The following is an 86,404-nucleotide window of genomic DNA, read 5'->3' as shown; positions in this document are numbered from 1 at the left end:
CAGCAACGCAGCGATGCTAAAACTGCCCTCGAGACGTGAGCGTGAATATGTCAGGGAAGTGAGAGAAAAAAGGTCGAAATATCCCTTAAAAAACAATGCCGGTCACCTTAAGTGACCGGCATTACGCAATGCGTCCCTTTAAAATAACCGTAGTACGAAGGCTATCAGTCGCGGAAATTCTTAAACTGGAACGGCTGTCCCAGATCACCGTTGCGGATCAATGCCATTACGGCCTGCAAATCATCACGCGCTTTGCCGGTAACACGGACTTCGTCGCCCTGAACCTGTGCCTGCACTTTAATTTTACTGTCTTTGATCAGCTTGACGATTTTCTTCGCCAGCGCGGATTCAATGCCGGAATGCAGTTTGGCATCAACGCTGTAGGTTTTACCGCTGTGCTCCATCTGCTCAGGAATTTCCAGCGCCCCGCCTTCAATGCCACGTTTGGCTAACTTCTCACGCAGAATATCGACCAGCTGATTTACCTGAAAATCTGATTCGCTGGCCACTTTGATACTCTCGTTTTTTTCATTGAGATCGAAGCTGGCAGGAATGTTGCGGAAATCCCAGCGGGTTTGCAGTTCACGGCTGGCATTTTCCACGGCATTGCGCACTTCCTGCATGTCGATTTCGGAAACAATGTCAAAAGACGGCATAATCGCTTCTCCCTGTAGTTTTTGTGTTGCACGTTATATGGCGTGCATAATACCGCCTTCAACCCCCGATGCCAAACGACAGCAAAGTACCGGACATAAAATGCTCAGAGGGTCAAAAAGTGCAGGTGAAAATGTGATCTACAGCACAAATGTCTATACTAATAAGATAACCGGACAGCAGAATATTCTTTCAACAAACTATTTCATGGCCCTGTTTCGCCACAATTCCCGGGAGGCACAATGAAAATAACAGTATTGGGTTGCGGTGCGCTGGGACAACTTTGGCTTTCGGCCCTTTATCAGCAAGGTCACGACGTTCAGGGCTGGATCCGCATTGCGCAGCCATTTTGTGCCGTTAACGTTATTTCGCCGGAAGGCATTGCTTTTAATCGCAATATGCCTACTAACGACCCGGAACATCTGGCACAAAGCGAATTACTGCTGGTCACGTTGAAAGCGTGGCAGGTTTCCGGCGCAATAAGCACGCTGATGCCGATGCTTAATGATAATTGCGCGATATTACTGCTGCATAATGGCATGGGCACTGTTGATGAATTACCCCCTAACCGTCTGGCGATTTTGCAGGGCGCAACGACCCATGCGGCGCGTCATGAAGGCAACGCAATTGTCCATGTGGCTGCCGGAGCGACGCATATCGGCCCGGTGACTCCGCGCGGTACGGCGCTGAGTTCACTGGCGGATACGCTGCATAATGCCTTACCGGACGTGGCCTGGCATGACAACATCAAGCCGTCGCTGTGGAATAAGCTGGCGGTGAACTGCGTGATTAATCCGCTGACAGCTTTGTATGATTGCACCAACGGCGACCTGCTGGCGTATGCCGATCAGATTGAGCAAATCAGTCAGGAGGTCGCGCAGGTGATGGCGATTGAAGGCGTCGAAATTCACAGAGAATCTTTGCTCAGCTTCGTCTATCAGGTGATTGAATCCACCTCCGCTAACCATTCGTCGATGCTGCAGGATATTCGCAATCAACGTCATACCGAAATTGATTATATCACCGGCTATGTCCTGCGCCGCGGGCGTAAGTTCGGCCTGACCCTGCCGGTTAATAACCGCTTATTTGAACAGATTAAGAGAAAGGAAAACGATTATGAGCGCGTCAGTTCTGGTCTGCCTGGCACCTGGTAGCGAAGAAATAGAAGCCGTTACCGCAATTGACTTGCTGGTGCGGGCGGGCATTAACGTCACGATAGCCAGTGTCGCAGGCGATGGCAACCTGGAAATCCGCTGCTCGCGCGGCGTGCGTATTCTGGCCGATGTCGCATTGGTAGATGTTGCAGATGATGAGCATGACGTGATCGTTCTGCCCGGTGGCCTCGGTGGCGCAACCTGTTTCAGCGAAAGCCCGCTGCTGGTAGAGAAAGTGCGCCAGATGCATGTCAGCGGTAAAATTGTTGCGGCTATCTGCGCCGCACCGGCGCTGGTGCTGGAGTATCACGATTTATTCCCGGTCGGGAATATGACCGGCTTTCCGGGCCTAAAGGATAAGATTGACCCGAATAAATGGTCCGATCGTCGGGTGATTTTCGATCCACGCGTTAATCTTCTGACCAGTCAGGGGCCGGGCACGTCAATGGAATTTGCCCTGAAAATTATCGATCTGTTGCTGGGTAAAACAAAAGCAGCGGAAATTGCCGCGCAACTGGTTCTGGCTCCGGGGATTTATAACTACACCGATGAAGGTGCCCGGGAGTCGTGATCCGATTACCGCCAGTAAAAAGGGGCTCAGCGATGCTGAACCCCTTTTTTACATCCGGAATATCATTTACGGACGATAGACTTTCACGTTGTTAAAGCCCTGTTCTTTCAGATACAGCGCCTGTAAACGGCTCATCACGCCACGGTCGCAATACAACAGATAGGTTTTGTTCTGATCCAGATCGCCAAATTGAGTGGCCAGTTTGTAGAACGCCAGCGGCTTCACTTCAACGTTTTCCAGTGCCAGCGGCTGGGCTTCCACTTCATCCGGTGCCCGGACATCCAGAACGACGTCTGTTGACACGAACTCAGCCACAGTTTCCACTTCCGGTACCACTTCCGCCGCCTGTGTAGCAATTTCGCGAATATCGACATTGCGCGCTTCGCTGACTACTTTATCCAGCACCTCAAAATCGAACATCGCTTCTTCGGCTTCGATTTTTGCTTTCACCGCTTTCACCGTCGGGCTTTTCGAAATCACACCGCAGTATTCCGGCATGGTTTTCGCAAAATCTTCCGTACCGATTTCACGGGCAATCTTGATGATGTGCTCTTTATCGTGAGAAATCAGCGGACGCAAAATAAGCGTGTCAGAAACATTGTCGATTAAACGCAAATTGGTCAGCGTCTGGCTGGAAACCTGCCCCAGCGCTTCACCGGTGACCAGTGCCTGCACGCCGTAGCGCTCAGCAATGGAAGACGCCGCACGCACCATCATACGTTTCAGGACAACGCCCATCTGACCGTCTTCAACTTTTTCGAGGATTTCACCGACGACCGGTTCGAAATCAACCGCGATAAAACGCACCCGGTGCGAGCTGCCGAAACGGTTCCACAGATAATGCGCCACCTGTTTCACACCGATTTCATGCGCTGCGCCGCCGAGATTAAAGAAGCAATAATGCACACGACAGCCGCGACGCATCAGCATATAACTGGATACACCGGAGTCGAAACCACCAGAAATCAGTGACAGCACATCTTCCTGCGTGCCAATCGGGTAACCGCCCTGACCCTCGAGGCGGCTTTTCACCAGCACCAGCTTATCGTCGTTAATTTCCAGTTTCACCGTGACCTGCGGATCTTTCAGGCTGACCTTCGCTGATTCAATGTGCTGATTCAGGCCACCGCCGACATAGCGTTCAACCTCGGTAGACGTAAAATCATGTTTACCACGACGTTTAACACGCACACAGAAAGTTTTGCCTGCCACTTCATCACGGTAAGCTTCCAGCGCTTGCTCGAAGATGTTGTGGACATCGGTGTAAGGACGGTCTTCAACTTCTTCAACATAACGGATACCTGGAATGCGGCAGAGCAATTCCTGAATCAGGTCGTGTTTGCTTTCGTCTTTACTGCGAACTTCGATATGATCCCAGTGGCGGACCACCGCCAGCGTCTCATCATGCGGTCGCACGATATTGCGAATGCTGCTCGAGAGGATCTTAATGAAGCGCAAACGCACAGATTGGCTCTTGATGGTGATTTCAGGGAACAATTTAATGATAAACTTCATGGCAGTCTTTTGTTAGCAGGTGAAAAAACGGGGTAGTAAGTCGCTGAATAAGGATCTAGGATCCTATTATTGCTAAGCCAAATGTTCATTTTGTGTCACATTGGGCTTAGCAATAATATCTGCGGCGCAGAGTATATCACTTAAAATGGGTACTCTGTGCACAAAACCCTGCAGCAGATGTCATGCTGGACAGGAATGTCTCTTGAGGCTGAGCGCTGACTCTGCCGCCTCAGTACTTCGATCATCCATTCTGATCAACGATATTAAAAGAGAATTATGCCAAAAAAATCTGCACCACCTGCCAATTTTGAAACGGCTCTGGCCGAACTGGAACAGATCGTTTCCCGCCTCGAATCAGGCGAGTTGCCTTTAGAAGACGCACTCAACGAATTTGAGCAAGGCGTCCAGCTGGCGCGTCAGGGGCAGCAAAAGCTGCAACAGGCAGAACAGCGCGTTCAAATCCTGCTCGACAGCGACAACGACGCTCCGCTGACCCCGTTCACCCCGGAAGCCGAGTAACTGTCATGTCTGAAGCGATCTCCCTTTCCAGCGCTGACGGATTTACGCATGAACTGCGCGCAATGCAACAGCGTGTCGATCAGGTATTAACAGCCTATATCAGCGCACTGCCGCTGGCCGACTTACCGCTGGTTGAAGCCATGCGTTACGGTGCGTTGCTGGGCGGTAAACGTCTGCGTCCGTATCTGGTTTACGCCAGCGGCCAGTTGTTCAGTCTGGATCTGAAAAATCTCGATGCGCCTGCGGCTGCCGTGGAATGCATCCATGCGTATTCGCTGATACACGATGATTTACCGGCCATGGACGACGACGATTTGCGTCGTGGTCAACCGACCTGCCACATTAAATTTGGCGAAGCCAATGCGATTCTGGCGGGCGATGCTCTGCAAACACTGGCATTCTCGATTCTGGCTGACAGTGAAATGCCGGATGTTGCGGTAAAAGATCGTCTGGCGATGATTTCTGAACTGGCCCTCGCCAGCGGATCCAGCGGGATGTGTGGCGGTCAGGCCCTGGATTTAGCCGCTGAAGGTCAGCAGGTTGACCTCGACGCACTGGAACAAATTCATCGCCATAAAACCGGTGCGCTGATCCGCGCCGCCGTACGCATGGGCGCGCTGGCTGCCGGTGAAACCGGACGTGCTGTTTTACCGATACTGGATAACTACGCGCAGGCTATTGGTTTAGCATTTCAGGTTCAGGACGATATCCTGGACGTGGTTGGCGATACCGCTACGCTCGGCAAACGCCAGGGCGCTGACCAGCAACTCGGAAAAAGTACCTATCCTGCCCTGTTGGGGCTGGACGGCGCAAAGGCTAAGGCCATGGACCTGTATCAGGAAGCCGTTTCCGCACTGGATCAGTTGGCGGCACTTTCTTACAACACAGCGCCACTTCTCGCGTTAGCCAGCTTTATCATTGAACGCGATAATTAAACTTACTATGAGCAACTGATGAGCCTTGAATTAGCCAAATACCCGACACTGGCGCTGGCGGAGAATCCTGAAGATCTCCGTTCACTTCCTAAAGAGAGCTTGCCTAAGCTCTGCGATGAGCTGCGCCAATATTTATTGGCCAGCGTCAGTCAGTCCAGCGGACACTTTGCGTCCGGTCTGGGGACGGTTGAACTGACCGTGGCGATGCATTATGTCTATAACACGCCGTTCGACCACGTTGTCTGGGATGTCGGCCATCAGGCCTATCCGCACAAAATTCTGACCGGTCGCCGTGATCGTATTTCCACCATTCGTCAGAAAGGCGGTCTGCACCCGTTCCCCTGGCGTGGTGAAAGCGAATACGACACCTTATCCGTTGGTCACTCATCGACCTCCATCAGCGCAGGCCTCGGCATGGCGGTGGCTGCTGAACGTGAAGGTAAAGGTCGTCGTACCGTTTGTGTAATTGGCGATGGCGCGATCACCGCAGGTATGGCGTTTGAAGCGATGAACCACGCAGGCGACATCAAACCTGACATGCTGGTTATCCTCAACGACAATGAGATGTCGATTTCCGAAAACGTCGGCGCGCTGAATAATCATCTGGCACAGTTGCTCTCCGGCAAGCTGTATTCGCGTCTGCGTGAAGGCGGCAAGAAAGTCCTGTCTGGCCTGCCACCGATTAAAGAACTGGTGCGCCGTACCGAAGAACATCTGAAAGGCATGATGGTGCCGGGCACGCTGTTTGAAGAGCTGGGCTTTAACTATATCGGGCCGGTCGATGGTCACGACGTGGTGGCGCTGGCGCAAACGCTGAAAAACATGCGTGACCTGAAAGGCCCGCAGCTACTGCATATCATGACGAAAAAAGGCAAAGGCTACGCCCCAGCCGAAAAAGATCCGATCAGCTTCCATGCCGTGCCTAAATTCGATCCGGCTTCCGGCACGTTGCCGAAAAGCAAAGAAGGTCTGCCAACCTATTCGAAGATTTTCGGCGACTGGTTGTGCGAAACCGCGGCCAAAGACAGCAAGCTGATGGCTGTCACGCCAGCGATGCGTGAAGGATCCGGTATGGTGCGTTTCTCGCGTGAATACCCGCAGCAGTATTTCGACGTGGCCATTGCCGAACAGCATGCGGTCACCTTTGCGGCAGGCCTTGCGATTGGCGGATACAAGCCGATTGTGGCGATCTACTCGACGTTTCTGCAACGCGCCTATGATCAGGTGATCCACGATGTGGCGATCCAGAATCTTCCGGTACTGTTTGCTATCGACCGCGGTGGTATCGTCGGAGCGGATGGTCAGACACATCAGGGCGCGTTCGATCTCTCCTTCCTGCGCTGCATCCCGAACATGACCATCATGACGCCTAGCGACGAAAACGAATGTCGTCAGATGCTGCACACCGGTTATCACCATAACAGCGGGCCGGTTGCCGTGCGTTATCCACGTGGTAATGGTACCGGCGCCACCAGTGAACCGCTGGCTTCACTGCCAATCGGTAAAGGCGTCGTGCGTCGTGAAGGCGAGAAAGTTGCGATTCTTAACTTCGGCACATTGTTGCCTGAAGCGCTGGCCGCAGCGGAAAAACGCAACGCGACCGTCGTGGATATGCGCTTTGTGAAACCACTCGATGAAGCACTGATTCAGGAACTGGCGTCAAGCCATGAAGTGCTGGTCACACTGGAAGAAAACGCCATCATGGGGGGGGCGGGCAGTGGCGTGAATGAACTGCTGATGTCCAGACGTATTCTGGTGCCGGTGCTGAATATCGGTCTGGCGGACAGTTTTGTTCCGCAAGGCACACAGGAAGAAATTCGTCACGATTTAGGACTGGATGCCGAAGGCATTGACCGTCAGATAACCGACTGGCTGGCCTGATTCCCCTCCCCTCTTTCTACCTGAAAGAGGGGATTTCCCTCTCCATTTTCCCCTTCAGTCACACGAGTTCCCCCTGCTTTAAGCTACAGTTATAGCGTGCTAATCATTTTCAATGATTTTCTGTTATCACTTCATGATTACCAGGAGATGTCATGCAATACACCACATTAGGAAAAACCGGACTAAAAGTATCGAAACTGTGTCTCGGTTGTATGACTTTTGGCGAACCAGATCGCGGCACTCATGCGTGGACGTTACCGGAAGAGAGCAGTCGCTCGATCATCCAGCAGGCCCTGGATGCCGGCATTAACTTCTTTGACACCGCCAACAGCTATTCCGACGGTAGCAGCGAGGAAATCGTTGGCCGCGCCCTGAAGGATTTCGCCAGACGCGATGAGATTGTCGTGGCGACCAAAGTGTACAACGCCGTCACCGGATTAAAACCGGGGCTTTCACGCGCCTCGATTATGCAATCCATCGATGACAGCCTGCGCCGTCTCGGCATGGAGTATGTCGACCTGCTGCAAATCCATCGCTGGGATTACGAAACACCCATTGAAGAAACACTTGAAGCACTGAATGACGTCGTCAAAGCCGGTAAGGCGCGATTTATCGGCGCGTCATCGATGCATGCGCATCAATTCAAACACGCGCTGGATGTCTCTGCGCAAAACGGCTGGGCGAGTTTTGTGTCGATGCAGGATCAGTACAATCTGATCCAGCGTGAAGAAGAAAACGAGATGTACCCGCTGTGTCTGGAAAAGAACATTGCAGTATTGCCGTGGAGTCCGCTGGCTCGCGGCAAACTGACCCGTCCGTGGGGAGAAACCACCGTACGTTCAGTTTCCGATAATTTTGCCAAAACGCTGTATGACGCCACCGATGAAGCTGATGGTAAAATTGCTGAACGTGTCGGGAAAATAGCGGAAGATCACGGCGTGCCACGCGCACAGATCGCACTGGCGTGGATCCTGAGTAAACACGTCGTGACCGCGCCAATTATCGGTGCTTCGCGCCCCGCTCATCTGGAAGATGCCATTGCCGCGCTGGAGGTGAAACTTTCGATTGAAGAGATCGCCGAGCTGGAAATGGCTTATGTACCGCATCAGGCGACCGGCTTTCAGTAATATAAACGCGTAAAAAAAGCGTTGTCAGGGAAAACCCGGCAACGCTTTTTTATTACTATCTGAAACGGATCAGAACAGACCCAGCGGCCAGTGATGCCCGATCAGATAGATAATCGCCGCACCCAGTACACCGGCTACCACATCATCGATCATGATACCCATTCCGCCCTGCACGTTGCGGTCAAACCAGCGGATCGGCCACGGCTTCCAGATATCCAGCACGCGGAAAACGATAAAGCCAATCAATACCCAGCGCCAGTCGTTGACCGGGATCGCCATCAGGGTGATCCACATGCCAACAAATTCATCCCATACAATACTGCCGTGGTCATGAACCCGCATGTCGCGCGCGGTCTGTCGGCAAAGATAAACCCCGATACAAATACTGAACATGACAATCATGGAATACACCTGCCACGGCAGGTAGGTCATGACAATCCAGAACGGGATCGCAGCGATGGAGCCCGCAGTGCCCGGACCAACAGGGAATAAACCGCTGCCAAAACCGGTCGCCAGTAAATGCCACGGATTACGCAGATCAAGACGCTTTTTAGCCGCAGCCATGTCCTGAACCGGATCACCGGTTTTTCCCTTGTACCCCGCCGGGCGTTTTTTACGGCCAATATTCACAACAATTCCTCTCCGGCAAAGTGGTCAAAACCTTGCCATTCAAGTTCTACCGGTAAGCCAGAACGCATAAACTTAATACCTTCTGAAAGCGGCGCAATCTGGCCAACACAGGTAAAGTTGACACCCAGATGGCTCAGTGCCACATCCAGCGCACCGCGGTTAATTTCCGGCACAGTGAAGCAAAGTTCATAATCTTCGCCTCCGGTCAGCGCCCATTTCAGCGCCTGCTCAGGATCGGCAACTTTATTCAATGCAGCCGATAATGGGATCGCATCAAGATCGAGCCGCGCGCCACATTCACTGGCAGTCAGTATATGTTTAAGATCCGACATCAACCCGTCAGAAAGATCGATAGCAGATGTTGCTAAATCGCGCAGCGCCTGCCCTTGCAGAACGCGTGGCGAAGGCCGCAGATGGCGTTTGAGCAGAAATTCGCGGTTATCGGTATCAGTAACATTCAGCTGTTCCAGCAGAATAGCGAGCCCCGCAGCACTGTCACCGAGGGTACCGGTGACGAAGATCCAGTCACCAATGCCTGCACCGGAACGGGTTAATGCACGCCCCACAGGCACCAGCCCCTGAATGGTTAACGTCATGCTCAGCGGGCCACGCGTAGTGTCGCCGCCAATCAACTGCATGCCGTAATAATTGAGTTGTTCAAACAGACTGTCGCTGAATGCCTGCAACCAGTCGGTGTTCACTTCCGGCAGCGTCAGGGCCAGCGAAACCCAGGCAGGATCGGCGCCCATCGCGGCCAGATCGCTCAGGTTAACCGCCAGCGCTTTATAGCCCAGGTCGGAAGGTGAAATAGTTTTTAGAAAATGGATACCTTCGACCAGCGTATCGGTACTGACTGCTAATAGCTGCTTCTCGCCAACCGTCAGTAAGGCACAATCATCACCAATGCCTAAATGCACATCCTGCCGGGCAGTTCTGAACCGGTTAAAGTAGCGAGTGATGACATCAAATTCGCCGCATGCCATAGTACATTTCCAAATCGTTAGAATGACTTAAGGCCGGAAATCCGGCCTTAAGAAGGGTGTCACACAAAGGATAAACGCAGTGACATCACCAGATTATCAACAGAGCCAGAAATCAACCGAAAATGACTGTCGCCATTTGTGAACGAGGCTGACCCTTTTTGACGATCACTTTTTACGAATATGTGGGCCTGCTTTATCCAGCACACCATTGACGAACTTATGACTGTCTTCAGCCCCAAAAGTTTTGGCCAGTTCGATAGCTTCGTTGATCGCCACTTTATAAGGAACGTCCTGGCGTTTGCTCAGCTCAAACAGAGCCAGACGCAAAATAGCTCTTTCCACCTGGCCCAGTTCATCCAACTGGCGGGACAGGTATGGCGCCATCAGTGCATCGAGTTTCTCAGCACTGTTTGCTACACCAGCCAGCAGTTCGCGGAAATAGGCAATGTCTACGTCTTTGACATCCTGCTCGGTCAGGAATTCTAATTCAACATCGGCGATGTCATTTTTCGACAACTGCCAGGAGTAAAGCGCCTGAACGGCACATTCACGGGCGCGGCGACGAGCAGCAGGTTTCACGGATTTCCCCTTAACTAGATTCAGGCCTTAATAGCCTTGATAACATTAATCATTTCAAGCGCGGTCAGTGCAGCTTCTGCACCCTTGTTACCGGCTTTTGTCCCTGCGCGTTCGATGGCTTGTTCAATGCTTTCTGTCGTCAGCACACCAAAGGCCACCGGGATTTCGCTGTTCATGGCAACGCTGGACAGGCCAGAGCTGCATTCGCCCGCTACAAATTCAAAGTGGGCAGTGCCCCCGCGGATCACGGTGCCAAGTGCAACAACCGCATCATACTTACCGCTTTCAGCCAGTGCGCGGGTTGCCAGAGGCAATTCGTATGCGCCCGGGACCCAGACTACGGTGATGTTGTCATCGCTAACCTGACCAATACGTTTCAACGCATCAACAGCGCCAGAGAGCAGGCTGTCGTTGATAAAATTGTTAAAACGAGCAATCGCGATCGCTACGCGCGCGTTAGGCGTGGCTACAACACCTTCGATAACGTTCATAGTTTTCCTTAAAGTGGGTTCAGGAGTTTCTCAACCCCAGCCGCAGGGGGGCGGATTCTATCATAAAATTACCCTGTCTGGACATGCGCTTTTAAAGTCATTCCGCAGGGAGGAGTAAAATTCTCAATACACCGGTTTCAGGCGCAAACGTAAGTCAGAGCCGACCTGACGGATATCATTGAAAACAAATTCAGGGGCATCCGCCAAATGCTGCAATCCAGGCAGTTCACACAGTGCGCGGCCATTATCGCCCAATAACTTAGGCGCCATATAAACGATTAATTCATCAACCAGACCGGCTTGTAATAAGGCACCGGCCAGTTGTGCACCGGCTTCCACCCAGATGGAATTTATCTGCCGTTTCGCCAGTTGCATCATCAGCAGAACCAGATCAATACGGTTGTCGCGCCCGGCCACACGCCATTGCTCGACGGATCCCGGCCAGACTTGCGTGTCAGCTTCCAGCCGCGCCAGCCAGACTTCACCGGGTAAATTCACCACCTGATGCTGTGGCGTCACGCGATTCTGACTGTCGAGAATAACCCGCAGCGGTTGACGCAGATTTTCCTCGGGATAAATCGCCTGCACCTCACTGCCCAGTTCGCTCCAGCGTACATTCAGCGAGGGATTGTCCGCGAGAACAGTGGCACTGGTGCTCAGAATCGCCGAGCTTTCAGCGCGAAAACGCTGAACATCAGCACGGGCGGCAGCCGAGGTGATCCACTGGCTTTCGCCCGAGGCCATCGCAGTTCTGCCATCTAAAGACGCGCCCATTTTGAGCTGAACATAAGGGAAACCGGTCCGCATTCGTTTCAGGAACCCCAGATTCACGGCTTCAGCCTGCGGATGCATCAGCCCGTGGCTGACATCAACGCCGTTTTGTTTGAGGCGGTATAAACCACGCCCCGCGACTTCCGGGTTAGGATCCTGCATCGCGGCGACAACACGGGCAACACCTGCTGCCAGTAATGCATCGGCACACGGCGGCGTGCGACCATGATGACTGCACGGCTCCAGCGTCACATAGGCTGTCGCCCCTTTCGCTTTCTCACCTGCCATGCGTAATGCGTGGACTTCAGCATGCGGTTCACCGGCACGCAAATGATAGCCCTCACCGACGATTTCGCCATTTAATACAATGACACAACCGACGTTGGGATTAGGTGTCGTGGTGAAACGCCCGCGACGCGCCAGCTCGAAAGCCCGCGCCATGTAGTGTTCATCGGTAGGGTTTTCGGCAACTTGTTGGTCAGGCGACATCAGCTTTCCTTAATCCTGAAGACGGGCGATTTCTTCACCAAACTCACGAATATCTTCGAAACTGCGATACACCGATGCAAAGCGGATATAGGCGACTTTATCCAGCCCTTTCAGGGCGTCCATTACCAGATTGCCGATCATTTTGGCCGGAATTTCACGTTCACCGGTCGCACGCAACTGCGACTTAATGTGGCTGATGGCCGTTTCGACGTCATCGGAACTGACCGGGCGTTTTTCCAGTGCTTTCAGAAAGCCACTGCGAAGTTTGTCTTCGTTGAACGGTTCACGAACTTCATTGCTTTTAATGACGCGAGGCATCACCAGTTCCGCCACTTCAAACGTGGTGAAACGTTCATGGCACACCAGACACTGACGGCGACGGCGAACCTGCGATCCATCGCCTACCAGACGGGAATCGATGACTTTAGTATCAACAGCGGCACAAAATGGGCAATGCATAGCACTTCCTGATCGCGAACTCAATTGGACATTAGTTTAACCCGAAGTTTGCCGACAACAAAGGCTGTCGCTACTTTCATCGACATCGGGTTAAACTTAACTATCAATATTGGTGCCCGGACGGAATGTTTCAACGGGCAGATGAAAGGAAGTCTCTGATATGACAAAACACCCACGCCTTTTGCTGATCTGCGCCGCATTGTTCAGCCTGACGGGTTGCGCGACGCAAAATTCACAAATCCCGGAGCTGAAAACAGAAGTCGGTCAGCTCAATCAAAAACTGCAACGCCTGACGGATCTGGCCATCGCGCTGGAGCAGCAAACCACGCTCAACCGCCAGTCAAATAATGGTGTCTATTTGTTACCTGCAGCCAAAAGTGCCGCCTTGCTGAAAAGTAATATTGGTGAATTAAGTGTTCAGTTGATCCGCGTCGCCCCGGATGCCAGCGGCGTAGAGGCCGTGCTGGAAATCAAAAACAATGCGGGCCAGCCATTGCCGCCGTTTACGGCTTCCCTGAGCTGGGGGCAGCTCGACCCGGTCACGGGCAAACCGCTGACTGTTGATATGCAAACCCAGACCATTAGCGTCGAGCCAGACCTCTTGCCAGGCCCGGTGAAAACGGTCGATGTGAAATTTAATCAGGTCACTGTCGAAACTCTGGGATTTGTTCACCTGCATAATATTGTGGCGACACCGCAGGCACAGCCCGTCGTTACCAGATAAAGACAACGAGTTGCAGATGAAAAAAAACCCCGCATTGCGGGGTTTTTGTTTTCTTTTCCGAACGGGACAACCATCGGCAAATTACGGAAGAATGGAAGGCTGATCAGCGCCCTCTTTTTCCACTTTCTGCTGCAGCATGTGTTCACGCTTCATGCCCAGTTTCAGAGCCAGCGCGGACGCCACGTAGATGGACGAAACCGTACCAATCGACACACCAATCAGCATGGTCAGTGAGAAGCCTTCCAGCAACGCACCGCCAAAGATATAGAGCATCAGTACCACCATCAGCGTGGTCGCTGAAGTCATAATGGTACGGCTTAACGTCTGGGTCAGGGACACGTTCATGATTTCGTAAGAGTTCCCGCGACGAATTTTGCGGAAGTTTTCACGAATACGGTCCGATACCACGATGGAGTCATTCAGCGAGTAGCCGATAACTGACATCAGGGACGCGATGATGGTCAGATCAATTTCGATCCTGAACAGTGACAATACGCCCATGGTGATGATCACGTCGTGCGCCAGTGCGATTACCGCCCCCAGCGCCAGTCGCCATTCAAAACGGAAACCGACGTAAATCAGGATACAGATCAACGCCATCAGCAGGGCCATGCCACCAGCCTGCGCCAGATCACTCCCCACGCTCGGGCCGACAAACTCGACACGTTTCACGGTCGCGTCTTTATCGATATCCGCGTTCACCAGGCTAAGGACTTTATTTCCCAGTTCCTGACCGGCATTACCCGATACAGGTGGAAGACGAACCATCACATCACGGCTGCTACCGAAGTTCTGAACCACAGGATCCTTGAATCCTGCTTTTTCCAGATCGGCACGCATTACGTCCAGGTTCGCGGGCTGGCTAAGGCTGATTTCAATGACGGTACCGCCGGTGAAATCCAGACCCCAGTTGAACCCGCGAACCCCCATAATCGCAACGGATGCGATAAACAACAGGCCTGAAATACAGAAGGCCACGTTGTCCCAGCGCATAAAGTCGATGACTTTACGGCCGTAGTTCAGTTGTTCAACAGTATATGGTTGTTGCTGTGCCACAACGCACTCCTCAGATAGACAGCTTTTTAATGCGTTTGCCGCCGTAAACCAGGTTCACGATTGCACGGGTCCCCACGATCGACGTAAACATCGAGGTTGCCACACCGATAGCGGTGGTGATAGCAAAGCCTTTAATCGAACCGGTACCCACTGCATAAAGAATAATTGCCGTGATCAGGGTCGTAATGTTGGCATCAACGATACTTGAGAACGCGCCTTTATAGCCTTCATGAATCGCCTGCTGAACGGAACGTCCGTTCTTCAGCTCTTCTTTGATACGTTCGTTTATCAGTACGTTGGCGTCGACGGCCACCGCCAGCGTCAGGACGATACCGGCAATACCCGGCATGGTCAGCGTCGCACCAGGCAGCAGAGACATGATCCCGACAATCAGGATCAGGTTAGCGACCAGCGCTGTCGTGGCGATAATGCCGAACTTACGGTACCAAACCACCATGAACAGAATGGATGCCACCAGACCCCACAAGCACGCTTCCAGACCCTGAGTGATGTTTTGCATCCCTAAGGTCGGGCCGATAGTACGCTCTTCAACTATCTGAATTGGCGCGATCAACGCACCGGCGCGCAACAGAAGGGACAACTGGCGGGCTTCATTCGGATCGTTCACTCCGGTGATACGGAAGCTGTTACCCAGGCGTGACTGAATGGTCGCCACGTTGATAACTTCTTCCTGCTTCGCCAGAATCGCACGGCCATTGGCATCTTTCTTACCGCTGTCTTTGTACTCCACGAACAAGGTTGCCATCGGTTTACCGATGTTATCCTTGGTGAAGTTAGACATGGCGTTACCGCCAGCGCTGTCGAGAGAGATGTTAACCTGCGGCTGATTGTACTCATCCATGCTGGATGTGGAATCAGTGATGTGGTCACCGGTCAGGATCACGCGTTTGTACAGAACAACCGGACGGCCATCACGCATGTTTTTCACTTCGCTGTCGCCCGGCACACGACCGGTTGAAGCAGCAGAAGCATCTACATTGGTGTTAACCAGACGGAATTCCAGTGTCGCGGTCGCGCCCAAAATTTCTTTAGCGCGCGCAGTATCCTGAATACCCGGTAACTCAACCACGATACGGTCAGCACCCTGACGCTGTACCAGCGGCTCGGCCACACCCAATTGGTTTACACGGTTACGCAGGATGGTGATGTTTTGCTGAACGGCATACTCGCGGGCTTCACTCAGGCGAGCATCAGTCATCACTACACGGATGGCATTGTCGCCACTGTTAGTGATCACTAAATCGCGGTGACGTGGGCTCAGGTAGCTGACCGCAGAATCACGGGTAGCAGCATCGCGGAAACGCACTTCAACGCCATAGTTGTCGAGCTTACGCACCGTGGCATAAGGAATATTCTTGTCGCGCAGGTCGCTGCGCATGTTGTCCATTGTCTGCTCTTGCAGCTTACTCAGCGCGGTATCCATATCCACTTCCATCAGGAAGTGAACACCCCCACGCAAGTCGAGGCCCAGCTTCATCGGCTCAGCGCCCAGCATGCTCAACCAGCGCGGCGTTGCCGGCGCGAGGTTCAGTGCAATAACAAACTTGTCGCCCAACGCTTCAGTCAGCGCTTCACGTGCACGAAGCTGTACATCCGTGTCGTTAAAACGGGCAAGAATAGCGCCATTCTCCAGAGCAACTGATTTGATCTGGATTTTGCTTTGATCTAATACGTTACGGACTTGGTCCAGCGTTGCTTCACTGGCGTCGGAACCCCGAGCACCAGTGATTTGAACAGCCGGATCCTCACCATAAAGGTTGGGAAGTGCATAAAGCAGCCCGACGATGACCACAACGATCAACATCAGATACTTCCACGCAGGATAACGGTTTAACACGGCAGTTCCCTTCGGGAAAATCGAAAATTAGATAGACTTCATCGTGCCTTTTGGCAGAACTGCTGCCACGAAGTCACGTTTGATCATCACTTCGTTAGTGTCGTTCAGTGCGATAACCACATAACCGGTTTCGGCTACTTTGGTTACGCGACCAATCAGGCCACCCGTGGTCATGACTTCGTCACCTTTACCGATAGAGTCCATCAGTTTTTTGTGTTCTTTAGAACGTTTCTGCTGCGGGCGCAGGATCATGAAATAGAAAATCAGACCAAAAACCACCAGCATGATAACCAGAGAGTAAGGACTTCCCTGTGACGGTGCGCCGGTCGCTGCGACTGCATCGGAAATGAAAAGACTCATTTAAATTCCCTCATTGTTGTTGTGAAGCAAATTGATGTAAAACAAACCGAGAATCCGACCCGGAGTCTGCGATGAAACGTCTCGCACAATACCCCATAATGCCGGTCCAAGAAATTATAAAATCGGCACCCTCTTTCGAAGATGCCGACACGAGAAAGAAATCAGAAGTTTAAAGGCGGAACAGGCTTGCCTTTACGCTCGTAGAAGTCTGTCACAAACGCTTCTAATTTACCCTCTTCGATAGCCTGGCGTAAACCGGCCATCAGACGCTGGTAATAGCGCAGATTATGGATCGTGTTTAGCCGCGCACCGAGAATTTCGTTGCAACGGTCAAGATGATGCAAGTAGGCACGGCTATAATTGCGACATGTGTAACAATCACAATGTTCATCCAGCGTCGACGTATCATCTTTATGCTTGGCATTACGGATTTTTACGATGCCGTCAGTGACAAACAGGTGGCCGTTACGCGCGTTACGCGTTGGCATCACGCAGTCAAACATATCGATACCGCGACGCACGCCTTCAACCAGATCTTCCGGTTTACCGACACCCATCAGATAGCGAGGTTTGTCTTCCGGAATTTGCGGACAAACGTGCTCCAGAATACGGTGCATGTCTTCCTTCGGCTCGCCCACTGCCAGGCCGCCCACAGCGTAACCATCAAAGCCGATATCTACCAGCCCTTTTAATGATACATCTCGTAAATCTTCGTAAACGCTGCCCTGAATAATCCCGAACAAAGCATTCTTATTATTCAACTCGTTGAAGCGATCGCGACTGCGTTTTGCCCAACGCAAAGACATCTCCATCGAGCGTTTTGCATAATCCCAGTCAGCAGGATATGGCGTACATTCATCGAAGATCATTACGATGTCGGAACCCAGATCGTTTTGGATTTCCATGGATTTTTCCGGACTGAGGAACACCGGGTCACCGTTGATCGGGTTACGGAAATGCACACCCTCTTCTTTGATTTTACGCATCGCGCCCAGGCTGAACACCTGGAAGCCACCTGAATCGGTGAGGATCGGGCCATGCCAGTTCATGAAATCATGCAGATCGCCATGCAGTTTCATGATTTCCTGCCCCGGACGCAGCCACAGGTGGAAAGTGTTGCCCAGCAAAATCTGTGCACCGGTGTCTTTGACTTCTTCCGGGGTCATGCCTTTTACGGTGCCGTAAGTGCCCACTGGCATAAATGCCGGGGTTTCGACCACGCCACGTTCAAAGATCAGACGCCCGCGACGTGCGCGGCCATCGGTCGTGCTTAATTCGTACTTCACATTGCCTCCAGCATCAGAGAAACAGTCTGATGAGGTTAAATCCGTGGCATGACGCCCGGAAGAGAAAGCCCGGATGCACCGGGTGCGACCAGGCCGGTAATTATTAACTCAAGGTTACTGGCCGACCACTTCCTGCGGCGCCAGCGGGTTACGGTTGATGAACATCGCATCACCATAACTGAAGAAACGGTACTGCTCAGCCACCGCCTGATGGTAAGCATTCATGGTATTTTTATACCCGGCAAACGCCGACACCAGCATGATCAGCGTCGATTCCGGCAGATGGAAATTCGTGATCAGGGAATCAATTACCTGATAGTGATAGCCCGGATAAATGAAAATCTTGGTATCGCCGAAGAACGGCGCAATCAGTGCATCTTCACTGGCCTTCGCCGCACTTTCCAGCGAACGCACAGAGGTTGTTCCCACTGCTACCACTTTATTGCCACGCGCTTTGCAGGCCAGCACCGCATCCACAACGTCCTGAGGCACTTCGGCATACTCAGCATGCATGATGTGGTCTTCAATGGTGTCCACACGAACCGGCTGGAAGGTGCCTGCCCCCACATGCAGCGTCACAAAAGCGAACTCCACGCCTTTGGCTTTCAACGCATCCATCAGCGGCTCATCGAAATGCAAGCCAGCAGTGGGCGCAGCTACCGCACCCGGACGTTCGCTGTAGACGGTCTGATACAGTTCACGGTCGGCATCTTCATCAGGACGGTCAATATACGGCGGCAGCGGCATATGGCCGATTTCGTTGAGCAGAGTAAAGACATCACGATCTTCATTAAATTCCAGCTCAAACAACGTATCGTGGCGCGCCACCATCGTTGCTTTAATATCTTCTTTATCACCGAGCAGCAGTTCTGCGCCCGGTTTTGGCGATTTGGACGCACGCACATGGGCCAGAACGCGGTGTGAATCCAGCACGCGCTCAACCAGCACTTCAATTTTACCGCCGCTGACCTTGCGGCCAAACACACGAGCCGGGATCACGCGGGTATTGTTAAATACCAGCAAATCGCCGGGATGAATTTTATCGAGAATATCAGTGAACACGCCGTGCGTTAACTCACCGCTTGGCCCGTCCAGAGACAACAAACGACAGCCGCTGCGCTGGGTCTGCGGATAGCGGGCAATCAGGGATTCAGGGAGTTCAAAAGAAAAATCGGCAACACGCATGGTTTTTCACTTCACTTAACGACAAAAACAGGCGGCTTAGTCTAGTGGGACGGGGCATCCCCTGCAAGCTTCTGCGCGAATAAAGGCATCCGCTGCCCTGTCGGAGATCAACTTTCCTGCGTTATACTTCGCGAATGAATTTTTTAGCCCACCTCCATCTGGCCTCACTGGCCAAAAGTTCACTGACCGGAAATCTGCTGGCAGACTTCGTTCGCGGCAATCCTGACGGTCAGTTCTCTGATGAGATCGTCAGCGGCATCCGTATGCACCGCCGCGTGGATGTCATGACCGATTCACTGCCGGAAGTGAAAATTGCCCGCAGTTATTTCCGTGAAGATTTTCGCCGCGTCGCACCGATAACGCTCGATGTCGTCTGGGATCACTTCCTTTCCCGTCACTGGGTCAGCATTCATCCGCAGCAATCACTGGAAGATTTTCTTGACGGCTGTCAGCAGGAAATTGAACCTCAGTTGCCTGAAATGCCGGAACGTTTCCAAAATCTGAACGCTTATCTCTGGCCTGAACGCTGGATGGAACGTTACGCGGTGCTGCCTTTTATTGGCGACGTATTGCGCGGTATGGCCAACCGGCGGCCAAAACTTGCCGCACTGACCGGCTCTTTCCATGATATCGAACTCAATTACGACGCCCTCGAGCAACTGTTCTGGCAGTTTTATCCGGTGATGATGCAACAGGCGAGAGACCGGCAAATCTGACAAATACCCCTAATTTTGTGGATTACCCCGCAATTCTCTGCAAAACGAAAAAGTAGTTGTTAAAAAGTTTGAGACTTACTTCAAAGACTGATAGCCGGATGCTATCTGATTGATTGGTGCGATGGGGTTTATTCACCCGAAGGTTGCCCCTATACTGGCAGTCGTTTTGTTCACCCTTTCCTTCTCACCTACGACGCCCGGAAGGGTTTCATAAGGAGTAATAATATGGTTCTGGTAACTCGTCCAGCCCCTGACTTCACCGCAGCAGCAGTACTGGGCAGCGGCGAAGTAGTTGAAAACTTCAACTTCAAAAAACACACTGCAGGCAAACCTACTGTTATCTTCTTCTGGCCAATGGACTTCACTTTCGTCTGTCCTTCTGAACTGATCGCTTTCGATCACCGTTACGAAGAATTCCAGAATCGTGGCGTAGAAGTGGTAGGCGTCTCCTTCGACTCCGAGTTCGTTCACAATGCATGGCGTAACACCCCTGTAGAGAAAGGCGGCATCGGTCCTGTTAAGTACGCGATGGTTGCTGACATCAAACGCGAAATCCAGAAAGCCTACGGTATCGAACATCCGGACGCTGGCGTTGCACTGCGCGGCTCTTTCCTGATCGACAAAGAAGGCGTTGTTCGTCACCAGGTCGTTAACGATCTGCCACTGGGTCGTAACATCGACGAAATGCTGCGTATGGTTGACGCGCTGCAATTCCACGAAGAGCACGGCGAAGTGTGCCCGGCTCAGTGGGAAAAAGGCAAAAAAGGCATGGGCGCATCCCCGGATGGCGTGGCTAAATATTTGTCTGAAAACGCATCAAACCTGTAATCCTTTAGCGGATTTCACGGTCAATAACGGTCAGCCTCGCTGGCCGTTTTTTTTGCCTGCTATCCGGCACGATCACATTTTCCCGCCTCCCCTTCCCGCTCCCGGTCATTTACGTCTACGCTGAAAAATAGCCTGACCGTCTCATTATGGCGTGCCGTTTGCATAAAGAGTGTCAGACTGAAAAAACAAAAAAGCGTTATCACACAATAACCTGAAGGTTATGACTCAAAAGACAGGGTAATAGACAGGAGCCCCTATGTTACGGAAATCACTCATCGCGCTGGCCATGCTGACCAGCCTGCCGTTGTACGCCGCATCGAATCCCGCGGTGGAAGCCAAAAATGGCATGGTCGTCACCTCGCAATATCTGGCGTCTCAGGTCGGCGTCGATATTCTGAAAATGGGCGGCAACGCCATCGATGCTGCCGTGGCTGTCGGCTACGCGCAGGCCGTCGTCAACCCATGCTGTGGCAATATCGGTGGCGGAGGCTTCATGACGGTGCATCTTGCCGACGGTAAAGACACCTTCATCAACTTCCGCGAAACCGCCCCGGCCGCCGCCAGTGCCAATATGTATCTGGATGCCGACGGCAACGTGAAGAAAGGGGCCAGTCTGTATGGCTATCTCGCCGCAGGCGTGCCGGGTACGGTATTGGGCATGGATACCGTGCAGAAAGAATACGGCAAACTGACGCGCCAGCAGGTAATGGCGCCGGCGATTAAACTCGCCCGTCAGGGATTTGTACTGACCCGTGCTGATACCGATATTCTTGATACCACCGTCAAACGCTTCAAAGAAGATCCCGAAGCCGCGCGCATTTTCCTGCGCAAAGACGGCAGCCCGCTGCAACCCGGCGACAAACTGGTACAAACCGATTTAGCCAACACGCTGGAGTCCATATCGAAACATGGCCCGGATGCGTTCTACAAAGGCAAAATCCCGGCAGCGGTCGAAGCGGCCTCTAAAAAAGGTGGCGGCATCCTGACCGCAGCGGATTTCGCGAATTATAAAGTCACCGAAGACGCCCCGATCGCCTGCAGCTATCGCGGTTATAAATTTGTCTCAGCACCACCGCCAAGCTCCGGCGGTGTCACGATGTGTGAAATCCTTAACATCGTTGAAGGCTATGACCTGAAGAGCATGGGCTTCAATTCAGCGGCATCGATTCACGTCCTCACCGAAGCCATGCGCCATGCGTATATGGATCGCAATACCTATCTCGGCGATCCTGAATTCGTGAAAAACCCGATCGACCGGCTGGTCAGTAAAAGCTATGCCGAAGAAATCCGTAAGAAAATAGAAGCGGACAAAGCCACGCCGTCCACCGCCGTTCAGCCGGGTATGGAACCGCACGAGAAACCGGAAACTACGCATTATTCCATCGTCGATAAAATGGGTAACGCGGTGTCCACCACCTATACGGTGAATGGCCGCTTTGGTTCTGTCGTGATTGCACCGGGCACCGGCTTTTTCCTGAATGACGAAATGGATGACTTCACCACCAAAGTCGGCGAGAAAAACTTGTACGGTCTGGTGCAGGGAACCAAAAATGCCATCGCCCCCGGTAAGCGCCCACTATCCTCTATGAGCCCGAGTCTGGTGACCAAAGACGGTAAAATCTTCATGGTTCTGGGATCGCCTGGCGGTTCGCGCATCATCACCATTACCCTGCAGGCGGCGCTGAATGTCATCGATTACGGCATGGCACCACAGGAAGCCGTGGATGCGCCACGTATTCATCATCAGTGGTTGCCGGATGAAGTGTATTACGAGCAGCGCGGCGTTTCTCAGGACAGCCTGAATATCCTGCAGAAGATGGGTTACAAAATGGTGGAACAGACGCCATGGGGTGCGACGGAGCTGATTATGGTGGGGTTACCGGGTGCGGCCGGTGTGACATCAGCAAACTCAGGTAATGACTCAGCGGTGTCAGGCAAGGTTCGCGAAGGTTATCTGTATGGCGCGAATGATGTGCGACGTCCCGCAGGAGCCGCCATCGGTTATTAACTGGCATCCTTCAAGCTATCTCTGCGTTGGCTGCCTTCATTCACCCCGATCACTTACCTGTAGTAAAAAGCCCCCGATATCATCTGATATCGGGGGCGTTAAAATTTACCGAAAGGTAAGTGCTTGCTTACGCTTTATTGCTCAGTGCCAGTGCTTCTTTCTTACGGTCGTTGCGGCGTTTAAAGGCATAACCGACCAGTAGCGCCACCACCCAAACCATCCCCACATACAACGAAATACGGGTATCCGGGAAGTAACCAATCAGGCCGATGATGAACACCAGGAAAATAATACCGAACACCGAGGTATAAACGCCGCCACGCAGCGGAAACTCCAGCTCTTTCACCTGTTGTTTGCTCAGTTTGCGACGGAAACCAATCTGGGAGAACAGGATCATAATCCACACCCAGACCGTTGCGAAGGTCGCCAGAGACGCAATCACCAGAAACACAGCCGATGGCATGACGTAGTTCAGATAAACCGCCACCAGCAGTGCCGCCATCATCACCAGAACGGTGACCCACGGCGTGCCCAGACGCGATACCTTGCTGAACATTTTCGGTGCCTGCCCCTGCTCTGCCATTCCGTGCAGCATACGGCCCACGCCGAACACATCACTGTTAATGGCAGAAAGCGACGCGGTAATCACCACAAAATTCAGGATCGTCGCCGCCGCAGTAATGCCCATGTGCTGGAAAGTCAGCACGAACGGACTGCCCTGCGTCCCCACCTGATTCCATGGGAAAATAGACATGATCACAAACAGCGTACCCACATAAAATACCAGAATACGCAGCGGTACTGAGTTGATGGCTTTCGGAATAGATTTCTTTGGGTCTTCCGCTTCACCGGCCGTGATCCCGATGATCTCGATGCCGCCGTAAGCAAACATCACCAGCTGTAAGGACAAAATCGTCCCCATGATGCCCTGACTGAAGAAGCCACCATGACTCCACAGATTGTGGATACCGGTCGCCTGCCCGCCATTGCCGATACCCCAGAAGATAATCCCAAAGCCTGCCACGATCATGATGATGATGGTCAGCACTTTAAAGAAGGAGAACCAGAACTCCAGCTCGCCGAAGACTTTCACGCTGACCAGATTGATCGCGCCGATGATCAACACCACGCTGAGCACCCAGGTCCATTGCGGCACATCCGGGAACCAGACGCCCATATAAATGCCGAACGCGGTTACATCAGCGATGGCGACGATCAGGATTTCGAAACAGTACGTCCAGCCGGTAATGTAACCCGCCATCGGCCCGAGGTAATCTTGCGCATAACGCGAAAATGAACCGCTCTGCGGGTTGTTAACCGACATCTCACCGAGGGCACGCATGATGATAAACGCAATAATCCCGCCGACCAGATACGCCAGCAATACGCTCGGTCCGGCCATTTTAATCGCATCTGCCGAGCCATAAAACAGACCAGTTCCGATGGCTGAGCCCAGTGCCATAAAGCGGATATGGCGCGTTGTCAGGCCACGTTTTAACTTCGTGCCCGGCGCTTCGTTCTGCGCTATTGGTTGTTCAGCTTCTTGCTGCATGTGCATTAACCCGTGTTGTTTTTTTAAATATCAAAAATCGTATTCTAAAAAATGACTTTTAGCCTGCCAATGAAAAAGCCACGGAAGGGTTCTCCGTGGCCTGATTGGCGAAACATTCGTCAGACGATCATGCTTTTATGTCTTCGAACATTCACCCGGTGATCATTGGTGCGCGGTTACGCTGCGCGGGCCGCTGATTTTGTCATAAATCCCGACCAGTACCAGCATTAATAATGACGGGGGTAACCAGGCAAGACCTTGTGCAGCCAGGGGCAGGTTTGCGGTCCAGGCTGGCATCAGGTCAACAAAAGCAGACGCCTTGATACCATCAACAATACCGAACACCAGGCTTACCAGCATGACCGGTGCCACGATACGCGTGGTGCTGTTCCACCAGCGCAGGGTGAAACTCAGCACAACCAGCGCGATACATGGCGGATAAATCGCCGTCAGTACCGGTACTGAAATCGCAATCAGATGGCTCAGGCCCAGGTTGGACACCAGCATGGAGAACAGACCCAGAATGAAGACCAGTGTTTTGTAAGACAGTGGCAGATACTGAGCAAAGAATTCCGCACAGGCACAGGTCAGGCCAACCGCCGTCACCATGCAGGCGATGAAAATCAGCGCACCGAGGAAGAAGCTGCCCACACCGCCGAAGGTATGTGCCACATAGGCATGCAGAATAATCGCACCATTGGTCGCATCAGGCACCAGTGAAGCGCTGTTTTCGCCGAGCTTGAACAGGCTCAGGTAAACCAGCATCAGACCCAGACCGGCAATCAGCCCTGCCAGCACGGTATAACGGGTCAGCAGTTTGGCATCGGACACACCACGGGAACGCGCGGCATTAACGATAACAATACCGAACACCAGCGCGCCCAGCGTATCCATGGTCAGATAGCCGTTAACGAAACCGCTGGAGAACGGCACTGTCTGGTAAGCATCCACCGCTGGCATCGGAGAACCGGCTGGCCAAAGTACGGCAGCAATACCCAGTGCAGCCAGCGCCACCATTTTCAGCGGCGCGAGGAAATGGCCGACAGTATCAAGCAAACGTCCCGGATACAGGGAAATGCCGATGACCAGGGAGAAATAGATCACGCTATAAATCAGCAGAGGCAGCGGGCCGTCACCGGTCATCGGTGCGATACCCACCTCAAAAGAAACGGTTGCCGTGCGTGGCGTGGCAAACAGCGGGCCAACAGCCAGATAACACACAGTGGCCAGAAGAATACCGGCACCACGACCAATTGGCGTACTCAGGGCATCGACACCGCCACCGACGCGTGCGAGTGCAATTACCGTCATCACCGGAAGTCCGACTGCGGTGATCATAAAGCCGGCAGCAGCCCACCAGACGTCATGACCTGCCTGCAAACCAACCATTGGCGGGAAAATGATATTCCCCGCCCCGACGAATAAGGCGAAGGTCATGAAACCCAGCGCCAGAATATCTTTATTTGTTAAACGAGTACTCATGATGGGTGTCGTGTTGCCTGTTCAAATGAATAAAGTGTCCGATGCTGCCGTCGTGCCACGTCGTCAGAAAGATGAATGGCATATAACAGCCAGAGAGCACCCATGTGAGGAGCGAAGTGAGCAAAAACGCCTGATGATATGCAGATGATTACGTTGTTATGCAGGGAGTATCGAGCGACAGCGCGGGCTAAGGTAATCTTTTATAGCGTATAAAGGCAAGCCGGGATCCAAAAAGCAGAGTGTTTAACCAAATTAATGTTACAAGGCAGGTGTATTCACTAAATACTGCGATAAACACACCATATGATATGTATGATTTTTGAACTAATGAAGCACAAGATATGCTCCGATAAGATGAAAAATGCGTGAAGTCACCACTTTCAGGTTATTTCACGCACAGTTTACAGCATATTTACAAGGTCATCATTTGACCTCTTTCAGGGTTTACCAGACGCGGGCAGCAATATCGACCACCAGTTTTAGTTTTTCCCACTGCTGCGCTTCGGTCAGGCTGTTGCCCTCTTCCGTTGACGCAAAGCCACATTGCGGGCTGAGGCAAATCTGGTTGATATCCAGATATTCCGCCGCCTCGGCCAGACGTGATTCCACGGTTTTTGCCAGTTCAAGCTCACCGGACTTGGTGGTGATCAATCCCAGAACCGCCTGCTGATGGCCTTTCTTAATGAAACGCAGCGGTTCGAAGCCACCGGAGCGCTCGTTGTCATATTCCAGGAAGAAGGCATCGATGTTCACGCCACCAAACAGGATCTCCGCGACAGGTTCATAGCCGCCTTCAGAAATCCAGGTGGAACGGAAGTTCCCGCGACAAACATGCAGACCAATCACCAGATCATCAGGTTTACCGGCAATCGCTTTATTCAGCACGTCAGCGTAAGTACGTGCTAACTCTTCCGGAGAATCGCCACGCTCGCGGATCTGCTTCTTCTGATCTTCAGAACACAGATAAGCCCAGACGGTGTCATCGAGTTGCAGATAACGGCAACCGGCATCGTAGAACGCTTTAATCGCATCACGGTAAACCTGCGCCAGATCGTCAAAATACGCTTTCAGATCCGGATACACTTCTTTGCTGATGGCGTTACGGCCACCGCGGAAATGCATCACACTCGGGCTTGGAATGGTCATTTTCGGCACAGCACTTCCGCTGATGCTTTTCAGGAAACGGAAATCTTCCAGCATCGGGTGCGAGCCGAAACCGAGCTTGCTGACCACTTTAATGCTGCGCGCTTTAGTCTGTACGCCGTTGAACTGGATCCCCTGCACCGCATCGTAACCTTCCACACCTTCCAGACCTTCGAAGAAATCGAAGTGCCACCATGCACGGCGGAATTCACCGTCAGTGACCACTTGCAGACCCGCTTCGCGCTGCAAGTCCACCACGCGGCGAATTTCGGTGTCTTCCACGGCACGCAGCTGCGCGGCATCAATCTCACCGGCCTGAAACTGCTTACGGGCTTCTTTAATCGCCGCCGGACGCAGGAAACTGCCAACGACGTCTGCACGGAATGGAGGGGTTGTACGTTGCATGAAGAACTCCTTAATAACATCCCGCCGGTGGCGAAATGCGAATGATTCACAAAGTAAATAATTACGCTGCGTTATATTTAGACATCTAGATGTCTAAACGTCTTTAAGAAGATACTGTCATGCAGGGTGTTAACGGGCAACAGAGGAATTTTCATGGGACATGAATAAAGTTCATGATCGCTTCATCATTTTTCATGATGCTGGACAATATTCGCCCCATTGCGATCTGTAGTAATAAATACTATAGTTTATTTTACCAGGGACGTTGACATGAACTGTTTACGTATTTTTGTTACAGAGGATTTTCACGACTTCATGACCGCCAGCAAACTGTCGGAAAAGGATATCCTCAAGTCAGCACATGAACTGGCAAACGGACTTTTTGATGCGGATTTGTCCGGCAACGTTTACAAGAAGAGAATTGCACCGTCAGGGAGATAGAAGTCAGGGTTTGGCCGGGCAGTCATCGCTTTTCGTTTTGAAGATAAGATCTTTTATATCGACGGGTGGCTGAAAAATAGTGTCCGCAAGAAAGGCAATGAAATTCCCGACAAACTTCTGTCTTTATATAAAGCAATTGCTAAAGATTTGCTCAACTTCACAGAGCTTCAACTCGAAACCGAACTTCGAAATGGATTAATTAAAGAGGTGATTTCTAATGGTTGATGAACGTTTGCTAAAAATGCAGCGGATGGCTCAACGCTTCCATGATTCATCTGGCGTGGTAACACAAACCACGATGCGTGAAATTAACAAAATTGTTGATGAAGCCGTTCAGGAGGAAAGACTGAAAGCCTTCGCAGAAAGCTCTGCTGAACGCATTCGAGCTTTGCGTGAAAAAGAAAAAATCAGTCAGGGCGTACTGGCAAGACTCATCAATATGTCCGCCAACAGCATTCAAAAATGGGAGCGGGATGAAACCAAACCCACCGGAGCGGCGCTGATCTTACTGATGCTAATTGAAGAAAAAGGTTTACAGATCATCTGCTAAAAGAAGCCACAGCTTGTTGCTGTGGCTTGATTTTTATCCCTTTACGCCGCTTTGGCTGGCCTGTTCCTGAGGAACAATCAACTTCGGCGCCAGCGTAAACATAAACCGGGTACCGACGCCGACTTCACTCATGACTTCGAGTTTTGAGTGGTGATGGCTGAGCGCATGTTTGACGATTGCCAGTCCCAGTCCGCTGCCGCCGGTCTGACGTGAACGGGCTTTATCGACGCGGTAGAAACGTTCGGTCAGGCGCGGCAGGTGCTGCGGCGCAATGCCCGGTCCGTTGTCGCTGATCTGGAACTGTGCGCCATGCGGCGTTTGTTGCCAGCTGACTTCAATCCGTGTCCCCGCTGGCGTGTGGTTAACCGCGTTATACACCAGGTTCGACACCGCGCTGCGCAGTTGATCTTCATTACCAAAGACCTTCAGCTTGTCGTTTACGCGAAACACCACTTCATGCCTGCCGTTGCTTAACGTTTGCACTTCACGTTCGAGCATGCCGAGCATCACCGGAATATCCACTTTCTCGTGCAAATCAATATTCGCTGAGGCTTCGATTTTCGACAGCGTCAGCAGCTGCTTCACCAGCCCGTCCATCCGCCGCGTCTGTTCCTGCATGGTATCCAGCGCTTTAGTGCGGAAAGGCTCTTCCAGCTTGGCGTCTTCCATCATTTCCAGATACCCCTGCAATACCGTCAATGGGGTTCTCAGTTCATGACTGACGTTAGCGAAGAAGTTACGCCGTGCGCCTTCAAGCTGACGCATCTGGGTCACGTCGCGTGCCACCATCAGCAGTTGTCCTTCGGAATAAGGCATGACGCGAAACTCGACATAATGCTCATTATTGAGTTGTAAATTCAGCGCCCGGCTGAAATCGCGGGTCTGGATCCACAGCCGGAATTCCGGATAACGCAGCAGGTTGAAGATATGTTGCCCGTTATCTTCCGGCCAGCGGAAACCGAGCAAATCCTGCGCCAGTCCGTTACACCAGAAAATATTGCCTTCTTCAGTGGTCAGCACCACGGCATCCGGCAGCGATTCGGCACCGCTGCGAAAACGTTTGATGAGCTGGCCTAATTCGCGACGGCGACGCCGGTTGCGCATCTGCATCTGGTTCAGCCCGTAAAACAGCGGCTCCCAGCTCCAGCGCCCATTCGGCGGCGTAATGCTGCGGTCGAGCCACAGCCAGTGAGAGAGTTTAAGCTGGTTGTAATAATTCCAGCCCAGTGCCGCCATCAGCGACACCAGGAGGAGCCAGCCGAAATGGCCGACGAAAATACCGAGAATTAACGCTGGCAGGCAAAAGAGAAACAATTCACCCGCCAGTCGTTTCCATGACAAACGTTCTAGCACACAGATTCTCCGCTGTGAGGGCTCAATAACGCGTTGAAAAACGGTATCCGGTACCACGAACAGTCTGGATCATTCTGTCATGTCCACTGGTTTCCAGCGCCTTACGTAAACGACGAATATGCACGTCAACCGTGCGATCTTCCACATAAACGTTAGTGCCCCAGACGTTATTGAGCAACTGTTCGCGGCTGTATACACGTTCGGAATGGGTCATAAAGAAGTGTAATAACTTAAATTCGGTCGGCCCCATATCGAGCGCCTGCTCGTTGGCCATCACCCGGTGAGACGACGGATCCAGGCTTAAACCCTGCATGTCGATTACTTCTTCCACCGCCATTGGCGAGATGCGACGCATCACGGCTTTAATGCGGGCAACCAGTTCTTTCGGAGAAAACGGTTTGGTGATGTAATCATCGGCACCCACTTCAAGGCCGCGCACCCGATCTTCTTCTTCACCGCGTGCGGTCAGCATCATCACCGGAATTTCGCGGGTCAGTGCCTCACGTTTAAGATGCTTAATAAACTGAATACCGGAACCGCCAGGTAACATCCAGTCAAGCAGGATCAGTTCAGGGTAAGGTTCAACAAGCTGCCCAATCGCTGAATCAAAATCCTCAGCTTCTACGGCCTGATAGCCATTTTGTTCCAGTACAAAACACACCATTTCACGGATTGGAGCTTCGTCTTCAACCACCAATATACGTCTAGCCATCGTAGGTCCTGCCAATAGGTTAGCGATCTTTTATTTGATTGCGGGCGCCATTATGCGTCAGTTTTGTGACAGATTTATGAATGAAAAGAATGGTTCATTACAGTCAACTATGACAGATAATTTCCGGCCATCTTGCTGAAATTGGTCTGATTTATCGGGGACAGCTTCCCCTGCCGACGTTTATACTTTACCCCATTGTCGTCATCCAGGGTTCATACGGGAGTCTCATGCGCCTGATCCACACGTCAGACTGGCACCTCGGCCAGTACTTTTTCACTAAAAGCCGTGCAGCCGAACATCAGGCATTTTTGCGCTGGCTGACCGGTCAGGTGCAACAACATCAGGTCGACGCCGTGATTGTCGCGGGCGATATTTTCGACACAGGTTCCCCACCCAGTTATGCCCGAGAATTGTATAACCGCTTCGTGGTGGAATTACAGCAAACCGGCTGCCAGCTGGTGGTGCTGGCTGGTAACCACGATTCTGTCGCCACGCTCAATGAATCGCGCGAGCTCCTGTCCTGCCTGAATACGCGGGTGATTGCCACCGTCGGTGAAAACCTTTCTGAACAGATTTTAGTGCTCAGTCAGCGTGACGGGAAACCCGGCGCGATACTGTGCGCTATCCCGTTTTTACGCCCGCGTGATCTGCTCGCCAGCCAGGCGGGACAGTCCGGCAGCGACAAGCAACTGGCATTGCAGGAAGCCATCGCCGCGCATTATGACGCGCTCTGGCAGGCTGCTCAGGCCAGACGTGACGAACTGGGCATGCCGCTGCCTATTATTGCGACCGGCCATCTGACGACTGTCGGCGTCAGTACCTCTGATTCCGTGCGCGACATCTATATAGGTACGCTCGATGCGTTTCCGGCGCAGGCCTTTCCGCCGGTCGATTATGTGGCACTGGGTCATATTCACCGTGCACAATGCGTCGCCAAAACCGAACATATCCGTTACAGCGGCTCGCCGATTGCCCTGAGTTTTGACGAACTGAGCAAAGCTAAAAGTGTGTACTTACTTGATTTTGATGGTGCGACGCTCAACGCCATCGACACACTGGAAATCCCGGTTTTCCAGCCGATGCAGATAATCAAAGGCTCGCTGGTGGAGATTGAACACCAACTGGCACAGTTCGAAGGCGGTGATCCGGCCAAACCGGTGTGGCTCGATATTGAAGTCTCCACCCAGGATTATCTCAGCGACATCCAGCGACGCATTCAGGCGCTGACGGAAGATCTGCCGGTAGAAGTCGTGCTGTTACGCCGCAGCAAAGAACAGCGCATCAACAGTATTGAGCAGCAGGAAAAAGAAACCCTCAGCGAACTGAGCGTCAGCGACGTGTTTGAACGACGACTGGCGCTGGAACCGGACCCTGACGAGCCGCGTCAGGCTCGGATGCGCACGTTGTTTGCGCAGGTGGTTGAACAGGTTAACAACGGTCAGAACGCGGAGGACGGCGCACAATGAAAATTCTCAGCCTGCGTTTAAAAAACCTGAACTCGCTGGAAGGCGAATGGAAAATTGATTTCACCGCCGAGCCGTTTGCCAGCAACGGATTATTCGCCATCACAGGTCCGACCGGTGCGGGGAAAACCACCCTGCTCGATGCCATTTGTCTGGCGCTTTATCATCAGACGCCAAGGCTGAACATTACACCAAGCCAGAATGAACTGATGACCCGCCACACCGCAGAATCGCTGGCCGAAGTGGAGTTTGAAGTCAAAGGTGTGGGTTACCGCGCGTTCTGGAGCCAGCGCCGCGCCAAAAATTCCCCTGACGGCAATCTGCAGGCACCGAAAGTGGAGCTGGCATTGCTGGCCGACGGCAAAATTCTGGCCGATAAAGTGCGCGATAAACTCGATGCCATCGCCACACTGACCGGGCTGGATTTCGGCCGTTTCACCAAATCCATGATGCTTTCACAGGGGCAGTTCGCCGCGTTTCTGAATGCCGATGCCAACGACCGCGCCGAATTGCTGGAAGAACTGACCGGCACCGAGATTTACGGGCTGCTTTCTCAACGCGTGTTTGAGCAACATAAAGAAGCGCGCATTGCGCTGGACGGTCTGCATCAGCGTATGGCCGGAATCGAACTGCTCAGCGAAGAACAGCGCCAGACGCTCGAAGCACAACGTGCTGAACTGAACACGCAGGAAATCACGCTCAGTCAGCAGGCGCAGCAGCGCCAGCAGGATCTGAACTGGCTGCAACAGTGGCAGCAGGTGCAGCAAAAACAGCAGCAGTCTCAGCAACAACTGACCGCCGCAGAGCAGGAAAATCTGGCCGCCGCGCCGCAGTTACAGCAACTGGCGCGCAGCGAACCGGCAGAAAAACTGCGTCCGTTACTCAATGATCGCCAGCGCTGTCAGGATGACGCGCAGCGCCTTCAGCAATTACTGATACAACTGACGCAGCAGCAGGAGCAGCAGATTGCACAGATGACGCCGCTGAGTCTGGCGGTGGAACAGGCGCACACTGCGCGGCAGAAACAGGCGGAAGAACAGCGTCAGATGCAGACGCTGATCGAAGAAAAAATCCTGCCACTGGATAGCGAAATCGCGCAATGGCGCAAATCGCTGGTGGAAACACAACAGGCGGTCAGCGAGTCGCAGAAACAGGCTGGTGAACATAGCGCGACGCTGCAGCAAATCACGGCGGAACGTCAGAAACTGGATGAGGAAAGCCGCCAGCATCACACCCGTCAGGCCGCGCTGACTGAAGCCCTTAACGTTGCACAACAACGTCAGGCTGAACTGGAAAAACAGTACCCGCAGGTAGTGTTACAGAAACGTCAAACCGAACTCATGCAGCTCCGGCCGGTGCGGCAGCAGCTGTTTTCACTCGCGCAAATCTTCCCGCAACTGAACCAGCGCGTGCAGCAACAGCATAAAGATTTTGCGCAGTACCAGACGCTGCTGGCCGAAGAAGAACTGCGTCTGGGCGCGATCCGTCTGCAATGTCAGAAACAGCTGGAGCATCTCAACGACGTTAAAGCACTGCATAAACAGGAAATGCTGATCGTCAGCCTTGAAGCCGAACGCGCGAATTTGCAAAGCGGCAAAGCCTGTCCGCTGTGCGGCTCGACATCACATCCGGCGATTGAACATTATCAGCAGGTTAAACCTTCTGAAACCGCGCAGCGTGTCGAGAAAATGCAACTGGAATTCGATGCAGCAAAAGCCAGCGGTATCGAACTGGCGGCAAAAATTAAAGGCCTGAAAGAGCAACAAACACGGCTGCAAACTCAGCTTGAGCAGGATCAGCAACAACTGAATGCGCATACCCTGAACTGGCAACAACTCAGTGCGCCGCTGAATCTGACGTTTACGCTGCATGATACCGCCGACATCACGCAATGGCTGACCGCCCGCGATGAGGAAGAGCAGCAGTCGCAGGCGCGGCTGAGCCAGCACGAACAGCTGGCGCGGGCTCTGCAACAGGCCAAAGATGCCCTGAACGACGCACTGAATGCACAGCAGAAAGTGCAGCAGCAAAGTGCCTTGCTGACAGAGCGCGTTACCCGGCTGGAAGAGATGCAGGCAAAATCTCAGCAAGACCTTGTGCGGTTGCAAAAGCAACTGGCGGAAGGTGAAAAATCCCTTTCTGAGCTGAATGCCCGACGCCTCGAACTGTTCGGAGAGCGTCAGGTTGCTCAGGTTCGCGAGCACTTACATCAGCAACAACAGGCGACAGAACAAGCGCTGAGTGATGTCCAGACCGCGCTGCATAAGGCGCAGGAACAGCGCGACCAGTTGGCCGGTCAGTTGGCCAGTACGCAGCAGCAACAGTTACAGACCGCCGCACAACTGACGCAGGTGGAACAGGCGTGGCAGCAGGCATTGAGCGCCAGCGGATTTGCGGATGAAGCCGCAGTGAAACTGGCGCTGCTCGACGACGCGTTGCGCCAGCAGCTTCAGCAACGCAAAGAACATCTGCAACAACAACTGGCGCAGGCGCAGGCATTACTGGCGGATGCCCGTCAGCAGCTCGAAAAACATCAGCTTGCCCGTCCTGCACATCTCAGTGAAACCGACAGTGATCTTAACGCCCTGACGGTGCAACAGGCGGAGCTGGCACAACAACTGAAAGTCCTGCAACAACGTCTGGGCGAAGTGAAAAATCAGCTGGAAAGCGACAAGCAACGCCACCATGGTCAGCAGACGCTGATTGCACAGATTGCGCAGGCGCAGCGGACCTGTGATGACTGGGGTTATCTCAACCAGATGATTGGCTCCAGCGACGGCGCGAAATTCCGTAAATTCGCGCAGGGTCTGACGCTCGATCATCTGGTGTATCTGGCCAACCGCCAGCTGGAAAAATTGCACGGACGCTATCTGTTGCAGCGCAAAACCAGCGATGCGCTGGAACTGCAGGTGGTCGATACCTGGCAGGCCGATGCCGTGCGCGATACCCGCACACTATCCGGCGGCGAAAGCTTCCTGGTCAGCCTGGCACTGGCCCTGGCGCTGTCCGATCTGGTCAGCGATAAAACCCGTATCGACTCGCTGTTCCTCGACGAAGGTTTCGGTACGCTCGATGCCGACACGCTGGATACCGCGCTGGATGCGCTCGATAGCCTGAATGCCTCGGGTAAAACCATCGGCGTGATCAGCCATGTCGAAGCAATGAAAGACCGCATTCCGGTACAAATCAAAGTCACCAAAGTGAATGGTCTGGGCATCAGCCGCCTGAGCAGTGAATTTAAAGTCTGACGGCGACTTTCGCGCAGGCATACCGCTAGTGAGATTGCTAGCGGTATGCCCTGTTGTGGATCCTGATTGTGAACACAGGCACAAAAATCGCACCAGCGCAGTGCGTTATCCTTTGCCAACCTGCTGAATTTCCGCTTTTTCGTGCTGATGCGCGTCCCCCGATAAACTGGCACGCCCTGTGCTTAACGTTATGTATACAAGTTGCAGTACAAGTTGCAACGCCTTCATAACCGCTAAGGGAACCGTCCATGAAAAACATCAAACCTGAAGTCGATAAAAAACGCCGCCAGCTGATGAAATGGCTTGCCATCACCGGCGGCGTTTCCACCCTTGGCGGTATGATCCCGACGTCAGTTTTTGCAGCCGACGACGATGAAATTCGTATTGGTTACTGGCCGATTGTCGGCGGTTTGCCGCTGTATGTGGCACTGGAACAGGGCTTTTTTAAACAAGCCGGGCTGAATGTGAAAGGCGTTAAATTCGCCAGTGCCCAGCAAATTGTCGAAGGGATGATCACCGGCAGGATCCACGGCTGCGCCAACGGCACGGCAACCGGCGCGCTGGGACTCGGGGCGATCACTTCACCGGGTCTGTTCAAAATTATCTGTTCTAACCCGTCAAACCATACGCTGGTGTTAGATGAATTTCTGGTGCCGCTGAATAGCCCGGCAAAAGCTATCAGTGACCTGAAAGGCAAAAAAATCGCCTGCGGTCCGGGGATCCAGAACGTCACGATGGCGAAAATTATTCTGGAGAAAAATGGCTTCACTAATCCGTCAGTCATTGAACTGCCGGTCGGACAACACGCGCCTGCTCTGGCCGCCGGGCAAATTGACGGCGTATATACGCTCGAACCGACCGGCACTGTCGGACGCATGAAAAACCTTTCGCGCACACTCGAAACCGGCGTTATTTCTAAATACGTGCTCGGCAACGCCGACGCCCCGTGGTTCGGCGGCGCAGCGGCGCTGAATTCCAGTTTTATCGCCAGCAAGCCGGAAGAAACCAAAAAGTTTATTGCCGCTTATCAGAAAGCGGTGGAATTCATTGCGGCTCACCCTGATAAAGCGCGCGAAAACGTCGCCGGTTACACCAGCATTGAACCGGCGCTGGTCAAAGAAGTGCCGCTGCCGGGCTTCGTGATGTATCCCGATTTGAAAGGCGACAACCTGCAATGGTTCCAGAAGTTTTATGACGTCTTTACGGAAAGAAAAATCTTCAGCAAGCCGGTGGATGTCGCTTCGCTGATCTATCAGGGATAAGGAGAAACAGGATGACTTCACGCTGGTCTTCAAGGTTACTGCCGCTGGTCGGCCCGGTACTGCTGTTTTTATTCTGGCAACTGGCCGTCAGCGCAAAATGGCTGAATCCCGTGCTTCTGCCCTCGCCGGTCGAGACAATCGGCTACATGTTCCAGTCATTTTCCGACGCGTCCATGCGCACCGACATCGGCGCAACCCTTTACCGCACGCTGGTGTCCTTTGCCTTTGCGGCGGTGATCGGCGTGCCGCTGGGCGTAATTTTGGGCAGCAATGAAAAGGTTTACCGCAGCCTGGAATTTCTGATCGACTTCTTCCGCTCCACGCCGTCGTCAGCGCTGATCCCGCTGTTTATGCTGATTTTCGGGATTACTGACGCCAACAAAATCGCCATTGCTGCCTTTGCCGCCGTGCTGGTCATCCTGTTCAACAGCGCATACGGCGTGATGAATGCCAAAAAAACGCGCCTGATGGCCGCCAAAGTGATGGGAATTTCCCGCTGGCATATTTTCAAAGACATCATGCTGATGGAAAGCCTGGCGCAAACCTTTGTCGGCCTGCGCACCGGCGTGTCGATCGCGCTGGTGATCGTGATCGTCGCCGAAATGTTTATCGGATCAGAAACCGGCCTCGGCCACCGGATCATCGATGCCCAGCAGGTGTTTAACATCAAAGATATGTACGCCTCGATCCTGATCACCGGCGCGCTGGGTTATCTGCTCAATCTGGCTTTTTTGCTGATCGAGAAAAAAACCGTCCACTGGAGTAGCAAAGCATGACGCACCCTCTCTCGCTGAATCCTGATTATAAAGGCCCGCAGTTGCCGCAATATGCCACGCGACCGGACACCCATGTGACGATCCGCGGGCTGAGCAAGTCGTTTGCCGGACAGCCGCTGTATACCGACCTGAATCTCGACTTACCGCGTGGAAAGATCGTGTCGATCTTCGGGCCGAACGGCTGCGGTAAATCGACCTTAATGAACATGATCGCCGGGCTGATCCCGGTAGATAAAGGCGACATTCTGTTCGACGGCAAAACGCTGGCGCAAACCACCATTGGCTATGTGTTTCAGAACTACCGCGACGCGCTGTTTCCATGGATGAGCGCCCGCGCCAACATCGCCTATCCGCTGATACGCCACGGCATGAGCAAAGCGGATGTGAATGCGCGGGTCGAAGAACTGACGCAGATGTTTGATATCCGTTTCGACCTGAAACGCTATCCGTATGAGCTTTCCGGTGGACAACAGCAAACTGTGTGCATCATGCGGGCGCTGGCGACGCGTCCGGAAGTGATGTTCCTCGATGAGCCTTTCTCGGCGCTGGATTTCGAGATGACGCTGTTTATCCGCGATAAATTACAGGAAGTGCAACTGGCGACCGGCGTCACTATGCTGATTGTTTCGCATGACCTGGAAGATGCGGTATTTCTGGCGGATGAGATTTTACTGCTGACGCGGCGGCCGACGCAGATTGCGGAAATCGTGCCGTTCGACCTGCCGCGCCCGCGAGGGTCGGAAATCATGAGCCACCCGGAATTTATCCGCGTGAAGGCGCACACGCTGGAAGTCTTTAAACGGGAGATGGCGCTTTAGCTGGCGGCAGTCTGTCGCCACTGACGCGGGCTGACGCCAAACCAGCGGCGGAAAGCCCGCGAAAAGGCACTGACTTCGGAATACCCTAGCAGCAGCGCCATTTCGGAAATCGGCAGTTGTTGCTGTTGCAGATAATGCGTCGCCAGTTCGCAACGGACGTTATCCACCAGTTGGGTAAACGTCAGGTTCTGTTCGCGCAGGCGGCGTTGCAGTGAACTCGGCGACATACCCATTTTTTCGGCCACTTCATCAAGCACCGGCTCGCCGCGTAATAATGCCTGACGTACCCGCGATCGCGCGCTGTCGGTGACCGACTGCTGCGACGGCGCATCCGCATTCAGACGGCGGATCGCATCCTGCATGACCAGCAACAGCGTCTGATCCCGTTCCGGCATCGCCCGCTGTAAATCGCGTTTGACGATCAGCAGGGAATTGTACGGCTGATCGAAATACACCGGCGCATCAAATACTTTGCAGTGTTCATGCCATTGCTGCGGACGCGGATGCTCAAAATGCACCTCACGCGGCGCCCAGTTTTTCCCCAGCCCGTGACGCAATAAATTGAGGATCATCCCCAGCGTCAGTTCCGCATCCTGCCGTCTGCACAGAATGCTGCCATGCCGCACCTGATAATCGAACCGGTAATGATCTCCCTTATCCACCAGCCGCGTCAGCGTATTGTGCTGATGAAAGGGAAAGGCATTCACTACGTTTTGCAGCGCGGTTTCTGCCGAAGAAGAACATAAACCGATGTAGCCAATCAGCCCTAATGACTGCGGTTTGAACTGTTTCCCGTAATGCAAACCGAAGTTATCACAACCTGACTGCGCCGCCGCTTCTTCCAGAACCTGACAGTAATTAGTCAGCCCGAGACTCAGCGTAGGTTGTTGCAGCAATTCAGGATTGATGTGGCAGATGCCGAACACACGATCGACATCTGCCCCTTTGGCCTGAATAAAATCGCTCAGGCCGCTGGCGGCTGCGGCCAGCACCCCCCGGTGACTGTCATTGCTGCGCGTCAGCGCGTTCAGCGCATTGCTGAAACCGGCTCCGGAAGCCGTTGAAGAAAGGCCTGTCTGCATCGTCTTTTACTCCCTTTATGTCGGCAATAAAAAGTGTCGGTGATAAAAGAGAATTGCAAGTTCCGTACCAGCACCTTGCTTCACGTCTCCGGGTGATAACCCAATGCAATACAATGAGATAAATTTTCGGCAGTTTTGCCAGCCGCCCCTGCGCCCTGCTACGACGCCCGCTTTTCGTGCAGCTTCATCCGATCACAAAGGGATGATGCGCCTTCGCCAGATACTCACGGCACAGGCGCAGGCTCTCTTGTTCCCATTCATTGCCAAGGCTTTGCGCCATTTCCGTGGTGGCATGCGATCCGCGCCAGGCCAGCAACTGAATCCGCCGCTGAATAATCAGTGTCGGGATCACCGCCAGATCGGCATCGCTCACGTGACAAATACGTGCGTAACCTTCCAGCCAGTGGCGGACCCACGCCCGCGCCTGCGGATGATGTTCAACAAAACTGATCGCCGCCGCCACATCATGCAGATACCAGCCCATACCGCAGTCATCAAAATCGATCACCCGGGTTTCGCCTTTGTGCAACAGTAAATTCGTCAGGCGCAGATCGGCGTGGATCAGCCCGTAGCGCTGTGCGCTCTTGCCGTAACTTTTCAGCACGCTGCCGGTGTGCGCCAGCGTCTCTTCAATCAGCGGGATCCCGGCCGCCGTTATGCCCGGCGCATCCTGCCAGCGGCCCCAGTGACCGTGCGGGCCGACCATGGTATCGCTGTCCCAGATAATACGGCGAAACCCGGCCGGATGCGGCCACTGACGGCTGTGCTGATGCAGGCGCGCAGTCACTTCCCCCAACTGAGCAAACGCCCGCGGATCCACATCCGTGGTTGGCATTTCGCCCTCAATCCAGTGAAAAATCACCACATTGCGGTTTTCAGTTTCGCTCACCGCGACAGTTTGCACAGCGGTACCATCCCGCCCTTTTACTGCCTCAGGCACCTGAATCTCGCTTTCACGCAGCGCATCCAGCCACGCCAGTTCACTCTCTATTTCATCCCGCTGGTGATAGCCCCCCCGGTGAACACGCAGTGCATAACGTTCGCCGTCGGGGCAGCGCAGTAAAAAAGTGGCATTTTCCGACCGGCAGATCAGCGAAAGATGCCCTTGCAGATCAGGGGAATAGCGGCGCAATGCTTCTGTTGCCAGCAGATTCAGGCTGGTGTCATCGAGCATGTCAGATTGTTTTGCAGTCATCAGGTTCCACTCCGTACCGGTTAAATCAAATCGATATTGCGGATAGCCAGAATGGAAGGGGCGCGTTTTCGTCGCTTGACTCAGGAACAGCAAATGTTGACCGCAAAACACGCGTGACGCACTGACGGCGAAAAGTTGACTGCAACGCACAGCAGTCAGCACGCTGAGGTCAAGTTTTACCGCTTTCTCCGGCGCATTATCAAATCACCTTCCGCCGTCATGGCATTTTTTTTGCACACCGGCAGTGACGTTGAAACCGCCTGTCAGGAGATGACTCTCATGTTGAAAACCAATGCGTTTGATGCCGCCAGCAGCGGCAATATTTCAGCCGACAATCTGGCGATGATAGAACGCCGCCGTCGTTTGCTGGGCCCGGCTTACCAGTTGTTTTACAAGAATCCAGTGCATCTGGTGCGCGGCGAAGGCGTGTGGGTGTATGACGCTGATGGCCGCCGTTATCTCGACGTCTACAACAACGTGCCTTCCGTTGGCCATTGCCATCCTCATGTGCTGGAAGCGCTGGTGCGTCAGGCATCCACGCTGAACACGCACACCCGTTATCTGCATGAAAATGTCCTGAACTTCGCCGAAAAACTGGTGGGTACCATGCCCGCTGAGCTGAGTCAGGTAATGTTCACCTGCACGGGCAGCGAATCTAACGATCTGGCGCTGCGTATCGCCGAAGATTTTACCGGCGGCACCGGCGTTATCGTCACCGAATTCAGCTATCACGGCATGACCAAAGCGATTGCCGGGCTATCGGCCTCGATGGGGCCATACGTTAAAGTGAACGGTGATGCGCGGGTGATTCCGGCACCGGTTCACCATCCGGCTAACCCGGCTGAAGTTGGCAAGCGCTTTGCCAACGACATCCGTGCCGCGCTGGCGGATATGGATCGCCATGGCATCAAACCGGCTGCCCTGATGATCGACACCTTCTTCACCAGCGACGGCGGTTTCTTCGATCCGGCCGGTTTTCTGAAAGAAGCCATCGACGTTATTCACGAAGCCGGGGCGTTGTATATCGCCGACGAAGTCCAGCCGGGCTATGGCCGTTCCGGCGAACATATGTGGGGCTTCCAGCGCCACGGCGTGTTGCCAGATATTGTGACGCTCGGCAAACCGATGGGTAACGGACACCCGATGGCGGGCATCACTATTCAGCCGCACATCCTGGAACGCTTCGGCAGTGAATCGAGCTATTTCAATACCTTCGGTGGCAATACCGTGTCTTCTGCGGTCGGGCTGGCGGTGCTGGAAGTTATCGAGCAGGAAAATCTGATTGCCAGTGTCGGGCTGGCGGGTAAAGCCATTCTTGACGGCATCACCGCACTCTCTCAACGCTTCCCGGCGATTGGCAGCGTGCGTGGCGCAGGACTGTTCGTCAGCGTCGATTTCGTCAACGAAAACGGCGGGCCGGATTCCGTTACCGCACTGGCGGTGGTCAACGCACTGCGCGAAGAAGGCGTGCTGATTGGTGCCTCCGGCCCGCATGCCAACATTTTGAAGATCCGCCCGCCGCTGGTCTTTACCGCAGAACACAGCCAGATCCTGGTCAATGCGCTGGAAAACGTACTGAGCAAGATGTTCTGACTGAAGCGGGTTACAAACGGAAAGGGCGCAAAATCTGCGCCCTTAAGTTGATAAACGGATAATGGCTTACAACGCGAAACGTGATTGCGGCCAAAGCCAGGCAGCGCCGCGTACACCGCTCGAATCACCGTGTACGGCTTTGAGGATCGGCGTTTCACATTCCCCGCCAAACACCCATTGTTTAATCAGCAGCGGCACCGTCTGATACAAACGATCCACGTTACTCATGCCGCCCCCAAAAACAATCACGTCCGGGTCGAGGATATTCACCACGTTCGCCAGCGCCTTGGCCAGACGACGCTCATAACGCCCGAGCGCCTGTTCTGCAGTTTCATCGCCCTGCTCCACCAGCGCAATAATCTCTGCGCCCTTGAGCCGCTGACCGGACAAACGAAAATAGTCTTCTGCAAAACCGGTGCCGGAAACAAAGGTCTCGACGCAGCCTGATTTCCCGCAGTAACACGGGACTTCACGGGCAAACTGCATTTCTTCTTCATCCTGCCACGGCAGCGGGTTATGCCCCCATTCCCCCGCATTGCCGTTGCCGCCCGCATGCGCCGCACCGTGAAGCGCCACACCGGAACCGCAACCGGTACCGATTATCACGGCAAATACGGTGTGACGGCCTGCACCCGCGCCGTCAGTGGCTTCTGACACCGCCAGGCAATTGGCATCGTTGGCAATATGCACTTCGCGTTTTAACAGCAGCGCCAGATCCTCATCCAGCTGTTGTCCGTTCAGCCAGACCGAGTTGGAATTTTTCACCTTACCGGTAAATGGCGACAAGGTGCCGGGGATCCCCACCCCCACGCTGCCACGTTGACCTGTGGCTTTTTCGGCGTCCAGCACCAGCCCTTCAATCGCTTTGAGCGTACGTTCGTAGTCATTTCTCGGCGTATCGACCCGTTTGCGAAACAGCTCTTTACCTTCATCAGATAACGCAATGACTTCTATTTTTGTGCCGCCTAAATCAATGCCAATTCGCACGTGTTGCTCTCCTTTTACACTTTGCAGGGTCAGTTTTTTTGAGTTTATTCAGTTTAGAAGCCAGACGCGACTGTCACCAGAATAAGCTGTTATGCAATGTTACAGGGTGCGGCGATTTCTTAACGACGGCTGACGCTCAATTGGTTATCATGCCGCCCTGCATTCATTTATTCAGCGTACCACGAGTGCGCCGGGACAGGGATAACGCCATGTTATGGTTTAAAAATTTGTTAGTTTACCGTTTGAGCCGTGAAGTTTCGTTATCTGCTGACGAAATGGAAAAACAGCTCAGTGCTTTCACCTTTACCCCGTGCGGCAGCCAGGACATGTCGAAAACCGGCTGGGTCTCACCGATGGGTTCCCACGGCGGCGATGCGCTGACGCATGTCAACGGTGGTCAGATCCTGATCTGCGCCCGTAAAGAAGAAAAAATCCTGCCTTCTCCGGTGATTAAACAGGAGTTACAGGCCAAGATTGAGCAGCTCGAAGGTGAACAACACCGCAAGCTGAAAAAGACTGAAAAAGATTCCCTGAAAGATGAAGTGTTGCACAGCCTGATGCCACGCGCCTTCAGCCGGTTCAGCCAGACATTCATGTGGATTGATACCGTTAACGGCCTGATCATGGTTGACGCCGCCAGCGCCAAGAAAGCCGAAGACATGCTGGCGCTGCTGCGTAAAAGCCTTGGTTCGCTACCAGTGGTGCCGCTGACCATGGAAAGCCCGATCGAACTGACGCTGACCGAATGGGTGCGTTCCGGCGATACCCCTGCCGGTTTTACGCTGCAGGACGAAGCCGAGCTGAAAGCGATTCTGGAAGAAGGCGGTGTGATCCGCTGTAAGAAACAGGTGCTGGTCAGCGATGAAATCGCCACGCATATCGAGAACGGCAAACTGGTGACTAAGCTGGCGGTTGACTGGCAGGAACGTATCGCCGTGGTGCTGGCGGACGACGGCAGCATTAAGCGCCTGAAATTCAGCGACGTCATTCGTGATCAAAACGAAGATATCGACCGCGAAGACTTCGCTGGGCGTTTCGATGCAGATTTCGTGCTGATGACCGGTGAACTGGCAGCGCTGATCCAGAACCTGATCGAGGCATTAGGCGGCGAAGCGCAACGCTAAGACCGGATGCAAAACGTAAAAAAGGCGCTCATGAGCGCCTTTTCTGTGTCTGAAGAACTTATTTAGTCAGATACTTACAGAGGTATGAGGTGGTTTCGCCGACCTGTAAGTTGAATTCACTTTTACCCGGAATGTAGAACGTCTCGCCTGGCTTAAATACCTGCCAGTCCGGCGATCCCGGGATCAACACTTTCAGTGAACCGCTGATCACCGTCATTTCTTCCGGCTTTGCGGTGCCGAAAGTATATTCACCGACGGCCATCACGCCAACACTGGCTGAACCCGTGCTTTCGCTGTCAAAACCAATCGACTTTACTTTCCCGTCAAAATACTCATTATTTTTCAACATAGATTGGCCCTTTGCGATAAATTTCAGAGCCTTCATATTAGGGGCAGAAAGCGCCTTCTGTCACTGATTATTACCGCTTTATCCGCACGAGACGACACCGCCCGCAAAGCGGTAGCGCTGATTTGATTTTACGGCCGCACAGTGCCATTGTGGGTAGCTGTTCGCCCCTCAGTCATACCTCAAACCACCAGTTCCGCCGCCAGTTTTGCCATCAGTACATTCGGTAACAGCACCGGAATATTCAGATATTTTTTCAGCACATCGAGGTGATGGCGGTTAAAGCCGATGCAATCAAGCACCACGACTTCCGCACCCTGTTCAGCCAGATGCATCGCCGCGTCCGTCAGCGCCTGATCGTCAGAAAGATACGGGCTGGCAACAGCAAAACAGGGCGCTTTGGCTAATTTTCGCCATTTGTTCGCCTGCTCAACCACCTGTGATTCAACCGGCACCACAATCCCCGCACGGTGCTGACCGACTATTGAAGCGATCAACGGTGGAATAATGCGGTCAGGCTCCAGCAGCAGCGCATTGTTAGCATGCAGATGATGAAATTCGCCGGTGCAAAGCAGCAGAATGGTCATGCAACCCAGGGCTTCCAGTACGTCGATTTTTTCCTGTAATCCGCTTTCCACGCGGTGCGCAGCCATCGTAACCTGCGAACCATCCAGCAGGCGGGTGACCAGTACAGCGTCGCCCTCAGCAGCCGCATAACGTTGCTCTATTTGCTCCCTGCTTAACCCGTCGAGTAAGCCCACATGGGTGACTGACCCGGCCGGCAGATGTTCCATCAGCAGCGGCATAATGTCGCTGCGTGGTGCCTGTCCGATTGTTAACGTCGCAAGGGATGTCATCATCGTGTTACTTCCGGTTTTGCAGGTGACGCAAGCTTCCGTACAGCGACAACAGGAGTTGATATTCATCGGCATCAAAGAACTGACAAGTGCCGCGGCCAAACTCTTTCGCCACTTCAACAGCAAATTTTGCCGCCAGTGCGATATCCACTTCATGACTTGCCCCGGTGCCACAGCCCGGCACAACAGATTCCGCCGTAATAGCCACACCGACCACCGGCACGGTCGTCGCCGTTGACGGTTGCAGAATACTGTTCAGATGATGCACACCGTTGCCGTAAGGCGTGATGTCCTGCGTGGTAATCGGAAAAGTGACCGCCGGTTTGCCGCTGGTCATTTCCATGATGCGCAGCAAATCTTCAGAAACACGCAGGATGTAACCCTCTTTCACCGTCGGTGAAATGGCGTAACCCTTGTGATTGATGATGCGGTTGCCTTTGGTGGTGTCGATAGACAGGATCGCGTCCACGCCGTCCACCACCTCGTTGTCGTTCATGGTCACGTCATCAATCGGCGAATCCATAAAATCGACCGGATCATGCGGACGGGTCGGTGCGTTCGGGCAAATGTGGGTGGTGATAATCACATCACCGTCGAGCACATCGCCCTTGCGCTGCATATCAGCCAGTTTGAGTGCGCTGGTGACAGCGGCAATCGCACCATCGCCATCAGAGACCAGACCGATACGCGTCGGACGCGCGCCAATCCCGCCCAGACGACCGATAATCCCAAGCGTGGGTGCCGTGCCGCCACTGCTTTTACCCTGACTGCCCGGCACGGTGATACGCACAAAATCGGTGCCACCTTTCGGGCCGTCAGCGCGGTGTGTGCTGGCGGTAATACCCGGATAACGGGCGAACAAGTCCACAATGTCCTGACCGCTGACGTGGGCGCTGTCAATCAGTTCGAAAACCGTTAATGTCTGTTGCAAACTCATCACTCAGTCCTCTTAAAACATCGCGACCGGCGTATTTCACGCAGTAGCCAAAACGGTCGCGGGTGCTGTTCATCGTGGAACAGTCAGGTGTTTAATGCTGGCTGAACATCAGCCCTGGTGTTGGTGCGGTACTCACTACTTTTTGGCACTGAAGATCGACGTGAAGAAACTGTAAAGCGCGTCACCGGCAATAAAACCTGCCGCCAGCACTTCCATTGGCGTACGCCCTTTTTCACCCCAGATCCGGATAATGATAATGCGCAGCACGATGCCGCAGACCACGGCCCATCCGGCCATCACGCTGTTGATCAGCAAACCGGTCGCCAGCAGGACGCCAAGCTGGCGTTTCGGTCCGCCAATCAGCTGAATCAATGCGCCCGGAATCGCCCAGATCAGCAGGCTGTGTGCAATGCCCGGCTGGGCACCGGCCTGAATGGTTTTGGCATAAACCCGCGCCACCGGCGGCACTAAATCCTGGGCGAAGTAACCGTAATGGGCGTACCACACCACCGGAATGGCGATGACAAATGCCAGCAATGCGGCGAATAACTGGATGCGGCGGCCGTAAAGTTCAGCCTGCAAATCTTTGCCATAACCGCGCAAAATAAATCCGGCTTTCAGATCAAAACCCATATCAGCAAATGCCGGGCCGGTAGCAGCGGTAAAGCCCGTCAGGACGCATAACGCCAGCGGTGGGAAACCAATCAGAATACCGATAATTAAGGTAATCAGCGCCACGGCAAAGGCAGGGAACCAGCCGGAGTGCATCGCGGCAATCCCGACAATCAGCTCGTGGAAGAAGGCGGCAAAGGCGGCGTAAATCACGAACGCAATCAGCATGCTGACTGACATTTCACTGTACAGGCCGCCCGCCAGCGCCAGCAGTGCCGCGATGGCGATATAACCGAATGCGCCCAGCCCGAGTGCTTTGCGCACTTCTTTCGCCGGTTGGGTAAAAGTGGTTTTGGCGTCGGCGTTTTTAGCACGCACCACCTGAATCACCTGCAGCAGCGACACCAGCCCCGCGCCGACCATCATGCCGTGAGGAATATACAGCGCGTTGAGGTCCAGCCCGGCGACCGGCTGCGCATAAGCGCGGATCAGCAAGCCAATACCAAACATGCTGAGCGCCCAGATATTGCCGATAAACGCCGTACCGAAAGCCGCCATCGGGATTTTCAGCATCGCTCCAGCCACACCAACAACTACACCCGCGACCAGCAACCAGGCCTGACGCCCGCCGTTATCACCGGCTTTAATCGCTTCAGCCGCCGCAACACCGGGTGGCCAGGCATTGCTGGCAGGAAACACTTTGGTGTCGAACAGGCGGTAAAGCAGGTAGGCATCGAGCAACATCGCTGCAGCCACACCGGTAAACATCGGCATGATCAGTTGCGGCTGGCCCATGACATAAGGAATTGCGATCGGCATCAGCAAACTGTTTGCCGCACCAAAGGTCGCAGATGAAATGACGGTTTGCGCCAGATTCTGCGTATGAACAGAACGGTAGCGGTAAAAAGCCTGCATCGGAATGCGTGCCAGTAACATGGCAAACAGCGCGCCTATAATCGAGGTATTCGGCGTAACGCCTAAAGTAGTAATCAGCTGGACACCGATGATTGCGCCTAAAACAGACAGCAGAATCATCACGATGAGAGTGCCAATATCCTTTAGCGGATTCTCCTTATTATTCTTTGCAGGTTGATCTGACATAAGGCCCCTGGTGTTGAGCAAGTATTTCACATAGCAAATAATCCGGGTCCGTTATTCGTCATTATCCTGACGGCTGCTACATGGCCGTTTTAGATAAATGCCAATACTCATCACCCAATTTTTCGGCAATTTGCCGGGTTACGGCAATCAGCCCTTCTTTTATTCCTTCCGGAATTTCTTTCCCCTGCGCCGGCGAAGGGAAAGATAAACATAATCCAACGGTTTCATTACGGTGCTTATTAAAAATACTGGTGGCTAAGGTACTTATTCCCAGCAACGTTTCGTTGTTGGCAAATGACACCCCCGTCAGACGGACATCGGCCAGTCTGGCTAACAAAACCTCCTTGCTCTCAGGCGAGTTAGCAGAATTCGCCTGATATTTTCCGCTAAACCGCGCCAGAACCTGGTCATCGGTATAGCGCGAAAGGATCGCGCGCCCGATAGCCGTTTCGTGCGCGGGCAAAAGGCTTCCGGCCGGAGTAACCACTTGCAGATACGTTCTGCCGGGAAACATGCGCATCACCATAATGTCGCGCCCTTCCAGCATCGAGATATAACCCGTGCATTGCGTCAGCTGACTGAGTTGCGTCATATACGGCGAGGCTAAATCCACCAGCGGGGCCGACAAATAATGGCTGGAGACGGCCAGTAATAATTTTCCGATGCGGTACAGACGGCTGTCCGGGTCACGTTCCAGCAGCCCTTGCGTTTCCATCGTCATCAGCAGACGGGACACCGTACTTTTCGGTAATTTTAAATTTTCGACCACATCACTGAATGACAAACCGGGATGCCCCTGACTAATCCCCTGTTTTGAAAATAATTTCAGTACCGCAGCCGCATTTTCTAATGTGGTCATAAAGGAGTGAGTTCCGGTATATGGAACAAGGTTCCTGTTAAGTTAAATAAAAACTAAAGCTGATACGTGTCAGCGTCAAGTCGTTTATTTTTCACGCACAACACATCCGACAAATGAATATGCTTAAAGAAATTCTTAAATAGATGGAATTAAGAGCCAGGCAAGTTAAATGCCGAGTATTAATGAGGTGACGGATGTAAAACTCAGCAGATTATCGTGATTAAATATTGCGCAAAATATACAGGGCGATGGAGGCTTCAATGAGGATGATGGTGATCGACAGGAGGGCAGGCATCACTTTGGCATGCTGATTAAAAAACGACATCAGGGACTTCATCATGGGTTCCATTGTTAGAGGTTAAAGTAATCACCTGAGTTATTATGTTACGCCCACATATACATCAGTACAATACTTAAGCATACGTGATCCCCCTCACATGACATGGCCCGTTTTGTTTACAGCGGATCCTGATTCGGGCTTGAGCCACAACGTGCTGACATAAAAAAACGAGCCACCTGGGCTCGTTTTGTCAGGAGATGAGCGGAATTCAGCGCGCCATCGCCAACGCCAGTGCATCCAAAATCAGATTCACGACAGTCTGCGGCTCCTGAGTTCCGTCGACCACATGATGGGCGGACTCCTGATAAAGCGCTTCGCGCTCATTCAGGACTTCTGTCATTTCTTCAGCGATCGGCTTGCCCGTCAGCGTCGGGCGCTGATCTTCCAGTGGTGCATCTTCCAGACGGTTTGCCAGGGTAGATGCAGGGGAACGCAGATAAATGACCGTACCATTTTCACCCATAAAATCGCGATTTTCCTGGGACAGCACCACGCCTCCCCCTGTGGCAACCACGGTCAGTGGCGAGGAAATGGCTTTTAGTGTCTCAGTTTCACGACGGCGGAAACCTTCCCAGCCTTCGCGCTCAACAATATCTGCCACGCTGAGACCAGAAGCGCACAGTAACGCCAGATCGGTATCGACAAATTTGTAGCCCAGTGCTTTCGCCAGAGCGCTGCCAACCGTCGTTTTACCTGCACCGCGTGCGCCGACCATGAAAATGGTTTGTGTCATTACCGCTATCCTTTATTCCCCGGGAGCCGTTAGCCCGCCTGATGAAAATCCATCATCAATATGAAGTGTGAGTGTCAGAAGTGGGTCATTGCACTGCCCTGCCGATGTACTCGCCAGATAGTACAACAAAAAAGCCTCACTGGCAGATTTTTGTCACCTGCCGGTGAAGCTTCTGTAGCGTTTTATTTACGCCGTTCAGGGCATCATACTGAAAAATCCTTGCTGCGCAATGGCCTGCAATAAGCTTTGCGAGCTCTATCCCCTAAGTGGCTGTATCAGCGAGGTTTACAGATATACACGAGTGCGGGCGGAAAATTCTTCACTACCCGGATTTTTTTCCAGGTGAAGTAACGTGATAACAATTTCTCTGACAGCTGGCTGTACTGGAATAAAACCAGCACGCCGTCTTTATCTTTCAACTGTTGCCGTGTGGTCTGCAGAATCCTGATGCTGGTACGCAAAGGCATCGACAGCAGCGGCAGACAGGAAAATACGGCGTCATACTGCGTGCTCATGTGCTCGGCAGAATGCGCCATCACCTGCAAACGACTATCTTTCATCTGATTAAGCTTACGCACAAACGCGGGCTGTATTTCAAAAGCCTCAAGCCTGGCATCTGCCCGCATACGGCTCAGGATGCGGCGGGTCAGAACACCGTCGGCCGCGCCCAGCTCGGCGATATCCAGCGATGTTGTCCAGTCAATCTGGCTGAGCATCGCATGGCACAACCACGGTGACGAGGGCATCAGCGTCCCCATCGTGCGTGGTGAACTAATAAAATTCTGCAAATAAAAAAACTGATTCTGAATCGAAATCCCGGTGTTCTTAATCGTCATTCTTGCGGCATTTAACATTCAAACGTCCTCCTGGGGATATAGACCCTTATATCACCTTTAAATTCTTAAGAAATGATTAATAAGGGAATAAATCGCCTGAAAGGTTCATATAAAATAAATTACATGGGATGATTCTCAAAATAAATGTGATAAGAAGCGTGATACAGGGAATAGAAAAGGCCAATGTCAGGTGACATTGGCCTTCTCAACTTCATATAACGTCATTGAAACTAATAAGAATCAGACGAATTAAACGACTCGTTTAAAACACCAGATTTTTATTTATACAATTCAACGCTTGCCCGGGTCAGACTTGAATCCCCCGGTGTGTCTGCACCGATCACACGGTAGTGATTTGCACCTTTATCTGAGGCAATCTGGTTCAGCTGGTCATGCAAGCTGCCCGGAACCGTATTCGGCGCGCTCACAGACACAGTGCCCAATGACTGGTAATTACCACTTTGCGCCTGCATTTCCGTAATAGGCGTTGCAGCCAGGGCTGAGAATGAAGCAACAGTAATAGCAACAGCTGTAATTGCAGGTAACAGTTTCATATTACGCACCTTTCTTTCGTTAGTTTCGTTAATTAATGGGGCGGAAGTAATCCGTTGAATTAATTATCGGCGAATCAATGAAAGCGGACGTAATCGAATGTAAAGAAATTCAACCATTGTGGTAAAAATAAGGAGACAACGAAAGTAATCTTTTCAGTCACTCTAACTGCCGGAGAAATAGAGATATTTAATGGAGAAAGTATGGAGAGTTTTCAAAGTTATTTATAACCCGCACAACTTTTGCACAAATCGACGCCGGCATGCAATCACTGTTATGATTATTTTGTATGAATTTTCTGTTGCTGTGATCGCCTGCACTGTCAGGGCTACAGAGTTCGGTTTCCCGCGCGCGCGGAGAACCTTTGCATAATCATAATGATGAAAGGGAGTATTTATGGCGGGTGGTAGTCTTCTGGCCTTAATCGATGATATCGCATCGATTCTTGATGATGTGGCGGCAATGAGTAAAGTCGCTGCGAAAAAAACAGCCAGCGTGCTGGGTGATGATCTGGCGCTGAATGCACAACAGGTCACGGGAGTGAAAGCCGATCGCGAATTGCCGATCGTGTGGGCCGTTGCCAAAGGCTCGATGATCAACAAAGCCATTCTGGTTCCGCTGGCCTTACTGATCAGTGCGTTTATTCCCTGGGCCATCACCCCGTTACTGATGATTGGCGGTGCCTATCTGTGCTACGAGGGTTTCGAAAAAATCGCCCATAAACTGATGCCGGGCGGGCATCATGAAGAAGAAAAACCGGCAGCCGCCGAAATAAAAAATGAAACAGAGGCTAAAACGCACGAAAAAGATAAGGTCAAAGGCGCAGTGCGCACCGACTTTATTCTTTCGGCTGAAATCATCGTAATCTCGCTGGGTATTGTTTCATCGGCGCCGTTCCTTAATCAGGTTACCGTGATGGTGCTGATTGCGGTGGCAATGACTATCGGGGTTTACGGGCTGGTCGCTGCGATAGTCAAAATTGACGACGCAGGTTTGTACCTGAGCAAGCTTGCCGGTGAAAGCAGCATCATGAAAGGTGTACGCGCCTTTGGCCGCGGCATCGTGAATCTCGCCCCCTGGCTGATGAAAATGCTTTCTGTCGTCGGCACCATCGCCATGTTCCTGGTCGGCGGCAGTATCATCAGCCACGGTCTGCCATTTATGCACAGTCTGATTGAGCCTCTGACGCACGGGCACGAAAGCTGGGTGAATACACTGATTACCGGTGCCACTGATTTAGTGGTAGGTCTGATTGTCGGTGCCGCCGTGCTGGCGCTGGTGATGACGGGACAGAAGGTGTTCGGTAAAAAATCATAATGCAGAAACATTGCGCCCTTCCTTATGCCGGAGGGCGCAATTCACCGCTATTCCCTTCAGTTCTTCGACGCCACCAGCATCATGATATCGCTGGTGAATGTACCGTCAGGCTGGATCTCAAAATGTTTTACCACGTCGTCAGACATCTTTTTTTGCAGCTCGCGGATAGCGACGGCGAAATGTTCAGGCGTGCGCATGCGGGCGATCCAACTGGTGAACTCCAGCGGCAAACGATCTGTCGTCACTTCACGCGCAACCAGCCCTGCTTCAGCCACCATGTTCAGCCATTCGCCTGGTGAATAGTTGCAAACATGCGAGGTGTCGCGCAGCACTTCCACGGTTTGCAGATAAATATTCAGCAACGGATGCCCCGGCGACACCACATCCATCATGATAAATTTCCCGCCTGGCTTCAGCACACGCGCCACTTCACGCAGCGCCTGCCCGACATCATGCCAGTGGTGCGCGGAATAGCGGCTGATAATCACATCCGCGCTGCGGTCGTCGAACGGCAGCGATTCCGCCACGCCCTGTTGCACGGTGATATTCGTCAGTTGCTTATCCCGCGCAGCCTGCGCAACCACGTCCAGCATCTGTGATGACAAATCGTAAGCAATCACATTTTTAACCACACCTGCTGCGACAAAGCTGGCGTGCCCTGCCCCACAACCCAGATCAATGACCCGCGCCTCGTTATAGGGTGCCAGCAACCCCGCCAGACGGTGTAAATCAGCGCCCTGCGAGTGAACCGCACTGGTCAGATAATCCTGAGCCTGTGAACCAAACTGCTTATCTACGGCCTGACTGTGAGTATTTCTTGTGTTCATCATTGCTCCTGTCTGTCTTGTTTTTGTAATAAGAATGCGGGTTTCAAATGACCTCAAAATCACTATAGGCATTGTTCTATACGGGTACAATATGAGCGTTTATACTGGTATCAATTACACCCTGTTTAAGTGAATATTATGATTGATAACGCAGAGTCGCTCAGCGGACCGAAAGCGCTGGGCACGTTTTTACGGACTCACCGCGAACGCGTGACGCCTGAAATGGTCGGGCTTCCCGGTTCACCGCGCCGCAGAACCAGCGGTTTGCGCCGCGAAGAACTGGCACAAATCAGCGGGATCAGCGCAACGTGGTATACGTGGATTGAACAGGGGCGTGATGTGTCCATTTCCGCTGCGACCCTTGACAGCCTGGCCAAAGCGCTGCGCATGGAACCTGCGGCACGAGAGTATTTATTCAGTCTGGCGTCGGTGAAAGATCCGCAGGTATTACCCTCTTCCGGCGCACCGGACGCCAGCCTGAAAGAGTGTGTCAGTCAGTTCGCCTGCCCCGGTTATCTGCTCGACAGTAGCTGGAATGTACTGGCGTGGAATCCGCAAGCGGAGGCGTTGTTCAGTGGCTGGCTGGGGGTTGATGAACACCCTAATTTGCTGGATTTTATGTTCCTGCATCCGCTGGCACGCCAGTTGGTCACAAACTGGCCGGAACGCGCCAAACGTGTAGTGGCGGAGTTTCGTGCCGAGACCAGCCATTACGCCCATTCTGAAACAGTCCGTCAGTCGGTAATCAGCCTGCGCGATCGCAGTCACGAGTTCAATCAGTGGTGGTCGCAGCAGGAAGTGCTGGCGCGTGAAGGCGGTGAACGCCGTTTTCATCATCCGCTTCAGGGCGAAATCTGTTACCGGCAACAGACATTTTTCCCTGCCGGATATGCAGAATGTAAGCTGGTGATTCTGGTACCGGAAGCGTAAAAAACGAGGGTGGCCAGCTTGCTGTTTTTTCTCGTTTAACTGGCGTTTTCACCAATTGACATACAGATGCCGGATATGTGAGGCTGATTTTTTTGGTTTCCTAAATAATTGGTTTCCTCCATGACAGGATAATGCCCATGATGACTCGCCAGATCTATCAGGATGAAGAATTCGAAATTCGTGTAGCGACCGAACTTGAGGCCGTCACGCATTTAGCGGCGGTTAAAGCCTCCGTGAAGGAAATTGGCGCATGGGAATCCTGGTGTACGGATAAATATTCGCTTGAAGACAGCCGGAAATATCTGGCCGACAGCGAGCAGAAACGCCATCGCGGCGCAGAATTCAATTTCTGTGTATTTGAGCGTTCAGGCGATAATCTGATTGGCAGTGTGGGCATCAACCGCATCACGCCGGAGTATAAATTCGCCAATCTCGGTTACTGGATCCGCACCGGTTATACCGGCCGCGGACTGGCGACGCTGGCAGCCAGAACGGCGGCGCGCTTTGCGTTTACCGAGCTGGAGCTGACCCGTCTGGAAATCGTGGTAATGGAGGGCAATGACCACAGCCGCCGGGTGGCGGAAAAAACGGGCGCGATATCAGAAGGTCTGCACCGCAACCGGCTTTATTATCACGGCCAGCCGCGTGACGCCTGGATGTATTCCCTGATCCCGGGCGATCTCTGAGACTGGTTTCACAAAAAAGATAAGGCAACAGAACATGACTTTTTCTACCCATACCGTATCTACCGACTGGCTGGCGAAGAATCTGAACTCACCGGACGTGGTCATTATCGATTGTCGTAAATCCAAACCGGGCATTACACCGCCCCTAGATTTCCACGCAAAATATCTCGAAACGCATATTCCCAATGCGATTTATGTGGAAGTCGACAGCATCTCTGATTGCACGACCGGCCTGCCACACATGATGCCGACAGCGGAAGAATTCGCTGCGTCGATGAGCCGTTTAGGCGTGGCCGATACGCAAACCATCGTCCTTTATGACGAAGGCGATTTATTCTCCGCGCCACGCGTGTGGTGGATGCTGACCAGTTTCGGAGCCAAAAGCGTACGCGTGCTGGATGGCGGTCTGAACGCATGGATTGCCGAAGGTAAGCCGACGCAAAGTGGCGAGCACACCCGCGTGCCCACGACGTTCAACGCCAGACTGGTGCGTCCGGTGGTCGTGAGCGCAGAACAGGTCAAAGACGCCATCGGTAACGTGCAGATTATCGACGCCCGTTCACTGGCGCGTTTCAAAGCCGAGGCACCGGAACCACGTCCCGGGCTGCACGGCGGTCATATTCCCGGCAGCCTGAGTGTTCCGTTTACCGAATTGACGCAGGGCGGACACCTGAAATCACCGCAGGATCTGAAGGCAACGTTTGAGCGTCTGGGAGTGGATCTGAATAAACCGGTGATCACCAGTTGCGGATCCGGCGTGACGGCCGCCGCACTGGCATTTGGGCTGGATTCTCTGGGTGTTAAAGACGTGCTGCTGTATGACGGTTCGTGGGCTGAATGGGGCGATATTAACGAAGATTTTCCGATTGAAACGCACTGATCCCATGATGCAGAAAAACGACAACCGGGCACCGTGCCCGGTTTTTTTATGTCGTTTTTTGCAATGCAGGCATCAGCTCACTGACGCCAAACGCCTGAGCTAATGCTTTCATCTGGCTGATGACGCGGTAAGCCTGCCGCGGCACTTCGGTAAATCCTTCAATAAGTAAGGGATGACTGATCGGTTCATCCACGATGTCATGTAACGCCTGCCGCAAAATTGCCAGATCCTCCGCAGAGGTCTCCCGAGAAGTAATCAACGGTAAACCCGGTACAGCGGCCGTTTGTCCGATCACCGCCAGCCCGCTGAGGGAGCGGGGTTCGCTACGGCGCAGGAGTTCCAACGTCACGCAGTCAATCGCCGCGAGGTCGGCGAGATTCTGCTGAACGTAATGAAGCGATTCGCGGTGGCTGCCGGTCGCCGTCGCCCGCGAGAAGAATGCCCCGTCTTTGGCCAGCGGCGCGACCAGTGCACGCAGGCTGTTATAACCTGACTGGGAGTCGGTGCTGTTAAACGCCAGCCGCCGGTGACGGAAACCGGCCAGATGCAATCCGGCATCCTCCTCACGCGCCAGCAAAAAACTACGGTAACGGAAACCGTCGCAACCGGGGGCGTGATAACTGAATGTGCCTACCAGCTGAACCTGCGGCAAGCTTTCCATCAGCGGGAAACCGCAGGTCTGGCTGAGCAGTAAATCCGGCGCCTGCCAGTGTGAGAATAAATCCTGCGGCCAGTTAAGCCTGTCCGGCGTGGAGGCGAGGCCAAGTTGCCTGAGTTTTTGGCGTAACACTCCGGCGAACGCTTCCACATCAGCGCGAGAAACCGCGTACATCGGCAAAGACATCAGCATCATCTGGCCACTCCGTCAGGGGGTATCCTGCTGATAATCATAGTCGCCTGACACGGATTGCGCCGGAGATTTCCCGGCGGCAAAAGGATGAGCTTCGACGTCAACGGGTGTCTGCGTGTGGTCACGGAACCACTGGCGATAGCCGTGCACCACAAAACCCCCGCTGCGCTGAATATAGGCTTCGCGGTCAGCGACATAGATCTGGCGCAGTGCATACCATGGCACGCCGGGTAAATCGTGATGCACCAGATGATAATTCAGATTCAGAAACAGTAAACGCCACAAAAAACCGGCTTCATTCAGCGTTGATCTGGCCTGCGGCGCATGCTCTGCGCGATGCTCAAAGAAAGAACGAACTTTGGTCAGACTGAGTGCCGGATAACTTACTGCGAAAATAAAATACAGCGGCGACAGCCCGCATTGCACCATCCCGCTGAACACAACCACCAGCAATACGCCATGTATCAGCCACATCCACACTGTGCGCCACTCACCGCGCAACACGGCTATCAGCGCGCCGGTCAGCGTACTGACGATATCCAGTAACGGGCCAATGAGCATTCTTCCCGGCAAGGTATTGCGCAGACGGACAACGGCCTTCATGGCGGGCGACAGACTTTCCCAACTGGCGCGGCTGAAATAATAGGCTTCAGGATCGTCGCCGGGCAGCGTCAGATGTTCATTGCGGTGATGTTGCAGATGCGTGTCGCGATACAGGCCATAGGGATACCAGACCGCCAGCGGCAGCGTGCCAATCAGCTGATTCAGCCAGGGTTTGCGGGTCGGATGCCCGTGGATGAGTTCATGTTGCAGCGACATATACCAGGTCGTGAACCAGATAAGCACAGGCGTTGCGAGCCATGGCCCGAGATTATTCCAGAAATACACTGCCGCAAACCAGCCGCTGTAAACCGAGACAATCAGTAGCCAGGTGGGGATTTCCCACCGCCACCAGAAATGGTGTGAGCGGAGGGTGATTTTGGCCCGCTGACGGGCGCTGAGGTAAAACGAAGAGGACGCCATAATGTGCCAGAGTCAGGGAACCTGACACATTATCGGGTAACGAATGGATGCCGCTAACTAACTTAAATCACTATCTATTGCCAGCTAGCGGCTAACAGACTCAGCCCTTCATATCTTTTTGCAGTGCCTGAGTAAATTGTTCCATCGGGCAGAAGCCCTGTTTGTCGGTGGTACATCCTTCAATGTGCAGCGTCACACGTTCCGGCGGATTTTTCAGACTCAGCGCCACATTGTTGCGGATCTGACGGGCGGTCGGATAAACGTATTCAATTTTCATCAGGTCCTTATCCGCTTTCTTGTCATGCCAGCGCTGGAAGACCACCGTGCCGCTGATAGGCGTCCGCTCGTACTGCCCCGGCAACTGATAATCCTGCGTTTTCAGTGCGGCCAGCAAGGAAGCGATATTCGAATCGTGCCCGACCAGCACCGCCAGTTTTGCCTGTTGCGCGGCTTTCTGATCGGCGGTTGACGCCAGTTTCGGGTCCAGCGCACCGGCAATAAAGGTCAGCAATGGTTTAGCCGCGTTGGCAGCAATCGCCGGCGAGCCGAAAAGTGTTTCGTGATACAGATTTTTGATGGTTTCCAGCTTCGTCCATTGGTCTGGCGTATCAATTTTACCCCAGGCAACATCCTTCATCGGGAAACCTTCGTAGTACTGCAACATGAACGCATCGGTCGCCCCGGTGGCCATACGCAGCGGGCCGGTAATGCCCGGTTCTTTGCCCTGTGTCAGCACCACGTCTGACGGCTGCGAAGCCAGATCGCACTGCTGTTTCTCTTTACAGATTTTACTGTTTTTATAATCGAGGATGCTTTCCAGCAACTGATAGTTCGGCTTGAGACGCTGATTCAATCCCGTCAGACCGCCCTCGCCTGCGTGCTGACTAATGGAATTCAGCGCGCTGGTTTTGAAGGTATCGTTCACTTCTGCGGTAATAATCGGGTTAAACACCGGATCCATCTTGCCGATTTCTACGCGGTTAAGCACCGCGACATCGCAGCCGGGAAAAGCGCCGGTGGTGAAGTGTTTCGCGGTATCAATGGTGCGCGGCAAACTGTTGGCGTAGGTAAAGACCTGCGCATTTTCAGGGCACCCGGCGGCAGGCAGCAGTTTGTCTTTCGCCAGCCAGGCACGGAAATAATGCCCCATATGTTCGGAAACCTGACCGCCTTTCGGTGTCAGCAAACCGCCTTCGGTTTTCCATACCGGCCAGGTGTGTGTTGTCGATTCGGCCAGCACATCGCCATAATTGACCAACGGGGCGCGGATACCGTGCCGGCTAAGCACCAGAACCTGTTGCAGTTCTAAATTATCGGACTGGGCGGCCTGAGCGACGGGCAACGTGAGAGGTAAAACGCAGGCAAGTGCAGACAATGCAAAATAACGGGATGCTTTTTTCACGAGTGATCCTCTTGATGAAGTGTTTTGTAGATTCCCTGAAAACAAAAAACACCGCAGAAGCCAACAGATTGATTCCTGCGGTGAATTTTTAGCATAGTGGAATATTCATCAGAAGTGGGGGATCAGGTTCACAACCTGTGGCCGGGCTTTGTACAGTCACAAAAAACGCATCAGAACTGATAACGCAGCCACGCAAAGAACACATTGCCGTTATTGTAGGTTCCCGGAATATACGTCGCCTGGAAGGTCAGTTTGTTATAGCCGACAGAAGCCAGCGGTAAAACAATCGGGATAGGAATATATTCATAATCGTCACGCGCCGTCACCGCCGCGGTATACCCCAGCCCTAAGCGAAAGTTTTTATCTTCTGCTGGCGTCCATATTTTTTCCCAGCCGTAACCGCCGATGGGTTCCCATTTATTGTGGGAATCTTTAAACGCCATAAAATAAATGCCATTCCAGTTACCCTTTTCATCATATCTGGAAATACCATAGCCTCCCCCCCACGGACGTTCGTTGTATTTATCGGTTTTCTCTTTATCGTAGGTCAGACGGTTATGCCAGGTGATTACCGGCAGATACAAATCCTGTGCATCAGAATCATTCCAGGTCGTTGAGACTTTATCGGTGAAGTCTGACCACACGTTCGCAGCCAGCGATTTGTACTGAATGGTATCGGGATCGCTGACGGGGTTAGTACCACTATTATTAGCTGATGCTGACGCACTCACACTGATGGCGCCAAAAAAAATGATTTCCCTGATAACGTTTCTAATATTAACGATGTGCATTTATTGTTTTAACTCCATGTTGAAGCTCTATCATAACTCCATCATGAATGAAGAATATAAACACGGATAAAACAAAAATACTGTAAATCGTTAATCATCTGAATTTTAAGAAAATGGTTTTCCAATTATCAGATTTTTCCTGAAACCAATACAACATTTCTTACACTCACAAACATTACTTTAAAGACTATTCCTATTAAATTTGCAAACGCAGCCAGCCAAAAAGTACATTCCCCTTAGAATTTGTACCGGGAATATAGGTAGCCTGGAAAGTCAGTCTCGAGTACCCGACAGACACCAGCGGCAGGACTAACGGGAAGGGGACGTAATCATAATTATCCCGCGCCGAGACAGCGGTTATATACCCCGCCCCCAGACGAAATTCTTTATCATCCAGTGGCTGCCATATTTTTTCATAAGCGTAACCGGCCACAGGCTCCCATTTATTAAAGAAGTCTTTAAAGGCCATTGCATAAATCCCGTGCCAGTTTCCTTTTTCATCATAACGTGAAATACCATAACCGCCGCCCCACGGATGTTCATTATACCCATCAATTTGTTTTTGACTGTGTGTATGCCGGTTATGACGCGTTAATACAGGCAGAAAGAGATCCTGCTGCTGAGGTGCCATCCATGTTTCAGCAACATTATTTTTATAGGAATCCCATAAGCCTTTATCATTTTCTTGCGAGGAAACATTCTGTTGCTGAGAATTAATAACATTATCTTGCGCCTTAACATTAATTGAAAGAAATAATGAAAAGGTTAAAAATGCAAAAGCGAATACTGCGCGATAATTCACGGAATATAAATTTTTCATTGGCGTTAAAGCCCTGTTGAGTTGACCGGGGCAGTATATAACGACAAACGCATATAAATAGTTAATCATTAATTAAGCAATGATAAACCACATGAATGTAATAAAGTTATTTCATTATAAAACAATGCATTAGAAATTTATGGTCGCGTGTAAACTGAAATTTTCTTTTACACAGAGCCGCTTTGGCTGAAGTTTACTTCTTTGCCGGATACCCGGATACAAAAAATCCGCAGGCTTTCGCACTGCGGATTTTTATTACTGAGGCTTATTAAGCATCAACCAAGCTGTTTACGCGCATTACGGAACATGCGCATCCACGGGCTGTCTTCGCCCCACTCTTCCGGATGCCAGGAGTTGCTGACCGTGCGGAAAACACGCTCCGGGTGCGGCATCATTACAGTGACGCGGCCTGACAGGTTAGTGACCGCGGTGATCCCGTTCGGGGAGCCGTTAGGGTTCGCCGGATAGTTTTCGGTCGCATGACCGTTATTATCCACAAAGCGCAGCGCCACCAGATTGCTGTGCTCGATTTGCGCCAGATGCGCGGCGTCACGGACTTCCACGTGTCCTTCGCCGTGGGAAACCGCGATTGGCATACGTGAACCGGCCATGCCCTGCATAAACATCGACGGGCTGGCCGTCACTTCCACCAGGCTGAAACGCGCTTCGAAGCGGTCAGACAGGTTACGCACGAAGCGTGGCCAATGCTCTGCGCCCGGGATCAGCTCTTTGAGGTTAGACATCATCTGACAACCGTTACACACGCCCAGGGCCAGCGTCTGCGGACGGTGGAAGAATTCTTCAAACTCTTCACGCACGCGGTCGTTGAACAGGACGGATTTCGCCCAGCCTTCACCCGCGCCCAGCACGTCACCGTAAGAGAATCCACCGCACGCTACCAGCGTGTGGAAATCCTGTAAATCACGGCGACCGGCCAGCAGGTCACTCATATGCACGTCAACCGCATCGAAACCGGCACGGTGGAAAGCAGCAGCCATTTCAACGTGTGAGTTCACACCCTGCTCGCGCAGAACGGCGACTTTCGGACGCGCACCTTTGGCGATGTATGGCGCGGCTACGTCTTCATCCGGAGCGAAAGTCAGTTTGACGTTCAGACCCGGATCGAGATCGTTGGTTTTCGCCTGATGTTCCTGATCGGCACATTCAGGGTTATCGCGCAGGCGCTGCATCTGCCAGGTGGTTTCTGCCCACCAGGTGCGCAACGTGGTACGGCTTTCGCTGTACACCGGCTTATTGCCGGAAGTGATGATGAAGCGATCGCCGGTTTCCACGGTACCGAGGTAATGCGTGCAATCCGCCAGACCAAAATCAGCCAGTGTTTTTTCCACCGCTTCACGGTCTGATGCACGAACCTGGATCACGGCGCCCAGTTCTTCGTTGAACAATGCAGCAAGCACATCGTTGCCCAGCGCAGCTATATCTGCAGTCAGGCCGCAATGTCCGGCAAAGGCCATTTCAGCCAGCGTCACCAGCAAACCACCGTCGGAACGGTCATGGTAGGCCAGCAATTTCTGTTCAGACACCAGCGCCTGCATGGCGTTGAAGAAACCACCCAGTTGCTCTGCACTGCGAACGTCAGCAGGCGTGTTACCGAGCTGGCGGTAAACCTGCGCCAGCGCCGTAGCGCCCAGTGCGTTATGACCTGCCCCCAGATCCACCAACAGCAATGCGGTGTCACCCTGGTCGGTGCGCAGTTGCGGCGTCACGGTATGGCGGACGTCTTCGACTCGGGCAAACGCGGTGATTACCAATGACAGCGGAGACGTCATCTCGCGTTGTTCGTTACCTTCCTGCCAGCGGGTTTTCATCGACATGGAGTCTTTGCCCACAGGAATAGTAATACCCAGCGCCGGACACAGTTCTTCGCCCACCGCTTTTACAGCCGCGTATAAACCGGCATCTTCGCCCGGGTGACCGGCCGCAGACATCCAGTTAGCAGAAAGCTTAACGCGTTTCAGGCTGCCGATCTCCACCGCGGCAATATTCGTGAGCGCTTCGCCAACGGCCATGCGACCAGAGGCAGCGAAGTCCAGCAAGGCAACCGGAGCGCGTTCGCCCAGTGACATCGCTTCGCCGTGGTAGCTGTCGAGGCTGGCGGTGGTGACTGCGCAGTCGGCTACCGGGATCTGCCACGGGCCGACCATCTGGTCACGCGCGACCATGCCGGTGACGGTGCGGTCGCCGATGGTGATCAGGAAGGTTTTCTCAGCAACGGCTGGCAAATGCAGAACGCGATTTACCGCTTCCGCAATCTGGATGTTTTCCGCATTCAGGTCGTCACCTTTCGCTTTCAATGTGGTGACGTCGCGGGTCATTTTTGGCGTTTTACCCAGCAGGACATCCAGCGGCATATCAATTGGCTGGTTGTCGAAATGGCTGTCTTTCAGAGAAAGATGCATTTCTTCGGTGGCTTCACCGATGACCGCGTAAGGTGCTCGTTCACGCTGGCAAATCGCATCGAACTGTTCAAGCTGCGCCGGAGAAACCGCCAGCACATAACGTTCCTGTGATTCGTTACACCAGACTTCCAGCGGGCTCATGCCCGGTTCGTCGTTCAGGATGTCACGAAGCTGGAAACGACCGCCACGGTTGCCATCGCTGACCAGTTCCGGCATGGCGTTAGATAAACCGCCGGCACCCACATCATGGATAAATAAAATCGGGTTGGCTTCGCCCAGTTGCCAGCAGCGGTCGATCACTTCCTGACAACGGCGTTCCATTTCCGGGTTGTCGCGCTGTACGGAAGCAAAATCCAGATCGGCATCAGACTGACCGGAAGCCATAGAAGACGCCGCGCCGCCACCCAGACCGATATTCATCGCCGGGCCGCCAAGTACAATCAGTTTCGCGCCAACCGTGATTTCACCTTTTTGCACGTGATCGGCACGGATGTTGCCGATACCGCCTGCCAGCATGATCGGTTTGTGGTAACCGCGCAGTTCAGGGCCGTTGTGACTATTGACGTTTTCTTCGTAAGTACGGAAGTAGCCCAGCAACGCCGGACGACCGAATTCGTTGTTAAATGCTGCGCCGCCCAGCGGGCCATCGGTCATGATATCCAGCGCGGTAACGATACGATCCGGCTTACCAAAATCTTCTTCCCACGGCTGTTCAAAACCAGGAATACGCAGGTTTGACACGGAGAAACCGACCAGACCGGCTTTCGGTTTCGCGCCGCGACCGGTTGCACCTTCGTCACGGATTTCACCGCCGGAACCCGTGGCCGCACCCGGCCACGGAGAGATCGCCGTCGGGTGGTTATGGGTTTCGACCTTCATCAGGATATGCGCCTGCTCCTGATGGAAATCGTACAGACCGTCTTTCGCATCGGCGTAGAAGCGACCGACCTGCGAACCTTCCATCACGGCGGCGTTATCTTTATACGCGGACAGCACGTGATCGGGAGTGTGTTCGAACGTATTCTTGATCATCTTAAACAGGGATTTCGGCTGCGTTTCGCCGTCGATAATCCAGTCTGCGTTGAAGATTTTGTGACGGCAGTGTTCTGAGTTTGCCTGTGCGAACATATACAGTTCGATGTCCGTCGGGTTGCGCCCCAACGACGTAAAGGCATCCATCAGATAATCAATTTCGTCCTGAGCCAGCGCCAGACCTAATTTGGTGTTGGCGGCTTCCAGAGCGCCACGGCCAACGCCCAGGATATCCACATGCTGCACCGGAGCCGGCTGATGCTGCGCAAACAACGCGCTGGCGTCTTCCAGATGACCAAAGACAGTTTCCATCATGCGGTCATGCAGTAATGCGCCCAGTTCATTCCACTGTGGTTCGGTCAGTTGCGGCGCCTGTACATAAAATGCCAGACCGCGTTCCAGACGCACAACCTGCGACAAGCCGCAATTGTGTGCAATATCGGTAGCTTTGGAAGACCACGGAGAAATGGTGCCAGGGCGCGGGGTAACCAGCAGTAAACGACCAGAAGGAGCGTGTTCAGCGAGAGAAGGACCGTATTTCAGGAGGCGTTGTAACTTGGTTTGTTCGTCCGAACTCAGCGGCGCGCTGACGTCGGCAAAATGTACATATTCGGCGTAGATATCGCTGACCGGAAGACGGGCTTCCTGACAACGGGACAACAATTTGTTAATGCGAAAAGCCGACAAAGCGGGCGAACCACGCAGTATTTCCATAATCACAGATCTCTCGTCTTCGAAGACACTGACCACAGTGCTTCTTTGGGCGCAACAGGGGGAAAACGCGGGCTATTATAAAGAAAGCTGACGCCCGACGAAACCGTTTGCGCAGGGAAACTTGATATTCATTTATAGCCCTACATATTTTACGGATATCATGAATAAAGTTGCAGACTGCCGTTTTGTTGAGCAAAATGCGTCAGCACTGGGGATATAGCCATACTAACTGCACAGCATAGCGTAAAAAAACAAGAGCGCCGCAGCGAGATAACTATTTGACGCGACTAAAAATTAATTATGTTCTGATGGGGATCGCCGCCCTGTTACTGGCGCTGGCTTTATGGCCGGCAGTCCCGTGGCACAGAGGTGAAGGCGACCAACTGGATCAAATAAAATCCCGTGGAGAATTGCGCGTAAGCACGCTCAATTCTCCACTGACTTTTATGAACTCCCCGGAAGGCAATCTCGGTTTCGATTACGAACTGGCTAAACGCTTTGCAGATTATCTGGGCGTGCAGCTGGTCGTGACACAGCACACCACCATTGAGAGCATGTTCGACGATCTGGATCATGATAATACTGACATGCTGGCTTCCGGTCTGGTGTACAACAATGAGCGGCTGAAAAACTACCGTGCTGGCCCGGAATACTATTCCGTTTCCCAGCAACTGGTTTACCGGCAGGGATCAGTGCGCCCGAAAAGCTTCGCAGACATCAAAGGCTCGCTGGTGGTGTCTGCTGGCAGCGCGCATATCGCCACACTGGAAGCCGCCAGCAAAAAGTATCCCGACCTCGCGTGGACCACGACCGATAAGATGTCACCCCGCGATCTGTTGCAGCAAGTCGAGAACGGTAAACTTGATTATACGCTGGGCGATTCGGTGACCATCGCCCTGATGCAGCGTGTTTATCCGCGTCTTGCGGTGGCTTTTGATGCGACTGACGACGAACCTGTGACCTGGTACTACCGCAAACAACCTGATGACGACAGCCTTTCTGCCGCCATGCTGGACTTTTTCAGCCAGATTTCAGAAGACGGCACCCTGGAAAAGCTGGAAGAAAAATATCTCGGGCACGTGGGCGATTTTGATTACGTTGATACCCGGACTTTCCTCAATGCCATCGACAGTACGCTGCCGGATTTACAGCCGCTGTTCGAAAAGTATGCCGGGAATATTGACTGGCGTTTACTGGCGGCTATCGCCTATCAGGAGTCCCACTGGGATCCGCAGGCAAAATCCCCGACCGGTGTACGGGGTGTGATGATGCTGACCCGCGCTACCGCTGGCGGATTGAATGTCGACGACCGCACGGATGCCGAACAAAGCATCCGTGGCGGTGCCCAGTATCTGTCGCATCTGATGGATAAAATGCCGGAATCTGTTCCGCAGGATGAACGGATCTGGTTTGCGCTGGCAGCCTATAACATGGGTTACGGCCATATGCTGGATGCCCGCAAACTGACGGCGCAACAGAAAGCCAATCCGGACAGCTGGGCAGATGTGAAACAGCGTCTGCCGATGCTGAATCAGAAACGCTTCTTTAGCCGGACGACTTACGGTTATGCACGCGGCACACAAGCGTATAATTATGTGGAGAATATCCGTCGTTATCAGCTGAGTCTGGTGGGATATCTGATGGAAAAGGAAAAACAGCAGGCACAGAAAGCGGCCTTGCAGGCTCAGTTAGGTCAGGGATATCCGGTGGTGAATGCGCAGGAAGCGCTGGCACCGTAAGACTGGCAGGCCTTTTTCTCAGGCCTGATCATCCGCCGCATCACCTGCCTGCGCGGCACGCTCTGCCAGTCGCAGCGCTTTTTTCTGGCTGCGGCGAAAACGAAAAAATGCACTCAGTTGTTCCGAACACGCTTCTGCCAGCACACCCGCCGTAATCTCCACCTGATGATTCATGCCCGGATGGCGCAATACATCGAGCAAAGAGCCCGCTGCGCCGGTTTTGGCATCAGCGGCACCATACACCACGCGACGGATCCGGCTGTGGATCATCGCCCCCGCGCACATGACACAAGGTTCCAGCGTAACGTACAATGTGGCATTGAGCAGACGATAATTTTGCACGGCGTTGCCGCCCTGACGTAATGCCATGATTTCGGCATGCGCTGTCGGATCATGATGGCCGATAGACCGGTTCCAGCCTTCACCAATCACCTGATTGTCTAAAACCAGTACCGCCCCCACAGGCACTTCACCCTCATCCTGCGCTTTCAGCGCCAGATTCATAGCATGTCGCATCCAGTGTTCATCATCATTTATTACTGCCAACTCTGCGTCTGCCACTTCAACCTCAATCATTTTTTACCGGCAGACATTTTATCTGAATTTTGCGCTGGCGGTTATTCCAGTTGCTGTAACTCGCCCTGTTTACTGACGCGAAAACGATGCTCACAAAAGAACAACAACGGATTGTCCTGTTTGCTGTCGCTGTATCCGCTGTAAAGTTTAAGCGGTGAGCCAATGCGGCTTTCGAGTTGCACGACTTTCTCTTCACCCAGACAACGCAAGGGCAGCACCCATCCGCCTTTGCCACGGGCGATCCGGCTGCCGACCAGACGAACCTGCGGCAAAAACAGGGACGTATTATAGACCTGCTGCACCAGATTTTCCGGCGACCCGGTGATCAGCCAGACTTCGGTATCCTCGCTGTCGAGATATTCACGCAGCCTGCGCTGCACCACCGGAAACTCCACCACTTTCTCGCGAAACACAGCGACAAATTGCAGCTCCAGTGCTTTCAGACGCGCTTCACCGTGGCCGAAGGTAATCGACCACAGCAACAGGCTCATGGGCCAGCGCGCGGCGCGCCCGTGAATAAACAGTCCGATTCCCACCAGCGGCAGAACCGGCACGACTAAAATCAGATTCTGCGGCATCCGCCTGAGCAAAAACCGCAGAAAGCTACCGAACATATCCTGCTGGTGCAGGGTGCCATCAAGATCAAAAAAGACCACCCGCCGATCAGGCTTCGTACTCAATCCGCTACTCCTCGGGATCGTTGAACCCCATCAACCAGGTAAAAATAAAACCAGCCAATACCGTAATGACTAAACCCGTCAGATACAACATCACTTTGCCGGAAATAATGGTCAGCGCCAGCGGCAGCCCGGAAATACCAAACGTGATAACTGTCGCGACTTTCCAGTAACAGATTAGCGCACCACCGACGGCTCCGCCCAGACACGCACCAATAAAAGGGCGGCCAAGCGGCAACGTAACACCGAATATCAGCGGTTCACCGATGCCGAGAATGCCCACAGGTAGCGCCCCTTTAATCACTTTTTTCAGCCGCGGGTTTCGGGTTTTAATATAAACTGCGATTGCCGCTCCCACCTGCCCCACACCGGCCATGGCTAAAATCGGCAGCAGCGGATTAGAACCATGTGCCTGGATCAGCTCAACGTGAATAGGCACCAGCCCCTGATGCAGACCGGATAACACCAGCGGCAGAAATGTCCCTGCCAGCACCCCGCCCACCAGTAATCCGCCTTTATCAATAGCGATATTAACGCCATGCGCGATGCCGTCAGAGATATAGCCACCGATCGGCTGAAGGATGACAATCGCCAGTGTCGCAGTGATAAGTGTAGTAATCAGTGGATTGAGGATCAGTTCGACCGACTCCGGCAGCCACTGACGCAACCTTTTCTCCAGCCAGCACATCAGCGCAACGACCAGCAATACTGCGATCACACCGCCGCGACCGGGCTGTAAAGCTTCACCAAACAGGGTAATTTGCGCCAGTGCAGGGCTGGAGAGAATCCCCGCCATTACGCCGCCCATGGCCTGAGAACCGCCGAAAACGCGCGCCGCATTCACGCCAACTAAAATATTCATGATGGCAAACACAGCACCACCAAAAATCGCCAGCAAGCCAAGCACATTAGGATAATCAAGGGCAATGGAACCGGCGATATCCGGCCGCTTGAGCAGATTGATAATGCCCATAATCAACCCCGAGGCGATAAATGCCGGGATCAGCGGGATAAATACATCAGCCAGCTTGCGCAGCGCCCCACTCATCGGCGCAGAGTATTTTGTTTTGGCGCTGGCTTTATTGCGGGCAATCTCGCTTTCATCACCTGGCGAACTCACCGTCCCGGCAGGATTAAGCAACAGACGCATCGCATCCACCACTTTTGCCGCCGCGCCAGGGCCGACAATGAACTGATGCTGGTCACCCTGCTTCAGGTAACCTTTGATACCTTCAAGCGTTTTCAGGCTGGTCAGATCCAGCCGATTATCGTCGTGCACTTCCACGCGCACGCGGGTCATGCAGTTTTCCAGTTTGCTGATATTCCGTTCGCCGCCGACACCCTGCAGAATCTGGGAAGCCAGCCGCTGCGTTTTATCCATTGCCATCGCCATGCTCAACTCCTTGAGGTTAATCAGCCAGTGCGGCGCGCAGGAATCCGTTATGTTGCATCAGTCGTGCTTTCGCCTGTGATGCATCAATACCAGCCAGTAGCATGAGAATAGCCGGTTTAACCTCAAAATCAGTCTGAGACAGCGCCAGCTCAGCATCATGGCGTGCCGCGCCCGTGGCCTCGACAACGATCCGGCAGGCACGATCGACCAGTTTGACGTTGGTCGCTTTCACGTCGACCATCAGGTTCTGATAAACCTTGCCACTTTTGACCATCGCCCCGGTTGAAATCATATTCAGCACTAGCTTCTGCGCCGTGCCGGATTTCAAGCGCGTTGAACCGGTCAGCGCTTCCGGCCCTACAACCGGAGAAATCGCGATGCTGGCTTCGCGCGCAATCGGAGAATCCGGGTTACAGGAAATCGCTACTGTGGCGCAGCCCATTTCTGTGGCATAGCGCAAAGCGCCAATGACATAAGGCGTACGTCCGCTCGCAGCTAATCCGACAACGGTGTCCTGAGCCTTCAGGTTCAGATTCTTTAAATCTTCAACACCCAGCGCTTCGCTGTCTTCCGCCCCTTCCACCGCTTTAAGCAGCGCGCCCGGCCCACCGGCAATTAACCCGACAACCATACCGTGCGGAACGCCAAACGTCGGCGGGCATTCAGACGCATCAAGAACGCCGAGGCGGCCGCTGGTACCGGCACCGAGGTAAATCAGACGCCCGCCAGCCTGAAATGACGCAGCAGCTTTATCGATAGCCAAGGCAATCTGCGGCAGAACCTTATTGATGGCTTCCGGCACTTTGCGGTCTTCCTGATTAAAACAGGCCACCAGTTCCAGCGTAGACATCTCATCTAAATTCATCGTATCCGGATTTCGGCTTTCTGAAACCAGTGCCCCTAAATTAAGATCTGTGTTCATGCTTCTCTCCTGAATTTTTAATTCAAATTTATTACGCAATATTTGAATATATTATTCATCAATGCGAGGAATATTTGCTATTTTAGATAACATAATCCGTAAAATGTGATGCAAGTATTCAGACACGCCGGGATAAATCCTCCATGAGTTGTATGATCCGTATCCGCCAGCTTTATCCGACGCTGGCGCAAAATGACCGAAAACTGGCTGATTTTCTACTGGCTCAGCCGGAGAAAGCGCGTCATATGAGTTCGCAGAAACTGGCTGAAATAGCGGGTGTCAGCCAGTCTGGCGTGGTGAAATTTGCCCAAAAACTTGGCTATAAAGGCTTCCCCGCGCTGAAACTCGCAATGAGTGAATCCCTGGCATCACCGGAAAACAGTGAGCCGGTGACGGTGCATAATCAGATTTTAAGCACCGACAGCCTGCATGTTGTGGGGGAGAAATTACTGGCAGAGAAACAGTCGGCGCTTCGCGCAACACTGGATATTAACAGCGAACCGCGTCTGCAAATTGCGTTGTCGATGCTCACCGGTGCCCGAAAAATTGTGCTAAGCGGTATTGGCGCATCCGGATTAGTGGCGAAGGATCTGGCGTATAAGTTGCTGAAAATCGGGGTCACGGCCATTGCCGAATCCGATACTCATGTCCTGGTTGCTACCGTGCAGGCGCTGTCGAAAGAAGATTTATTGCTGGCGATTTCCTTCAGCGGTGAACGGAACGAAATCAATCTCGCGGCAAAAGTCGCCCGCGAGAGTGGTGCAAAGGTCCTGGCCATTACCGGTTTTTCACCCAATACCCTGCAACAACAGGCAGACCATTGTTTGTATACAGTGGCAGAATTACCTGCGACCCGCGGCGCGGCGCTCTCGGCCACCACGGCGCAATATTCCCTGACTGATTTGCTGTTTGTCGCGCTGGTTCAACAGGATACAGCGCACGCGCCGGAGCGGATCCGCCACAGCGAAGAACTGGTGAAAAAGCTGATTTGATCAGGATCATTGGGGGCGTGGAAAGGCATGAATGCAGAACCTACACCAGCGCAATTCTGCTATACTGCGCGCCCTGATTATTGACCTGTTTATTGAACATAAGAGAAAACGTCATGGCCCTGCTGATCACACACAAATGCATTAATTGCGATATGTGCGAACCGGAGTGCCCGAATCAGGCGATCTCGATGGGCAATGAGATTTACGAAATTGACAGCGATCGGTGTACGGAATGCGTCGGACATTATGATAAACCAACCTGTCAGAGCGTCTGCCCGATCGACAATACCATCATCATCAATCCGCAACACACCGAAACCAACGAACAGCTTTGGGATAAATTTGTGGCATTGCATCACACGCTGTAATCACGCCGTGATGCAATGCCAAAAATAAGTAGTATTAGTTTTCTATGATTACAGTGGCACAGGCATAACGCCTTTCATCCGCCAGGGTAACATGAACCGATTTCACACCCATCTCGGCCGCCATTTCCGCCGCGCGGGCATGGAAAACCAGACCTGGTTTCCCCAGCACATCATTGACGACTTCAAATTGCTCAAACGCCAGACCGTTGCGGATTCCGGTTCCCAGCGCTTTAGCCGCGGCTTCCTTGACAGCAAACCGCTTCGCCAGAAATCTGACCGGTTGCTGATGTTGCTCATAAACCGCCCATTCATTCGCGCACAAAATACGCTTCGCCAGACGGTCGCCACTGCGTTCAATCACCGCTTCGATACGGGAAATTTCAACGATATCCGTACCTAAACCTAAAATACTCATTACCGGCGCGCTTCCCGCATCAGGTTTTTCATTTCACGTACTGCACAAGATAATCCGTCGATAACAGCCTGACCGATAATCGCATGGCCGATATTCAGCTCATGCATTTCAGGCAATGCGGCGATCGGCTGCACGTTGTGGTATGTCAGACCGTGGCCGGCATTCACTTTCAGACCTTTACCGGCTGCATATGCCGCGCCCTGTTTAATGCGCTCCAGCTCGGCCTGACGTTCAAGGTCAGTTTTCGCTTCAGCATAAGCACCGGTATGGATTTCGATATAAGGCGCCCCCACAGCAACGGCAGCATCAATCTGGCGCATATCCGGGTCGATAAACAGGGAAACCAGTATGCCCGCTTCGCTGAGACGGCTGACTGCAACGGTCATTTTATCCAACTGACCAGCCACATCCAGCCCCCCTTCGGTCGTCACTTCTTCGCGTTTTTCGGGCACCAGACAGCAGAAATGCGGTAAAACTTCACAGGCAATACCGACCATTTCATCGGTGACAGCCATTTCGAGGTTCATGCGGGTTTGGATAGTCTGACGCAGGAGGCGTACGTCGCGATCGGTGATATGACGGCGATCTTCACGCAGGTGGACGGTGATCCCATCAGCACCAGCCTGCTCAGCGATAAATGCCGCCTGAACCGGATCAGGGTAAGCCGTACCGCGTGCATTACGCAGTGTCGCAATGTGATCAATATTAACGCCCAACAGCAACTCAGCCATAACAGCTCCAGATTTAAGAATGAATTGATTTATGAATGGAACAAAAAGCTAATTTCTGCAGTTTACACCCTTGAGAGTGGCGGCGTGTAGCCCGGAGTCCGAATTAGCTGGAAGAATTGTCAGAAGGTGAGACAGGTTTTTTGACCTGAAACTGGCGGAAGAGCTCGCGGCTTTTCAGGGGTTTGCCGCCAAGATAAGGTTTCAGCGCCATACGGGTAAAACGCTTGGCAGCCCGCAGCGTTGAGACATCCGGGAATTCACGGCTGGCCAGTGCTTTCAAATCTCTGCCGGTGAAACTGGAATTATCAATCACCAGACTGGCGATAAAACCTTTTTCTTCACGGTAACGGTACGTCATGGTGTCACTGACTTCTTCACCGCTGCCTGCGCAATGCAGGAAATCCACGCCGTAACCCAGATGATGTAAAAGAGAGAGTTCGAACTGACGCAACGCATACTCAGGAGAACCGCTGGCACTGGCGAGATTTTGCAGACAATTGAGATAATCGAAGAACAACGAAGAGTAATTAGCTTCCTGCTCAAGCACCCGAGAAACGAGTTCATTGACGTACAGACCGCTGTAAAGCATCAGACCTGAAAGGGGAAGTGCCAGGGAGACAGGTTCGGCATTACGCAAGGTTTTCACTTCTCCCCGCCCGCTCCAGCGAACCAGTAAAGGCGTAAAAGGCTGCAGGCAGCCTTTTAAATTGGACCGGCGACCACGCGCACCTTTAGCCAGTATGCGAACCCGCCCTTGTCCCTCAGTGAACAGATCCAGCATTAAGCTGGTTTCACTGTAAGGTCGCCCATGCAAAACAAATGCGCGTTGCCAGCCTTCCATAGGCGCGGACCTTATAAGTCGTCTACATAACCCAGACTGCGCAACGCACGTTCGTCGTCTGCCCAGCCGGATTTGACCTTAACCCACAACTCAAGATGGACTTTCGCTTCAAACATGTTTTCCATGTCATGGCGGGCTTCAATGCCAATCGTCTTGATTTTAGAGCCTTTATTACCGATAACCATTTTCTTCTGGCCTTCACGTTCTACCAGAATCAGGCCATTGATGTCGTACCCACCCCGTTCATTGCTGACAAAGCGTTCGATTTCAACGGTCACAGAATACGGCAGCTCTTCGCCCAGGAAACGCATCAGTTTTTCACGGATGATTTCAGAAGCCATAAAGCGCTGTGAACGGTCAGTAATGTAATCTTCCGGGAAGTGATGAACCGCTTCCGGCAGACGTTTACGCACCAGAGCTGCGATAGTATCAACATTCGTGCCTTTCTCTGCAGAGATAGGCACGATATCGACGAAGTTCATCTGCTCACTAAGGAATTGCAAATGTGGCAACAGCTTAGATTTGTCGGTGACGTTATCAATCTTGTTGATCGCCAGCAGAACCGGTGATTTCAAATCACGCAGTTTGTTAACCACCATTTCGTCATCCGGAGTCCAGTGAGTGCCTTCAACAACGAAGATCACCAGTTCAACATCACCGATTGAGCTGCTTGCAGCACGGTTCATCAGACGGTTGATGGCCCGTTTTTCTTCAATATGCAGCCCCGGGGTATCCACGTAAATGGCCTGATAGGGCCCTTCGGTATGGATACCCATGATACGGTGACGCGTGGTTTGCGGTTTGCGGGAAGTAATGGAGATTTTTTGCCCCAATAATTCATTCAGCAAGGTAGATTTGCCGACGTTAGGACGGCCTACGATTGCAACAAAACCACAGTAATTCTTTTCTTCGCTCATTCAAGCTCCAGCTGTATCAGCGCTTGTTCCGCTGCCGCCTGCTCGGCTTTACGGCGACTTGAACCGGTTCCTACAACCGGCTGGCTCAAGCCACTGACCTGGCAGTGGATGGTAAACTCCTGATCGTGCGCTTCACCGCGAACCTGCACAACCAGATAAGAAGGCAACGGCAGATGGCGACCTTGCAAAAACTCCTGTAAACGGGTTTTTGGGTCTTTCTGCTTATCACCGGGACTGATTTCGTCTAAACGACTACGGTACCAATCGAGAATCAGCTTTTCGACGGTCTGGATATCACTGTCCAGAAACACGCCGCCAATGAGTGCCTCCACCGTATCCGCAAGAATCGACTCGCGGCGGAAACCACCACTTTTCAATTCGCCCGGCCCTAAGCGTAAGCATTCGCCGAGATCGAATTCACGCGCCATTTCCGCCAGCGTATTTCCACGTACTAACGTGGCACGCATGCGACTCATATCGCCCTCGTCTACGCGAGGAAAACGATGATACAGCGCGTTAGCAATGACATAACTAAGAATTGAGTCACCCAGGAACTCTAAACGCTCATTGTGTTTACTGCTTGCGCTGCGGTGAGTCAGTGCCTGCAATAAAAGCTCCTGCTGTTGAAAAGTGTAGCCCAGCTTCCGCTGAAGCCTGTTTATTACGATGGGATTCATGAGTTACCAATAGACTAAGAATGCGTCAAAAACTTCAGCATACGGAACAGGCCTGCTTCGCCCTAAGCCAATCCAAAGCTGTTTCGTTTGCAGTGGCTCCCTCTGTTCGTCTTAAATTAAAATTTAAAATCAGGGGAGCCAACTTTTATCGCCCGAAAGGATATTCTACAACGAGTGGAAATATAATGCTGCGCTAATAGGCATCATTAAATTAATGAATTCCACCAATACGGCTTAAACGAACACCGGTAGGCCATTCACCTTCCTGTTTTTTAAAGCTCATCCAAATTGCAGAAGCTCTACCCACTAAATTCTGTTCCGGCACAAAACCCCAATAACGGCTGTCAGCGCTATTATCACGGTTATCACCCATCATGAAATAATGGCCAGCCGGCACCACCCATGTCCCCAGTGGCTGACCCGGTTGCTGATAATAAGCCCCCAGTTGGTCACGTGCACCTGGCACGGTCAGAATACGATGCGTCACATTGCCCAGCGTTTCATTGCGCTGTACAAGACGAATACCGTCTTGCGGCACGTTAGCGGACGGCGGCGTTTCAAAGAAACCACTGCTCGCTTCGCCGCCCGAAGACTGACCAAAAGTCTGCACGAAATCACTGGCAACACCGGAATCATATGTCACAGCCAGCGCGGTGCTGCAATTTTTGCCCGTTTCGCAAGCAGGCTGAACGGTCACCTGCTTGCTGAACGGATCGTAAGTCACCCGGTCACCGGGCAAGCCTACCAGGCGTTTAATATAGTCCACGCTCGGGTTTTGCGGATATTTAAATACCACCACATCACCACGTTTCGGTTCACCGGTTGAGATCAGCTTGGTTTGAGTAATGGGATCTTTCAGGCCGTAGGCATATTTCTCAACCACGATGAAATCACCAATAAGCAGCGTCGGCATCATCGAGCCAGACGGGATCTGGAAAGGTTCATAAATAAATGAACGCACCACAAACACAACTAGCAAGACAGGGAATACCGAAGCACAGGTTTCCACCCAGCCCGGTTGCTTCGCCACTTTGTTCAGCGTTGAATCGTCAACAGCACCACCCGTTTCAGCCTTAATTTTAGCAACTTTAGCCCGGCGTGCGGGTGCCAGCTTGAAACGATCAAGGCACCAGATAATCCCTGACACCAGCGTTGCAACCGCCAGAATCAGGGCAAACATGTTAGCCATGCATACTCCCTACGACTCAATAAAGGATTTACTTGCTGTCTTTGCCCACGTGAAGAATGGCCAGGAACGCTTCTTGTGGTAACTCAACATTACCCACTTGTTTCATGCGTTTCTTACCATCTTTCTGTTTCTGCAAGAGTTTCTTCTTACGGCTGACGTCGCCGCCATAACATTTGGCAAGAACGTTTTTACGTAATTGCTTCACGGTTGAACGGGCAATGATGTGAGCACCAATCGCCGCCTGGATAGCAATATCGAACTGCTGACGCGGGATCAGTTCCTGCATCTTCTCAACCAGCTGGCGTCCACGGAACTGGGAATTGCCACGGTGAGTGATCAGCGCCAGTGCATCCACACGGTCGCCGTTGATTAGAACATCAACACGTACCATGTCAGAAGTCTGAAAACGTTTGAAATTGTAATCAAGCGACGCATAACCGCGTGACGTTGACTTCAGACGGTCGAAGAAATCGAGTACCACTTCCGCCATCGGGATTTCATAAGTCAGTGCGACCTGATTACCGTGGTAAACCATGTTGGTCTGGACACCACGTTTCTCAATACACAATGTAATCACGCTACCCAGATATTCCTGTGGCATCAGCATGTGACACTCAGCGATAGGCTCACGCAGTTCCAGAATGTTATTCAGTGCAGGCAGTTTAGACGGACTGTCCACATAGACAGTTTCATTGCCGGTCGTCAGAACTTCATAAACAACAGTCGGTGCTGTGGTGATCAGATCCAGATCGTATTCACGTTCCAGACGTTCCTGAATGATTTCCATGTGCAGCAGCCCCAGGAAGCCACAACGGAAACCGAAGCCCAGCGCGGTAGAACTTTCTGGTTCGTAGAACAGGGATGCATCGTTAAGGCTTAGCTTGCCTAACGCATCACGGAAGTTTTCATAATCATCGGAGCTGACCGGGAACAGGCCAGCGTAAACCTGAGGTTTCACTTTCTTGAAACCCGGCAGCGCTTTGTCAGCAGGCTGACGAGCCAGAGTCAGGGTGTCCCCCACTGGTGCGCCGAGGATATCTTTAATCGCGCATACCAGCCAGCCGACCTCACCGCAGTTCAGAATGTCTTTATCGACACGCTTAGGCGTGAAAATACCCAGGCGATCGGCGTTATAAACCTGCCCGGTACTCATCACTTTAATTTTGTCGCCCTTTCTCATGGTGCCGTTTTTGATACGCACCAGAGAAACAACGCCGAGATAGTTATCGAACCATGAATCGATGATCAACGCCTGAAGTGGCGCCTCAGGATCACCTTCCGGCGGTGGCACATCACGCACCAGACGCTCCAGCACTTCTGGCACACCGACACCGGTTTTCGCGGAACAACGAACAGCATCCGTGGCATCGATACCCACGATGTCTTCGATTTCCTGCGCTGCACGATCAGGATCGGCGGCCGGTAAGTCGATTTTGTTCAGAACCGGCACGACCTCCAGATCCATTTCCATCGCGGTATAGCAGTTTGCCAGCGTCTGGGCTTCAACACCCTGACCAGCATCCACCACTAATAATGCGCCTTCGCAGGCAGCGAGAGAGCGGGATACTTCATAGGAAAAGTCAACGTGCCCCGGCGTGTCGATAAAGTTCAGGTGATAAACCTGACCATCTTTTGCCTTGTAGTCGAGCGTCACGCTTTGCGCTTTGATGGTGATGCCGCGTTCACGCTCAAGATCCATTGAGTCGAGGACCTGCGCTTCCATTTCACGGTCGGCTAAGCCACCGCAAATTTGAATAATACGGTCTGACAGCGTCGACTTACCGTGGTCAATGTGGGCAATAATGGAGAAATTTCGTATATGCTTCATTATAAAAGTTTTTCTACCTTGGTATTTCTGAATCATTCGCCATGAACATACAGCGACGGTTTGTAGGTTGGCTGTCTTTCGCCTAAGTCGCAGCATTCTACATGCCAGCACCATGAAAACCTAGTCTCCGCACACCCTAACTCCAGATTATGCGAGCTTTCTCAGGATGAAATCCCCACATTTTCATTTGTTTTCATTACCGGAGCGTCTGTGTGCTTCCTAGGTTTGTCTCAGTCCGGTATTCCATGTATGGGCTTCCTGCCTTTTGGTTTTAGGAAAATCCCCATATACAGAAACGCGTATTGAAACTTAATATATTGTTATAAAAGAAATTACATAATTTCTAACTCATAAAGTTCTCATTCAACTTCTTCCACAAATATCTTTTTTATTTTTAATTCAATCCGGTCACAAGGTTATCAATATGATCAATGAAGGGCGGCTGCTCAGTCAGCATGGCTTTGCCAAAGCCAACTCTTGGATCACTCTGGTCCTGTCTGTGTTGTTGTTGATCGGCGGCGCAGTGCAAATTGCATTTTTGCTGGCCTTTGGCCACACCGCTGAGGGGCTGCATACCGTAATTTTGTCCGCTCTGCTCAGTATTGCCCTGGGGGTGGTGCTCATTCTGCTGCGACGTCTGATACGACCCAATCAATTCTATCAGCTTCATGAAAATGGAATTTTAGTTATAAGCCAAACGGATAAAAAAAATCGTTTTATTCCTTTTGACCGCATCATGGATATATATCGATTCAGAACCGGAAAATACACCCGTCGTATTTTAAATACGATGATCTTCCGTGAGGGAAATAGCAAAACCTGGCATCGTATTACGCCAAACATTGCCAATTCTGAAAGATTAATTGAAGTCATTAAAAACGAACACCTGATGTATCGCGGCCCATGGGCCCTAAACAGGCTGGCTCAGGGGGGAGATATTCTTTTTACATATCTGGTGAATCCACATTGCGGGTGGAAAAGATTTATCGGCGCTAACCTTCTGGCGCTGAACGAAAAAAAGATACATCTGAGCGCGTTGGTGTTAACCACCGACGAAGGGAAAATAGTGCCTGTTGAGGATATTCAGTTTATCAGTGGCGGCAGCAACAGCCCGTTAATACGTCTGCTCGATAAACACGGCCGCATCCTTTTCTCTGTAGAGTATACATCGCTTTCTAGCGCAGATCTTTTCATCGCATTGATCGAGCATATGATCCAAAACCGTATACCGGTCAGAAACTAAAAAAATGCCACAGGGTTAGCGAACACTGTGGCATTTTTAAGCACTGTAGGATGCAGAAAGTTAAGAAGGGAGTTTGCTTTCAACCGAATAACGGAAAGCATCAGGAGGCAAACCCACCTGCAAGATGACTGGCTGGTAACCTGCTTTTCCATCGACTTTCGCAGCCAGTGCTTTAGCAATCAGGAAACCTAATCCACCACCCAACACCGCACCAATAACCGCGTATACATCTGCTTTCAGCAAGGCCTGCAACGCACCACCACCCGCAATCACACCAAAGAGCGGCGTCATATAAACCAGCAACGCCGAGCGCAACAGGCTTCCTTCCGGTATCCCCAGTTCAACTTTCTGACCAGGTGCAAGAGGCTCGTTAACGCTGACCTGAAGATTATGTTCAGTCTGCGGCCCTAACTCATTCAATACGCGAGCGCCACACCCTGAACGTGAATGGCAACTACTGCAACCCGCCTGTGTTTCACAACGCAACGTCGCAATACCGTCTTTCCACGACACCACCGTGGCCCATTCTTTCATCATGTAATCACCCTGTATTTCTATTGCGAAGGCAGTTTTTCTGATTAAAAGCTACTTTTCTGAGAAAACGATGCTATCGGCAACACGTTTGGCAGTCGAAGGAGGAAGCTCACCGACGACCGTAATTTCATTGCCATTGCGTATTTCAGTCTGCACAGTTCTGCGCCCTTGCCTGATCAACTGCTCAGAAGGGCCATTAGTTGTTGCACTGACATTTACAGAGAAACTGAACAATCCGTCAGTGTACAGCCGCGATTCTATCGATACGGGCATATTGGGCAAGTTTCGGCGGCTACTTGCCACCTCTGTCACGCCAGCCGGCAGCCATTTTATTTGCCAGTCAAACTTCACCTGCTCAGACGCAGGTAAAGACAGCACAGGCGGTAAACTGGCTTTTTCGAGATCAGAAAGCGTTCCAACAACTTGTTCTCCCTCATCAAAACTGATCACACGGAACTGCTCAAGCGTTTCACCGTCACGATCCAGTAAATCGACACGCATCGGCAATTTCGTCTGCTCATCGATCCATATGACATAACTGAATCGGGTACCATCGCGGGATACAACTCTGATCACCTGACTCAGGCGATCCGCTGTGCGTGCGCGGCCTACGGCGATAAAATCGTAGTATTTGGTCAGAAGAGAAAAATCGCTGAACACGATGGAAGGCAGGGAATCAACGATATGATCGCCATCCAACGTAAAGGGCTGTAAACCGGTCTCAAAGTAGCTGACGTCTTTTCCACGCTGGACAATTTCACGGCGCGGACCATCCATCAGAACCAGTTGAGCGAGGGAAGTTTGATGAGAGACAGCATGACGATAGCGAAAGGAATCAATCCCTTGCTTCGTAATGTTGATAAAACCCATTTCATAATTCAGCGTCTGGGAAGCTTTGCCCATCTCTTGCAGTAACGCCTCGGAAGAAGAATCTGCCGAGGCGATACTTGGAGTAAGCAGGCTGCCCGCAGCTAAACAAACGGCAAACCAAATTTGCTTCATTACTGCGTTTGCGTTCCTAAAGACTGAGTTCCTGGGACCTGAACAGCGGCTTGCTGAGGAGTAACTGGTTCGAGTTGAAGCTGCTCTGAATGCAAGCGACGCTGCAATTCGTAATCCTGCAACATCGCATTAATGCGCTTACGTTGCTCCTGAACATTCTGTTGCCCGCTGGTGGTATTGCCTTCATTTGGCACGCCGAAGCTCACCGGGGAGGCTTTACCCATCATAGGCAACGTATTGAACGCTGGGGTTTCCGGAGAAGCACCCGATGCGTCAGGCTGGTTATAATGCTGAACGCCAACAATCACAGCAAGTGATACACAAGCAGCCACGCCGACCTGAGTCAACTGACTCGCCCAAGGGCGCACCTTCTGCCAGAATGGCATTTTTTGCCAGGTATGAGGCTGAGGTTGTGATTCGGTTGCTGAACCCGGCACCAGTTTTACCGGCTCATTAGCCAGCGCTGCGGCCACACGGTCTGCGATATCCAGATGCACAACGTTCCCAATATCACCACGTAAGGTATCGCGGATCAAATGATAACTCTGCCAGTCTTGCTGAAGCCTGGTATCTGTTGATAACGAACTTAACAGTTCGGTATCAATGGCTTCACCATCCATCAGAGCGGAAAGCTTTTCTTTCTGCATGCCTAAGTATCCTTCCTGTGTCCGTCATCTCTAACGCTGGATGAGCGGTTGAACTTTGTTATCAATTGCTTCCCGGGCACGGAATATACGGGATCTCACCGTACCCACCGGACAATCCATGATGGCGGCTATTTCTTCGTAGCTCAATCCATCCAACTCCCTCAAGGTAATCGCCATACGAAGATCTTCAGGAAGTGCTTCAATAGTACGGAAAACAATCTTCCGTAACTCTTCAGACAACATCAAGTTCTCAGGGTTCGAAATTTCTTTCAGTGCACCGCCACTTTCGAAATTTTCGGCTTCATTCGCGTCGACATCACTGGATGGCGGGCGTCGCCCCTGAGCAACTAAATAGTTTTTCGCTGTGTTGACTGCAATACGATACAGCCAGGTATAAAAAGCACTGTCGCCGCGGAAAGATTCCAGCGCACGATATGCTTTGATAAAAGATTCCTGAACCACATCAGGCACATCACCTTGTGGCACATAGCGGGATACAAGGCTCGCTACCTTATGCTGGTAACGAATAACCAGTAAATTGAACGATTTTTGATCACCCTTCTGGACCCGCTCAACCAGAACCTGATCGGCTAACTGCTCGCTCATCCGAGGTAAAATCTCCCCAAAATCTTCTCCGCGCTTAAAGTCGTACTGCCAGCTTTCATCATTATATTCCTGAGCAAGTACTGCTTGGAGTTCACATGAAACATTAAGTTCCACATCGCCGTTGTTTTTTCTATTGAAGTCTCAAGCCCGTGGCTTTTGCACGGGAGTTTAGGCTAACATGAATTTCCCTCTTCTTCTGCAAACATCATACGTTATGCAACCTTCATCTGAATTTGTTAGCGATGTATTGATAATCGGAAGTGGCGCTGCAGGCCTTTCTTTGGCTTTGCGACTTGCAGACCACTGTCATGTCACTGTTCTCAGTAAAGGCCCGCTCAACGAAGGCTCAACATTTTACGCCCAGGGCGGGATTGCCGCCGTTTTCGACGAAGCAGACAGCATTGCCTCACATGTTGATGACACATTAATTGCCGGTGCGGGCTTATGCGATAAAGAAGCTGTTGAATTTATCGCGAGCAACGCACGTCATTGTGTCCAGTGGTTGATCGACCAGGGCGTACTGTTTGATACCGAAACCAACACAAGCTCAGAAGAGCGTTATCATCTGACACGTGAAGGCGGCCACAGCCACCGTAGGATCCTGCATGCTGCTGATGCTACAGGTAAAGAAGTAGAGACTACGCTGGTTGGGAAAGCAAGGGCACACGCCAATATTTGCGTGAAAGAACGCTATAATGCCGTTGATTTAATTACCTCAAGCAAGCTTGGATTGCCGGGGACACAACGCGTCGTTGGCGCGTATGTCTGGAACCGCGATAAAGAGCACGTTGAAACGCTCCGTGCCAAGGCCGTTGTACTGGCCACGGGGGGCGCAGCCAAGGTCTATCAGTACACGACCAATCCGGATATCTCTTCCGGCGATGGCGTCGCCATGGCGTGGCGCGCAGGCTGCCGTGTTGCCAATCTTGAATTCAACCAGTTTCACCCGACGTGCCTCTATCACCCTCAGGCACGTAACTTTCTGCTGACGGAAGCACTGCGCGGCGAAGGTGCCCTGCTCAAACGCCCGGATGGCACCCGTTTTATGCCGGATTTCGATGAACGTGGGGAACTGGCACCGCGCGATGTGGTGGCACGGGCCATCGACCATGAAATGAAGCGTCTTGGCGCCGACTGCATGTATCTCGATATCAGCCATCGCCCGCCGGAATTCATTAAGCATCATTTCCCGATGATTGATGAAAAGCTGCAATCACTGGGTATTGATCTGACCAAAGAGGCCATCCCGATTGTTCCGGCTGCGCATTACACCTGCGGCGGCGTAATGGTTGATCAGCACGGGCGCACCGATCTCGATGGTTTGTATGCGATTGGCGAAGTCAGTTATACCGGCCTGCATGGCGCTAACCGTCTGGCCTCTAACTCACTGCTGGAATGCGTGGTTTATGGCTGGTCGGCAGCAGAAGATATAATTAAACGTCTGCCGCATGCAAAACTGGCGACAAATATTCCGCAATGGGATGAAAGCCGGGTGGATAATTCCGATGAGCAGGTGGTCATTCAGCATAACTGGCATGAATTGCGGCTGTTTATGTGGGATTACGTAGGGATTGTACGCACGACAAAACGTCTTGAGCGTGCGTTGCGCCGCATCATGACGCTGCAACAGGAAATTGACGAGTATTATGCCAACTTCCGTATTTCCAATAATTTGCTGGAATTGAGAAATCTGGTGCTGGTTGCCGAGTTGATCGTCCGCAGTGCCCTGGAACGCAAAGAGAGTCGAGGACTGCATTTCACGCTGGACTATCCTGATCTACAGGAAAATCCGCAGCCGACCATTTTGCAGCCGTAATATTTGCAGCAATGGTATCGGGAAAGTGCGAAGGAACGCACTTTTTGAAAGCCCAGCCATCCGCTAATAATTCAGATAAAAATCAGTAATCAGCGCACAGAATGCTTCGCTGTAAACGCCTTCCGATTTCCGCAGTGCCAGTTCCTCGTCAACCCTTTCAACTGATTGCCTTGATAAGGTCAGCACTAGCCGGTTAAGCGGTTTTCCCGGTCGGTCGCGTACGGCCATCCGCCGTGCACTGAACCAGCCTTTTCGATGAGCCAGAGTTTCAAACGCCAGCCCGATGTCGTACGGCAAAACAACACTAAACAATCCCTCTAGCGTAAGCAGCTTATTTGCGCATTCAAGCAATGCATCGTGCGTCAGAGTTTCGGTGTAACGGGCGGCATTTCGGGCTTCATCGCGACAGGCAACAGCCGATTCAAAGTAAGGCGGATTACTCACAATCAGATCGTATTCAGCCTGATGTTCGCTGGCATAAGCATTAATGTCCTGCGCATACACCGCCAGCCTTTGCGCCCAAACTGAGTTGCGGAAATTCTCCTCAGCCTGCGCCGCTGCGGAAGGTTCGAGTTCGACGGCATCAATAACAGTTTGAGCATTACTGCGTTGCGCCAGCATCATGGCAATCAGGCCGCTGCCGCAGCCAATATCAAGAACACGTCGTGCATGGCTAACCGGCGCCGTGGCACCGAGCAGGACACCATCGGTACCGACTTTCATCGCGCATCGGTCATGCGCAACGAAAAACTGCTTAAAGGTAAATCCATTACGCCGTAAAGGGTTTGCGGAACTGACTACTTTTGTCACTAATTTCACCGTAATTACGCCAGCCAACAGGCCTGTAAACGAAAACTGTCGTAGCATAGGGCAAAGAGAAGCAGAGTAAAAGCCACGCAAACCGCTTAAATAGGTGAAGATCGCGTCTAACACGTCTATAATCGGCGCCCCAAGTAGAGGTAGACCATGACTGTAACCACTTTTTCCGAACTCGAACTCGATGAACGCCTGATTGAAGCCCTTGGCGACAAAGGCTATAGCCGTCCTACTGTCATTCAGGCAGAGGCCATTCCGCCAGCAATGGACGGACGCGATGTGTTGGGTTCGGCTCCTACCGGCACCGGCAAAACAGCGGCATTCCTGCTGCCTGCATTGCAGCATTTGCTGGATTTCCCGCGTAAGAAATCTGGTCCGCCACGAATTCTGATCCTCACGCCAACCCGTGAACTTGCTATGCAGGTTGCTGAGCAGGCGCGTGAGTTAGCCAAACATACCGAACTGGATATCGCCACCATCACCGGCGGTGTGGCTTATATGAACCACGCCGAAGTGTTCAGCGAAAACCAGGACATCGTTGTTGCGACCACCGGTCGTTTGCTGCAATACATTAAAGAAGAAAACTTTGACTGCCGCGCAATCGAAACGCTGATCCTCGACGAAGCCGACCGCATGCTGGACATGGGTTTTGCTCAGGACATCGAAACGATTTCCGCCGAAGCACGCTGGCGCAAACAGACGTTGCTGTTCTCCGCAACGCTGGAAGGGGAAGCCATCCGTGAATTCGCAGAACGCATCCTGACTGAGCCGGTGGAAATCGAAGCTGACCCGTCACGCCGCGAACGCAAAAAAATCCTGCAATGGTATTATCGTGCCGACGATCTGGCGCATAAAACCCGGATGCTCATCCATTTGCTGAAACAGGAAGATGTCACTAAATCCGTGATCTTTGTGCGTAAACGCGAGCGTGTGCATGAGCTGGTTGCGTGGTTGCGCGAAGCAGGGATTAACTCCTGTTATCTTGAAGGCGAAATGGTGCAGGTGAAACGTACCGAAGCCGTCAAACGTATGGTTGAAGACCGCGTTAACGTCCTCGTTGCGACCGACATTGCTGCCCGTGGCCTGGATATCAACGACATCAGCCATGTCTTCAACTTTGACCTGCCGCTGACCGCTGATATCTATCTGCACCGTATCGGCCGTACCGGTCGTGCTGGTCGTAAAGGGACCGCGATTTCTTTCGTGGAAGCGCATGACCATCTGCTGCTCGGTAAGATCGGCCGTTACCTTAACGAGCCGTTGAAAGCACGCGTACTGGACGAGTTCCGTCCAAAAACGAAAGCACCGAGCGAGAAAGTCACCGGTAAGCCGTCGAAGAAAGTGCTGGCGAAACGCAAAGAGAAGCAGAAAGCGGATCAGGAAAAATCGAAGGTGAAAGTTAAAGTTCGCCATCGTGACAGCAAAAACGTCGGCAAACGCCGTGTTAAACCTGACGCTGTAAAAGACGCTGCTAAATAAACATCAGCATGATTTGATGCAAAGAAAAACCGCCCTGAAGGCTAATGCCGGTCACTTAAGGTGACCGGCATTGTTTTTTAAGGGATATTTCGACCTTTTTTCTCTCACTTCCCTGACATATTCACGCTCACGTCTCGAGGGCAGTTTTAGCATCGCTGCGTTGCTG

The 86,404-nt window shown here is 52.5% G+C and carries 80 protein-coding genes and 1 pseudogene; 29 read left to right on the top strand and 52 right to left on the bottom strand.

Annotation, left to right across the window (positions count from 1 at the left end; translation table 11 throughout):
* Nucleotides 1–164 precede the first annotated feature (164 nt).
* On the bottom strand, nucleotides 165–656 hold the full coding sequence (locus AACU55_RS06205) for a YajQ family cyclic di-GMP-binding protein (RefSeq protein ID WP_013576652.1): 492 nt from the start codon (nucleotides 654–656) through the stop codon (nucleotides 165–167).
* Between the two features lie 240 nt (nucleotides 657–896).
* On the opposite strand from AACU55_RS06205, the gene panE reads away from it, so the two are divergent.
* Complete coding sequence (panE, locus tag AACU55_RS06200) at nucleotides 897–1,808, top strand: 2-dehydropantoate 2-reductase (RefSeq protein WP_134706838.1); 912 nt, start codon at nucleotides 897–899, stop codon at nucleotides 1,806–1,808.
* The gene (gene yajL, locus AACU55_RS06195) at nucleotides 1,771–2,379 is read left to right on the top strand and encodes a protein deglycase YajL (RefSeq protein ID WP_134706837.1); all 609 of its coding nucleotides are present in this window, start codon (nucleotides 1,771–1,773) and stop codon (nucleotides 2,377–2,379) included. Before panE ends, yajL begins: the two co-directional genes overlap by 38 nt.
* 66 nt (nucleotides 2,380–2,445) lie before the next feature.
* On the opposite strand, the gene thiI is transcribed toward yajL, so the two are convergent.
* Complete coding sequence (gene thiI / locus AACU55_RS06190; RefSeq protein ID WP_037036809.1) at nucleotides 2,446–3,894, bottom strand: tRNA uracil 4-sulfurtransferase ThiI; 1,449 nt, start codon at nucleotides 3,892–3,894, stop codon at nucleotides 2,446–2,448.
* 276 nt (nucleotides 3,895–4,170) lie between these two features.
* Here thiI and xseB point away from each other — a divergent pair, with 276 nt between their 5' ends.
* The 4 genes from xseB to AACU55_RS06170 all read left to right on the top strand — a co-directional run bounded on the left by xseB (nucleotide 4,171) and on the right by AACU55_RS06170 (nucleotide 8,356).
* Entirely contained in the window at nucleotides 4,171–4,413 is a 243-nt protein-coding gene (gene xseB / locus AACU55_RS06185; protein WP_013576657.1) for an exodeoxyribonuclease VII small subunit, read from the top strand.
* Between the two features lie 5 nt (nucleotides 4,414–4,418).
* Nucleotides 4,419–5,348, top strand: coding sequence for a (2E,6E)-farnesyl diphosphate synthase (gene ispA, locus AACU55_RS06180; RefSeq protein ID WP_037036807.1), 930 nt, complete (start codon nucleotides 4,419–4,421; stop codon nucleotides 5,346–5,348).
* Nucleotides 5,349–5,366: 18 nt separating this feature from the next.
* Nucleotides 5,367–7,229, top strand: a complete 1,863-nt coding sequence (dxs, locus tag AACU55_RS06175; protein WP_134706836.1) for a 1-deoxy-D-xylulose-5-phosphate synthase — start codon at nucleotides 5,367–5,369, stop codon at nucleotides 7,227–7,229.
* 152 nt (nucleotides 7,230–7,381) lie between these two features.
* Nucleotides 7,382–8,356 carry an aldo/keto reductase gene (locus AACU55_RS06170; RefSeq protein WP_134706835.1) on the top strand — a complete coding sequence of 325 codons (975 nt, stop codon included), beginning with the start codon at nucleotides 7,382–7,384 and terminating at the stop codon, nucleotides 8,354–8,356.
* A 69-nt stretch (nucleotides 8,357–8,425) separates the two neighbouring features.
* On the opposite strand, the gene pgpA is transcribed toward AACU55_RS06170, so the two are convergent.
* From pgpA to nrdR, 6 genes are all read right to left on the bottom strand, one after another.
* Nucleotides 8,426–8,920: a phosphatidylglycerophosphatase A gene (gene pgpA / locus AACU55_RS06165; RefSeq protein ID WP_134706842.1), complete on the bottom strand. Its 495-nt coding sequence runs from the start codon at nucleotides 8,918–8,920 to the stop codon at nucleotides 8,426–8,428.
* Nucleotides 8,921–8,982: 62 nt separating this feature from the next.
* Nucleotides 8,983–9,969, bottom strand: coding sequence for a thiamine-phosphate kinase (gene thiL, locus AACU55_RS06160; protein ID WP_134706834.1), 987 nt, complete (start codon nucleotides 9,967–9,969; stop codon nucleotides 8,983–8,985).
* A 165-nt stretch (nucleotides 9,970–10,134) separates the two neighbouring features.
* Nucleotides 10,135–10,548 (bottom strand): transcription antitermination factor NusB, encoded by a 414-nt coding sequence (nusB, locus tag AACU55_RS06155; RefSeq protein WP_013576663.1) that lies wholly within the window; start codon nucleotides 10,546–10,548, stop codon nucleotides 10,135–10,137.
* A 20-nt stretch (nucleotides 10,549–10,568) separates the two neighbouring features.
* Complete coding sequence (ribH, locus tag AACU55_RS06150; RefSeq protein ID WP_013576664.1) at nucleotides 10,569–11,039, bottom strand: 6,7-dimethyl-8-ribityllumazine synthase; 471 nt, start codon at nucleotides 11,037–11,039, stop codon at nucleotides 10,569–10,571.
* A 123-nt stretch (nucleotides 11,040–11,162) separates the two neighbouring features.
* Complete coding sequence (gene ribD / locus AACU55_RS06145; protein WP_013576665.1) at nucleotides 11,163–12,299, bottom strand: bifunctional diaminohydroxyphosphoribosylaminopyrimidine deaminase/5-amino-6-(5-phosphoribosylamino)uracil reductase RibD; 1,137 nt, start codon at nucleotides 12,297–12,299, stop codon at nucleotides 11,163–11,165.
* A 9-nt stretch (nucleotides 12,300–12,308) separates the two neighbouring features.
* Complete coding sequence (gene nrdR / locus AACU55_RS06140) at nucleotides 12,309–12,758, bottom strand: transcriptional regulator NrdR (protein ID WP_013576666.1); 450 nt, start codon at nucleotides 12,756–12,758, stop codon at nucleotides 12,309–12,311.
* A 160-nt stretch (nucleotides 12,759–12,918) separates the two neighbouring features.
* Between nrdR and AACU55_RS06135 the strand changes: the two genes are divergently transcribed.
* A complete protein-coding gene (locus AACU55_RS06135) occupies nucleotides 12,919–13,482 on the top strand; it encodes a DUF3251 domain-containing protein (protein WP_037036802.1) in 564 nt (187 codons plus the stop codon).
* An 81-nt stretch (nucleotides 13,483–13,563) separates the two neighbouring features.
* Here AACU55_RS06135 and secF read toward each other — a convergent pair whose 3' ends face one another.
* The 5 genes from secF to queA all read right to left on the bottom strand — a co-directional run bounded on the left by secF (nucleotide 13,564) and on the right by queA (nucleotide 19,227).
* On the bottom strand, nucleotides 13,564–14,475 hold the full coding sequence (gene secF, locus AACU55_RS06130; RefSeq protein ID WP_049804364.1) for a protein translocase subunit SecF: 912 nt from the start codon (nucleotides 14,473–14,475) through the stop codon (nucleotides 13,564–13,566).
* A gap of 73 nt (nucleotides 14,476–14,548) precedes the next feature.
* On the bottom strand, nucleotides 14,549–16,396 hold the full coding sequence (gene secD / locus AACU55_RS06125; protein WP_015690312.1) for a protein translocase subunit SecD: 1,848 nt from the start codon (nucleotides 16,394–16,396) through the stop codon (nucleotides 14,549–14,551).
* Between the two features lie 27 nt (nucleotides 16,397–16,423).
* Nucleotides 16,424–16,756 carry a preprotein translocase subunit YajC gene (gene yajC, locus AACU55_RS06120; protein ID WP_013576670.1) on the bottom strand — a complete coding sequence of 111 codons (333 nt, stop codon included), beginning with the start codon at nucleotides 16,754–16,756 and terminating at the stop codon, nucleotides 16,424–16,426.
* Nucleotides 16,757–16,917: 161 nt separating this feature from the next.
* Nucleotides 16,918–18,042 (bottom strand): tRNA guanosine(34) transglycosylase Tgt, encoded by a 1,125-nt coding sequence (tgt, locus tag AACU55_RS06115; protein WP_013576671.1) that lies wholly within the window; start codon nucleotides 18,040–18,042, stop codon nucleotides 16,918–16,920.
* A gap of 114 nt (nucleotides 18,043–18,156) precedes the next feature.
* On the bottom strand, nucleotides 18,157–19,227 hold the full coding sequence (gene queA, locus AACU55_RS06110; RefSeq protein ID WP_037036801.1) for a tRNA preQ1(34) S-adenosylmethionine ribosyltransferase-isomerase QueA: 1,071 nt from the start codon (nucleotides 19,225–19,227) through the stop codon (nucleotides 18,157–18,159).
* 134 nt (nucleotides 19,228–19,361) lie between these two features.
* On the opposite strand from queA, the gene AACU55_RS06105 reads away from it, so the two are divergent.
* From AACU55_RS06105 to ggt, 3 genes are all read left to right on the top strand, one after another.
* Complete coding sequence (locus AACU55_RS06105; protein WP_037036800.1) at nucleotides 19,362–19,943, top strand: ACP phosphodiesterase; 582 nt, start codon at nucleotides 19,362–19,364, stop codon at nucleotides 19,941–19,943.
* Between the two features lie 225 nt (nucleotides 19,944–20,168).
* Complete coding sequence (locus AACU55_RS06100; protein WP_013576674.1) at nucleotides 20,169–20,771, top strand: peroxiredoxin C; 603 nt, start codon at nucleotides 20,169–20,171, stop codon at nucleotides 20,769–20,771.
* A 256-nt stretch (nucleotides 20,772–21,027) separates the two neighbouring features.
* Entirely contained in the window at nucleotides 21,028–22,779 is a 1,752-nt protein-coding gene (gene ggt / locus AACU55_RS06095) for a gamma-glutamyltransferase (RefSeq protein WP_037036799.1), read from the top strand.
* Nucleotides 22,780–22,906: 127 nt separating this feature from the next.
* Here ggt and proY read toward each other — a convergent pair whose 3' ends face one another.
* The 3 genes from proY to AACU55_RS06080 form a co-directional block, all read right to left on the bottom strand.
* Nucleotides 22,907–24,331 carry a proline-specific permease ProY gene (proY, locus tag AACU55_RS06090; protein WP_015690313.1) on the bottom strand — a complete coding sequence of 475 codons (1,425 nt, stop codon included), beginning with the start codon at nucleotides 24,329–24,331 and terminating at the stop codon, nucleotides 22,907–22,909.
* A 162-nt stretch (nucleotides 24,332–24,493) separates the two neighbouring features.
* On the bottom strand, nucleotides 24,494–25,813 hold the full coding sequence (gene brnQ, locus AACU55_RS06085; RefSeq protein WP_013576677.1) for a branched-chain amino acid transport system II carrier protein: 1,320 nt from the start codon (nucleotides 25,811–25,813) through the stop codon (nucleotides 24,494–24,496).
* A 444-nt stretch (nucleotides 25,814–26,257) separates the two neighbouring features.
* Nucleotides 26,258–27,361 (bottom strand): cobalamin-independent methionine synthase II family protein, encoded by a 1,104-nt coding sequence (locus tag AACU55_RS06080; RefSeq protein WP_013576678.1) that lies wholly within the window; start codon nucleotides 27,359–27,361, stop codon nucleotides 26,258–26,260.
* Between the two features lie 270 nt (nucleotides 27,362–27,631).
* On the opposite strand from AACU55_RS06080, the pseudogene AACU55_RS06075 reads away from it, so the two are divergent.
* Nucleotides 27,632–28,027, top strand: a pseudogene (locus AACU55_RS06075) (type II toxin-antitoxin system RelE/ParE family toxin).
* Nucleotides 28,020–28,352 carry a helix-turn-helix domain-containing protein gene (locus AACU55_RS06070; protein WP_013576680.1) on the top strand — a complete coding sequence of 111 codons (333 nt, stop codon included), beginning with the start codon at nucleotides 28,020–28,022 and terminating at the stop codon, nucleotides 28,350–28,352. Before AACU55_RS06075 ends, AACU55_RS06070 begins: the two are co-directional and overlap by 8 nt.
* 33 nt (nucleotides 28,353–28,385) lie before the next feature.
* On the opposite strand, the gene phoR is transcribed toward AACU55_RS06070, so the two are convergent.
* Together phoR and phoB are read right to left on the bottom strand one after the other, a co-directional pair.
* Nucleotides 28,386–29,705: a phosphate regulon sensor histidine kinase PhoR gene (phoR, locus tag AACU55_RS06065; RefSeq protein ID WP_037036796.1), complete on the bottom strand. Its 1,320-nt coding sequence runs from the start codon at nucleotides 29,703–29,705 to the stop codon at nucleotides 28,386–28,388.
* A 22-nt stretch (nucleotides 29,706–29,727) separates the two neighbouring features.
* Nucleotides 29,728–30,417, bottom strand: a complete 690-nt coding sequence (phoB, locus tag AACU55_RS06060; protein ID WP_013576682.1) for a phosphate response regulator transcription factor PhoB — start codon at nucleotides 30,415–30,417, stop codon at nucleotides 29,728–29,730.
* 227 nt (nucleotides 30,418–30,644) lie between these two features.
* Here phoB and sbcD point away from each other — a divergent pair, with 227 nt between their 5' ends.
* From sbcD to AACU55_RS06035, 5 genes are all read left to right on the top strand, one after another.
* Nucleotides 30,645–31,883 (top strand): exonuclease subunit SbcD, encoded by a 1,239-nt coding sequence (sbcD, locus tag AACU55_RS06055; protein WP_134706833.1) that lies wholly within the window; start codon nucleotides 30,645–30,647, stop codon nucleotides 31,881–31,883.
* Nucleotides 31,880–35,128 (top strand): exonuclease subunit SbcC, encoded by a 3,249-nt coding sequence (gene sbcC, locus AACU55_RS06050; protein ID WP_134706832.1) that lies wholly within the window; start codon nucleotides 31,880–31,882, stop codon nucleotides 35,126–35,128. Before sbcD ends, sbcC begins: the two co-directional genes overlap by 4 nt.
* Nucleotides 35,129–35,376: 248 nt before the next feature.
* Nucleotides 35,377–36,390 carry an ABC transporter substrate-binding protein gene (locus AACU55_RS06045; RefSeq protein WP_134706831.1) on the top strand — a complete coding sequence of 338 codons (1,014 nt, stop codon included), beginning with the start codon at nucleotides 35,377–35,379 and terminating at the stop codon, nucleotides 36,388–36,390.
* Nucleotides 36,391–36,401: 11 nt separating this feature from the next.
* On the top strand, nucleotides 36,402–37,166 hold the full coding sequence (locus AACU55_RS06040; protein WP_037036792.1) for an ABC transporter permease: 765 nt from the start codon (nucleotides 36,402–36,404) through the stop codon (nucleotides 37,164–37,166).
* A complete protein-coding gene (locus tag AACU55_RS06035; RefSeq protein WP_240785684.1) occupies nucleotides 37,163–37,984 on the top strand; it encodes an ABC transporter ATP-binding protein in 822 nt (273 codons plus the stop codon). The genes AACU55_RS06040 and AACU55_RS06035 overlap by 4 nt, the downstream gene beginning before the upstream one ends.
* Here AACU55_RS06035 and qhpR read toward each other — a convergent pair.
* Together qhpR and AACU55_RS06025 are read right to left on the bottom strand one after the other, a co-directional pair.
* The gene (gene qhpR, locus AACU55_RS06030) at nucleotides 37,981–39,066 is read right to left on the bottom strand and encodes an AraC-like transcriptional regulator QhpR (protein WP_240785683.1); all 1,086 of its coding nucleotides are present in this window, start codon (nucleotides 39,064–39,066) and stop codon (nucleotides 37,981–37,983) included. The two genes, AACU55_RS06035 and qhpR, sit on opposite strands and share 4 nt — an antisense overlap.
* 184 nt (nucleotides 39,067–39,250) lie before the next feature.
* Complete coding sequence (locus AACU55_RS06025; protein ID WP_134706830.1) at nucleotides 39,251–40,261, bottom strand: phosphotransferase enzyme family protein; 1,011 nt, start codon at nucleotides 40,259–40,261, stop codon at nucleotides 39,251–39,253.
* A 279-nt stretch (nucleotides 40,262–40,540) separates the two neighbouring features.
* On the opposite strand from AACU55_RS06025, the gene AACU55_RS06020 reads away from it, so the two are divergent.
* Nucleotides 40,541–41,854 carry an aspartate aminotransferase family protein gene (locus AACU55_RS06020; RefSeq protein ID WP_051931130.1) on the top strand — a complete coding sequence of 438 codons (1,314 nt, stop codon included), beginning with the start codon at nucleotides 40,541–40,543 and terminating at the stop codon, nucleotides 41,852–41,854.
* Between the two features lie 66 nt (nucleotides 41,855–41,920).
* Here the strand turns inward: AACU55_RS06020 and mak are convergent, their stop codons facing one another.
* The gene (gene mak, locus AACU55_RS06015; protein ID WP_134706829.1) at nucleotides 41,921–42,841 is read right to left on the bottom strand and encodes a fructokinase; all 921 of its coding nucleotides are present in this window, start codon (nucleotides 42,839–42,841) and stop codon (nucleotides 41,921–41,923) included.
* A 209-nt stretch (nucleotides 42,842–43,050) separates the two neighbouring features.
* Here mak and rdgC point away from each other — a divergent pair, with 209 nt between their 5' ends.
* A complete protein-coding gene (rdgC, locus tag AACU55_RS06010; RefSeq protein ID WP_112151734.1) occupies nucleotides 43,051–43,965 on the top strand; it encodes a recombination-associated protein RdgC in 915 nt (304 codons plus the stop codon).
* A 58-nt stretch (nucleotides 43,966–44,023) separates the two neighbouring features.
* Here rdgC and ppnP read toward each other — a convergent pair whose 3' ends face one another.
* The 8 genes from ppnP to AACU55_RS05970 all read right to left on the bottom strand — a co-directional run bounded on the left by ppnP (nucleotide 44,024) and on the right by AACU55_RS05970 (nucleotide 51,140).
* On the bottom strand, nucleotides 44,024–44,314 hold the full coding sequence (gene ppnP, locus AACU55_RS06005) for a pyrimidine/purine nucleoside phosphorylase (RefSeq protein WP_013576688.1): 291 nt from the start codon (nucleotides 44,312–44,314) through the stop codon (nucleotides 44,024–44,026).
* A 179-nt stretch (nucleotides 44,315–44,493) separates the two neighbouring features.
* Nucleotides 44,494–45,171: an AroM family protein gene (locus tag AACU55_RS06000; protein ID WP_037036786.1), complete on the bottom strand. Its 678-nt coding sequence runs from the start codon at nucleotides 45,169–45,171 to the stop codon at nucleotides 44,494–44,496.
* A gap of 4 nt (nucleotides 45,172–45,175) precedes the next feature.
* Complete coding sequence (locus AACU55_RS05995; protein ID WP_112151735.1) at nucleotides 45,176–46,105, bottom strand: DUF1177 domain-containing protein; 930 nt, start codon at nucleotides 46,103–46,105, stop codon at nucleotides 45,176–45,178.
* A 135-nt stretch (nucleotides 46,106–46,240) separates the two neighbouring features.
* Complete coding sequence (locus AACU55_RS05990) at nucleotides 46,241–47,818, bottom strand: OPT/YSL family transporter (RefSeq protein WP_134706828.1); 1,578 nt, start codon at nucleotides 47,816–47,818, stop codon at nucleotides 46,241–46,243.
* A gap of 76 nt (nucleotides 47,819–47,894) precedes the next feature.
* Nucleotides 47,895–48,677: an IclR family transcriptional regulator gene (locus AACU55_RS05985; protein WP_037036780.1), complete on the bottom strand. Its 783-nt coding sequence runs from the start codon at nucleotides 48,675–48,677 to the stop codon at nucleotides 47,895–47,897.
* 548 nt (nucleotides 48,678–49,225) lie between these two features.
* On the bottom strand, nucleotides 49,226–49,750 hold the full coding sequence (gene aroL, locus AACU55_RS05980) for a shikimate kinase AroL (protein ID WP_134706827.1): 525 nt from the start codon (nucleotides 49,748–49,750) through the stop codon (nucleotides 49,226–49,228).
* Nucleotides 49,751–50,025: 275 nt separating this feature from the next.
* On the bottom strand, nucleotides 50,026–50,604 hold the full coding sequence (locus tag AACU55_RS05975) for a class I SAM-dependent methyltransferase (protein ID WP_037036778.1): 579 nt from the start codon (nucleotides 50,602–50,604) through the stop codon (nucleotides 50,026–50,028).
* A gap of 260 nt (nucleotides 50,605–50,864) precedes the next feature.
* Nucleotides 50,865–51,140, bottom strand: coding sequence for a DUF1471 domain-containing protein (locus AACU55_RS05970; protein WP_013576696.1), 276 nt, complete (start codon nucleotides 51,138–51,140; stop codon nucleotides 50,865–50,867).
* Between the two features lie 394 nt (nucleotides 51,141–51,534).
* Here AACU55_RS05970 and AACU55_RS05965 point away from each other — a divergent pair, with 394 nt between their 5' ends.
* The gene (locus AACU55_RS05965; protein ID WP_037036774.1) at nucleotides 51,535–52,455 is read left to right on the top strand and encodes a DUF808 domain-containing protein; all 921 of its coding nucleotides are present in this window, start codon (nucleotides 51,535–51,537) and stop codon (nucleotides 52,453–52,455) included.
* Between the two features lie 56 nt (nucleotides 52,456–52,511).
* On the opposite strand, the gene AACU55_RS05960 is transcribed toward AACU55_RS05965, so the two are convergent.
* Entirely contained in the window at nucleotides 52,512–53,282 is a 771-nt protein-coding gene (locus AACU55_RS05960) for a class I SAM-dependent methyltransferase (protein WP_134706826.1), read from the bottom strand.
* A 138-nt stretch (nucleotides 53,283–53,420) separates the two neighbouring features.
* On the opposite strand from AACU55_RS05960, the gene AACU55_RS05955 reads away from it, so the two are divergent.
* The 3 genes from AACU55_RS05955 to sseA all read left to right on the top strand — a co-directional run bounded on the left by AACU55_RS05955 (nucleotide 53,421) and on the right by sseA (nucleotide 55,778).
* Nucleotides 53,421–54,212 (top strand): helix-turn-helix transcriptional regulator, encoded by a 792-nt coding sequence (locus AACU55_RS05955; protein ID WP_119261903.1) that lies wholly within the window; start codon nucleotides 53,421–53,423, stop codon nucleotides 54,210–54,212.
* A 137-nt stretch (nucleotides 54,213–54,349) separates the two neighbouring features.
* Complete coding sequence (locus AACU55_RS05950; RefSeq protein ID WP_134706825.1) at nucleotides 54,350–54,898, top strand: GNAT family N-acetyltransferase; 549 nt, start codon at nucleotides 54,350–54,352, stop codon at nucleotides 54,896–54,898.
* A gap of 34 nt (nucleotides 54,899–54,932) precedes the next feature.
* Nucleotides 54,933–55,778 carry a 3-mercaptopyruvate sulfurtransferase gene (sseA, locus tag AACU55_RS05945; RefSeq protein ID WP_134706824.1) on the top strand — a complete coding sequence of 282 codons (846 nt, stop codon included), beginning with the start codon at nucleotides 54,933–54,935 and terminating at the stop codon, nucleotides 55,776–55,778.
* Between the two features lie 46 nt (nucleotides 55,779–55,824).
* Here sseA and AACU55_RS05940 read toward each other — a convergent pair whose 3' ends face one another.
* The 6 genes from AACU55_RS05940 to purL all read right to left on the bottom strand — a co-directional run bounded on the left by AACU55_RS05940 (nucleotide 55,825) and on the right by purL (nucleotide 64,833).
* Nucleotides 55,825–56,631 (bottom strand): phosphate/phosphite/phosphonate ABC transporter substrate-binding protein, encoded by an 807-nt coding sequence (locus AACU55_RS05940; RefSeq protein ID WP_134706823.1) that lies wholly within the window; start codon nucleotides 56,629–56,631, stop codon nucleotides 55,825–55,827.
* A 12-nt stretch (nucleotides 56,632–56,643) separates the two neighbouring features.
* Entirely contained in the window at nucleotides 56,644–57,651 is a 1,008-nt protein-coding gene (locus AACU55_RS05935; protein ID WP_037036767.1) for a fatty acid desaturase, read from the bottom strand.
* Nucleotides 57,652–57,751: 100 nt separating this feature from the next.
* The gene (gene agp / locus AACU55_RS05930) at nucleotides 57,752–59,053 is read right to left on the bottom strand and encodes a bifunctional glucose-1-phosphatase/inositol phosphatase (RefSeq protein ID WP_134706822.1); all 1,302 of its coding nucleotides are present in this window, start codon (nucleotides 59,051–59,053) and stop codon (nucleotides 57,752–57,754) included.
* A gap of 170 nt (nucleotides 59,054–59,223) precedes the next feature.
* Nucleotides 59,224–59,844 carry a lipid IV(A) palmitoyltransferase PagP gene (gene pagP / locus AACU55_RS05925; RefSeq protein WP_013576705.1) on the bottom strand — a complete coding sequence of 207 codons (621 nt, stop codon included), beginning with the start codon at nucleotides 59,842–59,844 and terminating at the stop codon, nucleotides 59,224–59,226.
* A gap of 196 nt (nucleotides 59,845–60,040) precedes the next feature.
* Nucleotides 60,041–60,664 carry a lipid IV(A) palmitoyltransferase PagP gene (gene pagP / locus AACU55_RS05920; protein WP_134706821.1) on the bottom strand — a complete coding sequence of 208 codons (624 nt, stop codon included), beginning with the start codon at nucleotides 60,662–60,664 and terminating at the stop codon, nucleotides 60,041–60,043.
* 275 nt (nucleotides 60,665–60,939) lie between these two features.
* Nucleotides 60,940–64,833, bottom strand: a complete 3,894-nt coding sequence (gene purL / locus AACU55_RS05915; RefSeq protein WP_205960149.1) for a phosphoribosylformylglycinamidine synthase — start codon at nucleotides 64,831–64,833, stop codon at nucleotides 60,940–60,942.
* Between the two features lie 275 nt (nucleotides 64,834–65,108).
* Here purL and mltF point away from each other — a divergent pair, with 275 nt between their 5' ends.
* Complete coding sequence (mltF, locus tag AACU55_RS05910; RefSeq protein WP_013576708.1) at nucleotides 65,109–66,569, top strand: membrane-bound lytic murein transglycosylase MltF; 1,461 nt, start codon at nucleotides 65,109–65,111, stop codon at nucleotides 66,567–66,569.
* Nucleotides 66,570–66,587: 18 nt separating this feature from the next.
* Here the strand turns inward: mltF and tadA are convergent, their stop codons facing one another.
* From tadA to murQ, 4 genes are read right to left on the bottom strand one after another with little or no spacing between them, the layout of a single operon-like run.
* Nucleotides 66,588–67,145, bottom strand: coding sequence for a tRNA adenosine(34) deaminase TadA (gene tadA, locus AACU55_RS05905; protein ID WP_112197066.1), 558 nt, complete (start codon nucleotides 67,143–67,145; stop codon nucleotides 66,588–66,590).
* Nucleotides 67,146–67,186: 41 nt separating this feature from the next.
* Nucleotides 67,187–67,825: a phosphatidylglycerophosphatase C gene (yfhb, locus tag AACU55_RS05900; RefSeq protein ID WP_134706819.1), complete on the bottom strand. Its 639-nt coding sequence runs from the start codon at nucleotides 67,823–67,825 to the stop codon at nucleotides 67,187–67,189.
* A 4-nt stretch (nucleotides 67,826–67,829) separates the two neighbouring features.
* Nucleotides 67,830–69,203, bottom strand: a complete 1,374-nt coding sequence (locus AACU55_RS05895) for a PTS transporter subunit EIIC (RefSeq protein ID WP_134706839.1) — start codon at nucleotides 69,201–69,203, stop codon at nucleotides 67,830–67,832.
* Nucleotides 69,204–69,231: 28 nt separating this feature from the next.
* Nucleotides 69,232–70,137, bottom strand: coding sequence for an N-acetylmuramic acid 6-phosphate etherase (gene murQ / locus AACU55_RS05890; RefSeq protein ID WP_037036759.1), 906 nt, complete (start codon nucleotides 70,135–70,137; stop codon nucleotides 69,232–69,234).
* A gap of 143 nt (nucleotides 70,138–70,280) precedes the next feature.
* Here murQ and AACU55_RS05885 point away from each other — a divergent pair, with 143 nt between their 5' ends.
* A complete protein-coding gene (locus AACU55_RS05885) occupies nucleotides 70,281–71,129 on the top strand; it encodes a MurR/RpiR family transcriptional regulator (protein ID WP_037036757.1) in 849 nt (282 codons plus the stop codon).
* A gap of 113 nt (nucleotides 71,130–71,242) precedes the next feature.
* Nucleotides 71,243–71,497 carry a YfhL family 4Fe-4S dicluster ferredoxin gene (locus AACU55_RS05880; RefSeq protein ID WP_013576714.1) on the top strand — a complete coding sequence of 85 codons (255 nt, stop codon included), beginning with the start codon at nucleotides 71,243–71,245 and terminating at the stop codon, nucleotides 71,495–71,497.
* Nucleotides 71,498–71,531: 34 nt separating this feature from the next.
* On the opposite strand, the gene acpS is transcribed toward AACU55_RS05880, so the two are convergent.
* The 7 genes from acpS to lepA form a co-directional block, all read right to left on the bottom strand.
* Nucleotides 71,532–71,912, bottom strand: coding sequence for a holo-ACP synthase (gene acpS, locus AACU55_RS05875; protein ID WP_013576715.1), 381 nt, complete (start codon nucleotides 71,910–71,912; stop codon nucleotides 71,532–71,534).
* Nucleotides 71,912–72,643: a pyridoxine 5'-phosphate synthase gene (pdxJ, locus tag AACU55_RS05870; RefSeq protein ID WP_013576716.1), complete on the bottom strand. Its 732-nt coding sequence runs from the start codon at nucleotides 72,641–72,643 to the stop codon at nucleotides 71,912–71,914. Before pdxJ ends, acpS begins: the two co-directional genes overlap by 1 nt.
* Before the next feature lie 103 nt (nucleotides 72,644–72,746).
* Nucleotides 72,747–73,484 carry a DNA repair protein RecO gene (gene recO, locus AACU55_RS05865; protein WP_013576717.1) on the bottom strand — a complete coding sequence of 246 codons (738 nt, stop codon included), beginning with the start codon at nucleotides 73,482–73,484 and terminating at the stop codon, nucleotides 72,747–72,749.
* Nucleotides 73,485–73,495: 11 nt separating this feature from the next.
* Entirely contained in the window at nucleotides 73,496–74,401 is a 906-nt protein-coding gene (gene era, locus AACU55_RS05860) for a GTPase Era (RefSeq protein WP_013576718.1), read from the bottom strand.
* Complete coding sequence (gene rnc / locus AACU55_RS05855) at nucleotides 74,398–75,078, bottom strand: ribonuclease III (RefSeq protein ID WP_015698392.1); 681 nt, start codon at nucleotides 75,076–75,078, stop codon at nucleotides 74,398–74,400. The genes era and rnc overlap by 4 nt, the downstream gene beginning before the upstream one ends.
* A gap of 211 nt (nucleotides 75,079–75,289) precedes the next feature.
* Nucleotides 75,290–76,267 (bottom strand): signal peptidase I, encoded by a 978-nt coding sequence (lepB, locus tag AACU55_RS05850; protein WP_013576720.1) that lies wholly within the window; start codon nucleotides 76,265–76,267, stop codon nucleotides 75,290–75,292.
* A gap of 28 nt (nucleotides 76,268–76,295) precedes the next feature.
* Nucleotides 76,296–78,095 (bottom strand): translation elongation factor 4, encoded by a 1,800-nt coding sequence (lepA, locus tag AACU55_RS05845; RefSeq protein ID WP_037036754.1) that lies wholly within the window; start codon nucleotides 78,093–78,095, stop codon nucleotides 76,296–76,298.
* A 424-nt stretch (nucleotides 78,096–78,519) separates the two neighbouring features.
* Here lepA and AACU55_RS05840 point away from each other — a divergent pair, with 424 nt between their 5' ends.
* On the top strand, nucleotides 78,520–79,338 hold the full coding sequence (locus tag AACU55_RS05840; RefSeq protein WP_013576722.1) for a hypothetical protein: 819 nt from the start codon (nucleotides 78,520–78,522) through the stop codon (nucleotides 79,336–79,338).
* A gap of 60 nt (nucleotides 79,339–79,398) precedes the next feature.
* Here AACU55_RS05840 and rseC read toward each other — a convergent pair whose 3' ends face one another.
* Genes rseC through rpoE form a run of 4 tightly spaced genes read right to left on the bottom strand, consistent with a single transcriptional unit; the run spans nucleotide 79,399 to nucleotide 82,127 of the window.
* The gene (rseC, locus tag AACU55_RS05835; protein ID WP_037036752.1) at nucleotides 79,399–79,875 is read right to left on the bottom strand and encodes a SoxR-reducing system protein RseC; all 477 of its coding nucleotides are present in this window, start codon (nucleotides 79,873–79,875) and stop codon (nucleotides 79,399–79,401) included.
* 48 nt (nucleotides 79,876–79,923) lie between these two features.
* On the bottom strand, nucleotides 79,924–80,874 hold the full coding sequence (rseB, locus tag AACU55_RS05830; RefSeq protein WP_013576724.1) for a sigma-E factor regulatory protein RseB: 951 nt from the start codon (nucleotides 80,872–80,874) through the stop codon (nucleotides 79,924–79,926).
* On the bottom strand, nucleotides 80,874–81,521 hold the full coding sequence (rseA, locus tag AACU55_RS05825; RefSeq protein WP_013576725.1) for an anti-sigma-E factor RseA: 648 nt from the start codon (nucleotides 81,519–81,521) through the stop codon (nucleotides 80,874–80,876). The genes rseB and rseA overlap by 1 nt, the downstream gene beginning before the upstream one ends.
* Nucleotides 81,522–81,551: 30 nt before the next feature.
* Nucleotides 81,552–82,127: an RNA polymerase sigma factor RpoE gene (gene rpoE, locus AACU55_RS05820; protein ID WP_013576726.1), complete on the bottom strand. Its 576-nt coding sequence runs from the start codon at nucleotides 82,125–82,127 to the stop codon at nucleotides 81,552–81,554.
* Between the two features lie 214 nt (nucleotides 82,128–82,341).
* Here rpoE and nadB point away from each other — a divergent pair, with 214 nt between their 5' ends.
* Complete coding sequence (gene nadB / locus AACU55_RS05815) at nucleotides 82,342–83,943, top strand: L-aspartate oxidase (protein ID WP_015690322.1); 1,602 nt, start codon at nucleotides 82,342–82,344, stop codon at nucleotides 83,941–83,943.
* A 63-nt stretch (nucleotides 83,944–84,006) separates the two neighbouring features.
* On the opposite strand, the gene trmN is transcribed toward nadB, so the two are convergent.
* Nucleotides 84,007–84,810, bottom strand: a complete 804-nt coding sequence (trmN, locus tag AACU55_RS05810) for a tRNA(1)(Val) (adenine(37)-N(6))-methyltransferase TrmN (RefSeq protein ID WP_445261084.1) — start codon at nucleotides 84,808–84,810, stop codon at nucleotides 84,007–84,009.
* A 99-nt stretch (nucleotides 84,811–84,909) separates the two neighbouring features.
* Here trmN and srmB point away from each other — a divergent pair, with 99 nt between their 5' ends.
* Entirely contained in the window at nucleotides 84,910–86,238 is a 1,329-nt protein-coding gene (gene srmB / locus AACU55_RS05805; protein ID WP_015698402.1) for an ATP-dependent RNA helicase SrmB, read from the top strand.
* Nucleotides 86,239–86,404 lie beyond the last annotated feature (166 nt).

It is taken from the genome of Rahnella sp. CJA17(1/100) (genome assembly GCF_963881615.1).
Classification (GTDB): domain Bacteria; phylum Pseudomonadota; class Gammaproteobacteria; order Enterobacterales; family Enterobacteriaceae; genus Rahnella; species Rahnella aceris.
This window is presented reverse-complemented; position numbering and strand designations above follow the sequence as displayed.

Excerpts from the sequence above, each read along its gene's own strand:
- ribD (WP_013576665.1), bottom strand. The coding sequence starts at position 12,299 with ATGTCGCCTGACCAACAAGTTGCCGAAAACCCTACCGATGAACACTAC.
- phoB (WP_013576682.1), bottom strand. The coding sequence starts at position 30,417 with ATGGCTAGACGTATATTGGTGGTTGAAGACGAAGCTCCAATCCGTGAA.
- sbcC (WP_134706832.1), top strand. The coding sequence starts at position 31,880 with ATGAAAATTCTCAGCCTGCGTTTAAAAAACCTGAACTCGCTGGAAGGC.
- AACU55_RS05950 (WP_134706825.1), top strand. The coding sequence starts at position 54,350 with ATGATGACTCGCCAGATCTATCAGGATGAAGAATTCGAAATTCGTGTA.
- AACU55_RS06020 (WP_051931130.1), top strand. The coding sequence starts at position 40,541 with ATGTTGAAAACCAATGCGTTTGATGCCGCCAGCAGCGGCAATATTTCA.
- thiL (WP_134706834.1), bottom strand. The coding sequence starts at position 9,969 with ATGGCATGCGGCGAATTTGATGTCATCACTCGCTACTTTAACCGGTTC.
- rnc (WP_015698392.1), bottom strand. The coding sequence starts at position 75,078 with ATGAATCCCATCGTAATAAACAGGCTTCAGCGGAAGCTGGGCTACACT.
- sseA (WP_134706824.1), top strand. The coding sequence starts at position 54,933 with ATGACTTTTTCTACCCATACCGTATCTACCGACTGGCTGGCGAAGAAT.
- acpS (WP_013576715.1), bottom strand. The coding sequence starts at position 71,912 with ATGAGTATTTTAGGTTTAGGTACGGATATCGTTGAAATTTCCCGTATC.
- xseB (WP_013576657.1), top strand. The coding sequence starts at position 4,171 with ATGCCAAAAAAATCTGCACCACCTGCCAATTTTGAAACGGCTCTGGCC.
- proY (WP_015690313.1), bottom strand. The coding sequence starts at position 24,331 with ATGCAGCAAGAAGCTGAACAACCAATAGCGCAGAACGAAGCGCCGGGC.
- era (WP_013576718.1), bottom strand. The coding sequence starts at position 74,401 with ATGAGCGAAGAAAAGAATTACTGTGGTTTTGTTGCAATCGTAGGCCGT.
- tadA (WP_112197066.1), bottom strand. The coding sequence starts at position 67,145 with ATGATTGAGGTTGAAGTGGCAGACGCAGAGTTGGCAGTAATAAATGAT.
- aroL (WP_134706827.1), bottom strand. The coding sequence starts at position 49,750 with ATGACACAAACCATTTTCATGGTCGGCGCACGCGGTGCAGGTAAAACG.
- recO (WP_013576717.1), bottom strand. The coding sequence starts at position 73,484 with ATGGAAGGCTGGCAACGCGCATTTGTTTTGCATGGGCGACCTTACAGT.
- ppnP (WP_013576688.1), bottom strand. The coding sequence starts at position 44,314 with ATGTTGAAAAATAATGAGTATTTTGACGGGAAAGTAAAGTCGATTGGT.
- yajC (WP_013576670.1), bottom strand. The coding sequence starts at position 16,756 with ATGAGTCTTTTCATTTCCGATGCAGTCGCAGCGACCGGCGCACCGTCA.
- AACU55_RS06135 (WP_037036802.1), top strand. The coding sequence starts at position 12,919 with ATGACAAAACACCCACGCCTTTTGCTGATCTGCGCCGCATTGTTCAGC.
- AACU55_RS06105 (WP_037036800.1), top strand. The coding sequence starts at position 19,362 with ATGAATTTTTTAGCCCACCTCCATCTGGCCTCACTGGCCAAAAGTTCA.
- sbcD (WP_134706833.1), top strand. The coding sequence starts at position 30,645 with ATGCGCCTGATCCACACGTCAGACTGGCACCTCGGCCAGTACTTTTTC.
- qhpR (WP_240785683.1), bottom strand. The coding sequence starts at position 39,066 with ATGCAGACAGGCCTTTCTTCAACGGCTTCCGGAGCCGGTTTCAGCAAT.
- rseB (WP_013576724.1), bottom strand. The coding sequence starts at position 80,874 with ATGAAGCAAATTTGGTTTGCCGTTTGTTTAGCTGCGGGCAGCCTGCTT.
- rseC (WP_037036752.1), bottom strand. The coding sequence starts at position 79,875 with ATGATGAAAGAATGGGCCACGGTGGTGTCGTGGAAAGACGGTATTGCG.
- murQ (WP_037036759.1), bottom strand. The coding sequence starts at position 70,137 with ATGAACACAGATCTTAATTTAGGGGCACTGGTTTCAGAAAGCCGAAAT.
- AACU55_RS05985 (WP_037036780.1), bottom strand. The coding sequence starts at position 48,677 with ATGACCACATTAGAAAATGCGGCTGCGGTACTGAAATTATTTTCAAAA.
- AACU55_RS05990 (WP_134706828.1), bottom strand. The coding sequence starts at position 47,818 with ATGTCAGATCAACCTGCAAAGAATAATAAGGAGAATCCGCTAAAGGAT.
- nrdR (WP_013576666.1), bottom strand. The coding sequence starts at position 12,758 with ATGCATTGCCCATTTTGTGCCGCTGTTGATACTAAAGTCATCGATTCC.
- queA (WP_037036801.1), bottom strand. The coding sequence starts at position 19,227 with ATGCGTGTTGCCGATTTTTCTTTTGAACTCCCTGAATCCCTGATTGCC.
- AACU55_RS06070 (WP_013576680.1), top strand. The coding sequence starts at position 28,020 with ATGGTTGATGAACGTTTGCTAAAAATGCAGCGGATGGCTCAACGCTTC.
- AACU55_RS05995 (WP_112151735.1), bottom strand. The coding sequence starts at position 46,105 with ATGAGTTTGCAACAGACATTAACGGTTTTCGAACTGATTGACAGCGCC.
- AACU55_RS06045 (WP_134706831.1), top strand. The coding sequence starts at position 35,377 with ATGAAAAACATCAAACCTGAAGTCGATAAAAAACGCCGCCAGCTGATG.
- dxs (WP_134706836.1), top strand. The coding sequence starts at position 5,367 with ATGAGCCTTGAATTAGCCAAATACCCGACACTGGCGCTGGCGGAGAAT.
- pagP (WP_134706821.1), bottom strand. The coding sequence starts at position 60,664 with ATGAAAAATTTATATTCCGTGAATTATCGCGCAGTATTCGCTTTTGCA.
- srmB (WP_015698402.1), top strand. The coding sequence starts at position 84,910 with ATGACTGTAACCACTTTTTCCGAACTCGAACTCGATGAACGCCTGATT.
- AACU55_RS06205 (WP_013576652.1), bottom strand. The coding sequence starts at position 656 with ATGCCGTCTTTTGACATTGTTTCCGAAATCGACATGCAGGAAGTGCGC.
- secF (WP_049804364.1), bottom strand. The coding sequence starts at position 14,475 with ATGCGCTGGGACAACGTGGCCTTCTGTATTTCAGGCCTGTTGTTTATC.
- rdgC (WP_112151734.1), top strand. The coding sequence starts at position 43,051 with ATGTTATGGTTTAAAAATTTGTTAGTTTACCGTTTGAGCCGTGAAGTT.
- AACU55_RS06170 (WP_134706835.1), top strand. The coding sequence starts at position 7,382 with ATGCAATACACCACATTAGGAAAAACCGGACTAAAAGTATCGAAACTG.
- pdxJ (WP_013576716.1), bottom strand. The coding sequence starts at position 72,643 with ATGGCTGAGTTGCTGTTGGGCGTTAATATTGATCACATTGCGACACTG.
- nadB (WP_015690322.1), top strand. The coding sequence starts at position 82,342 with ATGCAACCTTCATCTGAATTTGTTAGCGATGTATTGATAATCGGAAGT.
- AACU55_RS05965 (WP_037036774.1), top strand. The coding sequence starts at position 51,535 with ATGGCGGGTGGTAGTCTTCTGGCCTTAATCGATGATATCGCATCGATT.
- ispA (WP_037036807.1), top strand. The coding sequence starts at position 4,419 with ATGTCTGAAGCGATCTCCCTTTCCAGCGCTGACGGATTTACGCATGAA.
- AACU55_RS05895 (WP_134706839.1), bottom strand. The coding sequence starts at position 69,203 with ATGGATAAAACGCAGCGGCTGGCTTCCCAGATTCTGCAGGGTGTCGGC.
- AACU55_RS05970 (WP_013576696.1), bottom strand. The coding sequence starts at position 51,140 with ATGAAACTGTTACCTGCAATTACAGCTGTTGCTATTACTGTTGCTTCA.
- AACU55_RS06035 (WP_240785684.1), top strand. The coding sequence starts at position 37,163 with ATGACGCACCCTCTCTCGCTGAATCCTGATTATAAAGGCCCGCAGTTG.
- pgpA (WP_134706842.1), bottom strand. The coding sequence starts at position 8,920 with ATGGCTGCGGCTAAAAAGCGTCTTGATCTGCGTAATCCGTGGCATTTA.
- AACU55_RS06025 (WP_134706830.1), bottom strand. The coding sequence starts at position 40,261 with ATGACTGCAAAACAATCTGACATGCTCGATGACACCAGCCTGAATCTG.
- lepA (WP_037036754.1), bottom strand. The coding sequence starts at position 78,095 with ATGAAGCATATACGAAATTTCTCCATTATTGCCCACATTGACCACGGT.
- AACU55_RS06080 (WP_013576678.1), bottom strand. The coding sequence starts at position 27,361 with ATGCAACGTACAACCCCTCCATTCCGTGCAGACGTCGTTGGCAGTTTC.
- AACU55_RS05840 (WP_013576722.1), top strand. The coding sequence starts at position 78,520 with ATGATCAATGAAGGGCGGCTGCTCAGTCAGCATGGCTTTGCCAAAGCC.
- thiI (WP_037036809.1), bottom strand. The coding sequence starts at position 3,894 with ATGAAGTTTATCATTAAATTGTTCCCTGAAATCACCATCAAGAGCCAA.
- yajL (WP_134706837.1), top strand. The coding sequence starts at position 1,771 with ATGAGCGCGTCAGTTCTGGTCTGCCTGGCACCTGGTAGCGAAGAAATA.
- ribH (WP_013576664.1), bottom strand. The coding sequence starts at position 11,039 with ATGAACGTTATCGAAGGTGTTGTAGCCACGCCTAACGCGCGCGTAGCG.
- AACU55_RS05940 (WP_134706823.1), bottom strand. The coding sequence starts at position 56,631 with ATGATGCTGATGTCTTTGCCGATGTACGCGGTTTCTCGCGCTGATGTG.
- trmN (WP_445261084.1), bottom strand. The coding sequence starts at position 84,810 with ATGCTACGACAGTTTTCGTTTACAGGCCTGTTGGCTGGCGTAATTACG.
- AACU55_RS05975 (WP_037036778.1), bottom strand. The coding sequence starts at position 50,604 with ATGTTAAATGCCGCAAGAATGACGATTAAGAACACCGGGATTTCGATT.
- panE (WP_134706838.1), top strand. The coding sequence starts at position 897 with ATGAAAATAACAGTATTGGGTTGCGGTGCGCTGGGACAACTTTGGCTT.
- AACU55_RS05960 (WP_134706826.1), bottom strand. The coding sequence starts at position 53,282 with ATGAACACAAGAAATACTCACAGTCAGGCCGTAGATAAGCAGTTTGGT.
- AACU55_RS05885 (WP_037036757.1), top strand. The coding sequence starts at position 70,281 with ATGAGTTGTATGATCCGTATCCGCCAGCTTTATCCGACGCTGGCGCAA.
- AACU55_RS05880 (WP_013576714.1), top strand. The coding sequence starts at position 71,243 with ATGGCCCTGCTGATCACACACAAATGCATTAATTGCGATATGTGCGAA.
- pagP (WP_013576705.1), bottom strand. The coding sequence starts at position 59,844 with ATGCACATCGTTAATATTAGAAACGTTATCAGGGAAATCATTTTTTTT.
- ggt (WP_037036799.1), top strand. The coding sequence starts at position 21,028 with ATGTTACGGAAATCACTCATCGCGCTGGCCATGCTGACCAGCCTGCCG.
- rpoE (WP_013576726.1), bottom strand. The coding sequence starts at position 82,127 with ATGAGCGAGCAGTTAGCCGATCAGGTTCTGGTTGAGCGGGTCCAGAAG.
- AACU55_RS06100 (WP_013576674.1), top strand. The coding sequence starts at position 20,169 with ATGGTTCTGGTAACTCGTCCAGCCCCTGACTTCACCGCAGCAGCAGTA.
- rseA (WP_013576725.1), bottom strand. The coding sequence starts at position 81,521 with ATGCAGAAAGAAAAGCTTTCCGCTCTGATGGATGGTGAAGCCATTGAT.
- AACU55_RS06000 (WP_037036786.1), bottom strand. The coding sequence starts at position 45,171 with ATGATGACATCCCTTGCGACGTTAACAATCGGACAGGCACCACGCAGC.
- AACU55_RS05935 (WP_037036767.1), bottom strand. The coding sequence starts at position 57,651 with ATGGCGTCCTCTTCGTTTTACCTCAGCGCCCGTCAGCGGGCCAAAATC.
- AACU55_RS06040 (WP_037036792.1), top strand. The coding sequence starts at position 36,402 with ATGACTTCACGCTGGTCTTCAAGGTTACTGCCGCTGGTCGGCCCGGTA.
- lepB (WP_013576720.1), bottom strand. The coding sequence starts at position 76,267 with ATGGCTAACATGTTTGCCCTGATTCTGGCGGTTGCAACGCTGGTGTCA.
- AACU55_RS05955 (WP_119261903.1), top strand. The coding sequence starts at position 53,421 with ATGATTGATAACGCAGAGTCGCTCAGCGGACCGAAAGCGCTGGGCACG.
- brnQ (WP_013576677.1), bottom strand. The coding sequence starts at position 25,813 with ATGAGTACTCGTTTAACAAATAAAGATATTCTGGCGCTGGGTTTCATG.